Here is a 115,343-nt window from a genome sequence, read left to right as displayed (position 1 = left end):
GCATTGCTTGCATGCTGCGACATAGCGCACGAAGCTGTAGCATGATGCAAATGCGAGCGATTCCAATCTAGTTGTTTGTGCCACTGCTCGTGCAGTTTTGATGAGAATGAAATGACTTTTACCCGAAGGAAAGTGCTGTCCGGGTTAGCTGGGCTAGCGGCGTTGGGCGTTGCCGGTGGCGGAGCACGCTATTGGCTTGGGCGTCCCGCTGATCCCGTGACCCATGATTACGAGCTGATCGCAGCTCCAGCTGAGATCGAGTTGATCGCCGGCACCAAGACCCCAGCATGGTGCTACGGTGGGCAGGCGCCGGGCGTCGAACTGCGCGCCAGACAGGGGGAGTGGTTGCGGGTGCGCTTCACCAATCACCTGCCGGAGCCCACCACTATCCATTGGCATGGCATCCGCCTGCCGCTGAATATGGATGGGGTTCCTTATGTTTCCCAGCTGCCTGTCTTGCCTGGCGAGTCGTTCGATTATTTGTTTCAAGTGCCGGACGCGGGTAGTTTCTGGTATCACCCACACACGTCGAGCGCCGAGCAGCTGGGGCGCGGCCTGGTAGGGCCGTTGATTGTCGAGGAGCGCGAGCCGAGCGGTTTTCGCCATGAGCGAACGCTAAGCCTTAAGAACTGGCATGTCGACAAGCAGGGACACTTCACCGATTTCAGCGTACCGCGAGAAGCTGCCCGAGGAGGAACACCTGGCGTATTGTCGACCATCAATGGGGAGCACGCGCCAACCCTTGAACTGCCGGCGGGCCAAGTGGTGCGTTTGCGCATCATCAATCTCACCAACACCGTCACCTACCGGCTGAACCTGCCGGGTGGTAGTGCGCGTATCTATGCAATCGATGGCAACCCGATCGCGCCGCGGCCTCTGGGGAAAGCCTATTGGCTGGGGCCGGGAATGCGCATCGATCTGGCCTTGAAAGTGCCGCCTGCTGGCGAGCAGCTATCCTTGCGCAATGGCCCATTGAGGCTGGCTACGCTCTCATCGATCGCCACGACAGAAGACGAGGGTAACTGGCCGGCACCGCTGCCAGCCAACCCAATCGCTGAACCGGACCTGCAGCGGGCCGAAACGCTGCGCTTCAACTTCGAGTGGGCCGGCACGTTGTCCAGCGACGCGGCGCAGGGCGACGCGTTCACGTTCTGGCAGATCAATGGTCAGGCTTGGGACATCAATGACAAGACCTGTGCGGATCGGCCCATTGCCACGTTGAAGAAAAACGGTCATTACATATTCGAGCTGCGCAACCTCAGCCAATATCAGCACCCGATTCATCTACACGGTATGACCTTCAAGGTCATCTCGTCTAACCGCAAACGAATCGATCCCTGGTATACCGACACTTACTTGCTCGGCAAGAACGAGACGGCCCGAATTGCGCTGGTGGCGGATAATCCTGGTGTATGGATGTTCCACTGTCATGTGATCGATCACATGGAAACCGGGCTGATGGCGGCGATTGAAGTGGTTTGATGGAAGCGACAGTCGGGTGGAATAGATGAAAAAGCCGGTGATCATTGATCGTTCTCGCGATGATGAGTTCATGCGCGAGGCGTTGTCGCTTGCGGCCGAAGGCGCAAGGCTAGGGGAGGTGCCGGTCGGTGCGGTGGTCGTAAAGGATGGCAAGGTTATCGGCCGCGGTTTCAATTGTCCGATCTCCACTCACGACCCCAGTGCTCACGCTGAGATGGTCGCTATTCGCGATGCAGCGGCGAGCCTGGAAAACTATCGGTTGCCGGGCAGCACGCTGTACGTGACGCTGGAGCCTTGCAGCATGTGCGCAGGCTTGATCGTCCACTCGCGTATTCAGCGGGTGGTGTATGGCGCCACGGAGCCCAAGGCTGGCGTTGCGGTCAGTCGCGGAGAGTTCTTTTCGCAGCATTTCCTCAACCACCGCGTATTAATCGAGGGCGGGGTGAGCGCGGACGCGTGCAGCCAGGTGCTGAGCGAGTTCTTCAAGGGGCGCCGCCTCAAGACACAAGGTGGCGAGGCGGTGCAAGGATCGTTGGAGGGCTAAGGCGAGGCGCAGCGCTGTCAGCGATCAGACGTTGCTGCTGTAGCGACGCACGCCCGCGTCTGGCAGCTTTTCATGGGCGGCCACGCTGCCCTGCGCAGGAAACACCACTAAATGGTCGGCAGCAATGGCAATACCGACTTCCTGGCCAGTCGGGTAGTCCGCGTGGCTGGGAAATATCCCCTCCAGCTGATTGCCGGTAGGCAGCTGCAGGCGATACAGCGTCGAGGCGCCAAGGAATGTCTTGCCGACGATGAGCGCCTTGAGTCTGCTTTCCGGCGAATAGACGATGTCATCCGGACGCAGCAGGACATCCACCGAGCTGCCAGCCGGCATGGTGTAGGCGCGGTTGCCGCGAATGACGCCCAGTTCGGTCTGTACTGTCTCCGGGTCAATCAGCTGGCCGCGGATGAAATACCCCTGGCCTATGAAACTCGCCACGAAGGGTGTAAGCGGCTCATGGTACAGGTTGAACGGCGTGTCCCACTGTTCCAGCCGACCATCCTTGAACACGCCGACCTGATCGCTGACAGCGAAGGCTTCTTCCTGATCGTGGGTGACGAGAATGGCGCTGGTGCCACGCGCCTTGAGAATTTCGCGAACTTCGTGGCTCAGGCGCCGGCGCAGGTCGCCATCGAGGTTGGAGAAAGGCTCGTCTAGTAAAAGCAGTTCCGGCTCGGGCGCAAGGGCTCGGGCGAGCGCAACACGCTGTTGCTGGCCGCCGGAAAGCTCGTGCGGATAGCGTTTGCCGAGCGGCGCGAGATGCACCAGGTCAAGCATTTCTCGCACGATGCGTTGCGATTGCGGATGCTTGCGGATACCGAAGCCAATGTTTTCCGTCACGGTCAGATGCGGGAACAGGGCATAGTCCTGAAACACCATGCCGACCCTGCGCTTCTCGGGCGCCAGGGTAAAACCACGGCGCGAAAGCACGGCGTCGCCGAGCTGGATCTCGCCTTCGTTGACGTGCTCGAATCCGGCGATAGCCCGCAATGTAGTGGTTTTACCGCAACCGGATGGCCCCAGGAGACAGCCGATATCGCCGCGATTCAGGTGCAGATTGAGACTCTGCACGATGCTCTGACCGCCATAGCCGCAGTCGAGGTTGCGCAGATGCAGCAGCGGTTCATGGCTCATGCGTGGTGGTAAGCCGGCTCGACCAGAAACTCAAGCAGGGCTTTTTGTACATGCAGACGGTTTTCGGCCTGTTGCCAAGCGACTGCTCGCTTGTCGTCGAGCAGGTCGTGGCTGATCTCCTCGCCGCGATGCGCCGGCAGGCAATGCATGAACAGGACGTCTTCGGCTGCCGCGTCGAGCAAGGCGCGGTCGACTTGGTAGGGGCGGAAGGTGGCAATACGAGCGGCGACTTCGTCTTCCTGGCCCATGGAGGCCCAGACGTCTGTGCTGACCAGGTGTGCACCCGCTACCGCTTCGCGTGGGTCACGGAAAACCTGCACTCGGTCTCCAGCCTTCGCGAGCAGCTCGCTCTTGGGCTCGTAGCCCGCCGGGCAAGCGATACGCAGCAGGAAATCGAATTGAAGCGCGGCCTCCATATAGGAGTTGCACATGTTGTTGCCATCCCCGACCCAGGCGACGGTCTTGCCCGCGATACTGCCGCGCAGCTCATGAAAAGTCTGCATGTCGGCCATCAGTTGGCAGGGGTGCAGATCGTCTGAAAGACCGTTGATCACCGGCACCGAGGAGTTCGCTGCAAACTCGGTCAGCGTTGAATGAGCGAAAGTGCGGATCATGACGGCGTCGAGCATGCTCGACATGACGATGGCTGAGTCGCTGATCGGTTCGCCGCGGCCCAATTGCGTGTCGCGCGGCGAGAGAAATACGGCTTGGCCGCCGAGCTGAATCATCCCCGCTTCGAAAGATAGTCTCGTGCGGGTCGAGGCTTTTTCGAAAATCATGCCCAGGACGCGGTTTTTCAGCGGCTCGAACAGAATGCCGCGCTCGCGCAGATCCTTCAGCTCGATGCCGCGACGGACCAGGCCTAACAGCTCCTGGGGCGTGCAATCCATCAGTGAGAGAAAATGCCTTGCGCTCATATCAACTACCTTTCATTGCCGCAGTCGAGGCCGTAGATTTCGACGAAAAAAGAAGGGCCTACGACAGGGGTCGCATAGATGGCGACGAAACGGGAAAGGCGCGATCTTATCCAGAAAGTCTCAGCCGGCGCAAATCGGCCTCAGCGCGCCAGATTCCGGCGCTGCAGGCGAGCTGTGCTGGATGCGAGCTGATAAAAGCCGAGCCCGCGACTCGGCTTTTAGGCTGCTGTTCTGTACAATGCGCGGCAACCGAGACTAGCCGAGGTGCCCCATGGATATCATCGAAACCATCAAAGAGCAGATCGAAAAGAACCCGGTGCTGCTTTATATGAAAGGCTCGCCCAACGCCCCGCAGTGTGGATTTTCTGCCCGTGCGACCCAGGCTGTGATGGGCTGTGGCGAGAAGTTCGCCTACGTCGACATCCTGCAAAATCCTGAAATCCGCACCAATCTGCCGAAGTATGCCAACTGGCCGACCTTCCCCCAGCTGTGGGTGGATGGCGAGTTGGTCGGTGGCAGCGACATCATCCTGGAAATGTTCGAAAAGGGTGAGCTGCAACCGCTGATCAAGCAGGCCGTCGAGAAAGCTGGCGCCTGATCGCGACTCCAAAAAGAGAACCCGCCTGGCCGCGGGTTTTTTTTCGTCTGCATTTCGGCTCGCTCAGGTCAAAAAGTGGCTCGTGTTTACAACGAGGTGCTAGGCAATAACGAAGAAACGGGAGCCGAGGCTCCCGTTTCATTACAGCTCGGACGCTTTTACTCGTCCATCTGCGACTGCAGATAGTTCTCCATGCCGACCTTGCCGATCAGGCTCAGCTGGGTTTCCAGCCAGTCGATATGTTCTTCTTCGGATTCCAAGATGTCTTCGAGCAATTCGCGAGTGCCGTAGTCACCGACGCTCTCACAGTAGGCGATCGCGACCTTGAGATCCTGGATGCCGCCCTGCTCGAGCTTGAGGTCACATTCGAGCATTTCGCGAGTGTTTTCACCAATCAGCAATTTGCCGAGGTCCTGCAGGTTAGGCAGGCCTTCGAGGAACAGGATGCGCTTGATCAGCTTGTCAGCATGCTTCATCTCGTCGATGGATTCTTTGTACTCATGCTTGCCGAGCTTGCCGAGTCCCCAGTCTTCATACATGCGCGCATGCAGGAAATACTGGTTGATTGCGACCAGTTCGTTGCCAAGGATCTTGTTCAGATGCTGAATGACCAGCTTGTCGCCTTTCATGTTGGTGTCCTGCGTCGAATCGGGTTCGTTGATAAGCGCAGTCTGGCCACGAACCTAGGTACTGTCAAACCTAAGTCCTTGAATGATAAAGGGTAAAGCGGAATAAGAATAAGTCTGTTCCGCGACTTGGCGCCAAGGCTTTGATTCGCGGGCAGAAAAAAGCCGGGCATGTGCCCGGCTCCGGAATATCGACAGGGTTTCAGGCAGGCGCAAAACCTGCAGGGTAAGCGAGAGAAGTGCTGGCACTCTGGATATCGCTCAGGGTTTCGCGAACAACCTGCTTGGCAACGCATGCGCATTTACCGCATTGCGTGGCCACGCCAGTAGCATCTCGCACTTCACGATAGCTGCAGCAACCTTCGTAGATGGCTTCACGGATCTGGCCGTCGGTAACGCCCTGGCAAAGACACACGTACATATGAACTACCCGTTGGGTCTGCGAATAAGCGGATGCTAAATATAATGAGAACGATTGTCAAAGAACGCTCGTCGGATTTTACCTTCTCCGGGCGGCGCGGGAACCCACGCTACGGTCGCCTCTGAGGCTGTGCCAATAGGCTAAACTGCGCCTCCTTTTGCCGCCTGGAGCTGTCATGGCCTTGCAAGCCACACCTTATAAGGTAGAGATCAATCTCACCGATCTTGACCGCCACGTGTATCAGGATCTGCGCTTCACTGTTGCTCGGCATCCCTCGGAAACCGAGGAGCGGCTGGTGGCACGGCTGATCGCCTACGTGCTTTGGTATGACGAAAAGCTCGCGTTCGGTCGGGGGCTGTCGGATGTCGATGAGCCGGCGCTCTGGGAAAAGAGCCTCGATGACCGCGTGCTGCACTGGATTGAGGTCGGCCAGCCGGATGCCGAGCGGATCACCTGGTGCTCGCGGCGCGCCGAACGTTTCAGCCTGGTGGCCTACGGCAATCTGCGGGTATGGCAGACGAAGGTGCTCGACAGCGTGCGCAGCCTGAAAAAGATCAACGTGGTAGCGGTGGGGCAAGAAGCGCTGGAAGCCGTCGCGCGCGATCTGCCAAGGTCGGTCAGCTGGAGCGTGATGGTCAGCGAGGGCGCACTGTTTATCACCGACGAGCGTGGCCAGCACGAAGTGCCGTTGGAGTGGTTGGTTGGTGAGCGCGGCTGAGCCTTCAGCGGCTGACAAGTCTGGCTTCTAGGCCTGAGCCAGGATTGTCAGTACTGCGCCTGCTCGGACACTTACAGGCTGGTCAGCCGTGCATGGTTTCGCGCCGCTGACGCCGTTAGTGCCACTGGGCGAGCAACAGCCGTTGCTCGCGTTGCGCGGCTTGCAGTGCCACCGGTTTCAATTGCACCTCGGTGCCTGGCAGGCACTGCGCCAGGCGTGCGACCGCAAGTGGTGTCAGCGCTCCCAGTCTCGGGTAGCCGCCAATCGTCTGCCGGTCATTGAGCAATACGATGGGCTGGCCATCTGGCGGGACCTGGATGGCGCCCAGCGGCACGCCTTCCGAAATCATTGTTTGCCGTGAACAGCGCAGCATTGGCCCTAGCAGACGAATGCCCATGCGGTCGGCACGCTGATCCACTGTCCATGAACAGTTGAACGCCTCGAACAGGCTCTGGCCGCTGAAGTCTCCGATCTGCGCCCCTAACACGACATGCAGCGGAGCGTCGGTAAACAATGCTGGGGTCTGTTCAGACTTCAATTCACGCCTGCTAGCTGGTGAGCCATTCCAGGCCAGAAGGTCGCCTGTAACCAGTGGCTGGCCATTGCCGTGCAAGCCGCCGAGTCCCTCTCTGCGTACCGTGGCGCAGCTGCCCAGAAGTTGCGGCGCCGTGAATCCGCCGGGGGCGGCGAGATAGGCGCGCACGCCCAGTTGCGGCGTGCCAAAACGCAGGCGCTGGCCCTTGCGGATGTTGAAGCTGCGTCCTGGCGTGATGGGTTGGTCTTCCAGCGTTGCGGCCAGGTCGGCGCCGCTCAAGGCCAGGCAGCCGTCCGCTTCGGCAAGCAGAACAAGATTGCCCAGGGTGATTTCCACGGTAGCGGCCTGAAGCGGATTACCCAGCAGCCAGTTGGCCGATGCTTGCGACACCCAATCGGCAGCGCCACCCTGAGTCACGCCCAGATGGCGGACGCCGAATCGACCGCCGTCCTGCAGACTGGCCAGGGCGCCGCTGCGCTCGATCAACAGGCTCATGGCGCTTCCTCGTAGGGCGTGTCGTCCCCGCCAAGCCGCAGGAATTCGGCGCGATCAATGGGCTGGAAACAGACCCGGTCACCGGGTTGCCAGATGCTGTAGCCGTCCAGCTGCCGGTCAAACAGGCGAGTCGGGCTGCGTCCGATGAGGTTCCAGCCGCCTGGCGATACCAGCGGGTAAATGGCCGTCTGGCGATCGGCGATCCCCAGGCTGCCAGCTGGCACTCGTTTACGCGGCGTTTGCAGGCGCGGGCTGGCGAGGCGTTCGTCGACCAAGCCCATGAAGGCGAAGCCCGGTGCAAAGCCCAGCGCAAAGACCTGATAGGTGCGCGCGCTATGCCTTTCGATCACGCCTGCCGTGCCGAGCCCGCTGCGTCGGCCCAATACCTCCAGTTCAGGTCCGACGCTCGGGTCGTACCACACCGGAATGTTCAGTTCGCGTACCTGTCCGCCTGTGTCCGGCTGCAGATCATGCAGCGCTTCAGCCACTCGCTGACGCGCCTGATCATCATCCAGTTGGCTCAGGTCGTAATGCACCAGCAAGGTTGTGTAGGAGGGCACGATATCTAGCAGCGCCCCACCGAACGCCTCGCGTAGCCGCCGGGCCGCTGCGAGTAGCCACGGCATGTGGGTTTCGTCGATCTCGTCGAACAGGCGCAGCATCAGACAATCGATGCCGACCACTTCGATTCGTGGCTTCATCCTGCCAGGCTCTGGAGTGTCTGGCGTATCCGCTGGACTGCGGCGACGGAGCCGACGTTGTCCCCATGTACGCAGAGGCTGTCGGCGCGCAGCACCAGCGCGCTGCCGTCGCTGGCGGTAAGTGCTTCGCCTTTAGCCAGGCGCAAGGCCTGGACCGCGACCGTGTCGGCGTCGTGATGAACGGCGCCGGGCTGACTGCGAGAGACCAGCATGCCGTCCGGGTCGTAGGCGCGGTCGGCGAACACTTCGAACCACAGGGTCACACCAAGCTCGTCGGCTAGCATCTGGGCAGTGCTGTTGTCACGGGTGGACATCAGCATCAAGGGCAGCGCCGGCGAGTAGGCGATGACCGCGTTCATCACCGCGCGGAGCAGCTCGGGCTTGCGCATCATGTCGTTGTAGAGCGCGCCGTGCGGTTTGACGTAGCGAACCTGAGTGCCTTCGGCGCGGCAGATGCCGTCCAGTGCGCCGATCTGATAGAGCAGCATGTTCTCCACTTCATCCGGGCTGCAGGCCATGGAGCGCCGACCGAAGCCGACCAGATCGGGGTAGGCGGGGTGCGCGCCGATCTTCACCTCATGTTGCGTTGCCAGGGCGACGGTGCGGCGCATGATCTGCGGGTCCGACGCGTGAAAGCCGCAGGCGATGTTGGCGCAATCGATGAAGGGCATGACCTCGGCGTCCAAGCCCATCGTCCAGGCCCCGAAACTCTCGCCGATATCGCAATTAAGTAGCAGGCGCTTCATGGCGGTCTCCGGGGTAATGGCGGGTTTCGTATTGGCCTAGTGCGGTCGCCACGATGATAAAGCATTGATCTGCGATTGCTGATCATTGGGCACACGTCGGCGGGCGGCCCGGCAACATTTCATTCCTGTATGCTTGCGGCCGGTCCAAGCGGCGCAGGTCGCGTCGGCGTTCCCGCTGCGACTGTCTGGCCATTTGCGCCAATAGCGACCCTGCCAGTCGCGTCTGCCACGTCCTGCGTTTGGCTGCCCGGCCCCGCTCGCTACATCAATGTCACTCACTTCAGTTGCACCGGATAATCAACAGATGCGCATCGAACCCCGTCCTCTTCCCGAACAGCTCCCCGACCTGGGCGACCTGCCGCCGCTGCTGACGCGTCTCTACGCAGCCCGTGGCGTGCAGTCGATCAGCGAGCTGGACAAAGGGCTGGCACGGCTGATTCCGTACGGCCAGCTCAGCGGGATCGACGCTGCCGTGGCGTTGCTGGTCGAGGCGCTGGAGAAGCGGCAGCGCATTCTCATCGTCGGCGACTTCGATGCCGACGGCGCCACCGCCAGCACTGTGGGTGTGCTGGGGCTGCGCCAGCTGGGCGCAGCGCATGTAGATTATCTGGTGCCCAATCGCTTCGAGTACGGCTACGGCCTGACGCCGGAGATCGTCGCCGTGGCGCTCGAGCGTCAGCCCGATCTGCTGGTGACGGTGGACAACGGCATCTCCAGCGTGGATGGCGTCGCGGCGGCCAAAGCCGCAGGGCTCAAGGTCCTGGTGACCGACCATCACCTGCCGGGTCCAGAACTGCCGGCGGCCGATGCCATCGTCAACCCCAATCAGCCGGAATGCGCCTTCCCGAGCAAGTGCATCGCCGGGGTCGGGGTGATTTTTTATGTGCTGCTGGCCTTGCGCGCCGCGCTACGTGAAAAAGGCTGGTTTACCCGCAATGGCTGGGCCGAGCCGAACCTGGCCGAGCTGCTGGACTTGGTTGCGCTCGGCAGCGTTGCCGATGTGGTGCCGCTGGACGCGAACAATCGAATCCTCGTTCATCAAGGTTTGGCTCGGATCCGTGCTGGTCGTGCACGGCCTGGGTTAAGGGCAATTCTGGAGGTTGCCGGGCGCGATCACAGCCGCATCACCTCGACCGATCTCGGCTTCATCCTTGGCCCGCGATTGAACGCGGCGGGGCGGCTGGACGACATGGCGCTGGGCATCGAATGCCTGCTCTGCGAAGACGAAGCGCTGGCGCGCGACATGGCCGTTCAGCTCGATCAGCTCAATCAGGATCGCAAGGGCATCGAGCAGGGCATGCAGCGCGAGGCGCTGGCGCAGTTGAAGGATTTGCCACTCGAAGACATGCCATTCGGCCTCTGCCTGTTCGAACCGGACTGGCACCAGGGCGTAATCGGCATCCTCGCTTCACGGCTCAAGGAACGCTATCACCGTCCGACCATCGCCTTTGCCGACGCTGGCGAGGGCGTGCTGAAAGGCTCCGCGCGTTCGGTGCCGGGCTTTCATATCCGTGATGCACTGGATGCTGTCGCGGCGCGCCATCCCGGCCTGATCAGCAAGTTCGGCGGCCACGCGATGGCGGCTGGTCTGTCGCTGCCGGAGGCGAATTTCGGCGCGTTCGCGGCGGCCTTTGACGCCGAAGTGCGGCGTCAGTTGTGCGAAGACGACCTCACCGGGCGATTGTTAACCGATGGGCAGCTGAGCATTCAGGAGTTCCATCTGGAACTGGCCAAGGCGTTGCGCAATGCTGGTCCGTGGGGGCAGCATTTTCCCGAGCCGGTGTTCCATGGTGTGTTCCAGCTGGTGCAGCAGCGACTGGTCGGCGAGAAGCACCTGAAGATGGTGCTCAAGAGCGAATGCGGCTCGCTGACCCTCGATGGCATTGCCTTCAACATCGATCGCGAGCTGTGGCCCAACCCCACCGTGCGCTGGGCCGATCTGGCCTACAAATTGGACGTGAACGAGTTTCGCGGTCGGGAAAGCGTGCAGCTACTGGTGGCGCATATCGCGGCGCGCTGACGATCGAATCTGCCCGCTGGGGATGTAAAGGTTAAGGAGCCTTAGGTGAGTTTCTGCTGCGTGGAGGCCTTGATCGCGAGCAAGCTCGCTCCTACAAGGTTAGCGGCTCGCTCCACATCGATGCTGCCAGCTTGTCGGTGACTCGGTGTTGGGATTGTCTCCGGCAGAAAGGCTGCACTCGCTACAAGGGTAAAGGGCTGAGCTGACGAAGATCGGTTATCTGAATCGCCCCATATATGCCACGACGTGCATGATTGGCGCCGGCCTGGCTCCGGCCTAGAGTGATTGGATTACAAGAACAATCCTCCGGAGCCTGCGATGAGCGAAACGACCCAGCACCACCGTGCCTGCCACCTGTGCGAGGCCATCTGTGGCCTGACCATCGAAACCCGCGATGAGCAGATCGTCTCCATCAAGGGCGACGCTCAGGACAGCTTCAGTCGCGGTCACATCTGCCCCAAGGCCGTCGCGTTGCAGGACATCCAGAACGATCCGGACCGCCTGCGCCATCCGATGCGTCGTGTCGGCAACGAGTGGCAGGCGATCGAGTGGGACGAGGCGTTTGCGCTGGTCGCCGAGCGCCTGGCTGAGATTCGCGAGCGGCATGGCAACAACGCCGTGGCGGTCTATCAGGGCAACCCCAGCGTGCACAACTACGGGCTGATGACCCACAGCAACTATTTTCTCGGTCAGCTGAAAACCCGCAATCGCTTCTCCGCTACCTCGGTCGACCAGCTGCCGCATCATTTGACCAGCCTGATGATGTACGGCCACGGCCTGCTAATCCCGATTCCAGACATTGACCATACCGATTTCATGCTGATCCTTGGCGGCAATCCGCTGGCCTCCAACGGCAGCATCATGACCGTCCCAGACGTGGAAAAGCGCCTCAAGGCCGTGCAGGCGCGCGGCGGCAAGCTGGTGGTAGTCGATCCGCGCCGTAGTGAAACCGCCGCTATTGCCGATCAGCATGTGTTCGTCCGCCCGGGTGAAGATGCGGCGTTGCTGTTCGGCTTGCTCAATACCTTGTTCGATGAAGGCCTGACACGTGCCAGCCATCTTCCGGTAGAGGGGCTGGATGAACTCCGACCCGCGGTTGCGCCGTTCACTGCGGAAGCGATGGGGCCGCGCTGCGGCGTGCCGGCGGAGCAGATTCGACAACTGGCGCGGGACTTCGCTGCCGCAGACAAAGCGGTCTGCTACGGGCGGATGGGCGTCTCTACTCAGGCGTTCGGGACGCTGTGTCAGTGGCTCGTGCAGTCGATCAACCTGGTGACAGGTAACCTGGATCGTGTGGGCGGCGCGCTTTGCACAGAGCCGGCGGTTGACCTGGTCGCGAGTACCTCAGGTGGGCACTTCAACCGCTGGCAGAGCCGCGTATCGGGCCTGCCGGAATACGGTGGTGAGTTGCCGGTGTCAGCGTTGGCCGAAGAAATGCTCACCGAAGGGGAAGGACAGATTCGGGCGCTGGTCACCGTTGCCGGAAATCCGGTGCTTTCCACGCCGAACGGGCGAAAAATGGAACAGGCGCTGGACGGATTGGAGTTCATGCTCAGCGTCGATTTTTACATCAACGAAACCACCCGCTACGCCGACCTGATCCTGCCGCCGACCGCGCCGCTGGAGCATGATCACTACGACACTACCTTCAACGTCTTCGCCGTGCGCAACGTTACCCGCTTCAACGAGCCGGTCCTCCACAAGCCGGCGGGTGCGCTGCATGACTGGGAAATATTCGTCGGTCTGGCCCGGGCCTTCGCAGCGCGTGTTGGCGCTGAGCTCAAGCCCACCATGGCGCCAGAACAGATGATTGACCGCAGCTTGCGGGCCGGCCCGTATGGAGAAAAAAGCGAGCTCGACTTGAGCCTCTCCAAGCTGCGCGACTATCCGCACGGGCTCGATCTCGGTGCGTTGAAGTCGAATCTGGCCAGCCGCTTGAAAACCGAGGGGCAGCGGGTCCAGGCGGCGCCATCGCTGTTCCTCGGTGATCTCCAGCGTTTCGCTGCGGCGACCAGTGTGCCTGCCGGTCAGCTGGTGCTGATTGGACGCCGCCACGTGCGCAGCAATAACTCCTGGATGCACAACTATCACCGTCTGGTGAAGGGTAAGCCGCGCCATCAGCTGCTGATGAATCCCGCAGATTTGAGCCGGCTGGGACTGCTTGATGGTCAGCGCGTGCGGGTGCGCTCGCGGGTTGGCATGATCGAAGTTGAAGTCGCCACCAGCGACGAGATGATGCCCGGTGTGGTCAGCCTGCCGCATGGCTGGGGCCATGGTCGTCCCGGCGTCCAGCTGGAGATCGCTAATCGTCAGCCGGGCGCCAGTGCCAACGACCTTACCGATGAGCGCCAGCTCGATGCCTTGTCTGGAAACGCAGCGCTCAATGGCGTGCCGGTCGAGGTTGAGGCGGCGTAACTGAAGGCGTTGGTTGATCGGGGCGGGCAACCCGATCTTCTGATGCTCTAACTCTTTCTAGACAAGCTGGAGCCCGTAGCCCGCGGCATTAGCCAACGTTGCGCGCGGCGCCGCCCCGGATGCATCTTCACGTTGTGCGAGCGTTGCGCCGCACCGGTGAAGGGATTTTGCTCGCGCACAGCTTGCAACACCCCGTCACCGATTCTTCAGCAAACACAGTCCAAGCCGAGCAAAGTCACCGAAACAGTCTGTACTGAAGGATGTCCAAAACGCATCCCATGCAGTCGAGGTTTCCATGACACAGCTCTTCCAGCCGCTCACCCTGCGCCAGCTGACCCTGCCCAATCGTATTGCCGTATCGCCCATGTGCCAGTACTCGGCAAAGGCTGGCATGGCCAACGATTGGCATCTGGTGCACCTGGGCAGTCGTGCGGTGGGTGGCGCGGGGCTGGTGATTATCGAGGCAACTGCAGTTACAGCCAGCGGGCGGATTTCACCCGAGGATCTCGGCATATGGTCGGATGAGCACGTGGAGCCGCTGCGGCGTATTACGCGCTTCATTGAGGCTCAGGGTTCGGTCGCGGGCATTCAGCTGGCACATGCTGGCCGCAAGGCCAGCACCTGGCAGCCGTGGCTCGGACGCCACGGTAGCGTTCCCATCGCCGCTGGAGGCTGGACACCGGTGGGGCCGTCGACCATTGCCTTCGACCCGGAGCATGCGGTGCCCACTGCGCTCGATGACGCAGGGATCGCAGACGTCATCCAGGCATTCGTTCGTGCCGCCGAGCGTTCTCTGGCGGCGGGCTTCAAGATCGCAGAGATACACGCCGCCCACGGCTACTTGCTGCATCAGTTCCTCTCACCGCTTTCCAACCAGCGTCAGGATGGCTATGGCGGTTCGTTTGAAAACCGCATTCGGCTGCTGCTGGAGGTTACCCAGGCGGTGCGCACCGTATGGCCGGAGGAGCTGCCGCTATTCGTTCGCCTGTCGGCAACCGACTGGGTTCAGGACGGATGGAATTCGGAAGAAACCGTCGAACTGGCGCGTCGGCTGAAGACGCTGGGCGTCGACTTGATCGACGTATCGTCCGGCGGTACAGCGGTCAACGCCGAGATTCCCGTTGGGCCGGGTTATCAAACCCAGTTTGCCGAGCAGGTCCGCCGCGAAGCGGGTATCGCCACTGGCACGGTCGGCATGATCACCGAGGCGGTCCAGGCCGAACACATTCTGCGCACCGGTCAGGCGGACCTGATCCTGCTCGCCCGCGAGCTGCTGCGCGACCCTTACTGGCCGCTGCACGCGGCCGAAGATCTGCGTGATAACTCGGTGCCCTGGCCTGCCCAATATGTACGTGCCGCCCATCGTAATACGCCGATCCGGCAAGTCCCCGATTCGCTCGACTAACCCCTCCATTCGTAAGCAGGAAATACCATGAAAGCCTCCGGTTTGCTCGATCAGCTGCTCAAGTCTGGGCAGGACCTTCTCCAAAAACATCAGAACTCCGTTACGCCTCCAGGCGCTCCGAAGGGCAGCAGCAGCGGCTCGCTCGGTGACATGCTTTCCGGCGCAGGCGGACCGCTTGGCAGCTTGCTCGGAGGTGCGGGCGGCGGTGGGAAAGGCGCGCTGGCAACCGGCGCGCTTGGCATGTTGCTCGGTAGCCGACGAGGGCGCCGCATGGGTGGCAAGGCCGTCACCTATGGCGGGCTGGCCGCGCTCGGCATGCTGGCCTACAAAGCCTACGGCAACTGGCAGGCACAACAGGCGCAGCAGGGCGGGGCCGGGGTGACTCAGCCGAACCCCGTTCAGACCGAGCCAAAGACAGTGGACCGGCTGCCACCCGAGCAAGTGGAAGAGCACAGCCGGGGCATCCTCAAGGCGCTGGTCGCCGCGGCCAAAGCCGACGGACACGTCGACGAGCAGGAACGCAAGATGATCGAGGCTGAACTGGCCCAGCTCACTGATGACCCAGCTTTGCAGCATTGGCTTGAAGCCGAGCTGAACAAGCCACTCGATCCGGTAGACGTTGCCGCGGCTGCTACCACGCCCGAAATGGCGTCGGAGATGTATATCGCCAGCGTGCTGATGGTGGACGAAGAACAGTTCATGGAGCGTGCCTACCTGGACGAACTGGGGCGCCAGTTGAAACTTGATGCTGGGCTGAAAGCCGAACTGGAAAGCCAGGTTCGCGGCGTCTCCGCCTGACCGCATGCGGGGCGGTCACTGGGCCGCCTCCGCTCGTTCCTAAACTAAGTCCGCTTGACTTTTGCCGCTCCGGCGGTCCCGTGTGGGCTGTCAGCGGCGGCCTGCTGCGCTATAATCGCCGGCTTTTCGCACCGTCCGATTGAGAGCTGCCGACCTATGGAAATCAACCCGATCCTCAACAGCATCAAGGACCTGTCCGAGCGCACCCAGTCAATTCGGGGGTATCTTTGACTACGATCAGAAGCATGATCGTCTCGTCGAAGTAAACCGCGAACTCGAAGACCCGAACGTCTGGAACAAACCTGAGTACGCCCAGAACCTGGGCCGCGAGCGCGCCACCCTGGCGCAGATCGTCGAGACCATCGACGACCTCGAGGGCGGCCTGGCCGATTCCCGCGACCTGCTCGACATGGCTGTCGAAGAAGACGACCAGAGCGCCGTGGACGATGTCGCCGCCGAACTCGACCGCCTGCGCGGCATCCTCGAAGGGCTGGAATTCCGTCGAATGTTCAGCGGCGAAATGGACCCCAACAACGCCTACCTCGACATCCAAGCCGGTTCCGGCGGCACCGAAGCCCAGGACTGGGCCAACATCTTGCTGCGCATGTACCTGCGCTGGGCCGACAAGCGCGGTTTCAGCGCCGAGATCGTCGAGCTGTCCGAGGGCGAAGTCGCCGGTATCAAGGGCGCCACCGTACACATCAAAGGCGAGTACGCCTTTGGTTGGTTGCGCACCGAGATCGGCGTGCACCGCCTGGTGCGCAAGAGCCCGTTCGACTCTGGCGCCCGCCGCCACACCTCATTCTCGGCAGTGTTCGTCTCGCCCGAGATCGACGACAGGGTCGAGATCGACATCAATCCGGCCGACCTGCGCATCGACACCTACCGCTCTTCCGGTGCCGGTGGTCAGCACGTCAACACCACCGACTCGGCGGTACGTATTACCCACGTACCAACCAACACGGTGGTGGCCTGCCAGAACGAGCGTTCCCAGCACGCCAACAAGGACACCGCCATGAAAATGCTGCGGGCCCGGTTGTACGAGCAGGAAATGCAGAAGCGCAACGCGGCCTCCCAGGCGCTGGAAGACACCAAATCCGATATCGGCTGGGGTCATCAGATTCGCTCCTATGTGCTCGACGATTCGCGCATCAAGGATTTGCGTACCGGCGTGGAACGTAGCGACTGCCAGAAGGTGCTGGACGGCGACATCGACCAGTACCTCGAAGCCAGTTTGAAGCAAGGGCTTTAACGCTACTGAGCTTGGCCAGCGTGGGTGGGCTGAAGCGGAACGCCGCCCGGCCCACCCAACTCGAGTTCCAGTGTCCAGATGTAGGGTGGGCTTCAGCCCACCAAAATAGGGGCAGGCCATGGTGGGCTGAAGTGAAACGCCTTCCAACACACCCTCCCCGGGATTCATTCATTCGATCTAGGCATTTTTAAACCATGAGCGAACAACCGCTGAACCAGCACGCCATCCACGAGGAAGAAAACAGCCTGATCCTTCAGCGCAAGGAAAAACTGGCTGCCGAACGCGCCAAGGGCGACGTTTTCCCCAACGACTTCCGTCGCGACAGCTATTGCAACGACCTGCAGCAGAAGTACGTCGACAAGACCAAGGAAGAGCTGGCTGAAGCGGCGATCCCGGTAAAGGTTGCCGGACGCATCATGCTCAATCGCGGCGCCTTCATGGTCCTGCAAGACATGACAGGGCGCATCCAGGTCTACGTCAATCGTAAGACGCTGCCGGCCGATACTCTGGAAGCGATCAAGCATTGGGACCTGGGCGACATCATCGCCGCTGAAGGCACCCTGGCGCGTTCAGGCAAGGGCGATCTTTATGTCGAGATGACCGACGTACGCCTGCTGACCAAATCGCTACGCCCGCTGCCGGACAAGCACCACGGCCTGACCGACACCGAGCAGCGCTACCGCCAGCGTTACGTCGACCTGATCGTCAACGAGGAGACTCGCCACACCTTCCGTGTTCGTTCGCAGGTGATCGGCCATATCCGCAAGTTCCTCAACGAGCGCGACTTCCTCGAAGTCGAAACGCCGATGCTGCAAACCATCCCCGGTGGCGCCGCGGCAAAGCCGTTCGAAACTCACCACAATGCGCTGGACCTGCCGATGTTCCTGCGTATCGCGCCGGAGCTGTACCTCAAGCGCCTGGTGGTCGGTGGCTTCGAGCGTGTCTTCGAGATCAACCGCAACTTCCGTAACGAAGGCGTCTCGACCCGGCATAACCCCGAGTTCACCATGCTCGAGTTCTACCAGGCCTACGCCGACTACGAAGACAACATGGACCTCACCGAAGAGCTGTTCCGCGAGCTGGCGCAGCTGGTCCTGGGCAGTACCGATGTGCCGTACGGCGACAAGCTGTTCCACTTCGGCGAGCCCTTCGCCCGGCTCTCGGTGTTCGATGCGATTCTGAAGTACAACCCCGAAATCAGCGCCGCCGACTTGCAGGACATCGACACCGCACGTGCCATCGCCAAAAAGGCCGGCGCCAAGGTGCTCGGCTTCGAAGGGCTGGGCAAGCTGCAGGTGATGATTTTTGAGGAGTTGGTCGAGCACAAGCTGGAGCAGCCGACCTTCATCACCCGTTACCCGTTCGAAGTCTCGCCGCTGGCGCGTCGTAGCAACGACGACCCAAGCGTCACCGACCGCTTCGAGCTGTTCATCGGCGGCCGTGAAATTGCCAACGCTTATTCCGAGTTGAACGATGCCGAAGACCAGGCCGAGCGCTTCCATGCACAGGTCCGCGATAAGGACGCTGGCGACGACGAGGCCATGCATTTCGATGCCGACTTCGTCCGTGCGCTGGAATACGGCATGCCGCCGACTGCGGGCGAAGGCATCGGCATCGACCGTCTGGTGATGCTGCTGACCAATTCGCCCTCGATCCGCGACGTGATCCTGTTTCCGCACATGCGTCCCGAAGTCTGACCATGGCGCGCAGCCGCTCGGATGTTCGGTCGAGCGGCCGTCTTACCCACGCTGTGATTTGAGATCGCGGCGCGGGGTACAGGGTGACTCCGCCAAGGTCATGCTCAGGCCTAGGCGGCATCGCTGGGGCTATCCAGCTGGCCTCTTCGGCCGGGTTCAGATCGGTCGATGTCCGCCGACACACTTCCATACGCTTAGCGGGCCGTTCGCGAACCGGGCACGGATTGCCATGGCCCGCTGGTGTATAACTTGAAGGCGACGGCTCATCACTGACGAGGTACGGATGAATACCCGCAACAACCTGGATGAATACCAACTCACGGTGCGCGGCCTGTCCGATCGCATCGTCGAGGCGCAAACCCCGGTGCGGGTGCTCGATGCGGTGAAGTGGGACGACAACGTCCGCCAGGGCTTTTTCGCCGCCGGCGGCCGTGAGCTGCCCAAGGTCGACCGCGCCTACTACGAGGGCCGTCCGCTGGGCTTCGATTCCAGCGCCAAGAAGGAAGAGTTCCAGAACATCGAGCGCGACATCACCCGTCAGCTGGGGCAATTCAACCCGGTCGGGCAGATCATGCGACGCATGTGCAAGGAATACCGCATGGTGATCCGCATGCTCGAGGCCCGCGGCACCGCCGATTTCGGCCTGATTTCCCAAGAGCTTTATGGTGCCGCTTCGGACGCCTTCCATGCCGGTGATCCGACGCTCGCCGACCTCGGGCTGATGCTTTCTGATTACCTGAACAATATCGCCGACCGCGGCGATCTGAAAGACGAAGCCAAGATCCTGACCGCACCGCAGGCGGTGGATATGCTCCAGCGCCGGCTGGACTTGGTGTTCGGTGAAGGCGAGGGCGTGATCCGGGTGTTCGAGTCCGACGGCATCCTCGCCGACGCCGCGGCCGGTGCCGACTACATCAAGATCCGCAGCGATGCCATGTTCAACGAGCGCGATGTGCGCGCGCTGGAAGTTCACGAAGGGTTGGTGCATGTCGGCACCACGCTCAACGGGCAGAACCAGCCGATCTGCACCTTCCTCGCCAAAGGTCCGCCATCGTCGACGGTGACCCAGGAAGGCCTCGCAATCCTGATGGAAGTCATCGCCTTTGCGTCTTACCCGACCCGCCTGCGCAAGCTCACCAACCGCACCCGCGCCATCCACATGGCCGAAGAGGGCGCGGATTTTCTGGATGTGTTCGGCTTCTTCCGTGAGCAGGGTTATTCGGAGGAAGACAGCTACGGCAATGCCAGCCGCGTCTTCCGCGGTTCGACACCCGATGGCTTGCCCTTCACCAAAGACCTGTCCTATCTCAAGGGCTTCATCATGATCTACAACTACATTCAGCTGGCGGTGCGCAAGGGCAAGCTGGAGCAGATTCCGCTGCTGTTCTGTGGCAAGACCACGCTGGAAGACATGCGCACCCTGCGCCAGTTGGTCGAGGAGGGCATGGTGGTGCCGCCCAAGTACCTGCCACAACAATTCCAGGACCTGAACGCACTGTCGGCCTGGATGTGTTTTTCCAACTTCCTCAATCACCTGAGCCTGGATCGGATCGAAGCGGATTACGCCAATATCATCTGACCGGAGCGCACAAAAAAGCCGGAGCTTTCGCTCCGGCTTTTTCGTTTCAGCGACCCGTCGTCAGAACAGCGTATTCGGCAGGTAGGTTGCGATCTCCGGGAATAGCATGATGATGCCCATGCCAATGATGTTGACGATCACGAAGGGTATGACCGACCAGTAGATGTCTTTCATGGTGATGCCGGGCGGCACGATGCCTTTCAGGTAGAACAGGTTGAACCCGAACGGTGGCGTCATGTAGCCGATTTCCATGTTGATCACGAACAGCACGCCGAACCAGATCGGATCGAAGCCGAGTGAAGCGACGATTGGCAGGAATACCGGCAGCGTGATCAGCATGATGCCGACGGGGTCGAGCAGCATGCCCATGACAAAGACGATCGCCATCATGACGATGATGATGGCCCAGCGGCCCCCAGGCAGATCCATCATCAGCCCTTCGATCAGCGACTGCGCGCCCATACCCTGATACGCCGAGCTGAACGCGTGGGCGGCGAACAGGATCCAGGCGATCATGCCGGTCAGTTTGAACGTGCGGATGGCGGCTTCCTGCAGCACAGGCCAGTTCAGCTTGCGGTAGACGGCAGCGGAGATCAGCGCGCCGAATACACCCATTGCGGCTGCCTCGGTCGGGGTCGTCAAGCCGCCAATGATCGAGCCGAGCACCATGACAACGATGCCGATGGGCAGCAGCACTGCACGTATCGCGCGCAGCTTGTCGCCCCAACTGCCTCGCTCTTCCTTAGGCAGTGCGGGTGCCAGATGGGGCTGCAGGAACGAGCGCACCAGCACGTAGGTAACGGTCAGCGCGACCAGTAGCAGACCCGGCAAGACGCCTGCCGCGAACATCTTGCCGACCGACTGGCCGCTGATCATCGCGTAAAGGATCATCATGATGCTTGGTGGAATCAGGATGCCCCAGCCGCCGCCGGTGTTGATGCAGCCGAGCACCATTCGTTTGTCGTAGCCGCGTTCGAGCATCGCAGGCAAGGCAATGGTGCCCATCGCCACGACCGCCGCGCCGCTGATACCGACCATGGCGCCGAACACCGCACAGATCCCCAGCGTGCCGATTGCCAGCCCGCCACGCATGCCGCCGCACCAAAGGTGCATCATGCGATAGAGGTCGCGTGCTACGCCGGTTCGTTCGAGCAGCATGGCCATGAATACGAAGAGCGGAATGGCCACCAGCGTGAAGCTTTCCATGGTGCCCCACATCTGCGAGGCGACCATATAGAAGGCGTCAACGCCCCAGGTGAAGTAAAGGAACAGCACCGAGACACCGCCCAACACAAAGGCCAGCGGCAAGCCGAGTACCAGAAAGAAGACCAGCGTCAGGAAGAACAGCAGCGTGGTGATTTCAATGCTCATTGCGCATCCCCCGCGTGACTGGTGTCGCTGGGTGATTCATGTCCTAGCGCAATAAGGATGTCCTGCAGCAGCTTGGCGATCCCCTGCAGCAACAACAGCAAGGTGCCCAGTGGGATCATCGCCTTGATCGGCCAGACCGGCGGATTCCAGGCGGAGTAGGAGGTTTCCATGCCTTGAACCGACTCCCAGGCCATGGAGCTGCCGAAATACAGCAGTGCAGCCATGAACAGGAAAAACATGCTTGAGGTGAAGATATCGACCCAAGCGCGTGTGCGCGGACCGAAGGAGGCGTAGAGCAAATCCACATTGACGTGGTCCCGGTGCGCCATGACATAGCCACCAGAAAGCACGACATAGGCCCCGAACAGCATCTGTCCGAGTTCGTTGGTCCAGGAGGTCGGGCTCGAGAACAGATAGCGCATGAAGACTTCGAGCAGCAGCAGCATGAAAATCAGGAAGATCAGATAGGCCACCCAGCGGCCAATGAATTCGTTGAGCCGGGTGATGCTGTTGATGTAGGCATGAATCAGGCGCATGACAGGCCCCACGAGCAAGGATTGAGCGAATCGCACCCCCGGCGCGCGATCGCGCCGAGGATGGGTCAGGCGAGGGGTTTACTGGTAGCCGAGGTCACTGAGGAAAGTCTTGAGCTTTTGCAGGGCTTCGGCCGACTTGTCACTGCGTTTGCCTTCTTCTTCCCAGGTCTTCTTCGCCACTTCGCGGAGCCGAGCCTGAACGTCTTCCGGCAATACGTTGACCGTTACGCCCTGTTCCTTAATGGCTTTCTGCAAGGCGATCTGTTCCTGATACAGGTACTCGTTGGTGCGATACCAGAACTGCTCATCGAGGATCTGTTTGACGATCTCCTGGTCGCGCTCGGAGAGCTTGTCCAGGGCTTTCTGGCTGATGATGATCACATCGGTGCCGGCGATGTTCAGTGCTGGCCGCACGTGATTCTTCGCCACTTCGTAGAAGCTCATGCTGGCGGCACCTTGCACGGCACCCCAATGGGCACCGTCAACCACGCCGGTATCGAGCGCCGGGTACAGTTCGCCGCCAGGCAGATAGGTGGTCGAAGCGCCAGCCTCGTCGAGAAACTTCTGCAGCGCACCGGATGAACGAATCTTTAGCTTGGTGAAATCCTCCCAGCTGTTGATCGGCTTCTTCACCACCATTTCAGTTGGGTAGACCTTGTCGGTCGACCAGTACACGCCGTGTTGCGCGGCTTCTTCACGAAGCATGTCCTCGAAGCCCATCTGCTTATGGAAGTACGCAGCCTCCCAGACATTCTGGAAAGCGAAGGGCAGGCCGGAGGCGATACCGGCGAGCGTCATCTTGTCCTGTGCGTAACCGGGGGAGATGGTGCCCATCTGGACGATACCGCGGCTGACGGCATTGAAGGTTTCCTGCGGCTTGAACAGCGCGCCGGACTCGAACAGTTGCAACTCCAGACGACCATCGGTGCGCCGCTCGATTTCGTTTTTGAGTCTGACGAGGCTGTCTTGATAGGAACTGCTGGCACTCGGCCAATGCGATTGCACGCGCCATTTGGTGACGTCTTGTGCGGCCGCCATCTGCGGAGCCATGGCGGAAACCGCCAGTGCTACCAGACCGGCGGGAACGAGTAGCTTTTTGAGCATGGATTTCATAACGCGTCCTCTTGTTGTAATTGTCTGGCTGAGGCCATCTTTGTATCACGTGCGTCGCATGCTTGTTTCGCACAGCAGAACTGACTTTTGCAGGGCTGATCGAAAGCTAACATAGCGCGGGGCTTTTTCAAGCGCTAGCAGAAGGCTATCGCGGCCTTTCTCGATAATGAGTTCGGCGTCCTGCGACTGGCTAATCGTTGCCTGTCCAGCAAAGGTTGAGCTTAGACGGTTCTGTTTGTGGGGCATCATAATTCTGCCTGATGGAACTGGATTCCGAATTGACGCAGTGTTTCAAGCATGCCAGCTTCAAAAAGAAGAGGACTCCCCACAAAAACAATCGAGAGGACTCGCCATGCGCCTCGACGCAAGAAACATCCAGACGCAATGTGCAGGCTCCGGTTCTGTCGCTGTTAGCGCCTACGCGGCAGTGGCGCGATGAAAGGGCAGGAGACGGAGCTGCCGGTTGACGACAGCCGGACGAATCATTTGCCGATCAGCGGAGGCAGCGACCTGCCTGGCTTTCACCAGGTGCTTGGCTATCGTCAGGTGTCCTGGACTGAAGACGAAGCCGTGATCGAGCTCGATGTGCAGGCCTGCCACCTGAATATGGCCGGCGTGCTTCATGGCGGCGTGATAACTGCGCTGCTGGATGTGGTGCTCGCGGAAGCTGGCACCTATTGCCCTTATCCGGGGCGCGTTCGCAAGGCCATCACCCTGGTGCTCAACACGACTTTTACCGGTCAATGCTCGGGCGGCGTGATACGCGCCATTGGTCGGCGACGTGCCGGTGGGACTCGCGTTTTCAACAGCTCTGGTGAGGTGCGCGACGCAGATGATCGCCTGCTGGCGATTGGTGAGGCGACCTTCCGACTGCGCTCCGGCAGCGAGCAGGCGCAAGGCGTGCCGATGGATTTCCTCGCACCTAACAACAAGAAGGAAGATGGCAATGTATGAACTGACCGGCAAGGCGCTGGAACTCCAGCAGCAACTCACGGCGTTCATGGATGAACATATCTACCCGAACGAACATGTCTTTCACGAGCAGGTTGCCACCGCCAACAATCGCTGGGCACCGCCGCCTATCCTCGAAACACTCAAGGCTAAAGCCCGAGCGCAGGGACTGTGGAATCTGTTCCTTCCGGAAAGCGAACACGGCGCCGGGCTGACCAATTTCGAGTATGCCCACCTCTGCGAGATCATGGGCCGCTCGCATGTCGCCGCCGAAGTCTTCAACTGCTCCGCACCGGATACCGGGAACATGGAAGTGCTGGCGCGCTACGGCACGCCAGAGCAGCAGGAACAGTGGCTCAAGCCGCTGCTCAACGGCGAGATTCGCTCCTGCTTCTCCATGACCGAACCCGAGGTTGCGTCATCCGACGCGACCAACATCGCCTGTGAGATCCGCCGTGAAGGCGACGAATATGTGATCAACGGGCAGAAGTGGTGGTCGTCAGGCGCAATGACCACCACCTGCAAGATCGCCATCGTCATGGGCAAGACCGATCCCTCGGGCGAGCGGCATCGGCAACAGTCGATGATCCTCGTGCCGCTGGATACGCCTGGCGTCGAGATCGTCCGTGCGCTCCACGTGTTTGGTTACGACCACGCGCCTCATGGCCATGCCGAAATCCACTACAACAATGTCCGGGTGCCTGCCAGCAACATGCTGCTCGGCGAAGGCCGCGGCTTCGAAATTGCCCAAGGGCGACTCGGCCCAGGGCGCATCCACCATTGCATGCGCACCATCGGCGTAGCCGAGCGGGCGTTGCAAGCCATGTGCGAGCGGGTGCATTCGCGCGTCGCGTTTGGTAAGCCGCTGGCTGACTTCGACTCGATCCGCAAGGACATCGCACGTTCGCGCATCGAAATCGAACAGACCCGCCTGCTGACGCTGAAAGCGGCACGCATGATGGACACCGTCGGCAACAAGGTAGCACGTCAGGAGATCGCGATGATCAAGGCCGCCGCACCGAGCATGGCGCTGCGGGTGCTGGACCGCGCGATTCAAGTCCATGGCGCCAAGGGTGTCAGCCAGGACAGTTTTCTGGCAGCGGCCTGGGCACACCAGCGGACCCTGCGTCTGGCCGACGGCCCGGACGAGGTACACCTGGACACCATCGCCAAGCTGGAACTGAAGAACTACGCCAGCAAGCGCTGAGCCTCCGACAAAACCAACAAAAGGATGCCGTCCGATGACCAACCCATTATTCGACCTGTCCGGAAAGGTGGCGCTGATCACTGGTTCGACTCGCGGTATCGGTCGCTCCATCGCCGAAGAAATGGCCCGTTGCGGCGCGCGCGTGGTGATTTCCAGTCGTAAGGCTGACGCCTGCGAAGCGGTGGCTGCCGAGCTGAACGCGGCTGGCTACGAGGCCATCGCCGTGCCGTGCCATGTGGGTCGCAAGGAAGACCTGCAGCGGCTGGTCGACACCACACTGCAGGCTTGGGGACGCATCGACGTGCTGGTCTGCAATGCCGCCACCAATCCGGTTTATGGCCCGACCAGCGAGCTGACCGACGACGCCTGGGACAAGATCATGGACACCAACGTCAAGGGCACCTTCTGGCTCTCGAACATGGTGTTGTCACAGATGGCCGAGCGAGGGGAGGGGGCGGTGATCATGCTCTCGAGCATCGCCGGGCTGCGCGGCAATACGGTGATCGGCACCTACGGCGTATCCAAGGCCGCCGAGGCGGCGCTGGCGCGCAATCTGGCGGCGGAGTGGGGGCCCAAAGGCATCCGCGTCAACGCCATCGCCCCGGGACTTGTACGTACCGATTTCGCCAAGGCGTTGCTCGATGATCCGGAGCGAGTCCGCCGTGCTGCCGAGAAAACGCCGCTGCGTCGTATCGGCGAACCGGTGGACATCGCCGGGCTGGCAGTCTTTCTCGCGGCGCCCGCCAGTGCCTACATTACCGGGCAGGTGATCGTCGCGGATGGCGGCGAAACCGCATGCTGAGGGCGAAGCGATGAACGAACCCGAACTGATCGACGTGCTTCCCGCGCATCGTTTTGATGAGGCGGCGCTGGCTCAATACCTTCGGCAGCAGCTGCCCGAATTGGGCCCCGAGCTAAAGGTTCGGCAGTTCCAGGGCGGCCAGTCCAACCCCACCTACCTTCTGGAAAGTGCCGGTCGCCGCTACGTATTGCGCAAGAAACCGCCGGGCAAGGTGCTGCCGTCTGCGCATATGGTCGAGCGTGAATACAAGGTGATCGGTGCCCTGTCCGAGCACACCACTGTTCCGGTGCCACGCGTACATCTGCTGTGCGAGGACGAAACCATCATCGGCACCGCCTTTTACGTCATGGATCACATAGAGGGACGGATCTTCGGCCATCCAGCGTTGAACGAACTGACTACCGCCGAACGCCGGCCGATCCATCTGGCCGCCATCGATACGATGGCCGAGCTTCATCAAGTTGACGTCGAAAAGGTGGGCCTGGGTGATTTTGGCAAGGCTCAGGGCTACTTCGCGCGCCAGGTGAAGCGCTGGTCCGGCCAGTATCAGGCGTCCCGGACCGGTGACATGCCGGCGATGGAACAGCTGATGCGCTGGTTGCCTGAGCAGGCGCCGCAGCGCGACGAGTGCGCCATTGCCCACGGTGACTACCGGCTCGGCAATCTGATTTTCGATCCGAGTGAGGCGAAGGTGGCGGCAATTCTCGACTGGGAACTGTCGACCCTCGGCCATCCGCTCGCAGACCTCGCCTACTTCTGCTTGCCGTATCACCTGCCGGCGGGTGTCGACGGACTGCGTGGATTGATCGGCATCGATCTGCAGGAGCAGGGCATTCCGTCCGAGCAATCGGTACTGCAACGGTATTGCCTGAGAAGCGGGCGCGACGCCATCGACGACTGGCATGTGTTCGTGGCGTTTTCACTGTTCCGGCTCGCGGCGATCCTGCAGGGCGTCTATGCGCGGGCGTTGCAGGGCAATGCCAGCAATGCCGATGCGTTGCAGGTTGGTCAGCGCGCCGGCCTGCTGGCTGAAGCAGGTTGGCGGATCGCCCAGAATGGCAGCGGGGTAACCGTATGAGCGCTCCGTTGCTACGTCGCGTTTTATTGACCAACGATGACGGTATTGCTGCGCCGGGGCTGGCGCTGCTCGAGCGGATCGCCGCGCAACTGGCCGAAGAGGTCTGGGTGGTGGCGCCCGAGCACGACCAGAGCGGTACCGGTCAGGGCATTTCCGTGCACGCGCCGCTGCGGGTGTATCACCATGGTGAGCGGCGTTTCGCCGTCTCGGGAACGCCATCAGATTGCGTGATGTTCGCCATGGCCGAATGGCTGCAGGACTCGCCGCCTGATCTGGTGCTGTCCGGCGTCAACAGCGGGGCGAACATCGGCGATTCGGTGCCTTATTCGGGCACCCTCGGCGCGGTACTCAGCGCCGACCTGCTGGGCATTCCGGCCATCGGCCTGAGCCAGGCCTTTCTTGATCGCACAGGGATCGATTGGTCCTGTGTCGAGACCTACGCGGAAACCACAATCCGTGCGCTCTGGGCGCGTCTTGAAGAAAACGGCTGTTGCTGGAACGTGAATTTCCCGGCTTGTTCGGCTGACCTCGTCAGCCATCTGCGAATGACCCAGCAATCGCGCGGCTCGATCACCCGGCCTCGTTTGCAGGCAGGGCGTGACGGGCGCGGCTTGCCGTACTGGTGGCTTGGCTTCGAGCATTCGTCTGCACATATCGTCGCCCCTGAGGCCGACGTCGCTGCGCTGCGTGAAAAGCGCATCGCGATCACACCCTTGCGCGACACCCGGGGCTGGCTCGAGTGGGGCGAAGAAAGGGCCATGGCCGACTTGGCCCTTTAACCGCGATTCAGGAGTTCAGAAATGTTCACTCGCCATCATGCGGTCTGGCCCGAGGATCTGCCTAAGCACCTGAGCGTGCCGGAAACCAGCCTGTTCACCAATCTCGAGATTTCCACGCGCCGTTTCCCGGACAAGACGGCGATGGTTTTCTACGACACCTTGATCACCTACGCTGAACTGCTGCGCGAAGTCGAAGCGATGGCCGGTTACCTTCAGCAGTTGGGCGTCGCCAAGGGCGATCGGGTGCTGCTGTATATGCAGAACTCGCCGCAGTTCACCATCGCCTACTACGCGATCCTGCGCGCGGATGCGGTGGTGGTACCGGTTAACCCGATGAACCACAGCGCCGAGCTGGAGCACTACCTGCACGACACGGGCGCGGCCGTATGTATTTGCGGTCAGGAGCTGACCGGCTTCATCGCACCGCTAGTCGGCACGGCGCAGCTGCGTCAGGTAATCGTTGCGGCCTACTCAGAGTATGTCCGCCAGCCCACCGACCTGGCACTGCCGGTCGAAGTGCAGGCGCCCGTCGCGGCGCCGACGTTCTCAGGCGGCACCGCGTGGCGCGAGGCTATCGCGGCCGGCCACGCACCCGGTCCGCACACGGCCGGTCCGGACGATCTCTGTGTGTTCCCTTACAGCTCCGGCACCACCGGCGCGCCCAAGGGCTGCATGCATACCCATCGTTCGGCGATGGCGACCATCATCCATCGCATCATCTGGACCAACAGCACCAGCGAATCGGTAATCCTCGCGACACTGCCTTACTTTCATGTCACGGGCATGCAGGGCGCCATGAGCGGGCCGATCTACAACGGTGGCACCGCCGTGATCATGACCCGCTGGGACCGCAAGGTTGCGGCGCAACTGATTGAGCGCCACGCCGTGACCGGCTGGGTGAATATCGCCACGATGGCCATCGACTTCCTCTCCGATCCGGACCTGGAGCGCTACAACCTGTCCAGCCTGGTCAGCGTCGGCGGCGGTGGCGCAGCAATGCCCAAGGCGGTTGAGGAGAAGCTGCATCGGCTTACCGGCCTGCGTTACATCGAAGGCTATGGACTTTCCGAAACCATCGCGGCCACCCATATCAACCCGGTGCCGCGACCCAAGGCGCAGTGCCTCGGGATTCCGGTATTCGACGTCGACAGCCGCGTCATCGATCTGAATACCGGGCAAGAGCTTGGCCCCAATGAGGTAGGCGAAATCATCAGCCGTGGGCCGCAGTTGTTCCAGGGTTACTGGAACCGTCCGGAAGAGACCGAGCGCGCATTCATCGAACTGGACGGCCACAGGTTTTTCCGCACCGGCGACATGGGCTACTACGATGAAGAGGGCTATTTCTTCCTGGTAGACCGGGTCAAGCGGATGATCAACGCGTCCGGCTTCAAAGTCTGGCCGTCGGAAGTGGAAAGCCTGATGTACCGCCACCCAGCGATCCAGGAGTGCTGCGTGATCTCGCGGCCCGACCCCAAGCGCGGTGAGACGGTCAAGGCCTGTGTCGTGCTGCGCGATGGGCAGGCCGGGCAGGTCAGCGAGCAGGACATCATCGACTGGTGCAAGGCCGAGATGGCCGCTTACAAGGCGCCGGTCTACGTGGAGTTCGTCGCGTCGTTGCCGCGGTCCTCCACGGGCAAGCTGATGTGGCGTGCGCTGCAGGAAGAAGAAAACCGCAAACACGCCGCCAGCACCGAGCAGGCCTGACGGCAGCGAAGCCATTGCAAGGCCACGCGCCGGCTGGCGCCTTCGAAATCAACGGAGCAGATGCTATGCAAGATTCAACCGCTACGAACCGGGAAGCCGAATGGCAGGTGCGCAAGGATCTGGCGGCGGCCTATCGACTGGTCGCGCATTTTGGCTGGGATGACCTGGTGTTCACCCATCTCTCCGCCCGCGTACCGGGGCCGGAACACCATTTTCTGATCAACCCCTACGGCCTGCTGTTTCAGGAGATCACCGCCTCGTCGCTGGTCAAGGTCGATCAGGAGGGGCAGATCGTTCAGAGCGGCAGCCTGCATCGGGTCAACCCGGCCGGTTTCACCATCCATAGCGCGGTACACATGGGCCGCGAAGATGCGGGTGCAGTCATGCACCTTCATGCCGCTGACGGCGTCGCGGTTTCGGCGCATCGCGATGGGCTCCTGCCGCTGAGCCAGACGGCGATGCTCTGCCTCGATCACCTCTGCTATCACGAGTACGAAGGCGTCGCGCTGGACCTGAGTGAGCGCGAGCGGCTGATCCGCGACCTCGGTGACAAGCGAATGATGATGCTGCGCAACCACGGCGTGCTGACAGCAGGCGGCACGGTCGCCGAAGCCTTCACCTACCTCTATTTCCTGATGAAGGCATGCGAGATTCAGGTGCGCGCTCAGGCCTGCGGCCCGACCCATATGCCTTCAGCGGCTGCCATCGAGACGACTCGCCAGCAATCGGCCGAGCTGGGCAGCGCCGCCAAACTGACCTGGCCCGCATTGTTGCGTCTGCTGGAAGCCAATGGTCATGTCTATGCGATATAGCGCTACGCTAGCGCGCTCCGGACGTCTTCCAAGGAATAAAGCTGAGTGACCATGAAAATCCTTTTCGTCGCCGCCGACCCCAAGCCAGAGCGTTGGACCAGTCTGATCCAGCAACACCTGCCAGACGCCGAAATCCAGGTGTGGCAGCCGGACAATCCGAGTTGCGCCGCTGACTACGCCATCGTCTGGCATCCGCCCGCGACGCTGTTCGACAAGGAGCCGCAACTGAAGGCGGTGTTCAACCTTGGCGCAGGCGTGGATGCGCTGGTGCGGATACCTAACCTGCCGCGCGATATCCCGATAGTGCGCCTGGAAGATGCGGGTATGGCGGTGCAGATGGCGGAGTACGTTGCCTATCACGTGATAGGCATCAGTCGCGACATGGACGCCTATCGTGAGCAGCAGGCGGCCGGACAGTGGAAGTTACGGCGGCCCATCGAGCGCAGCGAGTGGCCGATCGGTGTGCTCGGGCTCGGGCATATCGGCCAGCGGGTCGCCAAGACGCTTGCGACGCTGGATTACCCGGTTATGGGATGGTCGCGTTCCGCACATGGCATAGACGGGGTGCGCAGTTTTGCTGGCGAGGTGGAGCTCGATGACTTCCTCGCTGAAACGCGTGTGTTGGTCAACACGCTGCCGCTGACCGACAGTACGCGCGATCTGATCGACCACTCGCTGCTGTCGCGGCTAAGGCCTGACGCGGTAATCATCAACGTTGGGCGCGGCGAGCACCTGGTCGACGAAGATCTTTGCCGTGCCATCGAAGAGGGCAAGGTGACCCGTGCAGTGCTCGACGTGTTCCGGGAAGAACCGCTGCCGTCGTCGCATCCGTTCTGGCAGATGCCACAGGTCACTATCACTCCGCATGTCTCGGCGCGAACCCTGCGCGAAGCGACCATCGCCCAGATCGCGGACAAGATCGTGGCGCTGGAAGACGGGCAATCTATCAGCGGCGTGATCGATATCCAGCGCGGATACTGATCAGCTTCGGCTGGAATTTATTCGCGGGGCTCGCCGGGACGCGGCCCTCACCCCGATACGATCCGCGAGTAATTGCACTCCGAATCCCATCGCGTGCAAGCCGCAGCGATGGGATGTACAGCAATTAGCGGTGATGGGTCAGCCGGCGGCGATCAATCAGCTGCTCCATGCTCGGCCAGGTATCGATCGCGAAGTTCCCGCTTGAGTATTTTGCCGATGGCGCTCCGCGGTAGCTCGTCGATCAGCTCCAGCCAAGCCAGTCGTTGCGTCTTGCCCACGCGGCTGTTGAACCAATCCAGCAGCGCCTCGGGCGCCTCCGTCTGACGCTCTGAAAGCACCACGAAGGCCACCGGCGTTTCGCCCCAACGCGTTGACGGCACGCCGACCACGGCGACGTCAGCTATGGCCGGATGATCACGCAGTATCGCCTCGAGATCGCTTGGATAGAGATTGAAGCCGCCGGAAATGATCATGTCTTTCTTGCGATCGACCAGCATCAGGAAGCCTTCAGTATCGAAGCGGCCAATGTCGCCGGTACGAATGAACCGCTTGCCGTCGTGGGCGAACCATTCGGCTTCAGCCGTTTTGTCCGGCTTGTTCAGGTAGCCGGTCATCATCGCTGGCGAATGCCCGACGATCTCGCCAATGGCACCTTCGGGTAATTCGTTACCCGCATCATCTATCACGCGGATGTCATGCCCCTCGGCTGGCTTGCCGACGGTGTGCAGTTTGTCCGGATGCTCGTGGGCGGCGAGGATGCAGGTTCCGCCGCCTTCGGTCATCCCATAGGTGTCGATCAGCCCGCCCGGCCAGCGAGCCAGAACATCCGCTTTCAACGCCGCGCCGAACGGCGCGCTGGTACACATCTTGTAGCGGAAGTGGCTGAGGTCGTATTGCGAGAAGTCCTCGCGTGCCATGAGCCGCTGGTACTGCACCGGCACCAACATCGTATGGGTCACGGCGTGCTGCTGGGCCAGGCGCAGGTATTCGCCAGCCTCGAACTTGCTCATCAGCACCACGCAGCCGCCCAGGGCCAGCGTTGGGAGAAAGGCCACCAGCGTGGTGTTGGAGTACAGCGGCGTGGAGATAAGCGTGGTGGCGTCATCGCCGTATCCGTACGCGGCACTGCGGCGTACATGGGCCCAACGCATGGCATGCGATTGCACGATGCCCTTGGGCTCGCCGGTGGTGCCGGAAGAATAAATGATGTTGAACGCCCATTCCGGCTGGGTCGCTACGGGCTCTGGCGCTGCATCACTCAGCCAGGCGGACAAGCCGTCCTCTGGCGTCTGCTCCAGGCGCAGGGCTGGGCAAGGAAGGCGCGCTGCCACCGGCTCCAGATGCTGGGCCGCATGGGTGTCGACGAACAGCAGGCGGGGCGCGGCGTCAGCCAGCATCGTCAGCAGACTTTCGGCGCTGGCCGAGGGCGCCAGAGGGGCTACTGCCACGCCTGCGCGCAACGCACCGAGAAACACGACGGCATATTCGATAGAGTTGTATGCACAGATCGCCAACACATCGCCGGCGTGCATCCCATCGCGCTGCAGGGCCGCAGCAACGCTGCTCATCTGCGCGTCGAGTTCGGCATAACTCACGCGGCGCTCATCCTGTATCAACGCGGCACGGTCGGGCCGATGCCGGGCCCAATAGGCGAGAAGGTCTGGGACCGCAGCGAATGGATGGTTCAGATCGAGAGCGTCGGGGCTGGCGGAAAGATCCATTGCGGACTCGTTCTATCGAAGGCAAGAGGACGCTTGCATGCAACGGCAAGCATGGCAGCACAGCAGATCGAACAACCTTCGGCAATTAGCGCCTGCGCGGGAAGCGCTATTCGCCTCGGCAATGACGGGTGATTACTGATATTCACGATTGCTGGCATTTGCATGGCGAACCCGCGATGCCAGACGCGCGCTTAGCTTGGTCGATTGGTGTCGGGCGGTCAGCGGATTTCGCGCTGAGGTCGTTATTTTTGCGACAATGCCGGCTCTTTGATCAGGCGAACCCGTCATGTCCGAACGCAACCCCATTCCGCTGATTCTCACCGCTATCGGCAGCGTCATCGGCACCGTTGCGGTGCTGTCCTACTACGGTTATGTGCACATCGCCAAGCCGGAAGACGCGCTGTTGCTGGCCGACTACACCATGCTCAAAACCGTTCCCGGTGAAGACTATCGGGTCTCGCTCAAACCCGCGCCACAGGTCGCAGAGTGCATTGACGGTGTGCTGGTGCTTTTCGATACCGAGCAGAAGGGCCTGTCCGGCGTGCTGGTTGACAATCGCAGGCGTGCGATCCGCTGTATGGGCCAGCAGGTACCAACCGAGAGGGCACCGGCAAACAAGCCATAGCGTCGCTGTTCAAAGCTGCAAAACAAGAAGCCCGCCATAACGGCGGGCTTCGGTGTCACGGTGCGGCTCGAACCGCTATTACTCCATTGATGAACGCGGTGCCACGCGCTGATTATCGTTGGAGATCGTCACTTCGACGCGGCGGTTCCTCGCCCGGCTGGCAGGCGAGTCGTTGCTCGCAACCGGATACGCTTCACCGTAACCGACGGTCTGGATTCGATCGATTTCTACACCGGAATGGACGAGCGCGCGGCGCACCGCTTCAGCTCGACGCTCGGACAGCTGCTGGTTGTACGAATCCGAGCCCGTGCTATCGGTATAGCCTTCGACCATGACCTTGCGCTCCGGATTCTCGTTGAGAAACTCGGCGAGCTTCTGGACGTCGCGCATACCGGCAGCCTTGAGCTCAGCCTTGTTCAGGTCGAACAGCACGTCGCCGAAGGTCACCAGGGTGCCGCGTTCAGTTTGCTTGGCCTGCAAATCCTGCTGTAGCTGGCGGATCTCGTTCTGCTGACGCTTGAGCATCGCTTCACGGGATTCCAGCCGCGCTTGTGCGCGCTGCGTGGAAGCCTGCTCGATCGCTTGCTCGGCCTTGCGCAGTTCGATGGTCTGTTCGGCCAGGTCAATCCGACGGTTGGCCAGGTAGGCGAGCTGGTTGACGCGCTCTTCATCCGCGTCGTTCAGATAGGCCTTGTTGGCTTCGTCGAGTTGCTTGGAGGCGTCCTGAGTTTCCAGAGCGGCGTATTTCTGTGACAGCGGATTGCTCTGCAGTGACGAGAACTCGCTGCGTGCCGTTTCCAGATTCTGGTTTGGCTGCGACGAGCAGGCAGCAAGGCCGATGCTCATGGCGATCGCTGTGGGGATGGCTACTAGCTTATGCATGTCGATTCATCCTCTGCTAAATGAGAGTGCGGAAGGGAAGGGGTTATTGCTGAAGGCCGCGCATGCTTTCTTCGCGCAGCTCCTGAATCCCCTTCTGAGCGTCCTCAACGGCCTTCTGGGCCTTGGCGGCTTGTGCCTTGCGCTCTGCAACCCGGGCGTCCCACTCGGCCTGCTGGGCGAGTCGACGGGCTTCCTCATAGTTTTCTTTCTGCATCGCGAGTTCGGCCTGCTTCCACTTTTCCTGAGCGGCGCGCATGTCCACAGGGGCGTATTGGGTGGCCCCAGCGCTCACCGCGCCACGCACGGCCGATTCGGTCACGGCGAACTGCTCGTTTGGTGGATTGCCGGCACAACCAACCAGCAACAGGCCCCCAAGTGCAACGGCTGCCAGCTTGGGCAGCTGAAATCGCGATAGAGGGCTTTCGATGGTGTTCATTTTCATGGCCAGTCTCCAGTGGGATATCGGATGGGATATCGAGAACAGTGCCCGTTAGGCTGTGCTTTGAACTCGTCAGGAGCGGTCAGCAAATAAAACGGGCATGTTTTTGTGAGGCCGGCTGGGCGTAATCGTTCCAGTAAAAACAAGCCCAACGAGTAGAAAAGGGCTGCCTAGAGCCATTTAGCAGGCGCGAGGGGACGATGACACGTCACCTCAGTACGCCCATTTGACGTTGGTGCCCACGTTCGAAATCGATCAGGCTTGCTCTGCGCGCTCGGCAAGCAGGCGCTCAAGATGCTTGCGTGACAAGGCCAGGAAGCGCGGCGTTGGCCCGATGTCTTCATAGATCGGGTCGCCTTGCTCGTCCGTCGAGATCACCTTGGAGCCCTGCTCGTAGGGGAGGCTGGTCTCAATCCCTTCGAGAGCCGCACCCACCAGTTCGCCTAACAGCTCTTCAGTGCTGCGCTTGGGATACATCTCGGCAAGCGCTGCCAGCCTTGCCGCGCTTTCGACATCCAGCGGAATGGTGTACTGCGCGGCGCTCATGCGGCCGGTGGCGCTGCTTTCCCATTCCCGGACCAGTTCTGAAATTTTCATCTAGCTCAATCCTTAGCTCGCTTGGCGAGCAATATTGGCGGGTATTGCGAGCCAGCATCGACAGGCTTGTTCTGCTATGCCTTGTCTTCGTCGTAGACGCTGTGCACTCTGTTTGGACGGTTCATACAGCGTAGCCGTTCAGCATGGGCAGCATTGTTTACGTGCGTCCGATGCGGCGGCCTGTAAAGAGAGGCGAACATGGCGAAGATCGACGCGCGTTTGCGCGAAAACGTTCATCTGCTCGGTGAGCTGCTGGGCAATGCAATTCGCGAGCAACACGGCGATGCCTTCTTCGACAAGATCGAGCGCATTCGCAAGGGCGCCAAAGGCGCGCGCCGTGGCTCGGCTGATGGGGCCCAGCTGTTGCAGGACACGCTCGACGGGCTGGGTGATGACGAGCTGCTGCCGATGACCCGCGCCTTTAGCCAGTTTCTCAACTTGGCCAATATCGCCGAGCAATATCACCAGGTGCGCAGGCGTGGACCTGACGAAGCGGCCCCGACCGAAGCTGGTGCATTAGGTGACCTGCTCGAGCGCCTGAAGGGTGAAGGCTTCGGTCAGGAGTTTCTGGCACGCCAGGTCGGCCGCCTGGACATCGAGCTGGTGTTGACCGCGCACCCGACTGAAGTCTCACGACGGACCCTGATCCAGAAATACGACGCCATCGCCGCGCAATTGGCGGCGCGGGACCACACCGATCTTGGCCAAGGAGAACTGGCCAAGATCGAGCTGCGTCTGCAGCGGCTTGTGGCCGAGGCCTGGCACACCGAGGAGATTCGTCGCAGCCGACCGACACCGGTAGAAGAGGCGAAGTGGGGCTTCGCCGTTATCGAGAATTCATTGTGGCAAGCGCTGCCGAACGTGCTGCGCCAGACCGATCAAGCACTCAAACGCAGCACCGGTCTGCACCTGCCGCTGGACGTCGCGCCGATCCGTTTCGCGTCCTGGATGGGCGGCGATCGTGACGGCAACCCCAATGTGACGGCGAAGGTGACCCGTGAGGTCTTGCTGTTGGCACGCTGGGTCGCGGCAGACCTGTTCCTGCGCGATATCGACGGCCTGATCACGGCATTGTCGATGCAGACCGCCAGCGATGAACTGCTCAACCGCAGCGGGCAGTCGGCCGAGCCTTACCGGACCTTGCTCAAGACCCTGCGCGAGCGCCTGCAAGCCACGCGTGACTGGGCGAACGGTGCAATCGAGCATGACCAGCCGGCACCAGCGCAAGTGTTGTTCGATAATCAGGACCTGTGCGAGCCGTTGGAGCTCTGTTACCACTCGCTGCACGCCTGCGGCATGGGCATGATCGCCGATGGCGACTTACTCGATACGTTGCGCCGGGCTGCTGCCTTCGGTCTGTTTCTGGTGCGCCTGGATGTCCGCCAGGACTCGTCCCGGCATGTTGCCGCGTTGGCCGAAATTACCGACTACCTGGGTATCGGCCATTACGATCAGTGGGACGAGCAGCAGCGTCTCGACTTCCTGCAATCGGAGTTGAACAACCGTCGGCCCTTGCTACCTCCGAACTTCCAGCCCTCGGCCGAAACGGCGGAAGTGCTGGATACCTGCCGCGTGGTGGCGCAGGCGCCCGGTGCATCGCTCGGCTCTTATGTCATCTCCATGGCCAGGGGCGCCTCGGATGTACTCGCCGTACAGCTGCTGCTCAAGGAAGCTGGGCTGCGACGGCCGATGCGGGTCGTGCCGCTGTTCGAGACGCTCGCCGATCTCGACAATGCCGGGCCGACCATCGACAAACTCCTCGGGTTGCCGGGGTATCGTCAGCGGCTCCACGGCCCGCAAGAGGTAATGATCGGCTACTCGGATTCGGCCAAGGACGCCGGCACCACTGCGGCTGCCTGGGCGCAATACCGTGCGCAGGAAAGCCTGGTCGAGATCTGCCGCGCTCATCAGGTTGAATTGCTGCTGTTCCATGGCCGTGGCGGCACGGTTGGGCGTGGCGGCGGACCGGCGCATGCGGCGATTCTTTCGCAGCCACCCGGATCGGTAGCGGGGCGATTCCGCACCACCGAGCAGGGCGAGATGATCCGCTTCAAGTTCGGCCTGCCGGATATCGCTGAGCAAAACCTCAGCCTGTATCTGGCTGCCGTGCTTGAAGCGACCCTGCTACCGCCGCCTATGCCCGAGCCGGACTGGCGCGAAACCATGGAGCAGCTTGCAGCGGACGGCGTGTCGACCTACCGCAGCGTGGTGCGCGATCACCCGCAGTTTGTCGAGTATTTCCGCCAGGCGACGCCCGAACAGGAGCTTGGGCGTCTGCCGCTGGGTAGCCGCCCATCGAAGCGCCGGGAAGGGGGTGTTGAAAGCCTGCGAGCGATCCCCTGGATCTTCGCCTGGACCCAGACAAGACTGATGCTGCCCGCCTGGCTGGGCTGGGAGCAGGCGCTGCGTGGGGCGCTGGAGCGAGGCGAAAGTGAACGCCTCAAGACAATGCGCCAGCACTGGCCGTTTTTTAGCACCCGCATCGACATGCTCGAAATGGTCCTGGCCAAGGCTGACGCGGAAATAGCCGAACGCTACGACGCGCGACTGGTCAGCGCAGAGCTACAACTGTTGGGGCGCGATTTACGTGACAGATTGTCGCAGGCTGTAGCGGCGGTGCTTGAATTGACCGAGCAGTCAGAGCTGCTGGCGCACAGCCCTACAACGTTGGAGGCGTTCAGTCTGCGCAACACCTATCTCGATCCGCTGCATCTGATGCAGACCGAACTGCTGGCGCGTTCACGGCAACAGCAAAGTCCGGCGGAAAGCCCTCTGGAGCAGGCCTTGCTGGTCAGCGTCGCGGGTATTGCCGCAGGGCTGCGCAACACTGGTTGATCCTTCGCAGTCTCGCTCAGGTGGCGTCTGGCAACCGCCACCATGGGCAGTGAGCGGCATTTTCTCGGCCCCTCACGCTGCGCGGGATCGGCATGCCAAGGCGCAATGGGCGCCGCTTGTCTGCATTCTGTGCGCTGTGTATCGTGTTCAACCTTTTGTCGCATGGCGGCAAACCAGAATTTTTGATTCGCCAGAGGTGAGGGTGCGTTGCATCGATCCTGGCGGCATCCCTTTGCAAACTTGAGGACTCACTCCATGCGCGTCATTCTGCTGGGAGCGCCGGGTGCCGGGAAAGGCACACAGGCACGCTTCATCACCGAGAAGTTCGCCGTCCCGCAAATCTCCACCGGCGACATGTTGCGTGCAGCGGTCAAGGCCGGCACGCCCCTGGGCCTGCAGGTCAAGGACGTGATGGATAGCGGTGGTCTGGTTTCCGACGAGATCATCATCGCGCTGATCCAGGAGCGTCTGCAGCAGCCCGATTGCGCCAACGGTTTCCTCTTCGATGGCTTTCCGCGCACCATTCCACAGGCCGAAGCGCTGCGTGATGCCGGCGTCAAGTTGGACCACGTACTGGAAATCGCAGTAGACGATGAAGAGATCGTGGGTCGCCTGTCCGGTCGCCGTGTGCATCCGGCTTCAGGTCGCGTCTATCACACCGAGCACAACCCGCCAAAGGTGCCTGGCGTCGATGACCTGACAGGCGAAGAGCTGATTCAGCGCAAGGACGATCTGGAAGAAACCATCCGCCACCGCCTGAGCCTTTATCATTCCCAGACCAAGCCGCTGGTTGCGTTCTATCAGAACCTCGAAGCGGCCCAAGGCACGCCGAAGTGCAGCCGCGTCGAAGGCGTCGGTTCCGTGGAACAGATCACCTCGAAGGTGATGGCTGCGCTCAGCTGATATCGCCTGATTCCCAAAACGGCCCGCTTGCGGGCCGTTTTCGTTTCTCCCAGATTTGCAGGACGGCGGGGCCGTCATTGTTCAATCGGCCCAAGCGCAACTGCTACAATCGCCGCTCTTTTTCCTGCTGACCGGAACATCTGATGACCACGCTGCTGGCCCTGGATACCGCCACCGAAGCCTGCTCCGTCGCGCTGCTGCATGACGGTCAGGTGCTGAGCCATTATGAGGTGATTCCGCGGCTGCATGCCCAGCGTCTTCTACCCATGATCCAGACGCTCCTGAGCGAGGCGGGCATCGCGCTGTCGGCAGTAGACGCCCTGGCATTCGGACGTGGTCCCGGCGCTTTTACCGGGGTGCGTATTGCCGTTGGTGTGGTGCAGGGCCTGGCGTTCGCCCTGGAGCGGCCGGTGCTGCCAGTCTCGACGCTGGCAACCATCGCCCAGCGCGCTTACCGCGAACAGGGTGCGGAGCAGGTGGCGGTGGCGATCGACGCGCGCATGGACGAGGTCTACTGGGGTTGCTATCGGGCGCAGCAGGGTGAAATGCAGCTGGCCGGCAGCGAGGCGGTGTTGCCACCGGAACAGGTCAGCCTTCCCCGTGGAAGCGAAGGGCAATGGTTCGGTACGGGTACGGGCTGGGGTTATGGCGCGCGTCTCGCCGTTCAGCCCTCTGCGAGCGACGCGACCCTGCTACCGCATGCTTTGGATCTGCTTACGTTGGCCGGCTTTGCCTGGCAGCGTGGGGAAGCGGTGGAAGCCGATCAGGCCCAGCCGATCTACCTGCGTGACAATGTCGCCACTCCCAAGGCCCCTCGGTGACAAGCGGCATTGCCAATTACGGAGCGGCTCGCTAGAGTCGGCGAACTTGAACAGGTGAATGATGCGCCTTAACGGTCTCGCCCCCTCTGCCTATCCCATTGAACGTCCTGCCCACCCTGGCAGTGCGCCGGTCCCTTATCGCGAAAGCGAAAGGGCTGCGGAGCAGGCACGCGAGTCCATCGTTACACCGGCTAGCCAAGCCGATGCCACCTACGAACACCTCGCACGACGCAATAAAAGCGAGTCGACTGACTACGGTTCGGTTATCTCCGGTGATTTTATGCCGGCGCGCTTCGAAGCCATGATGGAGCGACCGCTTACCAGCCGCGCCACCCAGGCGTTGCAGAGCTATGGCACCACCGCCAGCTTCACGGCTGACCTGGACGCTCACGAAGTGCTCGGCCTCGACCTCTATGCCTGAGGCGTAGTGAACCGCGTTTGAATCTTCCCTATTTTCTCGGCTGTCCCTCCTGGAACGATGCCGCCTGGCGTGGCTCGCTCTATCCGCCGGGCTTGCCCGCCAGTGAATACCTTGCGCGCTATTGCTCCGTATTCAACACGGTCGAGGGCAATACCACACTTTATGCCTGGCCTTCGGTGCAGAAGATCGAGCGGTGGGCAGCGCTGATGCCAGAGGGTTTCCGCTTCTGCGCCAAGCTGCCTCGCGAGATCAGTCAGGCGCCGAACCTGTACGAAGTCGAAGATCTGATCCGGTCGTTCCGCACCTTGTTGGCACCGCTTGGCGCGCGGGTGACGCCATTCTGGCTGCAGCTGCCTGCTTCGTTCGGCCCTGCTCGGCTGGCAGAGCTGGCGCAGTTGATCGAGACGCTAGACAGACCGCTTGCCGTGGAGGTGCGCCATAGTGCCTTTTTTGCCAAGGGTGAGGAGGAGCGGGCGCTGAACCGGTTGCTGCATGAGCGGGGTGTCGAACGAATCTGCATGGACACGCGCGCGCTGTTCAGCTGCCAGTCCAGCGATCCGGCTCTGCTGCATGCCCAGAGCAAGAAGCCACGGCTGCCGGTGCGGCCGGCGGCGTTCAGCGAGTCTCCGCAGCTTCGCTTCGTCGGGCATCCGGCATTGGAGGCCAATGACCGCTTCATGGCGCCTTGGCTAGGCAAGGTCGCGGAATGGATCGAAGCAGGGAAGCGCCCACACGTCTACTTGCATACCCCAGACAATCGCCTGGCGCCCGAGCTGGCCATGCGCTTCCATGAGCAGCTCAGCGAGCGGCTACCCGGCTTGCCACCGCTGACCGCGCCGCCCATGCAAACCGAGTCGCAGCTCTCCCTGCTCGGCGTGGCTGAGGAACGCTAACAGCACAGACCGCAATCGCCAGCGCTGCAACCTTCACGTCCCGACGTTGCCGAAACGGCTATGACATTTGGCCGTTTCTTTCTGCTGCTACTCGTCGCAGTGGCTGGGTTTGCCTACGCGGTGTGGCGCGGGCACGTCGATGTCCCGGCGAAGTGGAATCCTTGGGCACCTTTGGACATCCGCGAGGCGCCGAACCTGCTGACCTCCTACAAACTGCAACGGCTGCAGCAGAATCGTGCATTGTGTGAACAGGCTTTGAAAACGTCCGACCTAGACTACGTGGCCGTGCCCGACAGCACGCCGCAACCTGGCTGCCCGGTCGAGAACGCTGTTCGCGTCAGCGGTTCGGCAGTTCGCTTCAACGGCGCGTTTCTGGCCACCTGTCCTCTGGCCGCGGCGTATGCGATGTTTGAACGACATGGTTTGCAGCCTGCAGCACAGCGGATCTTCGGTCAGCCGGTTGCGCGAGTCGATCATTTCGGCAGCTTCGCCTGCCGCAACATTGCGCGAAGCAACAGGCGCAGTCAGCACGCCTCGGCCAATGCGCTGGATCTGGCCGGGTTTCGCCTGGAAGATGGCACGCGCATTACCGTTGCGCGGGACTGGAACGGCGACGACGATAAGGCGCGCTTTCTCCGCGAGGTCAAGGCAGCCGCCTGTGATGCGTTCAAGATCACCCTGAGCCCTGAGTACAACGCTGCCCATCACGATCATTTTCATGTGGATATGGGCGGTTTCGGCATGTGCCGCTGAGGCAGCCCGGCGTCGCCTCTGGCAAAATGCGCCGTTTTTCCGACCCCGAGTTTCCCTATGACCTCTTCTCCGTTGGTTCGCGTCGAAGCCCTCGCTCCTCGATTCGCCGAAGAGGCTGACGTCTGGGCGGTGCGGCTGGGCTTGCCGATACGAGCGGACGACGCGGAGTTCGCGCTCCAGCTTGGGGAAGACGGTCTGCAGCTGCAGTTGCTCGGGCCGAACGCGCCAGGGCCGGTGCGGGTGGATTTCGTCGAAGGCGGTGCTGCGCATCGTCGGCAGTTCGGCGGGGGCAGCGGGCAGATGATCGCCAAGGCGGTTGGCATCCAGTCCGGCATCCGTCCCAGCGTCTTGGACGCGACGGCTGGCCTGGGGCGCGATGCGTTCGTGCTGGCGACATTGGGCTGCGAAATGGTGCTATTCGAGCGGCAGCCGCTGATTGCCGCACTGTTGGAAGACGGTCTGAGGCGTGGTCGTGATGATGCCGAGGTGCGGCCCATCGTCGAATGCATGCGTTTGCAGCAGGGCAACGCCATCGAATTGATGGGGCACTGGCAGGGCGAACCGCCGCAGGTCGTCTATCTCGATCCGATGTTTCCGCACCGGGAAAAAAGCGCACTGGTGAAAAAGGAGATGCGCCTGTTCCGGCCTTTTGTTGGTGATGATCTGGATGCGGGCGTCTTGCTCGAACAGGCGCTGGCGCTGGCCAGTCACCGGGTGGTGGTGAAGCGGCCACGCAAGGCGCCGGCCATCGACGGGCGAAATCCGGGCTACAGCCTGGAGGGCAAATCGAGCCGTTACGATATCTACCCGAAGAAGAAACTGGCGTCCGGCAGCTGATTTACGTCTCGTAACGATCCGGCTGCATCAGGCCGATGATCACAAGCGAAACGCGACTTTCTTGGCCTTGCTTATTCTGCGCAATAGTGGCATTCCTAGATCAGGCCGTTTGTGGCTGAACGGTGGTTACCAGATCGCGTAGAAGGAAGAGCATATGCAGATCCAAGTTCATAGCGATAACCACATCGAAGGCAGCGCCCGTCTCGTAGATTGGGTCAGTGGCAGTGTTGCCGACAAGCTGGATCGATTCGACGATGAAGTCACCCGCGTCGTGGTGCACCTGAACGACGAGAACGGCGTGAAGGCCGGCGCGCAGGACAAGCGCTGCCAGATCGAGGCACGGCCGAAGGGCCAACAACCCGTTTCCGTTACGCACAAAGCAGCCTCGCTTGAGCTGGCGGTCGATGGTGCCATCGACAAGCTTAACAACGCGCTGAGTCACCAGTTCGGTAAGCTGCGCAGCAAGCGCGCCTCGGCGCCGACTCCCCTGGAAGGCGAGACCCTGGAAGTGGAAGGTCGCGACGCCTTGCTGGAAGAAGACTTCCTTGCCGACGAGCAGCTGCGCAGCTCTGATACCTAACGTCCTCTCGCAACAGGCAGGCATCGCCCCGCGAAGCCTGCCCCCTCGCTACACCTCGCCATCTGTTCTCACATGACCCCGTCGATCCGATGGCCGGGCCTCTGAGCGCTCGTTCCTGTGCTATACCCCATGGAGCTGCATTGGATGCCGGGCCGCCGTAGCGCGCTCGGGAATGTGCGGCAATTGGATGACGAAAAGGGGGATCATCAGGCACGTAGGCGAGCTCCAGTGGCTAACCCGTGCCACCAGCAGGCGAGGTGACACCATGACCATGATGCAGTGTGAGTACCGTGATCACGTCATTACCGCGGAGGTAATGGAACATCCCGGCACACCGACCCCTTGGGCCGGCGGGTGCCGTATCAGCAATTCCCAGGGGCAGACAACCCGGCGCATGGCGCTTCCGGTTGGGCACGCCTTTATGGCGGAACTCGAACAGGCACAGCGGGCATCCATCGCCCATGGCAAGTGGCTGGTCGATCAGTGCCTCGATCAGGGACGGCAGCTGTTCGATAGGGCTGCCTGACCCTTTGTAACCTGTCGCAGCCCATTGGCTGCGGCGGGTTTTTTGACTCCCTCGTGATACCCACAAAGCGCTGGCTTTGGCTCCTTGCCGGCTTCGGGTTGAACTGTGCGGTACTCCATCGTCTCTATCTAGAACAGGGATCGCCAGCGAGGCGGTCGAATTTTTCTGCATAGCCTGATGGAGCCCGCTCATGGAATTACCTAACAAAGATCTCGGTACACTTTTCGAACAGCTCGGCCTGCCGTCGGACCCGGCCAGCATCGATGCATTCATCGCCAGCCACCGCCCGATTCCCAATCATATGAAAGTCTCCGAGGCGCCATTCTGGAGCGAAGCGCAGGGCTCCTTTCTCAAGGAGCTGTTGATGGACGACGCCGAATGGGCGCCAGTGGTCGATGAACTCAACGTGCGCCTGCACGAGCAGGGCGAAGAATTGCCCTGAGTCGGAGCGGGCGGCTCCGCCTGGCCGGTCAGGTCAGGTGGACAACGCCTTGGCGTGCCAGTGAGCCAAGGCGCTCTGTATGCCCATCGCGATCGATTGACTAGAATCCGCCTTTCCGCGCGACTACCGCGCATCCGCTTCACAGGACGGACATGACTTCCCAGCAATTGCTCGATATCGACGCGCGCTATGCCGGCGCCAAAGCCCTTGCCCTCGAGGCCGCGCAGCTTGGCATGGACTTCTACCGCAAGCGCGAGGCACTGACCATCGAACACAAAGGCGACGACCTGCAGGATGTGGTCAGCATTGCCGACAAGCAGATCGAAGCCTTTATCCGCGAGCGACTGACCCAGCTTTTTCCCGAGGACGGATTCCTGGGGGAAGAAAGCGGTTCGGCCGATCTGGGCGCCCGCTGCGTCTGGGTCATCGACCCGATCGATGGCACTGCCTGCTTCGTCAACGGCCTGCATAACTGGTGCGTGTCGATCGGCCTGCTGATTGACGGTGAGCCGCACCTCGGTGCGATTGCCGACCCCAACCACAATGAACTGTTTCATGGTTGCTTGAGTAAGGGCGCCTTCGTCAACGACACCCCATTGAAAGTCAGCGCGGCGACCCACGTCGGCCAAGGCGTGACCGCAACTGGCACCTTTCATCCTCGCGGGAAAGAGCACTTCATTCCGTTCATGGAAAAGCTGTTGGCCGAAGGTGGCATGTTCTTCCGCAATGGCTCCGGCGCGCTGATGACCGCCTACGTGGCAGCGGGGCGGCTGCTCGGTTACTACGAGACCGAGCTGAAAAGCTGGGACTGCATGGCGGGGCTGGTGCTGGTGAAGGAGGCGGGCGGTCGGGTCAATGACTTCTTCCGTAACGACGGGCTACTGCTTGGCAATCCGTATCTCGTCGCCTGTCCGGGCGTTTATCCACAGTTGGCGGAGATGATCGGGCCATCGCTGGACGATTGAACGTGCCGTTAGCTGATCTCGCATTGGCAGCTAGGTTATTGGCGAAACTGGGGCGCGCGGGCTCTCGGTGCTACGGGGTGTCTGAAGGTTGATCGCGAGCAAGCTCGCTCCTACGGGTGTGTGCCGTGTTTTTGTAGGAGCCAGCTTGCTGGCGATCCGGGTCTGCGGGCTAAAGGTGCTACGAGGTGTCTGAAGGTTGATCGCGAGCAAGCTCGCTCCTACGGGTGTGCTCGGTGTTTTTGTAGGAGCCAGCTTTGCGGCGACCCGGGTTTGCGGGCTAAACGGTGCTACGAAGTGTCTGAAGGTTGATCGCGAGCAAGCTCGCTCCTACGGGTGTGCTCGGTGTTTTTGTAGGAGCCAGCTTTGCGGCGACCCGGGTTTGCAGGCTAACGGTGCTACGAGGCGCCTGAAGGTTGATCGCGAGCAAGCTCGCTCCTACGGGTGTTCGCGGTGTTCTTGTAGGAGCCAGCTTGCTGGCGATCCGGGTTTGCGGGCTAACGGTGCTACGAGGTGCCTGGAGCTGTTCGCGAGCAAGCTCGCGCGCCTACGGTGTGCGTGTGTTCTGGTAGGAGCCAGCTTGCTGGCGATCAGTGCCTGCCGAGTGACCAGCACCCGGCGAGGCCCACACCTTTATCAGGTACGTAGTTCAGGTGGAACGGTGCCGCCATGTTCGGCGAGCTTGTGCATCACGGTGCGATGCAGCCAGCTGTTCATCTGGGCCGAATCGCCCATCTTGTCTGACGGGCAGCCCAGTTCGGTGGCGAGCTCCTTGCGCGATTCCAAGCTGCTGTCCAGCCCCAACAGCTTGAGCAGATCGACGATCGAGGTGCGCCAGTTCAACGGCTCTGGATGGTTGGCAGCCATTGCGTCGAGCTTTGCTGGAACATCCACAGCACTGGTTGATTGGCCCGTCGAGTGAGCCACCCCTTCGGGGCTGGGCGCAGTTCCGGGTGGTGTCGTGGTGGCGTTGTGTGCAGCGGTCGGCCGCTCCGAATCAACCACGGTATCCGGCGCATGCTGGTTCGGCGTGTTGTTCGGATCGACCGGCTTGTGCGCTTCGTTGCTCACGCCGCCCATGCCGAGTTTTTCTTTGATCGTGTCGAACAGGCCCATTTCAATTCCTCTAGTCATTACGTGGTGATTTTTGGACCACCATGACATGTCGAGGATTCGGCGCCGCAGGTCGGGAAGCGCGCTGCTCCGGGCCTTAGCGACCAGAGGTCGCGGCCCGCTGCGTCGTATCGGTTGGTACTGTCGGCGACGGACCCTCGGTACCGCCGCCCAGCGCGATGTACAGGCTCACCAGGTTCTGAATCTGAGCACGCTTGACCTGAATAAACGCCTGTTCGGCATCGAACAGGTTGCGCTCTGCATCGAGCACCTGAAGGTAGTTCACCACGCCTTCGGCGTAGCGTTCGCGGGCGAGGTCGGCGATACGGCGTAGCGTGGCGACGTTCTCCGCTTGCGCGGCAACCTGCTCTGCGAGCCAGCGGCGGCCTGCCAGTGCATCGGCTACCTCGCGGAAGGCGGCCTCAATGGCGCTTTCGTACTGCGCCACCGCCGCGTTCTCGCGGGCCTCGGCGACGGTCAGGTTGCCGCGGTTGCGGCCGAAGTCGAACAACGGGAGGTAGAGGCTCGGGCCAATGCTCCAGGTGCGGTTGTCACGGCTGACCAGGTTGTCCAGCTCGTTGGAGATGTAGCCGAAGCTGCCAGTCAGCGAGATCTGCGGGAAGAACGCAGCTCTTGCCACGCCGATGTTGGCGCGGGCCGCACGCAGGTCCAGCTCGGCGCCCAGAATGTCCGGGCGTACCAGCAACAGCTCCGACGGTAGCCCCGCATCCAGGCGCAGCGGTTCGATCTGTTCGTTCAGCGGTAGCGGCTCCGGCAACGGCTGTTGCAGCGGCCCCCCTATCAGCTGGGTGAGGTAGTTGACCTGCTCGGCTCGGACCAGGTGCAGGTTGGCCAGCTCGGTCTTGGCCTGGGTCAGCAGCGCCTGTGCCTGGTTCAGATCCAAGGCCGAGGTGATCCCGGCCTCGAAGCGCACGCGGGCAATGCGCAGGCCGTCGCGGCGGCTTTGCAGGGTCGCTTCGGCCAAGTCAATGCGCGCCTCGGCGCCACGCACAGCGAGGTAGGTCAAGGCCACATCGGCTATCAACGACAGTCTGAAGGCCCGCTGTGCCTCGATGGTCGACAGGTATTGCGCGCGTGCAGCCTCGGTAAGGTTGCGCACTCGTCCCCAGAAATCGAGTTCGAACGCTGAGATACCGAGCCCTACGGAGAATTGCTCAGTGATCTGGCCACTCGATGTTCCCGAGGTCGCACCGCCTGCGGAGCCGCGACCGGCACTACCGGTTGGAAAGCGGCCACGGCTGGCATCGGCCGTTGCGGCCAGCGTCGGGTAGCGGTCGGCGCCTTGTACGCCGAACTGGCCGCGGGCCTCTGCAATTCGGGCTACGGCGATCTGCAGGTCCCGATTTCGCTGCAGGGCCGTTTCGATGTACAGCTCGAGGCGTGGGTCTTCAAGAAACTCGCGCCAGCCGATCTCGTTGGCCAACACCTCGCCGTCCATGGGCTGATAATCCGCCGGGTACTGCGCAGCGGTGGGCGAGGGCGGTGGCTCATGGGACGGCGCAAGCTGGCAGCCCGTCAGGGCGCCGATCAGCAGCAAGGGCGCAAACCTAGGCATTGTCTGGCGCCTCCTCTTCCTCGGCTGGGTGCGCCTTGTCTTCGGCAGTCGGCGGGCGACGCTTGGTCAGCCAGCGACGGACGGAGAGATAGAACAGCGGGATGTAGAACAGGCCCAGCAGCGTGGCGACGATCATGCCGCCCATGACGCCAGTACCGACCGCGACGCGGCCAGCCGCGCCGGCACCGGTGGACAACACCAGCGGCAGCATGCCGAGGATGAAGGTCAGCGACGTCATGAGGATCGGGCGGAAACGTAGACGTACCGCGTTCATCACGGCATCGGTCAGGCTCTTGCCGTGGCCTTCCTCTTCGATGGCGAACTCGACGATGAGAATTGCGTTTTTGGCCGACAGGCCGATGATGGTCACCAGGCCGACATTGAAATAGACGTCCGCCGGCAGGTCACGAAACATCGCGAACAGCACGGCGCCCAGTGCGCCGAAGGGCACCACCAGCAATACCGCGATGGGCACTGTCCAGCTTTCATACAGCGCTGCCAATACCATCAGCACCACCAGCAATGACAGCCCCAGCAGCATACCGACCTGCCCGGACGCCTGCTGTTCCTCCAGCGAGGCACCGGTCCATTCGTAGCTGAATCCGCCGGGCAGCTCGCTTGCCAGTCGTTCCATTTCGGTCATGGCTTCGCCGGTGGTCGAACCGGGCGCGGCGCTGCCGGACAAGGTAAGGGCAGGGTAGCCGTTGTAGCGCTGCAATTGAGTCGGCCCTTCGGTCCACTCCACAGTGGTAAAGGCGCCGAATGGCACGCTTTCGCCCTCGTCGTTGATCACCTTCAGGTCGAGCACATCCTGAGGCGTCATGCGATAGGGCGCATCCGCCTGCAGCAGCACCTGCAGGACGCGACCGTCACGGTTGAAGTCGTTGGCATAAGCGCTGCCGAAAGCGATAGCCAGTGTCGCGTTGACCTCGCTGATCGAAAGACCCAGTGCTCGGGCCTTGATACGGTCGATATTGACCCGCAGGCGCGGAGCGTCGTCAGCACCTTCTGGCCGGACGCTCTGCAACACCGGGCTTTCGCTCGCCTTACCCAACAACTGGTTTCGTGCATCGAGCAGTGCCTGGTAGCCCAGACCACCGCGGTCCTCGAGCTTGAAGGTGAATCCGCCGGCTACGCCCAGTCCGGGAATAGAGGGCGGGTTCAGGGCGAACACGCGGGCTTCGTTGATCTTCGAAAAACGGCCCATGGCCTCGCGTACCAATGCCTGGGCGGAGCTGCCCTCTTCGGTGCGTTGCTCCCACGGGATCAGTCGCACGAACGACATCGCATGGGCCTGGCCCTGGCCGAAGAAGCTGAAGCCGTAGACCGTAATGGCGTCGTCGACCAACGGATGATCGGCGTAGAACGCCTTGACCTGTTCGATGGCTTCTTCGGTCCGCTCGACCGTCGCGCCGGCGGGGGCCTGGATGACGGTCATCAACGAGCCTTGGTCTTCGTCCGGTAGGAAGGCACTGGGCATTCGCAGGTAGAGAAAGGCTGTCAGCGCCAGCAAGCCGACAAAGGCCAATAGAAACCAGATCGGCCGTGCGAGCATGCCGCCGACCGCATGGTGATAGTGGTCAGTGGTGCGCTCCATCCAACGGTTGAATGGACCGAAGATACGCTGGCCCAGTGCAGGCTTGCCATCGTCCGGCTGGCTTGGTTTCAGCAACGCTGCGCAGAGCGCGGGTGTCAGCACCAGCGCCAGAACCGTCGAGGTGGCCACGGCAATCGACAGTGTCACGGCAAACTGCCGATAGATGCCGCCGGTCGAGCCCGGGAAAAACGCCAGCGGCACGAACACCGCGATCAACGCCAGGGTCGTGCCGATGATGGGCGCGGTCACCTGCTCCATGGCTTTGACGGTCGCCTGATAGGGCGGCAGCTGCTCTTCGTCCATGATCCGTTTGACGTTTTCCACCACCACGATGGCATCGTCCACGAGGGTGCCGATCGCCAGGACCATGCCGAACAGGCTCAACAGATTGATCGAGAACCCGGCGATCCACAGGCCGAGGCAAGTACCGGCCAGGGTGATTGGGATGACGATGGTGGGGATGACCGTGGTGCGCCAGTTCTGCAGGAACAGCAGCATGACCAGCACCACCAATGCCATCGCCTGGAGCAGCGTGACGACCACTTGCTGGATCGACGAGGCGATAAAAGGGGTCGAGTCGAACGGTACCGTCCAGGAGACGTCCTCCGGAAAGCCCTCAGCCAGTTCTCGCATTCGCTGTTTGACGGCCGCCGCCGTATCCAGGGCATTGGCACCCGGCGACAGCTGCACGGCCAGGCCCGCTGCCGGCTGGCCGTTGAGCTCGCTGCGTGATGTGTAATTCTGCGCGCCAAGCTCCACCCGCGCGACGTCGCGCAGGCGTATTGCCGAACCGTCCGGGCCGGCACGCAGGATGATCGAGGCGAACTCTTCCGGGGTACTGAAGCGACCGCGGGTTTCCAGCGGCGCGTTGATCTCGATGCCCTCTGCCAGCGGCAGGGCGCCCAGTGCCCCGCCTGCGGACTGGCTGTTCTGCTCTTGCACCGCGGCCAGCACGTCGGCAGCGGAAAGGCCGAAGCTGGCGAGCCGATCCGGGTTGAGCCATATCCGCATGGCATAGGCGGTATAGAACTCGCGGATGTCACCCACGCCTTGCACACGGCGCAGCTCGTCGAGGACGTGGGTGGTCGCGAAATGGCCAAGCTCCAGCGTGCTCATGGTGCCGTTTTCGGAGAACAGCGAGATGATCAGCAGGAAATCCTGCGAGGCCTGGAAGACCTGGATACCCTGTCGCCGGACTTCCTCCGGCAGGCGTTGCTCGACCCGGCTCAGTCGGTTCTGCACCTCCATCTGGGCAATGTCGATGTCGGTGCCGGCCTCGAACGTCAGCTCGATCGACGCACTGCCATTGGAGCGGCTCGACGAGTCCATATAGAGGAAGCCTTCGACGCCATTGAGCTCCTGCTCGATCACCTGAGTGACGTTGGTTTCGAGCACCGATGCGTCTGCGCCTGGGTAGGTCACGCTGATGCGTAGCGTCGGCGGGGCAATGCTCGGGTATTGCTCGACGGGCAATGATCGCAGGGCCAACACGCCCCCCAGCAGGATGCCCAGCGCAATGACCCAGGCAAAGACCGGGCGCCGGATGAAGAACGCCGGCGTCATTGGCTGGACTCGGTCGCCATGGAGGACTCTGGCACTTCCGGTGGGCCCTCAGGTTGGTAAGGCGTGGTCCGTACCGCAGCACCGCTGCGGACACTGCCGCCGCCTTCGACGATCACTACTTCGCCTGCCTTCAGCCCCTCTCGAATGACCCATTTGCTGCCCTGGAGCTCGCCGAGCTCGATTTCACGCGAGACGACCTTGTCGTCCTCGCCCACGAGCAGCACGCGCGCGGCCTGGTCGTTGACCATGACGGCACGCTGCGGAATCAGCACGCCATCCGGCCGGATGCCGGCATTGATGCGCCCGCGAACGAACTGGCCGGGTAGGAGCAGTCTGTCCGGGTTGGGGAATTCGGCGCGCAAGGCCACGGTGCCGGTGTTCTCGTCGATGCTCATGGCGTAGAAGTTGACGTAGCCGGGATGCGGGTATTCGTGGCCATTCTCCAGGATCAGCTTGACCTCCACACGGCCTCCCTCCGGCAGCTCAAGGGCGCCGGAGGCGAGCCGTGCGCGGATCTGCAGGAGATCGGAGCTGGATTGGGCGAAGTTCACATAGACCGGGTCGAACTTCTCCACAGTGGTCAGCAGGGTGCCCTCGCTGGCGCTGACCAGCGCGCCTTCGGTGACCTGCGCGCGCCCAGCCCGACCTTCGATGGGGGACTCGACTGTGGTGTATTCCAATTCGAGCTCGGCCGATTGCACGTTGGCCTCGGCTTGCGATACATCCGCTTTGGCGGTGCGTAAGGTGGCCAGAGCGGTGTCGTATTCCTGCTGGCTGATGGCCTGTTTGGCGACCAGGCCTTTGTAGCGTTTGACGTCCTGCGCGGCATTCAACGCGGTGGCTTCGGCACGCTCTAGCGCTGCCTTGGCTGCCTTGAGGTTGGCGCGCATCTCTCGTGGGTCGATCTGGAACAGTGGCGTGCCGACCTCGACATCGGTGCCTTCTTCGTAAAGCCGTTCCTGGATGATGCCGTTGACCCGCGCGCGGATCTCGGCGATGCGAATGGCCTGGACGCGCCCTGGTAGCTCGATGATGTTGGGGATCGGCTTGGGATCGACCGTCACGACCTCCACCTTGGGCGGTGGCGGTGGCGGTGGCGGTGCGGCTTGCTTGGTTTTTTTGTCGTCGGAGCAGGCCGCCATGAGCAGCGCCGTGGCGCTGATCAGCACAGCGTTTTGCAGTAACTGCCTCATTCAGTCGGACCTTTTGTCTCGTACTGTCTTCGCCGCGGTATAGCGCGCTGACCTACACTCGACCGCGGGTGGCGGGCACGGTTCCGGTTAAATCCCCCGTCTCGGCTCGATAGCGGCCACGCTGCCGCAAATGCTCGACGCGATGGGCGGTCAGCTTTTCGGCGTATGCACCACGATGTGTTGTCGCGCCTGGTCCGGCAGCGCTATGCCGGCCGAGCGCAGCGCGGCGACCAGCGCCTTGCGCACCTCCGACGCGGTGGTGACGAAATCCGAGCGGCGCGAGTCGCACCAGAACAGGACGTCGAATACCAGCTGACTCTCGCCCAGATCGTTGAGCAGCACCTCGGCGTGCGGAGTGGCCAACACACCGGGCGTCTGCTGGGCGGCGTCGCGCATGACCACGCTGATAGCGTCGATATCGATGCCGTAATACAGCATGCAGACTACCTTGCCGCGGCGGATCGGCGCCGCTGTGTTGTTGGTGACGCGCGAGGTGAAGGTCTCAGCGTTGGGCACCAGTACCCGGCGCCCGTCATAGGTGCGGATCTGGGTGGCGCGCAGTTCGATGCGCTCCACGCTCCCTTCGGTTTCACCAATGATGATCTGGTCGCCCAGCTGAAACGGCCGCAGCGTCAGGATCAGCAGGCCGCTGACGAAGTTGGAGAGGATGTCCTTGAGGGCAAAACCCAGCGCCAGGCTGGTCAGGCCAAGCCCGGTGGCGAGGGTGCTCGGTTCCAAGCCAAAGGCGCTTGCGGCAACGATGATGCCGAGCACCCATATCGCGTAATAGCTCACCTGCCGGACCAGATTTTCGACGGTCAGGTCGTTGGCCAGACGGCTAACAATCTTCTTCATGAGCGCACGTACAGCGGTAGCCAGCCCCCAGAACAGCAGCAGCACCAGCAGCGCGGCCAGTACTCGCGGAATGATATTGATCGCTGACTCAAGCAGGCGCGCAAAAGCATTTTCGACGCTCGACTGGACCGAGGTTATAAACCGTCCACGGTCCGAATCGCGGCGTTTGGCCGCCGTCGCCAGGGCCCGGTCGAGTATCGCTGCCCAGTCTCGGGCGAGCCGGTCGAGCGGTTGTCCATTGGCTTCGGCATCAGCTGGTGCGACCACCATCAATGGGCGGCCGGCCACGCTGATCTGCAGGCCGTCGTCGTCCTCGGCTTCGGTGGGCTCGATGCGCGCTTTCGTGATGCCCTTCGGCGTTTCCAGCACAGCCGCCAATTGTCGTTCGATCTGCCGTGCTCGCGGGCGCGCTTCAAGCTCTTCGTGGGGGCCGATGCGAAACAAGGCGCGGCCGTCCAGGCGTACGGTCGCGACGCCTTCCTGAGCCCAGACGAGGGTCGTCGGCAGCATGGCCGCGCAGAGCAGAGGCAGCAGGGCAAGCATTCTTAACAGGACGGGAAGCGCCGTCACGAGGCGAGGAGACAGGGTCATGGTTGATACGCCGTGGCCGGAAACAAACAGGCCGCCGGGTTGGCGGCGGCCTGTCGATGAAATCTACAACGTGCGGCTGTGCGTACCGAGCTGCCGTGGTTGCAAAGCGATCGTCTTCAGTTGGCGTTAGAAAATCAGCGCGAACAAGCCGATCACAACCAACAGACCGATCAGAAAGATGATGCCTACTGTGCTGCCCAGAAACTTCAGCATGAGGATGACTCCTTTGCATTGGGTTCACTGAATCCGACTGGGCATGCGCGCGAAACGTTCAGAAAACCGGGCGGCCGGTCGTAGCCGCTGCAGATTCAGAGGCTTTTCCAGATCAGCTGCAGCCCGGCCAGAAGCATGCCCACGCGGGCGATTCGGTAAAACAGTTTGTGGTCGATGCGCTTGTGCAACCAGAGCCCCGCCCAGACGCCGAACGGCACCACTGGTGCCAGCGTCAGGCTGATCAACAGGTTTTCGCGACTGAACTGGCCGAGCGCGGCATAGGGAATCAGCTTGATCGCGTTGGTCATCAGGAAGAACAGGTTGATAGTCGCCACATAGCGCAGCTTGTCCAGCTGCTGCGGCAGCAGGTGCATCATGATTGGCGGCCCGCCGGCGTGGGCGACGAAACTGGTGAAACCGGCAATCGAGGAAAGCAACGTACCGCGACCCCGCTGCAGCGGTCGCGGTTTGTCGTTGTTGGTGAGCAGGCCCAACAGCACGAAGCCGACCGCAATCGCGCCCATCATCAGCCCGATCATGCGCTCGTCGAGCATGCCGAAGGTCAGCGAACCCAGCGCGATACCGATCAACGCACCGGGCATCATCACTTTCAGGTTCGCCTTGTCCCAGTGACCGACATAGGCCTTGAGACCCACCACATCGGCCAGACAGAGAATCGGCAGCATTACCGCGGCGGCCTGTTTCGGCGAGATTGCCAAGGCCAGCAACGGTACGGCGATCCCGCCCAGAGCGCCACCGAAGCCGCCTTTGGACAGGCCGGTCAGAAAGATCGCCGGCAGGGCGAACAGCAGAAAGTCAGAAAGCGTCATGAGTGTGATCGGCCGGGCAGGGTCACGGGTTGGCTTCGTTGTGCATCATCGCATCTTCGCCACGTGCCTGGCCGCGGCAATGTGCGAGAGAGAGGATCGCTTGCAGTGGATCGTGGTCAGCATCTTTAACGCAGACTGACAGGTGATCCATGAGCCCATTTAACGCGATTCCATTTCACGCCTCCGCATGCATGGAGCCGTCCCGCGCGGCAGCTGGCGTTCTGCTGGTACTGGCGACAAGCCTGGCGTGCCAGGCGCAAGCTCAGGAGCCTCACCCATTGATTGGCTTGATAAACGAATTCCGTGAGGCGGAAGAAAGTTGCGGGGACGGCAAGGGCCAAACTGTCGGGCCTCTGGCGCCGAACGAGGCACTGAATGTGCAGCCGGCCGCCAGCGGCGCTCAGCTGCAGAAAGCGCTGCAAGCTGCGGACTATCGACCGGCCAAGCTGCAGGCCATGTCCGTTGCAGGCCCGGCGGACGCGAAAACAGCCATGCAAGCGTTGAAGCAGCGTTATTGCGCGCCGCTACGTAGTCACGAGTTCGCTGAGATCGGCGTGTCGCGCAAGGGCAACACCTGGCAGGTGCTACTGGCCCAGCCGCTGCTGTCGCCTGATCTAGGGGACTGGCAGCAGGTGGGCAAGAACATTCTGCAACGGGTCAACGAAGCGCGGTCCAAGCCGCGAACCTGCGGCAGCCGTTCCTTCAAGGCGGCTCCCGCACTGACCTGGAATGCCAAGCTGGGCGATGCCGCGCTCGCTCACAGCCGTGACATGGCAGCGCAGAATTACTTCAGCCATCGGGCTCCGGATGGCAGTCAGGTCAGCGACCGCGCCAGCCGTGCCGGCTATAGCTGGCAGCGGATCGGCGAAAACATTGCGGCTGGGCAAGGCTCGGAGAAGCAGGTGATGGCAGGTTGGCTGGCCAGCCCTGGGCACTGCAGCAACATCATGAACCCGGATTTCACCGAGATGGGCGCGGCCTATGCGATCGATAAGTCCAGCGCCGCCGGCAGCTACTGGACCCAGGTATTTGGCACGCCTCGCTAGGCTACTGGTGAGGGCGCGCGTTCAGTTCTGGCTCTCCAGCCAGTTGTGCGCTTCGGTGTTCTGGTTTTCGTCGAAGGCCTTGATCGTCAAACCGGGAAACAGTGCCCCCTCGATCTCGCTGGCCTTGCGTAGCCACTCCTTGCTGGACACCACTGCGCAGCGATCGAAACGGCGGATGAAGCGAAACAGTTGGGGAATTCGTGCCAGTTCGACACCCATCGCGCCCAGCGTCGGAACATCGAAGTCGCCGATGCGATAGAGCATCTGGCCGTGACTGATGCCTTCTGACTTTCGCAGCAGTTCGTCCAAGGCAAAGCGCATCTCGCTGCTGTCGAGCTTGCCGGAGAAATCCACGTCGATGCGTTTATCACCAATGCGGGTTACATGAAACATGACGAGTCCTCAATGAAATGGGTGGCAGCCAAGTAGCCCTGCCATTACCTGACCATAGTCGTTATGTGGCGTTCGGTTGAGCAAAAAAACTACTTCAACCAGCCTCTTTAGTGATCTGGATCAAGGCGCTGACCCGCCGGTCATGAGCGATTAAAATCGGCTCAAACCCTTGTGTGGCGGGCTTTTGCGAAAGTTTGTCTGTGGCTATCAAGTTGCCTCGGCTGCAGCCGAGAAGTGTGTAATCGCGATCCTTTCTGTCGACTGTGTCGCATCCTCTCCAGCAGTTGGATATCCCCATGACCAGCACCTTGGCGAACGTCATTCAATCTCTCTTGCGCGGGCTGGGTCTGCGTACCATCAATCAGCAATTCTTCTTTTCCTACAGCCTGATCTTTCTGTGCGCGGCGCTAACGGCCGGTGTGCTGTTCATGTCCAGTAAGGACGCCAGCCAGATCGACATGGCCGGTGCCCAGCGCATGCTCAGCCAGAAGATGATGAAAGAGGCGTTGCTGGCCGCACAGGGTATCGGTGGCCCGGCTGAAGTGGATAAAACCATCCAGCGCTTCGAGCAGTCTCATCGTCTCCTGCTCAATGGTGATGGTAGCCAGGGCATCGCCCCGGTGGAGTTGGCCAGCGCCAAGCCTCATCTGCAGCGCGTCGACCAGATATGGCAGCGCTATCGTCCAGCCGTACAGTTGTTGGCCGCTGGCCAGCAGGCTGACCTCAAAACGGTCGCGGCGGATGCCAATGAGATTCTCGCCGCCTCCAACGAGGTGGTGTCTCTGATTTCGGCTGAAGTGAACCGCAATACGACCCAGCAGCTCTGGGTTGCGATGGGTTCGACTCTGACCATTTTGTTATTGGTTGTCCTCGGTCGGGTGGCTGGCATGAACTGGTTGATGCGGCATGTCGATCAGCTCCGTGAGCGGCTGGAGAAGGTTAGCCAGGGCGACTTCTCTTCGCCTATGCAGGTGCGCTATGCCGACGACGAAATCGGCATGATCACCCTCGCTTACAACCGTCTGCTGGGAGAGGTTGGCGAGATGATCCGTGGCGTGCGCCAGGCCGCCGATGACGCTGATGGTCAGTGCGTGCGCATGGCAAGCCTGGCGGGCGACAGTGCGCGCAACGTTGAAAGTCAGCAGGCCGAGATCGATCAGGTCGCCACTGCCATGAACGAGATGCTCGCGACCTCGCAGGAAGTCGCGCGGAGCACTGTCGAAGCGGCCAGCGCCGCCGACGTCGCCGAGCAGGAAACCAGCGCTGGTAACGCAGTGATGAACCAATCGGTTACGGCTATTCGCGCCCTGACCGGGCATGTCGATGGCTTGGCCGGCGTGATGCAGCAGCTGGTGCAGGACAGCCACGAGATCGGCAAGGTGCTCAATGTGATCAGCGGCATCGCCGAGCAGACCAACCTGCTGGCGCTTAACGCTGCCATCGAGGCTGCGCGCGCGGGTGAGCAGGGTCGCGGCTTTGCCGTTGTGGCAGATGAGGTCCGCAGCCTGGCCAGCCGCACGCAGGATTCAGCCAAGGAAGTCAGTGTGTTGGTCGAGCGGCTTCAGAGCCAGGCTACACGTGCCGGCGAAGCCATGGACGCTTCACGGCAGAGCAGCACGACAACGCTTACACAGATCGAAGCGGCGCAACATGCCCTGGGACAGATTGTCGGCGCGGTGCAGACCATTCGCGGCATGACCAACCAGATTGCGACGGCGGCGGAGGAGCAGTCGCATGTTGCCGAGGACATGAATCAGTCGCTGACCCGTATCGCCCAGGTGGCCGATCAGGCGGCCAGCGCCACGCACGACACGGCGGCGTCAGGCAACACCATCATGCAGAGCATGAACGGGCTCAAGGCGTTGACGGGGCGTTTCCGTCTGCAGGCGTGATCATCAAGGTGGAGCGGGGAGGTGCTGCTTGGAGGAGGGCGCTTCTCTGCATCGGTAGCAAAGAGCGGCGCCCCCGCATTTGAGGTGCAGGGGCCGAGGGATCAGTCCTGGCGGCTGGTCACTTCCAGCAGGTGATAACCGAACTGGGTTTTCACTGGGCCTTGGACTTCATTGATTGGGGCGCTGAAAACTACGGTGTCGAATTCCTTGACCATCTGACCGGGGCCGAACGAGCCCAGGTCGCCGCCCTGACGGCTGGACGGGCAGGTGGAATTGTCCTTGGCAACCTGAGCGAAATCGGCACCGCCTTCGATGGCAGCCTTCAGCTCGTTGCACTTTGCTTCGGTGGGAACAAGGATGTGGCGGGCGGTGGCTCGTGCCATGTGGGTCTACTCCAGTGGGAAAGGTGCGAGCCTACCGGATTTGCTCAGCGATTCAAGCATCGGTTCAGTTCGGCTCGGGCGAGGGCTGCTTCGGTGAGTTCTGCAGGGTCGCCAGGCTGCGTTCGTATTGCTCGGCACTGAGTGGCATGTAGCCGGTGAAGTGAATCCAGCCGGGCAACCCCTGCAGATAGTGTTCAACGAATGCGCGGGTGATCGGTTTGCGCTGCAGGCTCTCTTCGTTCAGGTATACAAACAGCGGGCGCGTCAGTGGCTGATAGCGTCCTTCGCTGACCGTGGCGAGCGTCGGGTAAACCGGTCCGTTGCCGTTGTCCACGGCGAGCAACTTCAGTTCGTCCCAATGCCGATGGTACGCACCGATGCCAAAGAAACCGAGCGCATCGGGCTCGGCCGCAATCCCGGCGGCCAGTTGTTCCTCGTTTTCGCTGGCGGTGTAGTCCTGACGGCTGCGGTGCGTCGCGCCGACGATCTCGCGGGTAAAGACATCGTAGGTGCCCGAGTCCTGACCCCGTCCGAACAGTTTCACGGGGCGGTCAGGCCATTCGGGGCGGATCTGGTTCCAGCGCGTGACCCGACCTTCTGCATCCGGTGCCCATAGGGCCTTGAGTTCATCTACCGTGATGTCTTTCGCCCAGTGGTTGCTGGGATGTGCCACTACCGCAATGGAGTCCATGGCCAGGGGGATCTTGCGGTAGCGGACGCCATTCTTGGCGCACTCTGCCTGTTCTTCGGTGTTCATTTCGCGCGACGCATCATTGATATCCGTCTCGCCGGCGCAGAATCGACGAAAACCCGCGGTGGTCCCGGAAAACTCAACGTTGATCGGATGTCCGGGGCGGGCACGCTGAAACCGTTTTATCGCTTCACGGGTTAGCGGGTAAACCGTGCTCGATCCGTCGATGAGCAGCCCTTCGGATGCCGCTGCCTCCGTTGCTCCCTCGGCTGATGCGAGCGTGGTGTGCAGGGCAAGCAATAGGCTGATCAGCATTAAAGCGCTGGATTTGGCGATGTGCATGGAGAGTTCCTTCTACCGGCTCAGGATTTCGGTTTTAGCCAGTCAGCCTTGAGCGTGGTCCAGAACAGCTGAAGGCTGTTGAAGCGCGTGTCCACGGCATTGATGTAGTCATCCAGATGGTCGATTTCACGGTGTTGCGCTTGCTGTTCCTGTCCGTCGATGCGTTCGAGCTGGGCCTCGAGTTCGTTCAGCGATTCACGGAGTTCGCGGATGCGGTTCTCGGTCTGGATGCGGCGTTCGCTTTGCATGATTGGCTCCAGGCAGGATCAGAGTTGGCTGCCGCCAATAAGCAGCAACGGAAGGCCGAAGAACACGCCGCCGATATAGGCCCCGACATACAGCTTGTTGCGCTGAGCCAGGTCCGCGAGGAAGTTGGCAATCGCCGGAGGCACGCCGCGCAGGAACGGCAGCACGTAGATGATGGAGATCCCCAGGAGGTTGAACATCAGATGCACCAGCGCGATCTGCATCGCCAGTTCTGCCGTGGGGCCGGCGATTGCCGTGGCGGCCAGCAGGGCGGTGACGCAGGTGCCAATGTTCGTACCCAGGGTGAATGGATAGACCTGCCGGAGCGTGAACACGCCCGTGCCAGCCAACGGCACTATCAGTGCTGTTGTGGTGGATGACGATTGCACCAGTATGGTGATGACCGTTCCAGAGGCAATGCCGGACACCGGTCCGCGTCCGACGCTTGCATGCATGATGTCTTTCGCGCGACCCACCATCACCTTGCGCAGCACCTTGCCAATCGCCTGAACCACGAAGAGGATCAGCCCGATCCCGATGATGATCAGCCCGACGCCGGCCCACACCTTGCTGGGCAGCCAGGACACGCTGGCTTCGAGCAGCTCGCTGGCAGGGGTCAGTAGGGTCTTCATGAAGTTCATGCTCTTCATGTCGACGCCGGCACTGTCATGCACCAGCAGGCCCGCAAGCGCCTGTGACATGCGCTCCAGTGGATGAAAGAGCAACTCCACCGGCAGCAGGATGGTCACCGCTGTGATGTTGAAGGCGTCATGCACCGTGGCCGCAGCGAAGGCTCGGTGAAACTCTTCACCACTGCGGATATGGCCGAGGCTGACAATGGTGCTGGTCAGCGATGTGCCGATGTTTGCGCCCATGATCAACGGAATCGCGATAGGGATCGGCAGGCCACCGGCGACCATGCCCACGATGATGGAGGTCACCGTGCTGGAACTCTGAATCAGCGCCGTGGCAGCCAGGCCGATCATCAGCCCGACAAAGGGGTTGGTGGCGAAAGCGAACAATTCTTTTGCGTTGTCGCCCACCGCGGCTTTGAAGCCGTCGCCGATCGCGCCGACCGCAGCCAGCAGCAGATAGATCAGCGTGACCACCAGCAGCCAGGACAGCCATTGACGCGTAATCGGAGTGGAGGATTTTGCCGCCAGGGCACCGGCGTTCATCGTCATCAGGCAACTCCCGTGAGCGTGTCAGTTGCTCGACGGTGTGCCTCGGCTGTGAACACTTGATGACCGCAACGGCAGAGGGAGACTAACGGTCAGTGGGCGCAACGATAGGAATGCTATCTGAGCCCGCGCAGCGTCATTTCGCGCGGATTGCAGGCCGTAGGTGGTGCGTTGCTGACGGGAAAGGGAGGCAGGAGCCTGCCGCTAACAGGCTCCGTTCGCTACCGCTCGTGAGCCACGCTCAGGCAGCGTTGCTGCTGCGTGTGGCTTCGGCTGTGGGGCGCTCGACCAGATACCGTTCCAGGCGCGACTTGTCAGCGTCATCGAACGCCAGACCGAGCTTGGTCCGGCGCCAGAGGATATCGTCGAGCTGCGTCGCCCATTCTTCACGACGAAGGTAGTCGACTTCCAGGGCATACAGGCGCTGGCCGAGGTCTTCACCGAGTGCATCGATCGAGCGGGCATCGCCGAGCATGCGCCAAACGCGATTGCCGTAGAGGGTCGCCCAACGTTTGGCCAGGGGTTGATCGATGCCCTTCACCCCGGCCATCAACTCAGCAGCAAGCGCCTCGGCGGTGGTCATGCCTTCCCCGCCAGGCAACGTATCCTTGGCGGTCCAACTTGGGCCCATTTTCGGGAAAAATGGCTTGAGCTGAGCCATCGCCGATTCGGCGAGTTTGCGGTAGGTGGTCAGCTTGCCGCCGAACACAGAGAGCAAGGGCGCCTGCTTCTCTTCGGCAGCCAGAGACAAGGTGTAATCGCGCGTCACCGCCGATGGGTTATCCGACTCGTCGTCACACAATGGCCGAACACCGGCAAACGTATGAACGATGTCATCCGCTTTCAGCTGCTTGCGGAAATGGCTATTGGCGACGCCCAGGACATAGGCGATCTCTTCTTCACTGATGCTGACCGTGGCAGGGTCGCCGCGGTATTCGCGGTCGGTAGTTCCGATCATGGTGTAGCGGTCCAGGTACGGGATGGCGAAGACGATGCGCCGATCCTCGTTCTGCATGATGTAGGCCTGCTCACCTTCGTACAGTTTCGGCACGATGATGTGGCTGCCCTGAATCAGGCGGATGCCGTAAGGCGAGCGTTGCTGTAGGTTCTCACCGATGAACTGCGCCACCCAGGGCCCAGCCGCGTTGACCAGCGCCTTGGCGCGTAGGGAGAAACGGCTGCCATCCTGACGCTGCAGTTCGACATGCCAGATGCCGCCGGCGCGCTTGGCGCTCAGGCATTGGGTGCGGGTGTGGATGTGCGCGCCTTTTTCCCGCGCAGCCATGGCGTTAAGCACGACCAGTCGCGCATCGTCGACCCAGCAGTCGGAATATTCGAAGCCGCGCTTGATGGCGGGCTTGAGGGGGCTTTCACTACCAAAGCGCAGGCCGCGCGAAGCAGGCAGCTTCTCGCGCTTGCCAAGGTTGTCGTAGAGAAACAGCCCGGCGCGAATCATCCAGGCGGGGCGCAGGTGCGGACGATGCGGCAGGACGAAACGCATGGGTTTGACGATATGCGGCGCTTTCGCCAGGAGCACTTCACGCTCGGCCAGGGCTTCGCGCACGAGGCGGAATTCGTAGTGCTCCAGATAGCGAAGGCCACCATGAATCAGTTTGCTGCTGGCCGACGACGTGTGGCTGGCCAAATCATCACGCTCGCACAGAAACACCGACAAGCCGCGTCCGGCTGCATCAGCAGCGATGCCCACACCATTGATGCCACCGCCAATCACAGCGATGTCGTACAGCTCGGAGACGGTCTCAGTCACGGGATTCTCCTCAAGAACGAACATTAATTTTCGAATGTGAACATCCTAGCGCACATATGAATGGCTCTCTATAGCTGATGTTCATTTTTTATATCAAAAGAAAATAATCGAACCTATACGAGCAGATAATTGGTGCTTAGCCGGGCATTGAGATAATGCCGGTCAGCGAATGCGCGCCGTCAGTGTAGGCGTGAGAGGTTATGGCAATGCTATTGGTGGGCTGAAGCCCACCCTACTGCTGCGGCGGCTGACGATCATCGGCACGAAGGTATCGTCAGTTAGAGGGTAGGCTGCGGCCGAGTAGGGTGGGCTTCAGCCCACCGGTGCCGCCACTGCAAGGTCAGGTATTAGCCACCGTCAAATCAAGAGTCAGCGCGAGGTGCGCCATTAGACGCATGGTGCAGCGGAGGGCGGGACGGTGTTGGCCTTGCCGCGGGCTGACGAACACCGACACGAACGTATCGGCAGTTAGAGGGTAGGCTGCGGCCGAGTAGGGTGGGCTTCAGCCCACCGGTTCCGCCACTGCAAGGTTAGGTATTAGCCACCGTCAAATCAGGAGTCGTCGCGAGGTGCGCCATCAGGCGCATGGTGCAGCTAAGGGCGAGTCGGTGTTGGTCTCGCCGCGGGCTGACGAACACCGACACGAACGCTTCAGCCAGTCACTTCCAGTTTGACCTTGTGCCGGCTGAGCAACTCGAGAAACGCCTCGGGTGGCTGGGCCTCGGTAAACAACATGTCGATCTGTTCAAGCGAGCCGAGGCGGGTCATGGCGTTGCGGCCGAATTTGCTCGAGTCGGCGGCGAGGAAGACCTGGCGGGCGTTGTTGATGATGGCCTGCGAGACGCGCACTTCCTGGTAATCGAAGTCCAGCAGGGTGCCGTCCTCGTCGATCCCGCTGATGCCGATCAGTGCGAAGTCGACCTTGAACTGACCGATAAAATCCGCTGTGGCTTGGCCGACCACACCGCCATCGCTGCGCACGTTGCCGCCTGCAATCAACACGTCGAAATCTTCCTTGGGGCTGAGGATGCTCGCCACGTGCAGGTTGTTGGTGATGACTTTGAGATCGCGATGGTTGAGCAGGGCGTGGGCGATGGCTTCGGTGGTGGTGCCGATGTTGATGAACAGCGACGCCTGATCGGGAATGTGTGCAGCCATAGCGTCGGCGATGCGGCGCTTCTCGTCGCGCATCTGCCGGGCGCGTTGGGTATAGGCGGTGTTCTGTACGCTGGAATCGTGGGCGGCGCCGCCATGGTAGCGGCGAAGCAGGCCGGCTTCGCCTAGCTGGTTGATATCACGGCGGATGGTCTGGGGCGTGACTGCAAACTGCTGCGCCAGCTCTTCGATGCTGACGTAGCCGCGTTCGCGGACCAGTTCGAGAATGCTTTGCTGTCGTGGGGCCAGACTCATGGAGGCTTCCTTCTTATCGATATGCCGTGAAGGATGCCGCAGTCTGGGGTTTGATTAAAGAATTGTTCGTTTGCGAATAAGCGCGCCCGGCACGGTTAAGACCCGGGCCGGGCGCGAGGTGTGGTGCGTTTGGACGTCGAGGCTTATTCCTCTTCCCAGTCGCGGGTGCGGCCAACCGCCTTCTTCCAGCCTTTATAGAGTGCTTCGCGCTTCTCATCGTCGCAGGCCGGTTCGAACACGCGCTCGATGGTGGCCTTGCCGCGTAACTCGTCCAGGCTGCTCCAGAAGCCGGTCGCCAGGCCTGCCAGGTAGGCAGCACCGAGAGCGGTGGTTTCCTTCATTTCTGGGCGTTCGACTTGGGTGCCGAGCAGGTCGGCCTGGAACTGCATGAGGAAGTTGTTCGCCACCGCACCGCCATCCACGCGCAGTGAACGCAGGCGCTCGCCGGCGTCCTGCTGCATGGCGTCGAGCACGTCGCGGGTCTGGTAGGCGATGGATTCCAGCGCGGCGCGAATGATGTGGTCGACCTTTACACCCCGCGTCAGGCCGAACAGTGCGCCACGGGCGCGCGGATCCCAGTACGGCGCACCGAGCCCGGTGAACGCCGGCACCAGATAAACACCGTTGCTGTCTTGCACCTTGGTGGCGAAGTACTCGGAATCCAGCGAATCGTTGATCACCTTGAGCTCGTCGCGCAGCCACTGCACGGTGGAACCACCATTGAAGATGGCGCCTTCAAGGGCGTAGTTGACCTCGCCCTTAGGACCGCAGGCTATGGTGGTGAGTAGTCCGTGTTCGGACTGCACGGCCTTGGTGCCGGTGTTCATCAGCAGGAAGCAGCCGGTGCCGTAGGTGTTCTTCGCCTGGCCGGGCTCGACGCACATCTGGCCGAACAGCGCGGCCTGCTGATCGCCCGCGATGCCGGCGATGGGAATGCCGGTGCTCTGGCCGGAGCCGAGATAGGCGTGGCCGTAGACTTCTGAGGAGGAACGCACTTCCGGCAGCATTTCGCGCGGAATATCCAGCGTCTCCAGCATCACGGGGTCCCAGTCCAGCTTGTGGATGTCGAACAGCATGGTGCGCGAAGCGTTGGTGTAGTCGGTGACGTGGGCCTTGCCCTGGGTCATTTTCCAGATCAGCCAGCAATCAACGGTGCCGAACAGCAGCTCGCCTCGGCGCGCGCGCTCACGGCTGCCCTCGACGTGATCGAGGATCCACTTGATCTTGGTGCCGGAGAAGTAGGGGTCGATGACCAGGCCGGTGGTCTTGCGGATATGGTCTTGCATACCGTCGCGTTTGAGCTGATCGCAGATCGGCGTGCTCTGGCGGCTCTGCCAGACAATGGCGTTGTAGATCGGCCGGCCGGTGTTCTTGTCCCAGACAATGGTGGTTTCGCGCTGGTTGGTAATACCGATCGCGGCAACCTGCTCATTGGTGATGCCGGCCTGTGCCAGCGCCTCGACGAACACGCCGCTCTGAGTGGCCCAGATTTCCATAGGGTCATGCTCGACCCAGCTTGGTTGTGGGTAGATCTGTGCGAACTCGCGCTGAGCGATGGTGATCACGTTGGCGTTGCGGTCGAGCACGATGGCCCGCGAGCTGGTGGTCCCCTGGTCGAGGGCGACGATGAATTGCTTGTTGTTCTGGTTGCTCATGGTGTCGATTCCTTAACGAGCTTCTTGGGCAGTGACATCGTGTTTGGAGTAGCGGTCGGCCTCTGGTTTTGGTTCCGGTTCCGGAACAGCGCAAGCACCGCCAACGCCCGGTAGATGCTTGCAGATCAGTGCCTTGTAACCAGCGGCCCCGAGGCAGGCGCCAATGACCGGGGCGATCAGCGGGACCAGGAAGTAGGGGATATCCCGGCCGCCGGTGAATGCGACCTGTCCCCACCCTGCGAAGAAGGTCATCAGCTTGGGTCCGAAGTCGCGTGCCGGATTCATCGCGAACCCGGTCAGCGGCCCCATCGCGCCGCCGATCACCGCAATCAGGAGACCGATCAACAAGGGCGCCAGCGGGCCGCGGGGCAGACCGTTACCATCATCGGTCAGGGCCATGATCATCCCCAGCAGGATAGCGGTAATCACCACTTCCACCAGAAACGCCTGGCCGATCGAAAGCGAAGGGTGCGGGTAGGTGGAGAACACCGATGCGAGCTCGAGGCTGGCAACACTGCCGCGAGTCATCTGCTGGGCCTGTTCGAAATCGAAAAACAGGCTGCTGTAAAGTCCATAAACCAACGCAGCGGCACAGAAGGCGCCGGCGGTCTGGGCGAGGATATAAGCCGGCACCTTGTTACGCTCGAAAGTGCCGAACAGCCAGAGCGCAATGGATACCGCAGGGTTCAGGTGAGCACCGGATACACCGGCCGCGAGGTAGACGCCCATGCTCACGCCAATACCCCATATAACGCTTATTTCCCAAAGACCTAGATCTGCGCCGCCGAGCTTGAGTGCCGCCACGCAGCCGGTACCGAAGAAGATCAACAGGGCGGTGCCGAGAAACTCGGCGATGCATTGCCCCCGAAGCGTCGGGGTGGACGGGTTACTCATGCGCAGAACCTCTTTATGGGACTGTTGTTTTTATGATCCGAATACTGCGAGGGTTCGGAAATGTTCGGAAGTGAAAACTTAAAGTCAAAAGTACGGGCTGTCAAAGTAAAAAGCTGAACATTTCAACGGAAAGCTGACGAAACAGCGTAGTGTCTGTCGAGAGTGGCAAATTTCCGGCGCGCAAATGATGGCCTGAGCGGCTGGCGGCCAGGTTTTGATGTGGCAGCCGCTGGAACTTGCAGGCCGACAAAAGCACGGCCATTGACGCAGTCGGATCGCAACGACCTCGGAGGCCGGCTGCGATCCGCTGGTTGGAGGGGTTAACTGATCAGTGGTTCCTCGACCTGCGCGGCCCCACGCTCAGTTTTCTGCGGCATGGCTTCGAAGCTGTCTGCCTGGGCCATGCTCCAGATCCTGGCGAAGAACTCGCTGTCGATCTTTGGCTTCAACAGCGCACCGGGCTGGACGAAATAGTAGAGCTGCGAGAACAGCTTGATTTCCGTTGAGCTGACGCGCCGGATCAGGTGATGCGGGCCCAGTTCGGCAGGATGTGACAAGCCGGCAGCTGCAAGCAGTTCGGCCAGCGCGTGCACGGTGTTGCGGTGAAAGCTGAACACTCGATTGGCCTTATCCGGAACCAACAGAGCGCGTTGGCGCAGCGGGTCCTGGGTGGCAACGCCGGTGGGGCAGCGATTGGTGTGGCAATGCTGCGACTGAATGCAGCCGATCGCGAACATGAACCCACGAGCCGAGTTCACCCAGTCCGCGCCCATGGCCAGGACGCTGGCGATGTCGAAGGCGCTGACGATCTTGCCGCTGGCACCGATGCGAATGTGCTCGCGCAGATTGCAGCCGACCAGCACGTTATGCACGAACAGCAGGCATTCGCGCAGTGGCATGCCGATGTGGTTGGTGAACTCGACGGGCGCCGCGCCCGTGCCGCCTTCCTTACCGTCGACCACGATGAAATCCGGATAGATACCGCTCCCCAGCATCGCCTTGACGATGCCAACGAATTCCCACGGATGGCCGATGCACAGCTTGAAACCGACCGGCTTGCCGCCGGACAGTTCGCGCAGACGGGCGATAAAATTCATCAACTCCAAGGGTGTGCTGAAGGCGCTATGGCTCGCGGGGGAAATGCAGTCCACGCCCTCCGGCACGCCGCGGGTGGACGCGATTTCCGCGTTGACCTTGCGCCCCGGCAAGATGCCGCCGTGCCCTGGTTTGGCGCCTTGGCTCAGCTTTATCTCGATCATCTGGACCTGCGGATCCCGTGCCTGAACGGCGAAGCGATCCGGATCGAATGCACCGCTTTCGGTTCGACAGCCGAAATAACCGCTGCCCAGTTCCCAGACCAGATCCCCGCCGTGCTGGCGATGGTAGCTGCTGATGCTGCCTTCGCCTGTGTCGTGGTAGAAACCACCGAGTTTGGCGCCTCGGTTCAACGCCTGAATCGCATTGCCACTGAGCGAGCCGAAGCTCATCGCTGAAATGTTGAACACCGAAGCGGAGTAGGGCTGCTCACACTGCGGCCCGCCGATCGATACGCGGAAGGTTTCGGGATCGCTGACCGCTGCGGTGCGGATCGAATGGCCGATGCATTCGTATCCCGGTTCGTATACGTCGATAAGGGTGCCGAAGGGTTTGTCATCCACCTCGTTTTTCGCCCGTGCATAAACGAGCGAGCGTTGTGCGCGGGAAAACGGTACGCGCTCCTGATCGCTTTCAAGCAGGTACTGACGAATCTCCGGGCGGATGCCTTCGACCAGGTATCGGATGTTGCCGAGGATCGGGTAATTGCGCCGAACCGCATGTTCGCACTGGCGAAGATCACGAATGCCGATAAGGGTCAGCAGCGCCGTGACGACGAACAACGGCCACACCCAAGGGTGGCTCAGGAAAGGGAGGCAAAGCACGGCAGTGGCAGCGCACAGGACGAAAAAAGCGTAACGGCTGAACAGCGAGAGATTCATCTGTGCACCTCTGAGGGGCGGCGGACCTGCCATAAAGCGAGAAGCCTATCGTACCGGCCTCGGTCCGCCTATCGGAGGTCTGCGCCCGAGCCGCTTAACGATCCAAGCGTGATAGCGTCGCCGAGTCGGGATCGGCCGCGAAGAACGCATCCAGCACCGCTTGAAACGTCGACCGTTCAGGCGCAACGGCAGCGAACAGCGTCATGCTCGAGCGAAGCTTCATGTCATCGGGTGAACCCAGAATCTGCCGTGCCGGACGCTCGGCATGGGCGAGCAGTGCTTGCGCGCATTGCTCCAGGCGAGGCCCGAGCAGAGGGTGCTCTAGATACGCGGTCGCTTCGTCCGCATCCTTGATGGCGTAGCGACGCGCCATGTCGCTGTGGCCGAGGCCTGCTATCTGCGGAAAGATGAACCACATCCAGTGGCTTTGCTTGTGGCCGGCGTTGAGTTCCGCCAGCGCGCGGTCGTAGATCGATTGCTGGGCGTCGACGAATCGCTGCAGATCGTGTGGGTCGCTCATGGTGCCTCCCGATTGCTCAGACTGTCTTAATCAGAGCCGGGATGGCGGGGTTGATTCCCGAGATGGAGGGAGCGAGAGCCGGGTGTCGTCGATGGCAGGCCAGGTGAGTCAACGCCCGCGGGGCTTCATTGGGTTCATTGGCGTTCGTAGGGCCGAACACGTTCGGCCCTACGAACGCATGTCCGCTCGGCGCAGCGTCATGCTCAGCTGGCGTCACCCAGGCCGGCGAGGCGTGTGTTGGCAATATAGAACAGCTCGCCGCCGCGCACCGGGATTTCGTTGCCCGGGTTGATGATCGGTTGGGTCTGGTCCTTGGCTCGGTAGCCGATCAGCGTCGCGTTGTGCCGGTCTTTCAATTGCTTGTACAGCGCGCCGACCGTGCTTTCGTAGCTCTCGGGCAGTAGCAGGCGGTACTGGGTCGCGCCTTGGCCGACGCTCAGCAGCTCATTGATGATCACCGAGGAGCCTGGGTCCTGAGACGAACGCACCAGCATCTCGATGGCCATGCTGGAGGTGCATTCCAGTTTGGGCGCATAGCTGCGCGCCAGTCGGGCGGTCTCGCTGCTGCTGAAATGGGCAACCACATGACCGACCGGATTGAGCTGGTTGATGGTCAGCACGACCGCGAGCGTCAGGTCGTCCGAGCCGGTGCGCACCAGTGTGCGTTCGGCCCCTTTCACCCCGGCGCGCTGCAGCAGTGCCAGGGACGACAGGCTCTCGCCATGGATGAACTCAGTTTTGCCTGGCATCGGGTTTTCTTCAAGCGCCGTGTCGCAGATGACGATCAGGTGGTCGTTGGAGGTTTCGTCTTCATGCAGCAGCTCGACGACACGCTCGCTGATTTCGCCTTCCCAACCGATGACAACGGTATGGCCCGTGCAGGTGGCGAACGTTCCTTTGCCTTTCATGCCTTTCCTCCAGACTGCAATGATGGAATTGGTGGTTTTGCCGATGACGGCGGTCAGCAGCGCGATGCCGCCGACCATCAGCCAGGTGGAAACAAAGATGCGACCGCCAGCAGTCTGCGGTGAGAAGTCACCGTAGCCGACGGTCAGTGCGGTGGTCAGATAGAAGTAGATGAAGGTTTTCAGCTCGGTGAGCGGCGCTTCGGCGAACAGACGCAAACCGAGGTAGGACACGCCGGCATGCACTAAAAGCGCGAATAACAGTGCGGCCCAGCCAAATCGGCTGGTAACAGCCGCCAGTTGCCTGCGCAACTGAATAATGATCGACATCGGCCCTGACTCCATGGCTTTCGGTAATGGCCATCGTAACGAGGCTCTGAATGGTCCCGGTCACGCTATAGACCTGCCGCATCCTAAGGGCCGAAGCCGCAGCTTGCCAGCCTCGCTGCCCGCCATGGGCTAGCAGCGGTACCTGAGTGGCGTAGTGGTGTGCGTATGAGCGGCGGTTCCGCCAAGCGCCCGAACTGTCCTAGCGTTGCTCACGAAAACAGCTCTGGCACAGCCGAAACTTGCGTGCTGCCATCGGCATGGCCTTGCCACAGCCCTTGCAATTGCGGTTGTCGCCGGATCCGCGGCGGCGGTCCGAGCTGCGTGGCTTGCGCTGGCGTGAAAGCTCACGGGTGATGGCGCCATTAAGGAGACTGCGATGCTCTTCGGCCTGCTCCAGCGCCGGAAAATGCGCCGGCAGCGTGCGCGCCAGGTGCAGGTAGGTTTCGATGACGTGCAGCGAGCTTTCCAACGTGGCCAGGTCGGCATCGATGATCAGCCGCGGCAATGGGATCTCCTTGTCCTGCGCGACCTTCCTCAGCCATTGCTGGGCGAAAACGGCGGCCGGGCTGTCGAGACCTCCGCGTATTGGTGTGCAGGCAAATATCCAGCGCAACGGCAGGTCGATGGTCGGGTCGTCGATCAGCTTGATCCATTCCGCCAGCTCGTCGGGCAGGATCGATATGAATTCGTCGCCGTAGTTGATGTTGCGGTTGAACGTCAGCCAGGCCCGCAACAGGCTCGGCTCGTTCATCAGTTCGGAGATGGCTTGCAGGTGCTCGATGGAGGGCCTTACCTGGAACTGCGTCAGGTCCACCGGCAAGTCGTCGCTGTGGAACAGGCGCTTGATCGACTGCAGCGTCTGCCCGTCCAGCGCGGTGATGAGGCCGCTGTCGTGATGACCGAAGCGCCCGGCGCGGCCGCCGATCTGCTTGACCTCCTGCACCTTCAGCTGGCGGTTCTGGATGCCGTCGTACTTTTCGTCGGTGTAGAAGCACAGCGTGTGCGCCGGCAGGTTGAGGCCCATACCCACAGCATCCGTGGCGACCATGAGGTCTGCTTCGCCTTCGCGGAAGCGACGTGCCTGCTCGCGGCGAACTTCTGGTGACAGCGCACCGTAGACCACCGAGACGCTCTTGCCGGTCATCTCCAGTATCGCCTTGAGCTCCAGCACTGTCCTGCGGCTGAAGGCGACCAGCATCGAGCCGGCATCGAGCTGCTTGAGGTTGGTCGAGCGGCGCGCCACGTCCACGGGTGAAAGTCGTTTGGTGCGTTTGACTACCAGTTGGTCTTCGCAGAGATCACAGAGGGTTTTCAGCGACGGCTGGATCAGCTCGGGGCCGGTCATGATCAGGTCCTGGGTGTAGGCGCTGACCAGCGCATCGACCCAGGCCCAGCCGCGTTGCGAGTCGGCCATCATCTGCACTTCGTCGATCACCACCACGTCCCAGGACTCGTGACGGAAGCGGGCGAATTCCTCGACGGTGCAGCAATAGTGGGTCGCACCTTCGCGGATGATTTCCTCTTCGCCGGTGACCAACGAGCAAGGCACGCCCATGGATTCGATGCGTTCCTGGTTTTCCAGGGCCATCAGGCGCAGCGGCGACAGGTAGATGGCGTGGGTCACGCCGGTCATGGCCTGGATCGCCTGATAAGTCTTGCCGCTGTTGGTCGGGCCGAGCAGGGCGGTCCAGGTGCGAGTGATGCGCCGTGCGGCGTAGAGCTTGTGGTAATGGACGAAGCGCGGGTTGTTCTCCAGCAACACAGCGAAGGCCATCTTTTCGCGATTGTCCTCGCGGGCGAAACGGATGGTCCGGCGCAGCTTTTTCGGCTCCATCATGAAGACTTCGGTCAGACGCTTCTCGCCGAGCAGCTGCAGATCGAAGTCCTGCGCTTCCTCGATCATCATCTCGAACTTGGCATTCATCGCCTGACGGTCTTCGTCTTTGAGCTGCGCGACTTCTTGCTCGCTTAGCACATGGCCTTGGCCGCCCGGAATGCGCCTTTGCATGTCCAGGGCGACCTCGCCGTGGCGCAGCTCGACCACATAGCGCAGCTCGTGTTTGACCTCGTTGACGATGTCGACGGCGCGCGCCGCAAAATCGTCGAGGCGTGAAAGCCGCACGGGCAGGCGCTCCAGGCATTGGGCTTTCTGTTCTTCGCTGAGGCTGGTGAACGGCTTCTCCAAGACATGCAGGCGATCCCGGACCAGGGCCTGCACCGCAGCGCAGACGTTGCGTTCAAAGTCCTCGGTCGACTCGCTATCGTCGATGCGCAGCGCAAATTCGGGTTCCAGCAGGTTCTGCACCGGGCCGCAATCCAGCGATTTCTCAATACCGAAGATGTCGACGGTACAACTGAAATCGTTCACGTCCCGGTTCAGCAGTCGGCCGATCAGGTGAGTCGGGTCGGCGTGCTCAAGATTCGCCTCGACCGTAGGCTCGTCCAGCCCAAGCCAGAACAACCGCGCTGCACGGCCAATTTCGGGTGGCTGATGGCCGAGGTAGGTGCTGAACCATTTTTCCTGGTGATTTTTCTTCGGTACGAAATCGGGATGGCGCTCGGCGGCCCAGTCCAAAAAGCGCTGAAGTCTTTCGAGTTTGTGGGTGTGGCGTTGTTTGGCTTCGGCCTTGCGCATGATCGACGCCTCTCTGATCAGGGGTCCTGCAAGTTTGGACAATCGGGCCGCGCAATACGAGCGGCACGGCAGGCGGCCATGCGTCGGCTCGCAGACGAACGTATGGGGATGCTCGGAGTCGCAAATTCTATACGTCCGAAACCGACTCGCGGGAGACAACGGCTATGGTGCTTCGCAACGGAGAAAGCAGCTGCTCACTACAGGCCGTATCAGTGGGCGATGGTCCTTCATGGCGCGCCAACGATCTGTTCGGGCGGGTCATCTGTGCGGTCATGCTCGGGATGTTGATGCTGGCCGGTGCTGGCGTCGGGAGCGTTCAGGCTGAGGATCTGAAGCACCCCAGCGATCTCCTGCGGGTCACCAATTATCCGGGCGGTCTGGCGATAGCCGAACTCTCGCGCTGGCGTGAAGCAACGCCGGAAATAAAAGACATCATGATCCCATCCAGTGCCGACGATAGTGAGCAGGCGGCGCTGTTCTACGACTCAGGTTCAGACAAGGAAAAGCCCCTGCTCATGGTGCTGCACAGCTGGAGCACCGATTACCTGCAGAACATCGACATTCCGCTGGGCCAGTTCGCGATTGCGAACGACTGGGTGTTCATTCACCCGAACTTCCGAGGTCAGAACGATGGTCGTCCCGAGTCGACCGCCTCCGATCTGGCGATTTCTGACATGCAGGACGCGCTCGAATATGCGCGAGAACATGCTGAAATTGACGAGTCGCGAATCTATCTGCTCGGCTATTCGGGCGGCGCGATGAATGCACTGCACCTGGCGAGTCGTAATCCCGATGTGTTTGCCGGCGTTGCGGCTTGGGTGCCGGTTTATGACCTGGTGACCTGGCACCAGTGGAACAAAGCGCGCGGCGAAAAGTACGCCGGGGAAATCGAGCAGGCCTGTGGCGGCGAGCCGACCCAAGGCTCCAGCGCCTTTGATGAATGCCGCAAGCGCAGCCCGAGTCGCTATGTGCCGGAGGTGGCGGGCGATATTCGCATACTCATCGCTCACGGCATCAATGACACCACTGTCCCGCCTGAGCAGGCGCTTCATGCCTTCAACGACCTGGCGAAGGAAGAGGATCGAATCCCTCAGGAGCAGATCGACCAGTTGATGGAGACTCGCCAGGTCCCGGATGCCTTGCGTCAACGATCGGCCAACGGCAGCGATGAATTCCCGCAGTTCGCCGAGGCGGATGCTGATGTGTTGCTGTACCTGAAATCGGGCCCTACCGAGCTGGTGCTGTTCGAAGGCGAGCACGACATGCTTTACCGGCCTGGGCTGGATTGGCTTTCTCGTCAGCAGCGGTGATGCAAGGTTTAGATCGATACAAGGACTCCGAAGTCGCTATGAGCAGTCAACACATCAGCATGTCGAGTCACCTTTGCAGGCGGGTACTGGCGGCCTGCGGTCTGGCCGGATGGATGGTTTCTGCGGTCAACGCGGCGGACCGGGACTGGTCCAGCGTCACCGAGCCGCTACCCGGCGAGCCGCGAATAATCGGTAAGCATGGCGCAGCGTGTCTGGCTGGCGCGGTACAGCTGCCGCCCGAAGGTGAGGGTTACCAGGCCGTCGATATGCAGCGTAACCGTCACTACGGACATCCCGCGCTGCTTGATTACATCCAGGACCTTGGTCGCCGGCTGGATGGGGCTGGCATCGGGCCCATGCTCGTCGGCGATATGGCGCAGCCGCGCGGTGGCCCGATGTCCTATGGGCACGTTAGCCACCAGAGCGGTCTGGACGTCGACATCTGGTTCCGTCTGGACCTGCCGCCGCTGGCCCGCAGCGAGCGCGAGGGCCTCGAACAACCCATCCTCGTCGACGAAACGACCGGGGAACTGGACAGCGCTCGATGGACCGAACAGCACGCCGAGCTGATCCGCCTTGCCGCGCAAGATCCGCGGGTGACGCGCATCTTCGTCGATGCCGCGGTCAAGCGAGACCTCTGCGAGCGTGAGTGGGACGACCGCTCCTGGCTGCAACGCATCCGCCCATGGCCTTTTCATGACGAACATCTGCATGTTCGTCTGCGCTGTCCGGAGGGCTCGACAGAGTGTGTCGACCAGCCACCGCCGCCACCGGGCGAGGGCTGCAAAGCGATTCTCCCGACCCCGCGCCCCGTGGCAATGGCCAGCCCAAGTCGCCGCCTGCCCGCTGCCTGCGCCGCTGTGTTCAGTCAGTAGACGGTTGGGATGCAAAACGTAACGGGAGCGGTCCGGTGAGTATCGCCAGCGAAAAATCCTCCGTTCTGCTCGGCACCGCCGGTTGGAGCTTGCCGCGCGAGCAATGGCCGGCGTTTCCAGTGGAGGGCACGCACCTGCAGCGGTACGCGGCTCGTTTACCCGCTGTCGAGATCAACAGCTCGTTTTACCGTGCCCATCGGCCCACGACCTACGCCAAGTGGGCGGAAAGCGTGCCGGTCGGGTTTCGTTTCAGCGTCAAGGTACCCAAGCAGATCACCCATGAACGGCGCCTGGATGGCTGCGATCAACTGGTCGAACAGTTTCTGCACGAGTGCGGCCATTTGGCTGACAAGCTAGGCTGCCTGCTGGTGCAGCTGCCACCTTCGCTGGTTTACGAACCGAGCGTCGCCCGTGCATTCATCGACTCGTTGAGAGCACGTTATGACGGGTTGGTGGCGATCGAGCCGCGCCATCCGAGCTGGCTCGATGCCGAGCCAGTGCTTCAGGACGCTCGAATCGCACGGGTCGCGGCTGACCCGGCGCCTTTTCCAGCGGCGGCCGAGCCGGGCGGTTGGGATGGCTTCACTTATTACCGTCTGCATGGCTCGCCGCGCATCTATTACTCCTCGTATGGTGACGATTGGCTCGACGGTTTGACCGAGCGGCTGGCCGAGCGAAGCGCTACGCAACCAGCGGACACAGCCAGCTGGTGCATTTTCGACAACACCGCCAGCGGGGCGGCGACCGCTAATGCGCTAGCACTGCAGCATCGCCTCAAGCAAATCTGACCTGCTCGCAAGGTGGCGACACAAACCGAAATGGTCTGAAGGGAAGGCCAGCCGGTACGGTCTGGGTTTTCCGCTACCGTTGAACAGTCGTCTCACTGAGCAGGAACGCCTCCATGAACAAGACGTGTATTGCCCTGGCGCTGGCCGGGATGGTCGGTGCCGCTGAAGCGGCGGTGGTGGTCAAGCCACATGCCTATGAGATCGCCGGTGAAACCTATGAGGGGCTGCTCGTCTATGACGATTCGGTCACCACGCCGCGGCCCGGCTTGCTGATGGTGCCGAACTGGCTGGGCGTCACCGAGCGCTCCGCTGAAAAGGCGGCGCGCGCGGCCGGGGATAAGTACGTCGTGTTCATGGCTGACCTGTATGGCAAGTCGGTGCGGCCATCCAATCCGGATGAAGCCAAGGCCGCTGCCACATCGGTACGTGGCGATCGGCCACTGATGCGCAAACGGGCCCAGGCTGCGGTCGAGGCGTTCAGGTCGCAGCAGGTGGTGGCGCTGGATACCGGCAAGATGGCGGCGATCGGTTTCTGCTTTGGCGGCGGTGCAGTTCTTGAGTTGGCCCGGTCGGGCTCCGATCTGGACGCCTTTGTCTCGTTCCATGGCAACCTGGATACGCCGAACCCGGACGACGCCAAACAGATCAAGGCGCCGGTGCTGGTGTTGCATGGTGCGGATGACCCGGCGGTACCGAAAGAACAGGTCGATGCGTTCATCGCCGAGATGAAAGCCACCGATGCGGATTGGCAGATGAACATCTATGGCAACGCCGTGCATTCCTTCACCGACCCTTACGCCAACGTGCCTGGGCGCAACGAGTTCAATCCGGAAGTGGCCGAGCGGGCATTTCAGGCCATGAACAGTCTGCTCGACGAGGTGTTTGTCTCGCAGTGATGCGACCGGAGGTTGCGGTCGGTTGCGTCAGGTCAGCCGCTATTCAGAAAGATGGAGGCTGACCTGCGCGGGTCGGCAAATGATCTCAGCGCGGAACGATCCGCACACGCCCAGCCGTGTTGTCACGTCGCCCGGCCTTGTCGTTTTCGGCACGCCCGGGAATTGATCCGTCTGCTGCGCCGCGGTCACCGCTGGCCGTTCCGTCCAGTTTGCGTTCGTCGACACTGAGTGAGGTGGCATCGGGATAGCCGGTGGTCAGCGTTTCGGTGCTGGCGGTGACAGGGGTTGCTTCCTCTTCACCCCAGCTGGCGCTGCGCTCGTCGATATCGATCGCGCCGTTGCGCTCCATCAACTCTTCGACCATGGCGACTTCATCATCGGTATCCAGCGTGACGGTCACGATGGTCGAGCCGCGCCGGGCGGCTTCCGGGTAACGACCGGCGTGCTTGCTTGAGTCGTCACCGAAAACCTTGCCGAAGAAACTGCCGATTTTCTCCGCTACCGAGGCGTCATCGCCCGGCTCTTCGCCCACCACCTCGACGCGGCTGCTGTCGACGGTGTCCGGGTTGAAGGACGCGGAAATCTGTATGGCGTCGCTGGTTATTCCTTTGCTCAGAATTTCGGTTTTGACTTGCTCGGCTTCGGCGTAACGATCAAACGCCGCTATGAGGATCTGGGGCATGATTTCACCTTTCTCTGCAGGCTTGGCTGCGGTTGATATGCGCGGCGAGCGTTTCGACCTGTGAGTGCTCGCTGTCCTGTCTATTGGGCGAGACCAGCGAGGCGAAGGTTCCGTGCGTTCTCATTACGTGATGCTTCGGCTGCTCGCGTTGCCCGGTTACCGCAGTCGAATCGCCGCCATCGCTGGCTGCAGCTAGCCATTCACCACCTTGCCGCCGTTGATATGGATCGTCTGGCCGCTGACGTAGGACGAGTCCTCGCATGCCAAATAGACGTAGGCCGGGCCTAGCTCGGATGGCTGGCCGCAGCGCCCCATTGGCATCTGGCTGCCGAAGTCTTCGAGCAGTTCCGGGTCGTGCTTGCCCAGCGATGGCGGTTGCAGCGGGGTCCAGATCGGGCCGGGAGCGATCTGGTTGACGCGGATATCGCGTTCGATCAGTTGTTGCGACAGGGCGCGGGTAAACCCGTCGATGGCGCCCTTGGTCGAGGTGTAATCGACCAGCATCGGGTTGCCGATAAAGGAATTGATCGACGTAGTGTTGATGATCGAGGCGCCAGCCTTGAGGTGGGGCAGTGCAGCACGGGTGAGGTAGAAGTAGCCATGAATGTTGGTGGCGAACGTCTTCTCCCACTGCTCATCGGTGATGTCTTCGAGCCGCGTCTGGACTTCCTGGCGTCCGGCATTGTTCACCAGCACGTCCAGTTGGCCGAACGTCTTCACCGTTTGCTCCACCGCGTCGTTGCAGTGGCTGCTGTCGCGGATGTCGCCTGGCAGCAGCAGGCAGCGCTGCCCCTCGGCTTCGATCATGCGCTTGGCGTCTTCGGCATCCTGATGCTCATCGAGGTACATGATCGCTACGTCGGCGCCTTCTCGGGCGAAGTGCACCGCTGCCGCGCGGCCGATGCCGCTGTCTCCACCGCTGACCAATGCGACCTTGCCAGCGAGCTTTCCGCTGCCCTTGTAACTGTCGCGAATGAACTCGGCCGGTGGCTGCAGCTCGCGTTCCTGACCGGGCAAACGGTCCTGTTTCTGCGCGTGGATCTTCGGATAAGCCATAGGTACTCCAGACATGAAAGTGGGTTCTGTAAGTACGGCTGGTGCCTGGCGGGAAAGTTTCGGCAGAGTGCCGAGTGGACGTCCGGTGGTGACCGATGATCGGTAAAGGCGCTGTATCGCTAGATGGCGCTTGGCCATGTATTTGCGCTGGCCTATAGTGCCGCCCGCCACGGACGGCCGCAGCACCCCAGCGTAGGGATGTCATGGCCGTTCACGCCTACCATCTGCAAGGGAATGACCATGAAAACCAAGCAACTCCTGGCACTGCCGCTGCTCGCTGCGCTGTTGTCCGCCTGTACTGCCACCACTTCGCTGCGCTCCAGCGACCCGAGCCTCGCTGTCAAGATCAACGACGATGCTCCGCTGGTACTGAAAATCCCCGTAAACAAGACCTACAAGGCGACCAGCTTCGGTCAGTACCGCTTCCGCGCTACGCAGGACGGCATGGAACCGATGTACGGGATCGTCCCGCTCAAGTTCAACAGTGGCTATCTTGTCGCTGACATCCTGTTCTTCGCGCCGGCCGCGTTCTACAACCTGCGTGAGGTCTATCCGTTCTACGAGTTCGACGTGGCGCAAGGCGTGATTCGCTACAAGAAGAAAGAGCAGGATCAGTGGACCAGCTACAAGCCGACGGCTGCCGAGGTCGAGCGCGCCCGCGCTTACTTCAAGCAATAACCGGCACGCCTGAACCGCACCTCGCAGCGCCGCGAATGCCTTCGCTGGCATTGCCCCCTGTAGGAGCCAGCTTGCTGGCGATCTTTTCGGCACCGCGCAGGTGCGGATCGCCAGCAAGCTGGCTCCTACAAAAGCGTGATGTCGTAAGGGTTCGCGCAGTTCGCTACAGGTACGGGGCAGGTCTGCCACCAGTCGCGAGATGCCTGCTCGGCCTAACAGCGACCGACTGCAGAATCCGCACGCAGCGCAACGACTACCTTCGCTGGCGTTGTCCCCAGTAGGAGCCAGCTTGCTGGCGATCTTTTCGGCACCACAGAGGCGTGGATCGCCAGCAAGCTGGCTCCTACAACAGCGTGATCCGCGACTTGTCCATATCGTACGGGTTCGCGCAATTCGCTACAGGTGCGCTGCAGGGGCTTCCACCGGTCGCCAGATACTTTTCCGGCCTGACATCGACCGACTGCAGAATCCGCACGCAGCGCCACGACTACCTTCGCTGGCGTTGTTCCCTGTAGGAGCCAGCTTGCTGGCGATCTTTTCGGCACCACAGAGGCGTGGATCGCCAGCAAGCTGGCTCCTACAACAGCGAGATCCGCGACTTGTCCATGTCGTACCGGTGCGGACAGTTCGCTGCAGGTGCGCTGCAGGTCTGCCACCGGTCGCCAGATACTTTTCCGGCCTGACATCGACCGACTGCAGAAATCCGCACGCAGCGCCACGACTACCTTCGCTGGCGTTGTCCCCTGTAGGAGCCAGCTTGCTGGCGATCTTTTCGGCACCGCGCAGGCGCGGATCGCCAGCAACCTGGCTCCTACAACAGCCTGATCCGCGGCTTGTCCATGTCGTACCGGTGCGGACAGTTCGCTGCAGGTGCGCTGCAGGTCTGCCACCGGTCGCCAGATACTTTTCCGGCCTGACATCGACCGACTGCAGGCGTAGAATCCGCGCCGCTCCAGCTGTCCCTCTTCGCACCTCCAACGCTTACGCTGCCATCCTGCGTGCATTACCTGCGCCGCGGGCGATCTGCGTTGTGGCAAGTGATGGAACGGCCATCCCTTACACCTTCTTCGTCACACTGCACTGTGCCGTCCTGGCGCGTTGCGGTTGCCGAGTGAACAGCAGTTTTCAGACGTCGCACATGAACGAATCGCAAAGCTCCCACGGCGGGAGTTGGCTCAGCGTTATCGCGCTGGCCCTGGCCGCTTTTATTTTCAACACGACGGAATTCGTCCCGGTCGCCTTGCTTAGCGACATCGGTCGGTCGTTCGATATGCCGCCGTCTCAGGTCGGGCTGATGTTGACCATCTACGCTTGGGTGGTCGCGCTGATGTCGCTGCCGATGATGCTGCTGACCCGCAATGTCGAGCGGCGAACCCTGCTCATCTTCGTGTTCGTGGTGTTCATCGGCAGCCATCTGGTTTCCAGCGTAGCGTCGAGCTTCAGCATGCTGATGATCAGCCGCATCGGCATCGCGCTTTCACACGCCGTGTTCTGGTCGATCACCGCCTCGCTGGCGGTGCGCGTCGCCCCTGCCGGCAAGCAGGCGCAGGCGCTCGGCTTACTCGCGACCGGTAGCGCGCTGGCCATGGTGCTGGGCATTCCGCTGGGGCGGGTTGTCGGCGAGCTGCTGGACTGGCGTACCACCTTCCTGTCGATCGCAATAGTCGCTGCATTGGTCGTGCTCTGCCTGGCGCGCACCTTGCCGCTGCTTCCAAGCCAGAATTCCGGTTCTCTGCGCAGTTTGCCGATGCTGTTCAAACGGCCAGCGCTGGTGGCAGCCTATGTGCTGACCGCGCTGGTGATTACCGCGCAGTTCACCGCCTACACCTATATCGAACCCTTCGCGCAAACCATCGCGCATCTGAGTGGCAACATGACTACGGCGCTGCTGCTGCTGTTCGGTGGGGCCGGCATTCTCGGGACGGTGCTCTTCAGCCGTTACAGCAACCGTTATCCGAAAGGCTTCCTGATCGCGGCGATTTCGATCATGGCTATGTGCCTGTTGCTGCTGTTGCCCGCATCACGCGACAGCTCGCTGCTGGCTGCTCTGGTAGTGGTGTGGGGGATCGCCGGCATGTGCTTTGGCTTGGCGTTGCAGGCGAAGGTGCTGAATCTCGCCTCCGATGCGACGGATGTCGCCATGGCCTTGTTCTCAGGCATCTATAACGTGGGCATTGGCGGCGGCGCACTGCTGGGCAGCTTGGTCACCGCTCATCTTGGCCTCAGCGATGTTGGCATCGTTGGCGGTCTTTTGGCCCTGAGCGGCGTCGTGCTGTGCTGCTTTGCGACCTATCGCTTCGCCAGGCCGGTGGGCAGCGCAGCGCTCTGACGCGCAGGGGCAGAGGTCAGCGGGTCAGTAATCCTTCGTTGGTGCGGTTAGGCTTGGCCGAGGAGCTGGATGCTTCGTTGACGCCAACCGCTGGGCGACGTCGATTCCAGTATCAACCGTCAATGATGGGGGCTGGCGTATCGTAGCCAGCCATCCGGTCAATGCAGTTCGTTGGCGAAGCGACCCACTGCGCTGACGACCTGTTTGGCACCGTCCTGAATCTCGACGATGACCTCGCCGGCCTGATTCGCCAGCGACAGCCCTTGCGCTGCCTGCTCGCGGCTGTTGGCCATTTCCCGTACGGCTTCGTCGACCAGCGTCTGGTTCTTCTGCACCACGCTGACGATCTCTTCAGTAGCAGCGCTGGTGCGGCCGGCCAGTTGGCGAACTTCGTCGGCGACTACGGCAAACCCGCGACCCTGTTCACCGGCGCGTGCGGCTTCGATGGCGGCGTTGAGTGCAAGCAGGTTGGTTTGTGCAGCGATGCCGCCAATGGTCTGGACGATGGAGCTGATCAGGTGCGATTGCTGGCCCAGCGCCTCGATACCCTGGGTGGCCGATTCGACCTCCTCGGCGATGCGTTTCATGGTCGCAACCGTATCCTTGACCACCACGGCGCCGCGCTCGGCACTGGTGTCGGTCTTGCGCGACACGTCATAGGCGATGCTCGCTGCCTCCCGGACCTCTTCCTCACGTGCGACCTGATCGCTGACCACACTGGCGAACTTGACCACTTTGCACAGCTTGCCTTCGGTGTCATAGACGGGGTTGTAAGTCGCTTCGAGCCAGACGTCCCGGCCCATGCTGTCGATGCGCTTGAAGCGGTTCGCAACGAATTCGCCGCGATTTAGCGTTTGCCAGAAGGTCTTGTACTGCTGGGATGACGCTTCTTCCGGGGTGCAGAACATGCTGTGGTGCTTGCCCACGATCTGCTTGAGCGAATAGCCCATGCCTTGCAGGAACTGTTCGTTGGCCGAGACTATGGTGCCGTCCAGATTGAACTGAATGACCGCGGTAGAACGCAGCAGCGCGTTGATGAACGCTTCGTTCTCCTTTGCCAGTTGCAGCTCTTTCGTCACTTCACGGGCGTATCCGCTCATGTGCAGCAACTTGCCTTGGGCGTTCAGGATCGGATACCAATCGATGTGCAGCCAGGCAAGGCTGCCGTCGGTGCGTAGAAAACGATAGTCGTCGCTGACGGGTTCGAGCTTGGACACAGCCGCTCGGAAATTATGAAAGCAGGGCAGGCTTTTTACATAGGCCGGGACGATATCCGCCATGGCGCGGCCTTGCAGTTGCTCGACCTTGTAGCCGAGCGTCTGCGCGAATTTCTGGTTGACGGCCGCCATTCGAAACTCGGTGTCGAGGGTGATCGACAGCATCGTTGCGTTCATTTGATCGCGAAGCTGCCGGAGCAGCGACAGTTCTAAAGCCTGGTCTTCGACTTGTTTTTTGAGGTGGCTGTTGAACATGAAAGCACCGGAAGCTGAGTGGACGTACCTCTCTATCGGCACGCCACTTCCATACTTGATGACCAACGTCGTTCGGTGCGCGTGCGTCAGTCGACCCGCTCCAAGCGCACCCGGATCACACCGGCGCGAGTGCTGGCGATGCGCTCAAACGCCGCTTTCGACAGATCGATAATCCGCCCTCGGACGAACGGCCCGCGGTCGTTAATATGCACCACGACGCTTTGGCCGTTACGGGTGTTGGTGACCCGTACCCGAGTGCCGAACGGCAGCGTGCGATGAGCCGCTGTCAGCGCGTTTTGGTCGAAGCGCTCGCCGCTGGCGGTCAGTTTGTTGTGGTGCTGGTTGCCGTAATACGAGGCCTTGCCTGAACCGATCAGTGCGCCCGTCTCGGTGGGCGCCTCCTGCGATGAGGGGGGCTTCGGTCGCGGAGTGGTACAGCCTGCAAGTGCTACGACCGTAAGCAGGGTGAACAACCAAACGGCTGGCCTTATGAGCATCGTCGATCCTTGTCTTCGTCATGAGGGATTCGGGCAGCGCCGTACGGAACGGCAAGGCGCGGCGCCATTTAAGAGTGTATCGGTGCCAGTAAGTTTTCGAGGTCAATCGTGCTTCAGCGATCAGCGATCAGCGATCAGCGCTCGCGCACCGGGGATCGTGCAAGCCGAGCGGTGTACCGCATAGCGGACCCGATCGCTCGGGTCCGCCCCGGCGCGCTTACTCGCTCGGTTTGGCCAACCAGGCGTCAGCGATGCGTTGGTATTCTCCAGTGGCCTTGGTCAGGTGCAGCCACTGATCGACGTAGGCCTTGAATGCCACATCACCGCGCGGCAGCAGGAAGGCCTTTTCGCTGTACTGCAGGGGTTTGTCGGGGTTAACCGCACACAGAGTCGGGTAGTTGCGCTGTTGATACTGCGCCTCCGACGAGTCTGTGATCATCACGTCGGCCTTGTTGTCGGCGACGGATTTGAAGATCACGGTGTTGTCGTGGAATAGCTCCAGCTGCGCCTTGGGCAGTTCGCGACGCACGAAGGCTTCGTTGGTGCCGCCTGGTGGCTCGATCAGGCGCACCGAGGGCTGGTTGAGCTGCTCGATGGTCTGGTACTTCTTGACCTCATCACAGCGGACGAAGGGGATCTTGCCGTCCACGGTGATCGGATTGCTGAAGAAGGCCTTCTTTTGCCGCTCGAGTGAAATGGAGACGCCGCCCACGGCCATGTCGCATTGAGCGAGGAAGTCTGGCATCAACGTCTTCCATGTGGTCGGTACCCACTCGATCTTGACGCCCAAGGACTTCGCCAGTGACTCGGCGAGGGCGATGTCGATGCCCTCGTAGCGCTTGTCGTCGCGCAGAAAGGTGTAGGGCTTGTAGTCGCCAGTCGTGCAGACCTTCAGCGTACCGCGCTGTTGGGCTTCATCGAGCACTGAAGAGGAGGGCGCGGCGAAGGCCGCGCCGCTGGCCAGCAAGATGCCAGCCGCAATTAGAGATCTCATGGGTGTTTCCTTGCAAGGGCATGCCTAGGTGGCCGCGGTTATTGTTCTGGCCCGTCAGTTGGAGTGGGCATGTCGAACGTACCGGACTGGAGACCGGCCTCACAAGGTTTAACTGAGTGGAGAGTTGCCACGGCTCGACGTCGGCTACCGCGGATGATCTACCTCAGGCGTGCGGCTTGCTACGGATCGTTTTCATCAGATCAGCCGGGGTGATGTGGCCGACCACGCTGCTGGCGCTGCCCGGCTGTGGCAGGTTGAGGATGTTGCCCTTGATCTTGCCGATCACGTGCATCTCGCAGGGCTTGCAGTCGAACTTCAGCGTCAGGACTTCATCGCCGTGAATCAGCTGCATCGGCGCAACCTTGGTGCGCACGCCCGTCACGCCCTTGGCCTGTTTCGGGCAGAGGTTGAAGGAGAAACGCAGGCAGTGCTTGGTGATCATCACCGGCACTTCGCCGGTTTCTTCATGGGCCTCGTAGGCCGCATCGATCAGTTGCACGCCGTAACGGTGATAGAAGGCGCGGGCTTTCTCGTTGTAGACGTTATAGAGGAACGACAGGTGCGCTTCCGGGTAGACCGGCGGCGGTACGCTGACCGCCTTGCGGCTGCCTAACGGCCGAATCGCTTCGCGGGCTTCGGTCAGTGCCTCGATGGCTTCGCGGCGCAGGGCCTTGAGTTGCGAGTTGGGGATGAAGAAGGCCTGCGGCGCATCCACGTCCACTTCTTCGGCGTGGTAGATCGTGGTGCCCAGCTGGCTCAGCAGGTCGGCGATCTGGCCAGGCACTTGTTCCGGCTTCTTCGCTTCGCCGAATGGGCCGGCCAGCGAGACGCTGGCATAGGCGCCTTCTTCGCTGGTGACATGCAACTCCAGCTCGTCGGCACGCAGCTTGGCCAACCAGCGCACACCGATGCGACGCTCGGCAGAAGTTTTCAGCAGCGCGTTCTGCCAGTTGTGGTCCAGGTTGCGGTTGAGCGGATGGTTCGGACGTAGCTGGCGGATCGCGTCGGGCATCTCGTTAGGCTCCACGCGGTATTGCCAGAGCGACTGACCGTCTTCCTCGAATTGCTTCAACGGCTCGACCACGCTGGCGCGGAAGCCCACCACCTCACGCTTGATCAGCACATTGAGGCCGTCGCCGTTGGACAGCGGCTCACGGGTCTGCACGGTCAGGTCATGCTTGCTGACCTTGAGCACTTCACCCACGGCGAGACCGGTGAAGGTCGGCGAGTCGAAGGCGCCAATGTCGATCTTGCGGTCGGTCACGAAGTAATCGGTGCTGCCACGATGGAAGGTCTTGTCCGGGTCCGGCACGAAGAAATGATCGGTGCGGCCGCTGGAGGCGCGGGCTAGATCAGGGCGGTCTTCGAGAATCTCGTCGAGTCGCTGGCGGTAGTAAGCGGTGATGTTCTTCACGTAGCTCACATCCTTGTAGCGCCCCTCGATCTTGAACGAACGCACGCCGGCATCGACCAGCGCGCGCAGGTTGGCGCTCTGGTTGTTGTCCTTCATCGACAGCAGATGCTTGTCGAAGGCAACGACGCGGCCCTGGTCATCCTTGAGCGTGTAGGGCAGGCGGCAGGCCTGGGAGCAATCGCCACGGTTGGCGCTGCGGCCGTTTTGCGCATGAGAAATGTTGCACTGCCCGGAAAACGCCACGCACAGGGCGCCGTGAATGAAGAACTCGATCGTCGCATCGGTGGCATCGCTGATCGCTCGGATTTCCTGCAGATTCAGCTCGCGGGCCAGCACCAGCTGTGAGAACCCGGCCTTGTCGAGAAAAGTGGCGCGTTCCAGGGTGCGGATGTCGGTCTGGGTGCTGGCGTGCAGTTCGATCGGCGGGATGTCCATTTCCATCACGCCCATGTCCTGCACGATTAGCGCATCGACACCGATCTCGTACAGCTGCCAGATCAGCGCCCGCGCCGCTTCCAACTCGTCGTCATGGAGGATGGTGTTGATCGTGACGAATACCCGTGCGTGGAACAGGTGCGCAAATCTCACCAGCTCGGCAATGTCCGCCACGCTGTTCTCGGCGTTGTGCCGCGCCCCGAAACTCGGCCCGCCGATGTACACCGCATCGGCGCCATGCAGGATGGCTTCGCGAGCAATGGTCGTGTCCCGGGCAGGGGAGAGCAGTTCGAGATGATGTTGGGGCAAGGACATGAGCGCGGACCGGGTGCAGATGGAAGCCGCGCATTGTAAAGACTTACGGGCCATTTGGGACTGGCCGCCGGGCGAGTGATCGAGTCCCGGCTATCGATTGCGATGATGAACGCCTCTGACTCGGCGATTCGCGCTACGGCGAGAGACGGCTACCTAACCAAGTGAACCCACCAGTTTTAGTGATCTGGACGAGAAAGTTTTTCGTTTAGTTAAATAAATGATTACTTATCTCATTCGCGATTGATTATTATCCGTTGCCCGCGACTCAATGTGACCTGATGTAACAAAAATCAGAAGACGCGGCTGCCACCCACTAAATACAGAGGACCTCAAGCATGACTGGTAGTAAGGCCGGGCTTTACAAGGCGCAGACACCTTGGCGACGTACCACCACCGCGTTTCTGTGCTGTGCGGTAGCCGCTCCCTTGAGCGTTAGCGCGCAAGAGTCGGCCCGTACGGATACTGAAGAGCCGTTTCGCCTGGCGCCCATCATCGTTAATGCCAATGCATCTGCGGGTGACGACTCCAGTACGGTCGTTGCTCAGGAGCTGTGGGTTGGCGGTAAGGTTCCTACCAGCATTCTCAACACGCCTGCTTCGGTTTCGGTAGTCACCCAAAAGGAAATCGAGCAGCGCAGTGCCAGCACCACAGAAGAAGTGCTGCAATACACCCCGGGCGTCATCACCGACTTTTACGGTACGGATGACCGCAACGATTACTTCAAGATCCGCGGCTTTCAGGCCACGACTTACCGTGATGGGCTGACCCTCGGCTCCATGCGCGGCGTCCGCGAAGAGCCCTTCGCCTATGAGCGCATCGAGATTCTTCGTGGCGCCAACTCCACGCTGTTCGGGCCTGCTGATCCGGGTGGCTCGGTGAACTTCGTCACTAAGCAGCCGCGGTTCGACAAGTTCGGCCAGGGCTACGTGACCTACGGTTCCTATGATCATGTTGAAACCGGCATCGATGTCGGGGACTCGTTGAACGAAGATCAGACGCTGGCCTACCGCTTCACGGGCAAGATCCAGAACAGTGATCGTGAGTACGATCACTCAGAGGACGACAACAAGTTCTTGATGGGCGGCCTGACTTGGGCACCGACGGCGTTCACCTCGGCAACTGTGATTCTCGACTACCTCAAGACAACCAGCACGCCCAACAGCGGCGGTTATCCGAAAGATAAGGAGTACGACCGCAGCAAATTCTATGGCGAGCCTGATTACAACTTTCATGATGTCGAACGCACCAGCCTAAGCGGCAACTTCACTCATGATTTCGACAATGGTTTCGTCCTGCGCAGCAATCTGCGTTACAGCGAGCTGACTGATGATTTTGGCTACGTGTACCTGAACGGCACGGGGACTGGAACCTTACTCAATCGTGATGCTTTTGGTACGGACACTGAAGCCGACCAGCTAAACGGGAACTTGATGCTTCAGTACGATGCCCGATTTGAAAACATTGATAGCAGCACCATGGTAGGGGTGGAGTATCGCGATGCCTCGTCCGAGGATAGTTCTGTCTATCAAGGCGTTTCTCCCATCGACATCGCTAATCCCGTTTACGGCGGTGCCCCGGTCGGTCTGGTCCCCTACAGCCGTAACAAACAGGACTACACCACCAAGTCGCTTTTCGTGCAGCAGAACCTGTCATTCTTCGAGCGCTTTATCGTTACGGGTGGTATCCGCAACGACTCACTGGATCTTTCCAGCACCGACATCACCAACGTTAGAGCCTCGGATACCTTCTCGGAGAACTCTGTTCGTGGGGCATTGACCTACATCGTGAACGACGAAGTTTCCACCTACGTCAGCATGGTGGAATCCGTCGCACCGCCAACCATCGGCGTCACCCCAGAGCGCGGCAAGCAGTACGAGATCGGTGTGAAGTACTCGCCCAGGAGCATGAATGCGCTGTTCTCTGCAGCCATTTACGATCTGACTCAGGAAGACATCACCGTCGCGGTCGTACAGCCTAATGGCACTATCGAACGGGAAACCATTGGTGAGTCGCGTGTGCGCGGTCTGGATCTGGAAGCCAAGGCTGAACTGACTGAAAACTTGAGCCTGATTGGTGGCTACTCCTACATGGAATCGGAGGTGCTCCGCGGAACGTTGCGTAGTGGCGCTTCGCTCGAGGGTAATGAGTTCGAAGCGGCGCCCAAGCACTCGGCATCACTTTGGAGCTACTACAACTTGCCAGGTACGAGAATGAGCGTCGGCTTGGGTGCCCGCTACACGGGCGCGTATTACTTCAACCCCGCCAACAGCGCTAAAAGCGATGCCACCACCCTATTTGATGCCGCTTTCAACTACCAGATCCTCAAAGACACCGATCTGGCCATCAACGTCAGCAACCTGCTCGATGAGCAGCACGTGGTCGGCTCGGGCACTGCGGACTACTACAACCCTGGCCGCGAGATCACGGCCAAGGTCAGCTATAACTGGTAAACGACAAGTCCTGTCTGGCGGCTCCAACGTCGGCCAGGCAGGACTGACGTAGACCTTGCTGCTTGCCGCCCCGGTGAGCAGCAGAGTTGGGAAGTATCAGATAGCTTGTCGCATCGTTTGATTGCGAGCCGATCCCTTCCAGGGCTTAGCGCCCACTTCTCGGTAAAGCCAGCTTGCAGACGAGCGAGCTGCACGTTACCGATGAAGCGAAACTATCCGGCCGTTACGCTCCTCTGACACGTCCCTCCAAGCGTTACTCCGTGCTCGGCGCCAATACCTTGCGGCTCGGCCGGCCCCCGTCCGATGATCCCTACATTTATCGGGTGAGGATCAGGGGAAGCATCGAGTCCGGTACATTCTTGCGTTCTACAGCGTTAACACCACCTGATGCCGCCCCCCATCCAGCGCGAGCCGTACATACCCGTCTGCACACTCGAGTGCCTCTTCATCCAACTGCGCATGCTTGATGCCGTGATTGCCCTGAGCAGGGTTTTCCACGCGAATGGCATAGCGGGTTTCACCCAGGGTGATGGTGGCTTCGAATCCGGGCCACTGACTGCTGATGCAGGGGTCGACGATCAACCATTCGCCTTCACGACGAATGCCGAGGATGCCCTCGATGCCGGCGCGGTGCATCCAGCCGGCCGCGCCGGTGTACCAGGTCCAGCCGCCGCGGCCGTTGTGCGGGGCGACGCCATAGACGTCTGCCGCTACCACGTAGGGTTCGACCTTGTAGCGTCGGCTTTCTTCAGGTGTCAGCGCGTGGTTGATTGGGTTGAGTAGCTTGAACATGCGGCACGCGGCATCGCCGCCACCGAGTTTGGCGAAGGCGAGCATGGCCCACATCGCGGCATGGCTATATTGCCCGCCGTTTTCGCGCAGGCCCGCTGGATAGCCCTTGATGTAACCCGGCTCCTTGTCGGTCTTGTCGAACGGTGGCGTGAACAGCAGCGCCAGCCCGTCGTCCTCACGGATCAGGTGCTTGCGCACCGAAGCCATGGCCTGCTTCGCACGGGCGGGGTCTGCCGCGCCGGACAGCACGGCCCAGGACTGGGCGATGGAGTCGATGCGGCACTCGTCACTGTCTTTGGAACCGAGCCAGGTGCCGTCATCAAAGGTCGCACGGCGATACCACTCGCCATCCCACGCCTTTTCTTCCAGCGAGTCGGTGAGCGCCACGGCGTGTTCACGCCAGCGCGTTGCGCGTTGCGCGTCCGCCACCGTGCCGCGCCCGTCCGCTAGCGGCGCGAACAGTTCGATAGTGCGCAGCAGCAACCAGCCAAGCCAGACGCTCTCGCCCTTGCCGTGTTCGCCGACGCGGTTCATGCCGTCGTTCCAGTCGCCGCCGCCAATCAGCGGCAGGCCGAGTTCGCCGTGCAGTTCCAGGCATTGATCCAGACCACGCGCGCAATGCTCGAACAGCGGTGCGGCATCGCCAGCCATCATCGGTTGGAAGAAGGCATCGTGCTCGCCAGGCTTGAGCAGCGGCCCTTCGAGGAAGGTGACTGGCTCGTCGAGAATCGCCAGATCGCCCGCGACCTGGATATAGGTCGCCGTGGCGAACGATAGCCAGACACGGTCATCGGAAATGCGCGTACGCACGCCCTGACCGGAGTGCGGCAGCCACCAGTGTTGTACGTCGCCCTCGGCGAACTGGCGGCTGGCCGCGCGCAGAATGTGGCTGCGGGTGGCCTCGGGCCGGGAGAAGGTCAGCGCCATGCCGTCCTGCAACTGGTCGCGGAAGCCGTAGGCGCCGCTGGCCTGATAGAACGCCGAGCGCGCCCAGATGCGGCAGGCGAGGGTCTGATACAGCAGCCAGCCGTTGAGCATGATGTCCATCGTGCGGTCAGGCGTTTTCACCTGGATGGCACCCAGTGCGGTGCGCCAGTGCTCGGTGACTTCCAGCAACACGGCATCCAGATCCGCTTGGCGATAACGCTCGACCAGTGCCCGCGCAGCCTCTGCCGATGGGCATTGACCGATAAAGGCGACGATTTCAATGCTTTCGCCGGCAGCCAGTTCGACGCTTGTCTGCAAGGCCGAGCAAGGGTCCATGCCGGCGCCTGTGATACCTGACAGCGGCGCACCCGCAAGAAGCGCCGCTGGCGTAGCGGGCCCGCTGTTGCGACCGAGAAATTCGCGGCGATTGGCCGTCCAGCCGGTTTGCCTACCGCCAAGGTCGGCAAAGGCTACGCGCCCAGGGAACGCACTGCTCCAGGGGTTGCGGGCGAGAAGCATGCCGTTGCTGTCATCGTGCCCGGTGATGATGAAGGGCGCGTTGGCGCCGCGCGCCGTACCGAGCACCCACTCGCTGTAGCGGGTGACCGACAACCGGCGCGGCACGGCCGACAGGTTGCGCAGGGTCAGGCGGGAGATCTTGATGGGATCGGCCAGCGGCACGTACTCCAGCAGGTCCATGGCGATGCCGTCGGCCTGGTGCTCGAAGCGGCTGTAGCCATGTCCATGCCGTGCGACATACAGTCCGCCATCACGAATCGGCTGTGCGGTCGGGCTGAATAGCGCGCCGCTGTCCTCGTCGTGAATGTAAAAGGCTTCGCCACAGGGGTCGGTAACCGGGTCGTTGGACCAGGGCGTCAGTTGGTTTTCCCGGCTGTTTTCAGCCCAGGTGTAGCCGCTGCCCTGCGCCGAAACCTGAAAGCCGAACTGCGGATTGGCGATCACGTTGATCCAGGGCGCGGGTGTGTTGGCGTCCGCTTCCAGCAGCGTCACGTACTCGCGGCCATCCTTGTCGAAACCGCCCAGCCCGTTAAAGCATTCAAGGTGGGAAATCTCGGCGGCCGAAGAACGTGCGGCAGCGGACGTCGCCATTCCAGTCGATCGGCGGTCGGCAAGGCGCGGCGGCATGACCGGCGCCTGAGACGCAACCAGTTGGTTGGTCAGCTGATTGGCGATCGGCCCGCGGCGGGCGATCAGCGAGACGCGAGCCACGCTGCGCAGCAACGCACGCGCCTCGGTGTTCAGCAGGTCGGAGCGCAGCATGTACACCGAACCCTGGGCGAGCTCGGCGCCGAAGCGCGGGCGCGACTGACTGCTGCGAACGGCGGTTTCGATCGCGATCTGCAGGTCCTGCAGGTAGGAGCTGGCGTGCTCGTTGAGAATCACCAGATCCACCGCCAGGCGCTTCATGCGCCAGTACTCATGGGCACGCAGCAGCTGGCGAACCTGGGCGATGTCCTGAATGTCGTCGATGCGCAGCAGGACGATGGGCAGGTCACCGGAGATCGCGTGCGGCCAGAGACCGGACTGGGCACCGGCGCCTTCGATGATTGCCGCCGAGGGCGCACGAAACTGCGGATCGGCATAGAGGATGGGCGCGGCCAGGCGCTGGAAGTCGGCTGCTTCAGCCGGCTTGATGTCCAGGTGACGCAGCTGAACCTGTGCTTGTGTCCAGGCCAGGGTTTTGGCGCGGTCGTAGGCGCTGCGGTCATGGTGTTTCTCGATCAGGTTGAGCAGCTCGTCGCGCGAGTTGGCCACCAACGTCCAGAACGCCACACGGGCGACCTTGCCCGGTGCGACCTTGACCCGGTATTTGAGCGCGAAGATCGGGTCGAGCACGGTGCCCACCGTATTCGACAGTGGCAGCCCTTCGGCAACCACCGCGGCAGCCGCAACGCTTGGCCGCTGGCCGATGAAGCGGGCCCGGTCGGTTTCATACTGCGGATCGGCCACGACTTCACCTTCGGCCACGGCAAAATGTGCGGCCCAGATCGGGCGCTCGCCCTCGCTGCGCAGGCGTCGGGTGGCCAGCAGCGCGCCGAACTCTGGCAGGTATTCGGTGACTACGAAGAGTTTGGCAAAGGCCGGGTGCGCGTTGTCGGTGGATGGCGTCGTAAGCACCACTTCGCTGTAGGAGGTCAGCTCGATCTCACGAGCGTCAGGGCCGCTGTTGGCGAGCGAGACGCGGCGTACTTCGCCGTCATCCTCACCGGACACCAGCACATCGAGGATGGTGGACAGGTCCTTGTCGTGACGAATGAACTCGGCACGATCCTCGCCGAATATCACCTCATGGCTCAGCGCATCGCTGCCAATGGGCTGCCCGCCTGCCGGCCAGACGCGGCCGTCTGCCGTATCACGGAGGAAGATGAACGAGCCGTAGTCATCACGGCTGGCATCTTCACGCCAGCGGGTGACCGCGATATCGCGCCAGCGGCTGTAACCTGCGCCGGCGGCGGTGAGCATAACGGCGTAACGGCCGTTGCTGAGCAGGTGGGTGACAGGGGCGGCTCCGGCGGCGGCCGTGTTGAGCCGGCGCAGGGCTTGCGGATCGCCGCTGCCCTCGACAGCACGGATCTTCACTTCTTCGGCGCGCGGATGGGCGATGGCCACGTCACGCGGCATGCGCTCCTGCAGGAGCAGTTCACAGGCCTGGATCATCGGCTCGCGATGGAAGCGGGCGCGCATCTGTCCGTCCAGCAGGGTGTTGGCGATGGCGACGATGGTCATGCCCTGATGGTGAGCCATGTAGTTGCGCACGATGACGAAGGACTGGCCGTCCGGCAGTCGCGCCGGGGTGAAGTCCAGTGCCTCGTAGAAACCGTAGCGGCCGACCGCGCCCATCGCTGCCATGCGGCGGAAGTTCGCTTGTGCGCCCGGAGCGTCGACCATGGTGGCAAGGCCGGTGGCGTAGGGCGCGATGACGAGGTTCTCCGCCAGCCCGCGCTTGAGGCCCAAGCCCGGCACGCCGAAGTTGGAATACTGATAGGTGAATTCCATGTCGCGGGCGTGATACGCCGACTCCGATACGCCCCACGGGACATTCCGGTCGTTGCCGTAATCCTGCTGGCGCTGCACCACGAGGCTGTTGGTCTGCTCCAGCAGACTGCCTGCCGGCGCGCGCATGACCAGCGAGGGCATCAGGTATTCGAACATCGAGCCCGACCAGGAAATCAGCGCTGAGCCGTTGCCCAGCGGTGTCGCGGTGCGGCCCAGGCGGAACCAGTGACGGGTGGTCACGTCGCCTTTGGCGATGGCGAACAGGCTGGCCAGACGCGCTTCCGATGCCAGCAAGTCGTAGCAACTGGGGTCGAGGCTGTTTTCGGCCAGTCCATAGCCGATCGACAACAGCTTGCGTTCGGGGTCGAGCAGAAAGGCGAAGTCCATCTCCAGCGCCATCTGCCGGGTGCTGCGCGAAAGTTCGCGCAGGCGGTTCTGCGCATCGCTCAGCGTTTCGCCTTGCAGCTGGCGGTCGCGAGCGTGCTCGGCCAGGGTCTGGCCCAATGCATCGATCCAGAATCGCAGGTCGGACGACTCGTCGCCTTCACCCGGCGGGCAGAGTTCCAGGCCCAGGCGAGCGGCCTTTTCGGCCCGTTGCTGGAGCGTCGCGGACAGCGTATCGAGCGCCTGCTCCTCGTCGAGCTGCGCGCTGATCTCGTCGAGCAGCTCGGAAAGTGGACGGCCACGCTCGCCACTGGCGGCCGGCAGCGCGGTCATAGCCTGGCGAATCAGTACCAGGGTGTCCTGCAGGCCCGCGCGTGCATTCGGTGCGGTGGGTGCCTCGAGCCACTCCTCGCAGGCATTGGCGAGGGCGATCAGGTGGCCGGCAAGGTTGCCGCTATCCACGGCCGACACATAAGGCGGCTCTAGCGCCCGCATGTCTTCGGTGGCGTACCAGTTGAAGAAGTGGCCGCGGTGGCGCTGCAGACGGCTCATGCTGTCCAGCGTTGCTTCCAGACGGTCGAGGGTTTGCAGGGTGCCGGCCCAGCCGAAATCACGCGCGGTGATGGCCGAGAGCAGGTAAAGGCCCATGTTGGTGGGCGAGGTCCGGCGGGCGACGACCGGCTTGGGGTCTTCCTGGAAATTGTCCGGCGGCAGCATGTTGTCGGCCGGCGTGACGAAGGTTTCAAAGAAGCGCCAGGTGCGTCGGGCGATCAGGCGCAGCTCTTCGGCGTCCGGTTCGGCAAGCGTCTGCCGGGGCGCGATGCGCGGTGAGCGGCTGGCCCACAGGGCGATCGCAGGTGCGCCCAGCCAGAGCAGGGCGAAGGGCAGCACCACGGGCCAGGAGCCGGGAGCGATCAGCAGCGCGAAGAGCGCAGCGCCAACGCCCAAGGCCGTGCCGCCGGCCATGCCGCGATAGAAACCGCTGAGCTTCAGGCGCGGGCTGATGGCCGATTGTGCGGCAGTGGTCCATTCCAGCAGATTGCGTCGGGACGATAGGCGAGACAGCGTCCGCACGATGGCATCGACCATGCGCCAGGCCTGGTCCGGCAAAAAGACCAGGTTCAACCCTGTTTGCGAGGCAGCCAGGCGCAGGTCGTCGCGCAGCCTTCGCAGGTGGCTTTGCATGCAAATGCCGCTGCGGGCGGGCAGCAGTGCAAAGCAGATCGGCAGTACGGCGGGAATGGCCATCGTCGCGAGTATGAGCAAGGTGCCAACCAGCGCGGCCGGGAGAGGCAGCAGCCAGCACAGCGTCAATGCGAGCAGGGTGAGCGGTGCGACCAATGAACGGCGCAGGTTGTCGAGCATCTTGAAGCGGCCAATATCCGGCAGCGCCTGAGTGCCGCTGCGGGCGCCGAATATCCATGGCAATAGCTGCCAGTCGCCACGGGTCCAGCGGTGCTGGCGCTTACCGGAGACGTCATAGCGTGACGGAAACTCCTCGACCACCTCCACATCCGTTGCCAGCCCTGCACGAGCAAAGACGCCCTCGAACAGGTCGTGGCTGAGCATGGTGTTTTCCGGTACCCGACCGGCGAGTGCCGCCTCGAACGCATCAATGTCATAGATGCCCTTGCCGGTGTACGAGCCTTCACCGAACAGGTCCTGATAGACATCGGAGACAGCCGCGGCGTAGGGGTCCATACCACCAGGGCTGGAGAAAACGCGCTGATAGAACGAACCTTCGCGCCCCACCGGCAGCGATGGCGTGACCCGTGGTTGAAGGATCGCGTACCCATTGACCACCCGTTGTTCGGACACGCTGAAGCGCGGGCGATTGAGCGGGTGCGCCATCTTGCCGATCAGGCGCATGGCGGCATCGCGCGGCAGCCGGGTGTCGGCGTCCAACGTGATCACATAACGCACATCGGTGGGCACCTGCTGCGTGCAACCGGCCAACGGCATATAGCTGGTGTCGGTGGCGCCGCGCAGCAGCTGGTTCAACTCATGCAGCTTGCCGCGCTTGCGCTCCCAGCCCATCCAGCGTCCCTCGCTGGGATTGAACTGGCGTCGGCGGTGCAAGATCAGAAAGCGGCTGCCGCCAGGTGCCGGGCCATAGCGTTCGTTCAGGGCGGCAATGGCGCCAACGGCGACGGCGAGCAGATGCGCATCGCCAGGCATGGTTTCCGACTCGGCATCCAGCCCATCGGTCAGCAGCGCAAAGGTGAGGTCACCACCAGCGCCCGCCAGGTGATGCACTTCGATGCGTTCGATCTGCTCCAGCAGGTCCGCTTCGTTGGTCAGCAACGTGGGTACGGCGACCAGGGTGCGTAGAGACTGTGGCACGCCGGTGGTCAGGTCCAGCCCGGGCAGGGTCATGGCACCGAAACGCCAGGTCACCACGCGGTTGACCAGCGTGGTGGCCACATCGGTGATCGGCAGGAATGCGACCACGGCCAGCAGTGCGAGCCATCCGGCACCAACGCCGACGCTGGTCAGCGCTTGCAGGCCGACCGACAGCAGCAGCGCGGCCACCAGCAGAATCGAGCCGACATAGCCGACGATCCCGAGCTGTATATGGAATCGGCTCAGGCGCAATCCCAGCGGCGGGCTGAAGCCGATGCTGCGTTCTAGGGCCAGGCGGCCCTCGCCGATCAGGTGATAGCCCGGATCGCCCACGCGCTCGTCCTGCGCGAGATCGTGCGTGGGGGCAGCCGCTGCGGCGCTGAGTGCGGCGCTGGCGACGTCCAGCTCGGTCGCGCTGGAGCCGCGCGCCAGTTGTTCGATAGCGCTGCGGTACAGGTTGCGTGTGGGGAAATCCATGATGGCGAAAGCGCTGCCGGCGCGCAGTCGCTCGTCGACCAGGCTGACGCTCTCGAACAGTTCGGTCCAGTCGATATCCGAGATCAGCCGCATGCTGGTCATCACGTTGCGCACACTGACGTTGGACGCGCCCTGGCGTTGCTGCGAATGCTGCACCACCTGATCGATGGAGCTGTCTTGCTGACCCAGTAGCTCTTCCAGCCAGCCCAGAGCAGGTGTGGTGTTCGGGTCCTGGTCGCGTAGCCGTTTGGCCAGTTCCGCGGCGAACACTTCGGACATCGGCGCGCTACCACGCGAGGCAATTTCGTCCTCCAGCGCTTTTTTCGCAGAGACGGCCGACAGCAACCGGTTGGCCATGTCATCGGCCGCAGCACGAGTGGCGCGGCCATCGGTGATCTGGTCGCTCAGGCGCCGCAGGTTTTCGATCAGCACGATGCGCAGGGTGATCGCCACCGCCCACAACTCACCGATGCTCAGCGGCTGGACTTGCTGGTAGGCGCTGATGAAGCGGCGCAGCGTCTCGGGATCGAAATGGCTGTCGGTATGGGCGACGAACGCCCAGGCGATGCCGAATACACGGGGATAACCGGTGAAGGGGCCTTCGGCCAGCTTCGGTAACTGGCGGTAGAAGCCCGGTGGTAAGTCGTCACGAATCTCGCGGATCTGCGCTTCGACCAGGTGATAGTTGTCCAGCAGCCATTCTGCGGCGGGTACCACGCTGCGCCCACTTTCCAGCTCCGCGGCGCTGGCGCGGTAAGCTGCCAGCAATACCGCCGCGTTGTCGTTCAGCCGCGCGTGCAGTGGCATGACGGCGGGTGGGCTGTCGGTGACGGGCTGGGCCGCGGCCAGGCTACGGGCGTGGTGTTCCAGCCGTTCGATACCGAACAGCTCGTCGCGCACGGGCGCACGGTCGTTCCAGAGGGGCGAGCGCTTGTGGCGTCCGAGAATGTGACGGAAAACTGAGGTCATGTGCGCCTGTCCGACTAGCGGATATAGGGGAGCAGGCGTAGAGGCGCCGGATCCTGTCGAGAGGAACCACGGCGGCAAGCTTTCGGAACAACGGGAAACCGATTGCCGGTTTCTGCCAAATCGCCGTACGGCCTCGTGAATACGCCACACCGCATGGCGGGATGGCAGAGGCGTCAAGATTCGGCGAGCCATGTAAGCGGAAGGGCGTAAAGGCCGCCCCGCTTGCAGGAAGAATGCTGTCGCAGCAATGGACTCACGATACAGCAACGTCGGTTTTATTGTCGGTGCTTGGTTGAGAGGCGATTTTGCCTGGTGGTCAGGTGAGGGCAGCGGCTGCCCAAACCAGTCCTCCCAACAGCGGCAGGCTCACGGCCAGGCGCGGCGCGTAGGGAAGTAATAACAGCAAGGCAAAGCCTGCCAGTGAGATAAGGCCGAACCAGCCAACCACCCCCATGCCGCCGGGCCAAACCTGGCAGGACGCATATATCGCGAGCCCGAGCAGGAGCCCGCCCAATGGCGCGCATAGCCGACGAAGCCCGGTTGGCACTCGCGGATTGACCAACTGCTTCCAGTGACGCTCTTTACCCAGGCAGAAACCCAGCATGCCGGCGTAGGCGAGCAGGAGGCTTGCGAACAGCGCGGAACCGTTCATGAGGAGGCTCCGGCAACGGAACGCTCAAGGCGAGCCGAGCGCGCCTTCCGCGCGGCAACCACTGTGGGGATTTTCCACACCGTCCAGCCCAGCAGCAGGCCCATCGAAGCCACGCTTGCTAAAAGGGACAGCCGCATGGTGTCCAGCGCCCCCTGGGTGGTCCAAAGGTCCAGCACTGGCAGCGTGACAGCCAGGAGTGCAGCGGCCATGAGCTGTTCGCGCCAAGCTGACAACGGCTTGCGGAGCCAGCCGTGCAGCCAACTGAGCGCCCAGACGCCGAAGAACAGCCGCAGCTCCCAGTTCTGACGTGCGGCCAGTTCTGCCGGTAGCAGCCGGTTGGCCCACAACAGCGTGATACAGGCCAGCAAAAGCCCGGCGACTACCGCTACGTTGAGGCTCTCTACCACGCGCAGGAATTGCGGGTTGGCCTTGGCCTGCTTGCGCTGTTTGACCGCGTACAGGATGACGCCTGTGCCGATCATGGCGCAGCTGACCAGGCCGCAGATGAAATACAGCCAGCGCATCGGATAGCCGCCGAACTGCGCGAAGTGCAGGCCCGCCATCACCCGTTGGGTCAGTTGGCTGGTGCGTGACGGCTCCGGCGCCTGGATCAGTTTGCCGCTGAGGCCGTCGAAGACCATGCCTTCGCCCTTGCTCAGTTCGATGCGGTTGCCCAGCACGGGGCGCGCCGTGACCTGGGCATTGGCTCGGCCGGGATTGCTCACCGTCAGGCTGCCGATCATGCCTTGACCATAGTGGGCCTCAGCCCTGCTGATTATCTCGCTAAGCGGTAGCAGCGGCGCCGCCGGTGCCGAGACGGCCTTGCTGCCACGGCCTTCGCCTCGCGGCGCCTGCTCGGCTGCTCGGCCCGATTGCCCCTCGCGGAAATAGGCTTGGCGATCACCGTCGTACAGGGCGTTCACCGCCGCTGGCATATAGAGCAGAAAGAAGATCGCCAGCCCCGTGTAGGTGATCATCAGGTGAAACGGCAACAGCAGCACGGCGCTGGCGTTATGCGCGTCGAGCCAGGATCGCTGGCCTTTGGCGGGACGGAAGGTGAAGAACTCCTTGAAGATCTTCTTGTGGATGATGATGCCGCTGATCAGCGCCACCAGCATTGCCATGGCCGCGAACCCCACCACCCATACGCCCAGCGTGCGCGGCAGGTGCAAGGTGTAATGGAAATGGAAGAAGAAGTTGCCGCCGATGGTTTCCCGCGGCTCGACAGTCTTCCCGCTCAACGGGTCGAGGTGGGTCACACCGCCGCCACCCCGGCGACGTTCACCGACCGAGACGGCCAGATCGGGCGCACGCGCGGTGGGCAGGCTGATATTCCAGTTCGTTTCGTCGGGGTGACGCTCTGCCAGCCAGCGCTGCGCCACATTGGCCGCAGCGGCAGGTGACAGCGCCTGATCGCTCAGCTCAGGTTGCATCCACCAGTTGATCTCCTTGTCGAACACCGCCAGGGTGCCGGTGAGAAAGATGGCGAAGAGCATCCAGCCGAGTAGAAGCCCGCACCAGGTATGCAGCCAGGACATCGATTGCGTCAGGCTACCTTTCATCCCAGCACCTCCAGCAGCTGCGGCCAGAAGCCTACGATGGCCAAGGGGATCGCGACCCCTACGGCCACCAGCACCCGCCGCAGCGAGGCTGCCGCGAACGCCCAGAGGATGAACACCAGATACACCACGAACGACAGCAGCGAAGCAGCGGTGACGGCGTCCACCGGGTCGAGCGGCAATAGTCGCGCTAGCGCGGCAGTAAAGGCGTAGGTGAAGGCGTAACCGCCGAGAAGGGCCAGTGCGATGCGGGCCGCGATGGCAGGCCAGGCGCTTCGCGATTGAATGGCAGAACGGGTCACGACGGAATTCCGAGCAAGGTCGTACGAAAAAATGCCCAACCGTCACAAGAGTCGGCCTGGCACAGATGCTGTGATGAACCGAGACGGGTATCACCCATACGCTCGGCCCAAATTGGCGATGGTTAGTGCAAGACTGGAGCGAAGCGAGCCGCCTTGCGCGGGCAGGGCGGCTCTTTCATCCATCACGCCTCAGAACGAAACGTTCATCCCGACCGTGTATCGACGCCCGTCGAGCACGGTTTCGTAGCTGTCGTATTCAATCTGCTCGTTGAAAACGTTGTAGACGCCAGCAAGCAGCTTGACGTTGCGGTTCACGTCATAGGTACCGCCCAGGTCAACCAGCGTGTAAGAAGGGGTGCTCTCCGCCATGCTGGTACGCGACAGGTACTCGGAGGTTTCGCTGCGGTAATTGAGTCGCGCCCAGGTGCCGAGGCGGTCGCTGGCCTGCCAGTCCAGCAGGGTGTTGAACATGTGCTTGGGCATCTGGTTGAGCGGTTCGCCCCGGAAGTCGCCGCTGCGCTGTTCCGATTCGGTGTAGGTGTAGTTGGCGCCCAGTGAGAGGGACTCGGTGATGTCCCAGTCAAAGGTAGCTTCGACACCGCGCATGCGAGCCTCGTCGACATTCACCCGGTCACTGATGAAGCGGTACGCCTCGCCATTGACCACACATTGGCCCGACGCATTGCCGGTGGTGTCCGAGCAACGGCGAAGCTCGGTGATCTTGTCTTCGAAGTCGGTGTTGAACAGTGTCACGCCGGCCGACAAACCGTTCAGGCTGTCCCACAGCACGCCGATTTCCTGGCTCAGGCTTTCCTCTGGCTTGAGCGCCGAGTTGCCCACAATCACGGCCGGGTCGCCCCGACCACCCCCGGTGATCTGCCCCCAGTTATCCACCGCGGCGCGGATGTCCGGCGAGCGATAGCCACTGGATACGCCGCCTTTTACTGTCCATTGCTCGGCCGCTTGCCATACGCCATAGACGCGCGGCGACCAATGAGTCCCGTAGTTTTCATCGCGATCCATACGCAGGCCGGTGGTGAGTGCGAAGCTGTCGGTCAGGCTCCATTCGTCCTCGGCAAAGAGCGCCCAAGACCAGCGTGTCAGTTGGGTCACGTCTTCGGCGCCGGCTAGCTGGTTGCCCTTGTCCGAGAGATCCTCGTATTTGTACTGGCCGCCGAGCGTGGCGATGTGGTCACCCAGGAAGAGCGAGGTCTGCGTGTTGAAGACGCTGTTCTCCAGGTCCATCTCGCGACCCGGGTTCTCGATGCGCTCCTGCTGCACGTAGCTTTCCGACTGGCCCGAATCCCAGCGCCCGGTATGGCTGATCGAGTAATGAGTACGGTCGTAATCCGACAGCGAATCGCTGTTACCCGTACCGGACCGGCCTACGCTGGCGTTGCGTTCCTGCTCGGTCTTGCCCACTTCCAGAACGATGTCGTTGGCCTCGTTCGGCGTGAACGACAATTTGGCCGTTGCGCTGTCGGTTTTCTGCTCGTTGAACCCGCGAGGGATGTCATCTTCGTCTCGGCGAGACGTCTGTCCATAGACCTGGAGTCCTAGCAGGCCGTCGACCAGGGGCCCGGAGAGATAGCCGTTGAGGGTGTGGTAATCACCGGAATCGGAGCGGTCCTGGAAGGTCTTTTCGGTCCGCACGCCGCCGCGCCAGGTGTCGGCTACCTTGCGCGTTATGATGTTGATCACGCCGCCCATGGCGTCGGAGCCATACAGGGAGGACATCGGCCCACGCACCACCTCGATGCGCTCGATGGCTTCCAGGGGCGGCGTCCAGCCTTGCTCGATGCCAGGGCCATCGCTGTTGGGGCGCGTCGCGCGTGACTCCATGCGTTTGCCGTCGATAAGAATCAGGGTGTACTTGGACGCCATGCCGCGAATGCTGATATCGCTGGAGCTGGCGCCGCCGGTGACAACGACACCCGGGATGTCCCGCAGGGCATCGGTGACGTCGCGATAGGATTTGTTTTCCAGTTCTTCCCGCGTGACGACGGAGATGGAGGCGGGGGCCTGCTTGATCTGTTGCTCGAAACCTGAAGCGGTCACGACGACGTTCGATAATTCGACTGGTTCTGCAGCGTTGGCTGGCAAGCTCGTCCAGGTTGCTAATGCGATCGCGCAAGCCAGCCGATGCCGATTGAAAGTCACCATGTAACTGCCATCTCCCTGAGAAAACTTACGTCATCTGCGGCCATGAACGACATGGCGCATGCATGTGAGCCGCGGTGCGAGCCGCAAGCCGACCGCAATGCTAAGTATTCTCATTTGAGAGTAAAGCGCATTTACAATCTATACAGTTTTCAACCGAATGGTCAGGCGCAGGCCGGGTTGGCTGTTCTCGGCCCAGATCGCACCGCCTTGCATCACCACCATACTGCGGGCGATGGCAAGGCCCAGCCCGAAGCCGTCACCTCCCGGGCGGGCTGCGCTGAGTCGCGCGAAGGGCCTGAAGATGACGGCCAGTTTCGCCTCTGGCACGCCTGGGCCCTGGTCTTGAATGCGCAGACGCCAGCTGTCCCCGTCTCGAGCGGCCGTAAGGCAAACCACGCCATGCGCGGGGGAATAGCGAATGGCATTGCGCAGGATATTTTCCATGGCTTGCGCCAATGCGTTGAGGTTGCCGAGCACCTGGCAGCCTTCCGGTATCTGCGCCTGGATGCGTTCACGCGGCCAGCCGGCCTCGAAACAAGCGTTCTCGCATAGCAGGTCCCAAAGCGCCGCCACATCCACAGGCTCGCACTCGAAGCGGGGCTGCTCGCTGTCCAGCCAGGCGAACTCCAGGGTGTTATCGACCAGTTGCTGCATGCTGTTGATTTCACGCTCGGTGCGGTTGCGCATGTCTCCGGCGCTCAGCTCGCTCTCGCAGGCGACACGCAGCCGGCTTAGTGGTGTGCGCAGCTCGTGGGACAGATCGCGTAACAGCTGTTGCTGCTGGGCGACCGAATCGCGCAGGCGCTGCGTGAGGTACTCCAGTGAACGGCCCAGTTCCCCCAGCTCATCGTTGCGCCGCGCAATGGAGGGCGGAAGCAACGAGTCGAGGCGGTTGCCGCGTAATGCGTTGGCCTGTCGGCGCAGGCGGTCCAGCGGTGAAACCAGCATCCGATAAAGCAGCCAGCAGAACAGCAGTGACAGCAGCACCAGCGGCAGATACACACCGCCCGCAGTCAGCAACGCATGGTTACGCCAGGGGCGGAAGCGTTCCGGCAGCTGGATGATCAACTGGGCACCGGTGCTCTCTAGCGGTACGGACACCAGGGGCAGGCCGTCATAGCGCCTGCTCATAGGCCAGTCGTAATGCCGCACAAACGTGAGCCTCTGCCGTTCCTCGTCGCTCAAGGACTGGCCGCCGAGAGGTTGCAGCTGTTCGTCCACCACCACCAGCCAAGTCGGCTCACGCTCCTTCATCGCCGCCAGCCATTGCGCCATCGCTTCTGGACCCGCTTGCAGAGCGGCTTGAGCTTCACTCGCATAGCCGCTGAGGGTGTCGCGCGCCTGTTCAGACAGAAAGGAGCTAGTCCTGTCGATATAACGGCTCACGTAGCCGCTGGCCCAGATCATCGACAGACAGAACCCGGCAACCAGCACCACGAGGCGCCAGAACAACGAATGACGATTGGGCATCAGCTCGCCTGCAGTTCCAGCACGTAGCCTTTGCCCCACACGGACTCCAGGCGCAGGGTTGCCACCTGTTCGCGCGCCAGCTTGCGGCGGATATTGCTGATATGCATGTCCAGGCTGCGATCATGCTGTGAATAGCCGCGGCGCAGCGCCTGCTGGTAGAGAAACGGCTTGCTCAACACTTCGCCAGCGGCGTCGTGCAGGACCTTCATCAGTCGATATTCGGTGGCCGTCAGGCCGATCCATCGGCCTTCGTACAGCAGGTCGCTGCGTTGGTCATCGAAGCGCACCGCATCCTGATTCGGCGTTGCAGGTACGCTGCGCTCATAGGCCACCCGCCGCAGGATGGCAGCGATGCGCACCTGCAACTCCTCGATACTGAATGGCTTGGGCAGGTAGTCGTCGGCGCCGCTGTCGAAGCCCTGTATGCGGTGCGCCTCGTTGCCCAACGCTGACATCATCAGCACAGGTGTGCGGCGTTGCTCGCGCAACCGGGTCAGCAACTCCATGCCGCTGAGTTCAGGCAGCATCACATCCAGCAGGATCAGGTCATACGTCGCTTCGCTGGCCAATGCGAGGCCGGTCGGGCCGTCATCGGCGAGGGTGACGTGAAAGCCACGATGTTCCAGAGAGGTTTTCAGGTGAGGGCCGAGGATCGGGTCGTCTTCGATCGCCAGTATCTGGCGAGCTGCGCAGGAGGTCATGCAGAGTTCCGGTGCAAATAAGAACGATTATAGATTGCGGCAGGGGCGGAACGGCAAGCATGTCCCTGGTTCAAGGGGTTGGTTCGCCACATGGGCTCGACTTCCGGGGCGTGCCCGGTGCATCTTCAGCGTCCGCATTCGTGCTATCTGGAGATCTTCATGCGCCTGCTTTCCCTCTCACTGCTTTTGGTAACGCTCACCGGCAGCGCTATGGCGATTGCGGCCAGCGCAGCGGAGGAGGCGCAATTGATCGAGACGATCAACGCCTACCGCAGTGAAGTACAGCGTTGCGAAGACCGGGCGAGTGAGGAGCTGACGGCCCTTTCGTCCGACCCGCGCCTGGTGTTGCCTGCCACTGGCGCCGGTGATCTGCAGGGCTCATTGGCCCGCAACGGTTATCCGATGGCCAACGTTCAGGCCGTCAGCCTGTCGGGGCCGCGTGATGCACAAGCCGCGATGCAGGCGCTGCGCGAAAGCTTCTGTCGCGTGGTGCTCGATCCGCAATACGCCGACATCGGCGTCAGTCGCGAGGGGCGCGACTGGCGCATCGTGCTGGCGCGGCCGATGCTCGGCGGGCATTTGAAAGACGCGCAGGCAGAAGGGCAGGCGCTACTCGACGAAATCAATCGCGTGCGTGCCAGCGCGCGCCAGTGTGCTGGCAAACCCTTCGCTGCAGCCGCTCCGCTTAACTGGAACACAACGCTTGCCGGCCTCTCCGAGGCCCACAGCCGAGCCATGGCCAACGGCAACTTCTTCAGCCACCTGGATCGGGATGGACGTACGCCGGGCGACAGGGCGGAGCTGGCCGGTTATCCCGGTGCGCCGGTCGCCCAGAACATCGCTGCCGCGCTGGATCGACCCCGCGAGATCGTTGAAGGCTGGCTGGCGAACCCAGGACACTGCGCCAATCTGATGAACCCGCAATTCAGTGAGCTGGGTGCGGCCTATGCGGTAGATCCGCAGAGCGATGCGGGCATCTACTGGGTCGCACTCTTCGGTGCGCCCTAACCGGTGCCGCGCGAACGCAACGCCTGACCTAAACGATGGCGAGTATTTTCGGATCCTGATCGGTCGCCTGCGAACATTTCGTAGAGAGGAGCGTTCGAACAACTGAGCTGTTCATCTTTCACGCAACAGATCAGGACCACTGACATGACCGACCCTAACGATCCACTCAAGGATGGCCTGACCCCACCAGACTATGACGAATATGGCGACGCGCCTGATTCGGGCGAAAACGACCCGGAGGAAACGGTAGAGCCCAAAGACGAGCCGAATGCTGGAGAGAGCCCGCTCGGATAGCCGGCGGCACCTGTTCCATTGGTCGCAGGGGGCCCTTCGCCAAGCAGCGTACTGGACAATTCGATCGGCCCAGCCTAAAAAGACGCGCCTCAAGCTCGGTAGCAACGTGCTAGTCAGCAGTCGTGTTTTTTTCAAAAGCAGGTAGATCGTGAGAAAGAAAAAGCCAGTAGACCCTGTTCGGCAAGCAGAAAAGAACCGTGCGCATCGGATCGGCTGGGCAATCGCCGTGGCCGGTATCGTCGCCGGTTTCATTCTAGTGATGATGAAGCCGGCGTGATCCCGCTGTACTGCTGTTCGGGCTCTATTTGCAGGCATCGACGACGGACGTCGGCTGGGTATCGCGCAATACGGTAATCGGTGCGTCGGCCGTGAGTGTTCCGGGCTATGCCGACGCCGCTACCGCGCGAGGTGCCCTGTGCTACACGCGAAAACGACTAACCATCGCCTGTAGCTCGTTGCCGAGGCGCGCCAGCTCGATACTCGATGCCGCAGTTTCATCACTGGCCGTTGCGGTCTGTTCGGAAATGTCGCGCACGTTCACTACGCTGCGGCTGATTTCCTCGGCTACCGCGCTCTGCTGTTCGGCCGCAGCGGCAATTTGTTGGTTCATCGCCTGGATGTTCGAGACCTTGGCGGTTATCCCGTTCAGCGCCAGCCCCGCCTGGCGGGTCAGCCCAACGCCGCTTTCGGTGAGGCTGTGGCTGTTGCGCATCGCGACCGCCGCCTGCTGCGTGCCCTGTTGCAGGCCGGCTACCAGTTGCTCGATCTCTTCGGTCGATTTCTGCGTGCGCTGCGCCAGGCTACGAACTTCATCAGCGACCACGGCGAAGCCACGACCCGCCTCACCGGCACGTGCGGCTTCGATGGCTGCATTGAGGGCCAGCAGGTTGGTCTGGTCTGCCACGGCCTTGATTACGTCCATGACGCTGCCGATCCGGTTGCTTTCCGACTCCAGCTCGGCCATCGCCCCGCTCGAGCGGAGCATCTCCTCGGACAGCCGCTCGATCTGAGCGATCGCCTCGGATACCACGGCGTCACCGGCACGCGCCTCACGATCAGCGTCCGTCGCGGCCATCGAAGCGTCCTGGGCATTACGCGCGACTTCCTGCACGGTGGCGGCCATCTCATGCATCGCAGTGGCGACCTGATCGGTTTCGATCTTCTGGCTGTTCATTCCCACGCTGGTCTGCTCGGTGATGGCCGACAGCTGCTCCGCAGCGCTGGCCATTTGTGTAACGCTGTCGCGGATCCCGCCGATAAGCTCACGCAGGGTCGCCGCCATGCCCATCACGCCCTGTTGCAGCGCGCCTATCTCGTCCTGTCGGTCGATGTGGTGGTGGTCGGTCAGGTCGCCCGCGGCGATGTTCCTGACAACCGCAAGAGTCTCGGCCAGGGGGCGGGTGATCTGCCGGGTGATCACCCAGGCGGCCAACAAGCCGATGAGCAACGCCAGCATGGTGACGGTGAGTTGGGTGACCTGAGCCTGCACGGTTTCCGCGTCGCGTTGAGCATCCTGGGTTTGGGTCAAACTCATGCCGAGATGGTTGATCTCATCTGTCTGGCTTGTCATTTGCTGGCGTGCCGCTGCGATGGCTTCGGTCTGGGCAACGACGGCATTGAGGGCGGCGAGATAGCCATCGAGCGCCTGTTCGGTAACGGCTACCTGGGCGGCGAAGCCGTTTCCAAGCACCGCCTGCAGGCGTGCCGCGGAGCGCCGGGCGTGGGCGATCTGCTGCTCGACCAGCGAAGCCACCTCGGCTGTGGGCGTCGTGTTGTAGCCTCGCATCTGGTAGCGCACCAGTTGCCAGTTCATGCGCAGGTCTGAGATGGCCTTGAAGGCTGTGTAGCGGTTGGGCGCGTCGTCCGGCATTTGCTCTACAGCCTTGCCCATGGCGTCGATTGGCTCGCTGGCGAGCTTGGCCTGCCTGCCCATCTCCGTGCGTGCAGCCTTGCCGGCGGCGTAGGCGTCACGCATCGTGTTCAGGGATTCGCCATAGCGCTGAATCAGTTCGCCTTGCTTGTGCAGGAGCGCCAGGTTCTCGGGCTGGGAGAAGCTTTTCGAGACCGCCTCGAGGCGAGACGAGAACCCGTCTATAGCCTCGTCGACCGCCTCGCCCGCTTGTGGATCACCATTTTCAAGCATGTAGTGCAGGCGCGCCACTTTCAGGTTGCTCAGCGATTCGTTCAGCGAAGCGATTTGCTCCATCAAGGCGCTGCGGTGCGTGACCCCCTTTAAGCCGAGCCAGCCGGAGGCGGCCAAGCCTGCGGTCAGTAGCAGCACCGAGCCGAAGCCGATCGCCAGCTTTCTGGTCATGCTGATATTGGCGAACCAATCCTTCATTTGATTTTCTCCTTACCTCAAAAGGGCGGCCGGGCCGAAGTGCCCGGCCGCCGCTGACGACTCGTGTGGCGTCTCCGCCCATGACCCGCTGTTCGGGCCATGGCAACGCCGTCAGTAGCCGAAAGTCAGCAACGCGTTGAAAACCAGGGCGGCAACGAAGCCCAGGGGCGCCGCTCGAAACAAGAGTTGCGGGAACAGTGAAGTGCGGCTCTGCTCCGTGGGACATGAGCCGAGAATCAGGCTGCCGCCAGAGGAGAACGGCGAGATCGAGGTGGCCTGCGCGCCGACCACGATGGCAACGAAAAGCACCATCGGGTCGATCCCGAGCGCCGCGGCAATCGGTGGCACCATCGGGAACAGCGCCGGTGTCACCACGCCCAGCGTGCTGGAGAACAGCGACATGAAGGCTGCGACGATACCGAAGACGATCGGCACCATGATCGGCGGAATGCTATTGCCCATCCATGAGGCAAGCAGGTCGATGGTCCCAGCCTTGATCGCGACCGAGATGAGCATGCCCACGCCGCAGATCATGATCAGTGTTGCCCAGGGCACCGAGGCCATGGCCTTGCGCTCGTCGCCCAGCTTGAGCAGCAGGGCGATCACGGAGAACAGGCTGGCGATTAGACCGATGTCCATCTTCGAGTTGATGAAGCTGACCGTTGCGTTATCCGGAAAGGCGATCTGGGTGATGGGCGCAGCCAGAACGATGGCCATCATCGTCAGCGTCAGCCACAGGGTAATCTTCTGTTCGCGGTTCAGCGGCGTTGGCTCGGCTGCCACGTACGCCGTAGCCTTCATCGCCTTGCCGTGTCCCGTGAAGAACACCAGCATGGAGATCACCACCAACGGAACCACCAGGGTGCTGACGAAGATCGCCGCAGCGTTGATGAAGGCCTCGTTTTCCGGGATGCCGGCGTTGACCATCAGGCCGCGAAAGATGATGCCGCTCTGGCTGGAGACGAAGTTCGCCCCGCTCAAGGCCCCGTAGTTCACCGCCATGCCTCCGGTGATTAGGCTCATCCCGGTGCGCTCGCACAGCAGCAGGGTGATTGGCGCCATGAATGCCAGCACCGTGTAATAACCCGCGCCCATTGCTGAAATCACCGTGGCGGTGAAAAAGACTGCGAAGGGCAGCAGCTGGGGCATGGTTCGGCAGCGGTAGATCAGGTGCTCGGCCAGCTTTTCCAGCGTGCCGTTGACGGTGGCGAAGCTGTAGAACAGGCACACCGCGAAGATGATAAAGAAGATCTTCAGCGGCCACATGCTGATGACCTCGGAGGGGCTGAGCCCCATTCCGAAACAGCCGATCAGATAGGCAAAGGCGATGGCGAACAGACCAATGTTGATCTTGGTCTTGTAGCCAAGGGCGACGGCAACCACGATTGCCGCGACGACGAGCAGGCTCATCATGAGAGAAGTCCTATTGTTGTTATGGATCGTTTAGCGGGAAACGCCGAAGCCGAACAGCTTTGCCGGGTTATCCAGCAGTACCTGGGCGCGTTCGTTCAGGTCCGGTAACAGCGCCGCGATGAAGGCGACCTGTCGGTCGTAGTCGGTCTGATCCTCGAACTGGGTGTTGGGCCAGTCGCTGCCCCAGAGGAAACGCGAGAGGCCACCGCCGGCCTCGCGCACTTGCGCCAGAACCCGCAGTGCCTGAGCCAGGTCCGACTGGCTGCGGTAGGGCGCAGACAGCTTGAGCCATAAGCGCTCGTTGCCGAGCAACGAGAGAAAGGCCACATGGTTGGGCTTGGTGCTGTCGATGCCGCCAGTGGGCAGGCCGAAGTGATCGATCACCACGTCGACGCCGCAGGCCAGGATGGCCGGAACGATCAATGCCACGTCATCGATGCCGCGCTGAATCTCGACCTGCCAGCCACGCTGGGCCAATCGCTGGAACAAGGCGCTCCAGGCGTGGCCACGGTAATCGGCCAATTTCTTGCCGATGAGGTTCAGACGAACACCCACGACGCCGGCCTCACCCAGTTCGTCCAGCTGCGCCTCGCTGACGTCCGGCTCGACTACCGCCACGGCACGCAGCCGCTGCGGATAACGGCGTAGCGCCTCGAGCAGGTGGCGGTTGTCGGTGCCGAGAAAACTGGGCTGGATTAGCACGCCGTGGGCCAGGCCGTGACGGTCGAGGTGTGCGAGGTAGTGCTCGATCAGCGCATCGTAGTGCGGGCTGTAGCGGCGCCCTGGCACCATTGGCAGATCCTGGCGGAAGATGTGCGCGTGTGCATCTATGCCGTGCAGTCCGGGCGGAAGGAGGCGATCCATAAGCAAAGACCCTGGTCGATTGTTGTTGTGACTGACGTAGACGGCAGGCCAAGAAGCGAGCCTAATCAGCGCTGACACTCAAGCTGGATAACTAGTCATATATATGAATGTATGACCATATCTGCAGTGCTAGATATCTGTCAATCGACGCCGCAGTGATAAAGTGGCTGCGCCTCGGATATGGACTGATCAATAGATGAACACCTCGACACTCGGATATGACGAGCGCCTGCCGCTCTATCAGCGCCTGAGAGAAGAAATGCTGGCCAAGATCGCAGCCGGGGAATGGACGCCCGGCGCACCAATTCCCACCGAAGCTGAGCTGACCCGGCATTACGGCGTAGCCATCGGCACGGTGCGCAAGGCGGTGGATACGCTGGTCAACGAGGGGCTGCTGTTGCGCAGTCAAGGCCGTGGCACCTTCGTGCGCCGCCCGAACTTCGATGCCTCGCTGGCGCGCTTCTTTCGTCAGGTAGATGCCAGTGGCGGACGGGAAATCCCCACCAGCCGCATCCTCTCCAAGACGCTGCAAAAGCCGTCGCAGGGGGTCACCAACGCTTTGGAATTAGGCAAGGGCGAGCAGGTCGTGCACATGGAGCGCCTGCGCATGATCGAAGGCCGCACGCTGTTTCACGAAGATATCTGGCTTCCGGCCAACCGTTTCGGTGCGCTGATGGATGTCGACCCCGAGGACTTTGGAGAGCTGCTCTATCCGTTCTACGAGCAGCAATGTGGCCAGTGCATCGCCTCGGCTAAGGAAACCCTCACCGTTGGCGCGGCCGACGGCGACATGGCTGCAACCCTTTCGATCGAAAAGGGCGCCCCGGTCGTCACCATCGAGCGCATCGCCTTGGGCTACGACCGATCACCGTTGGAATACCGCCTCACCCGTGCCGCGGCCGAGGGGTTTCGGTATCAGATCGATATCTCCTGAAACGCCAAGCGAGTGCGGGCTTCTCTATCTGGGAGTGAATCTTCAGCAGCGGATCAACAGGGTTTACGCGCCGCTCCAAATCCAGGGCCTGAGCGGGTGTTGTTGCCCTTGGCCAGGCGGTCGTAGAGCACCACGTTGACCGTCGCCGCCAAATTCATGCAGCCGTTGGTGGGGATGTAGACCACGTCTTCACACCAGTCGCGGATCTCTTTGCTCAGCGAGCCATCTTCGGCACCGAAGATGTACAGCGCGCGATCCGGATGGGTGTACTCGGGAAGAGGGCGCGCGCCCTCGACCAGCTCCACAGCCACCGGCACGCAGCCGAGTGGCAGGATCTTGCGCAGGTCATCGATGTTTATCAGTGGGATGTCCTGATGGACTTTCTTGGTGTCGGTGACGAAATCCCTGGCGCGGTCATAACGAGTACCGGTGTAGAACACCGAAGCCGCACCATAGCAACCGGCCGCTCGCATGATCGCGCCAACGTTGGATGGCGATTTCGGGTTGCTCAGGCCGATGCAGGCGTAACGTTTGTTGCTCACTGGAAAAGACTCGCGCGGAAAACGCGCGAGTATACGGGACAGCCCAATCGTCGGTGGGCCCGGAATACCCGGCTCCGATCAGGGGATGAGTTTGCTGGCGCGCAGCTTGGTGAACACGTCGAAGAACGCGTCGTCACTCGCCTGATAGTCCAGAAACCCGAGCTTTCGGCTCTTCGACATGTCTGTCACCACCTCGATAGGCCGACCCAGGTCTGCATCGGTGTGCCATGGCGAGGTGAGCTTGCCGATATCCGCTTCAGCCAAACCGAACTGCTTGGCCATCTTTGCCCAGACCTCGGCATCGTTTGCCATCTGCTGCTCCAGCGGAGCGGGTTGACCGTCGAAAGGCGCCGCCTCGATGCCGAACCACTCGGCAATGCGCGACCACATCCACTTCCAGCGGAACACGTCACCGTTGACGATGTTGAAGGCCTGGTTGGCGGCGGCCGGTGTGGTCGAAGCCCAGCGCAGGTGCCGTGCCAGCTGGCCCGCATCGGTCATGTCGGTCAGGCTGTTCCATTGGACTTCCGAGCCCGGAAAGCGGAAAGGCCGACCGGTCTGACGGCAGATCGAGGCGTACACGGCCAGCGTCGTTGCCATGTTCATCGCGTTGCCGACTGCGATTCCGGTGACGGTGTGGGGGCGGTGAACGCTCCAAGTGAAGCCATCGCGTTCGGCCGCCGCAAATACCTCGTCTTCCTGGGCGTAGTAGAAATTCTCGACGTCGAGCCGCCCTTGTTCCTCACGAAACGGCGTCTGTGGCAGCGTGCCCTTGCCGTAGGCTTCGAATGGGCCGAGGTAATGTTTAAGCCCGGTAACCAGCGCCACATGGCGAACCGAGCCTGAAGCTCGAACGGCTTCGAGCACATTGCGAATCATCAGTGCATTGACGCGGATATTCTCCGCTTCACTGGCTTGGCGCGCCCAGGTGGTCAGAAAGAGATGAGTGGGCGAAACGTCGGCCAGCGCCGAAGACAGCGCCGTCGGGTCCAGCAGGTCTGCGCTGATCGGAGTAACCCCGGATTCCTCGCTCGGCCGCCGTGCCAGGCCGGCGACTGCCCAGCCTTCCTCGGCCAACAGGCGAGACACCGCGCTGCCAACGATCCCACTCGAGCCGACCACCAGTGCTTGATTTGTCATGTTCAAAACCCCACAAAGCGAAACAGGCCTGCACCTTACTCACTCGAAAATGCCGATCCAAGTCGGCACCAAATGGTAACCAGCCCCCATGCAACCCGGCTCTGACGAAGAACAATGGCGTGAAGATTGCGCCCCAAGACGCGTGCTCGAGATCTTCTCCACCAAGTGGACCAGCATGATTCTGCACACTCTGCATGCCCGCCACGACGGCGTGGCGCGTAGCGGTGCGCTGCATCGCAGCTTGCCGGGAATCTCCAAAAAGATGCTGGTGCAAACGCTGCGAGAGCTGGAGGCCAGCGGCTTGATCGAACGCCACACGCTCGACTCCGTCCCGCCAGCGGTGAGCTACGCGCTCTCACCGCTCGGCAAGCTGATGGTCCAACCTATCGAAATGATCTACGACTGGGCGAGGCAAAACTCCAGCGCGCTGGATCAGCTGCAGCCGAGAAGCACGTCGCGCAGGCGGGGCTGAAGCCTTACAGCCGATGCGTTGCTGCCAGCGTTCGTCTTTCTACGGGCGCCCCGACACCGCTGTTTTATGGTGCATCGCTTCACACTTCCAGCACGCAGCGCTGTAGCTTCCGGCCTCTGCAAGGTTCGAGAAAGGTTGGGCGAATCCAATGCCGGGCTGAGCGGCGCATCAACGCGATTGTTTGCGGCGGGCTCAGACGCTGGTCGCAGACGCGGCCTGCGCTCATCTTCAAAACCAGAAAGGATTTACCGTGTTGATCAAGAAATCTCTGCGCGCGCTGCTATTGGGTTGCAGCCTGCTGAGTGCGACCTGCTGGGCGGATATGGCACCTTTGGAAATCATGAACATGGCCGGTCTGCAGCGTAGCCTGGGGCAGATTGTCGCCAAGGACTACCTCATGATCGGCGCCGGCGTGAAAGTGGACGAAGCCACCAAACAACGTGCCGCAAGCCTGGCCTTGTTCGAAGATCACCATGCCCAGCTCAAGGCGGCTGCGCCGAGTGACGCCATTCGCGTTGCGTTGAACGACGTGGAGCGCACCTGGGGCGATTACCGCGCTCTGGCGGCCAGTACGCCGGACAAGGCCCAGGCTCCGCTCGTACTGGCGAAGGCCGAAGAGCTGGTTCGCCAGACCCAGCAAGTCACCGATCTGTTCGAGCAACACAATGGCGATGCCGCGTCGCATTCGATCAACCGCAGTGGCTGGAACCGTGTGCTGACCCAGCGCACCGCCATGTTCTACATGGCCCGTGCCTGGGGCGTGCAGGATCCGGAGCTCGAAAAGGAGTTTGCAGCTTCGGTTGAAGAGTTCGGCGTCATCATGGCTGAGCTGCAGACAGCCGATGCGCCCAACGCAGAAATCGCCGAAGCCCTGCGCAAGACCGACGCCCGCTGGAAGTTCGCGAGCAAGGCGTTCACCTCCAAGCAGTTCGTGC

Annotated in this window: 97 protein-coding genes (1 of these 97 running past the window's edge); 44 read left to right on the top strand and 53 right to left on the bottom strand. The window is 61.8% G+C overall.

The annotated features are described in order from the left end of the window. The first annotated feature begins 111 nt into the window (after positions 1 to 111). Together C1896_15810 and C1896_15805 are read left to right on the top strand one after the other, a co-directional pair. Positions 112 to 1,482, top strand: a complete 1,371-nt coding sequence (locus tag C1896_15810) for a copper oxidase (GenBank protein ID AZZ46240.1) — start codon at positions 112 to 114, stop codon at positions 1,480 to 1,482. Between the two features lie 25 nt (positions 1,483 to 1,507). Next, complete coding sequence (locus tag C1896_15805) at positions 1,508 to 2,026, top strand: tRNA adenosine(34) deaminase TadA (GenBank protein AZZ46239.1); 519 nt, start codon at positions 1,508 to 1,510, stop codon at positions 2,024 to 2,026. Positions 2,027 to 2,050: 24 nt separating this feature from the next. On the opposite strand, the gene C1896_15800 is transcribed toward C1896_15805, so the two are convergent. Both C1896_15800 and argF read right to left on the bottom strand, forming a co-directional pair. Next, positions 2,051 to 3,160 (bottom strand): iron ABC transporter ATP-binding protein, encoded by a 1,110-nt coding sequence (locus C1896_15800; GenBank protein AZZ46238.1) that lies wholly within the window; start codon positions 3,158 to 3,160, stop codon positions 2,051 to 2,053. Next, entirely contained in the window at positions 3,157 to 4,077 is a 921-nt protein-coding gene (gene argF, locus C1896_15795; protein AZZ46237.1) for an ornithine carbamoyltransferase, read from the bottom strand. The genes C1896_15800 and argF overlap by 4 nt, the downstream gene beginning before the upstream one ends. A 271-nt stretch (positions 4,078 to 4,348) precedes the next feature. On the opposite strand from argF, the gene grxD reads away from it, so the two are divergent. Beyond that, on the top strand, positions 4,349 to 4,675 hold the full coding sequence (grxD, locus tag C1896_15790; protein AZZ46236.1) for a monothiol glutaredoxin, Grx4 family: 327 nt from the start codon (positions 4,349 to 4,351) through the stop codon (positions 4,673 to 4,675). 158 nt (positions 4,676 to 4,833) lie between these two features. Here the strand turns inward: grxD and bfr are convergent, their stop codons facing one another. Both bfr and C1896_15780 read right to left on the bottom strand, forming a co-directional pair. Beyond that, positions 4,834 to 5,304 (bottom strand): bacterioferritin, encoded by a 471-nt coding sequence (gene bfr / locus C1896_15785; protein ID AZZ46235.1) that lies wholly within the window; start codon positions 5,302 to 5,304, stop codon positions 4,834 to 4,836. Positions 5,305 to 5,503: 199 nt separating this feature from the next. Further along, positions 5,504 to 5,722, bottom strand: coding sequence for a (2Fe-2S)-binding protein (locus C1896_15780; protein ID AZZ46234.1), 219 nt, complete (start codon positions 5,720 to 5,722; stop codon positions 5,504 to 5,506). 175 nt (positions 5,723 to 5,897) lie between these two features. On the opposite strand from C1896_15780, the gene C1896_15775 reads away from it, so the two are divergent. Beyond that, positions 5,898 to 6,440 carry a hypothetical protein gene (locus tag C1896_15775; protein AZZ46233.1) on the top strand — a complete coding sequence of 181 codons (543 nt, stop codon included), beginning with the start codon at positions 5,898 to 5,900 and terminating at the stop codon, positions 6,438 to 6,440. 115 nt (positions 6,441 to 6,555) lie between these two features. Here C1896_15775 and C1896_15770 read toward each other — a convergent pair whose 3' ends face one another. The 3 genes from C1896_15770 to C1896_15760 are packed head-to-tail and all read right to left on the bottom strand — an operon-like array spanning position 6,556 to position 8,917. Next, a complete protein-coding gene (locus C1896_15770; protein ID AZZ46232.1) occupies positions 6,556 to 7,470 on the bottom strand; it encodes an allophanate hydrolase in 915 nt (304 codons plus the stop codon). Beyond that, complete coding sequence (locus C1896_15765) at positions 7,467 to 8,171, bottom strand: allophanate hydrolase (GenBank protein AZZ46231.1); 705 nt, start codon at positions 8,169 to 8,171, stop codon at positions 7,467 to 7,469. Before C1896_15765 ends, C1896_15770 begins: the two co-directional genes overlap by 4 nt. Beyond that, a complete protein-coding gene (locus C1896_15760) occupies positions 8,168 to 8,917 on the bottom strand; it encodes a hypothetical protein (protein ID AZZ46230.1) in 750 nt (249 codons plus the stop codon). The genes C1896_15765 and C1896_15760 overlap by 4 nt, the downstream gene beginning before the upstream one ends. A gap of 304 nt (positions 8,918 to 9,221) precedes the next feature. Between C1896_15760 and recJ the strand changes: the two genes are divergently transcribed. From recJ to C1896_15725, 7 genes are all read left to right on the top strand, one after another. Beyond that, the gene (gene recJ, locus C1896_15755; GenBank protein ID AZZ46229.1) at positions 9,222 to 10,937 is read left to right on the top strand and encodes a single-stranded-DNA-specific exonuclease RecJ; all 1,716 of its coding nucleotides are present in this window, start codon (positions 9,222 to 9,224) and stop codon (positions 10,935 to 10,937) included. 318 nt (positions 10,938 to 11,255) lie between these two features. Continuing rightward, positions 11,256 to 13,352, top strand: coding sequence for a dehydrogenase (locus C1896_15750; GenBank protein ID AZZ46228.1), 2,097 nt, complete (start codon positions 11,256 to 11,258; stop codon positions 13,350 to 13,352). A gap of 295 nt (positions 13,353 to 13,647) precedes the next feature. Then, the gene (locus C1896_15745; GenBank protein AZZ46227.1) at positions 13,648 to 14,757 is read left to right on the top strand and encodes an oxidoreductase; all 1,110 of its coding nucleotides are present in this window, start codon (positions 13,648 to 13,650) and stop codon (positions 14,755 to 14,757) included. A 27-nt stretch (positions 14,758 to 14,784) separates the two neighbouring features. After that, the gene (locus C1896_15740) at positions 14,785 to 15,555 is read left to right on the top strand and encodes a DUF533 domain-containing protein (GenBank protein AZZ46226.1); all 771 of its coding nucleotides are present in this window, start codon (positions 14,785 to 14,787) and stop codon (positions 15,553 to 15,555) included. Between the two features lie 156 nt (positions 15,556 to 15,711). Next, positions 15,712 to 16,807, top strand: a protein-coding gene (locus tag C1896_15735; protein ID AZZ46225.1) for a peptide chain release factor 2 whose coding sequence is annotated in 2 segments (ribosomal slippage) — positions 15,712 to 15,783 and positions 15,785 to 16,807 — 1,095 coding nt in all. Because the reading frame shifts where the segments join, the coding sequence is not laid out codon by codon here. A 194-nt stretch (positions 16,808 to 17,001) separates the two neighbouring features. After that, on the top strand, positions 17,002 to 18,504 hold the full coding sequence (gene lysS, locus C1896_15730) for a lysine--tRNA ligase (GenBank protein ID AZZ46224.1): 1,503 nt from the start codon (positions 17,002 to 17,004) through the stop codon (positions 18,502 to 18,504). A 283-nt stretch (positions 18,505 to 18,787) separates the two neighbouring features. Then, positions 18,788 to 20,083 (top strand): flavohemoglobin expression-modulating QEGLA motif protein, encoded by a 1,296-nt coding sequence (locus C1896_15725; protein ID AZZ46223.1) that lies wholly within the window; start codon positions 18,788 to 18,790, stop codon positions 20,081 to 20,083. Positions 20,084 to 20,143: 60 nt separating this feature from the next. On the opposite strand, the gene C1896_15720 is transcribed toward C1896_15725, so the two are convergent. The 3 genes from C1896_15720 to C1896_15710 all read right to left on the bottom strand — a co-directional run bounded on the left by C1896_15720 (position 20,144) and on the right by C1896_15710 (position 23,103). Next, on the bottom strand, positions 20,144 to 21,454 hold the full coding sequence (locus C1896_15720) for a TRAP transporter permease DctM (protein ID AZZ46222.1): 1,311 nt from the start codon (positions 21,452 to 21,454) through the stop codon (positions 20,144 to 20,146). Further along, a complete protein-coding gene (locus C1896_15715) occupies positions 21,451 to 21,990 on the bottom strand; it encodes an ABC transporter substrate-binding protein (protein ID AZZ46221.1) in 540 nt (179 codons plus the stop codon). The genes C1896_15720 and C1896_15715 overlap by 4 nt, the downstream gene beginning before the upstream one ends. Positions 21,991 to 22,068: 78 nt before the next feature. Then, positions 22,069 to 23,103, bottom strand: a complete 1,035-nt coding sequence (locus C1896_15710) for a twin-arginine translocation pathway signal protein (protein ID AZZ46220.1) — start codon at positions 23,101 to 23,103, stop codon at positions 22,069 to 22,071. Positions 23,104 to 23,538: 435 nt separating this feature from the next. Between C1896_15710 and C1896_15705 the strand changes: the two genes are divergently transcribed. From C1896_15705 to C1896_15670, 8 genes are all read left to right on the top strand, one after another. Further along, positions 23,539 to 24,057 (top strand): PaaI family thioesterase, encoded by a 519-nt coding sequence (locus C1896_15705; protein AZZ46219.1) that lies wholly within the window; start codon positions 23,539 to 23,541, stop codon positions 24,055 to 24,057. Next, entirely contained in the window at positions 24,050 to 25,261 is a 1,212-nt protein-coding gene (locus tag C1896_15700; GenBank protein ID AZZ46218.1) for an acyl-CoA dehydrogenase, read from the top strand. The genes C1896_15705 and C1896_15700 overlap by 8 nt, the downstream gene beginning before the upstream one ends. Positions 25,262 to 25,295: 34 nt before the next feature. Further along, the gene (locus C1896_15695) at positions 25,296 to 26,063 is read left to right on the top strand and encodes a short-chain dehydrogenase (GenBank protein ID AZZ46217.1); all 768 of its coding nucleotides are present in this window, start codon (positions 25,296 to 25,298) and stop codon (positions 26,061 to 26,063) included. A 10-nt stretch (positions 26,064 to 26,073) separates the two neighbouring features. Further along, positions 26,074 to 27,141 carry a phosphotransferase family protein gene (locus C1896_15690; GenBank protein ID AZZ47699.1) on the top strand — a complete coding sequence of 356 codons (1,068 nt, stop codon included), beginning with the start codon at positions 26,074 to 26,076 and terminating at the stop codon, positions 27,139 to 27,141. Further along, positions 27,138 to 27,920 (top strand): 5'/3'-nucleotidase SurE, encoded by a 783-nt coding sequence (locus C1896_15685; GenBank protein ID AZZ46216.1) that lies wholly within the window; start codon positions 27,138 to 27,140, stop codon positions 27,918 to 27,920. The genes C1896_15690 and C1896_15685 overlap by 4 nt, the downstream gene beginning before the upstream one ends. Positions 27,921 to 27,941: 21 nt before the next feature. Then, positions 27,942 to 29,624: a long-chain fatty acid--CoA ligase gene (locus tag C1896_15680; GenBank protein AZZ46215.1), complete on the top strand. Its 1,683-nt coding sequence runs from the start codon at positions 27,942 to 27,944 to the stop codon at positions 29,622 to 29,624. Between the two features lie 65 nt (positions 29,625 to 29,689). Then, the gene (locus tag C1896_15675; GenBank protein AZZ46214.1) at positions 29,690 to 30,436 is read left to right on the top strand and encodes a class II aldolase; all 747 of its coding nucleotides are present in this window, start codon (positions 29,690 to 29,692) and stop codon (positions 30,434 to 30,436) included. 51 nt (positions 30,437 to 30,487) lie between these two features. Then, positions 30,488 to 31,417 carry a glyoxylate/hydroxypyruvate reductase A gene (locus tag C1896_15670; protein ID AZZ46213.1) on the top strand — a complete coding sequence of 310 codons (930 nt, stop codon included), beginning with the start codon at positions 30,488 to 30,490 and terminating at the stop codon, positions 31,415 to 31,417. 152 nt (positions 31,418 to 31,569) lie between these two features. Here the strand turns inward: C1896_15670 and C1896_15665 are convergent, their stop codons facing one another. Then, a complete protein-coding gene (locus C1896_15665; GenBank protein AZZ46212.1) occupies positions 31,570 to 33,138 on the bottom strand; it encodes a 4-coumarate--CoA ligase in 1,569 nt (522 codons plus the stop codon). 286 nt (positions 33,139 to 33,424) lie between these two features. Between C1896_15665 and C1896_15660 the strand changes: the two genes are divergently transcribed. After that, positions 33,425 to 33,763: a hypothetical protein gene (locus C1896_15660; GenBank protein ID AZZ46211.1), complete on the top strand. Its 339-nt coding sequence runs from the start codon at positions 33,425 to 33,427 to the stop codon at positions 33,761 to 33,763. 78 nt (positions 33,764 to 33,841) lie between these two features. Here the strand turns inward: C1896_15660 and C1896_15655 are convergent, their stop codons facing one another. From C1896_15655 to C1896_15645, 3 genes are all read right to left on the bottom strand, one after another. Then, positions 33,842 to 34,645, bottom strand: coding sequence for a hypothetical protein (locus C1896_15655; GenBank protein AZZ46210.1), 804 nt, complete (start codon positions 34,643 to 34,645; stop codon positions 33,842 to 33,844). Positions 34,646 to 34,688: 43 nt separating this feature from the next. Continuing rightward, positions 34,689 to 35,087 carry a DUF4398 domain-containing protein gene (locus C1896_15650; protein AZZ46209.1) on the bottom strand — a complete coding sequence of 133 codons (399 nt, stop codon included), beginning with the start codon at positions 35,085 to 35,087 and terminating at the stop codon, positions 34,689 to 34,691. Between the two features lie 252 nt (positions 35,088 to 35,339). Continuing rightward, positions 35,340 to 35,681: a pilin assembly protein gene (locus tag C1896_15645; protein AZZ46208.1), complete on the bottom strand. Its 342-nt coding sequence runs from the start codon at positions 35,679 to 35,681 to the stop codon at positions 35,340 to 35,342. Between the two features lie 198 nt (positions 35,682 to 35,879). On the opposite strand from C1896_15645, the gene C1896_15640 reads away from it, so the two are divergent. The 11 genes from C1896_15640 to C1896_15590 all read left to right on the top strand — a co-directional run bounded on the left by C1896_15640 (position 35,880) and on the right by C1896_15590 (position 45,657). After that, positions 35,880 to 38,516, top strand: a complete 2,637-nt coding sequence (locus C1896_15640) for a phosphoenolpyruvate carboxylase (GenBank protein AZZ46207.1) — start codon at positions 35,880 to 35,882, stop codon at positions 38,514 to 38,516. Between the two features lie 255 nt (positions 38,517 to 38,771). Next, positions 38,772 to 39,419: an adenylate kinase gene (locus C1896_15635; protein ID AZZ46206.1), complete on the top strand. Its 648-nt coding sequence runs from the start codon at positions 38,772 to 38,774 to the stop codon at positions 39,417 to 39,419. Between the two features lie 143 nt (positions 39,420 to 39,562). Beyond that, the gene (gene tsaB, locus C1896_15630; GenBank protein ID AZZ46205.1) at positions 39,563 to 40,240 is read left to right on the top strand and encodes a tRNA (adenosine(37)-N6)-threonylcarbamoyltransferase complex dimerization subunit type 1 TsaB; all 678 of its coding nucleotides are present in this window, start codon (positions 39,563 to 39,565) and stop codon (positions 40,238 to 40,240) included. A 61-nt stretch (positions 40,241 to 40,301) separates the two neighbouring features. Then, positions 40,302 to 40,661 carry a hypothetical protein gene (locus C1896_15625; protein AZZ47698.1) on the top strand — a complete coding sequence of 120 codons (360 nt, stop codon included), beginning with the start codon at positions 40,302 to 40,304 and terminating at the stop codon, positions 40,659 to 40,661. A gap of 17 nt (positions 40,662 to 40,678) precedes the next feature. Then, a complete protein-coding gene (locus C1896_15620; GenBank protein ID AZZ46204.1) occupies positions 40,679 to 41,554 on the top strand; it encodes a DUF72 domain-containing protein in 876 nt (291 codons plus the stop codon). 60 nt (positions 41,555 to 41,614) lie between these two features. After that, a complete protein-coding gene (locus C1896_15615) occupies positions 41,615 to 42,307 on the top strand; it encodes an extensin (GenBank protein ID AZZ46203.1) in 693 nt (230 codons plus the stop codon). 57 nt (positions 42,308 to 42,364) lie between these two features. Further along, a complete protein-coding gene (locus C1896_15610) occupies positions 42,365 to 43,144 on the top strand; it encodes an SAM-dependent methyltransferase (protein ID AZZ46202.1) in 780 nt (259 codons plus the stop codon). Between the two features lie 154 nt (positions 43,145 to 43,298). Further along, on the top strand, positions 43,299 to 43,724 hold the full coding sequence (locus C1896_15605) for a ribosomal subunit interface protein (protein AZZ46201.1): 426 nt from the start codon (positions 43,299 to 43,301) through the stop codon (positions 43,722 to 43,724). Positions 43,725 to 43,989: 265 nt separating this feature from the next. Continuing rightward, positions 43,990 to 44,250 carry a hypothetical protein gene (locus C1896_15600; protein ID AZZ47697.1) on the top strand — a complete coding sequence of 87 codons (261 nt, stop codon included), beginning with the start codon at positions 43,990 to 43,992 and terminating at the stop codon, positions 44,248 to 44,250. 190 nt (positions 44,251 to 44,440) lie between these two features. After that, a complete protein-coding gene (locus C1896_15595) occupies positions 44,441 to 44,692 on the top strand; it encodes a DUF2789 domain-containing protein (protein ID AZZ46200.1) in 252 nt (83 codons plus the stop codon). A gap of 152 nt (positions 44,693 to 44,844) precedes the next feature. Beyond that, a complete protein-coding gene (locus C1896_15590) occupies positions 44,845 to 45,657 on the top strand; it encodes an inositol monophosphatase (protein ID AZZ46199.1) in 813 nt (270 codons plus the stop codon). A 633-nt stretch (positions 45,658 to 46,290) separates the two neighbouring features. On the opposite strand, the gene C1896_15585 is transcribed toward C1896_15590, so the two are convergent. From C1896_15585 to C1896_15555, 7 genes are all read right to left on the bottom strand, one after another. Then, positions 46,291 to 46,770 (bottom strand): DUF3597 domain-containing protein, encoded by a 480-nt coding sequence (locus C1896_15585; protein ID AZZ46198.1) that lies wholly within the window; start codon positions 46,768 to 46,770, stop codon positions 46,291 to 46,293. A gap of 94 nt (positions 46,771 to 46,864) precedes the next feature. Then, positions 46,865 to 48,343 carry an RND transporter gene (locus C1896_15580; GenBank protein ID AZZ46197.1) on the bottom strand — a complete coding sequence of 493 codons (1,479 nt, stop codon included), beginning with the start codon at positions 48,341 to 48,343 and terminating at the stop codon, positions 46,865 to 46,867. Then, positions 48,336 to 51,503 carry a hydrophobe/amphiphile efflux-1 family RND transporter gene (locus tag C1896_15575; GenBank protein ID AZZ46196.1) on the bottom strand — a complete coding sequence of 1,056 codons (3,168 nt, stop codon included), beginning with the start codon at positions 51,501 to 51,503 and terminating at the stop codon, positions 48,336 to 48,338. The genes C1896_15580 and C1896_15575 overlap by 8 nt, the downstream gene beginning before the upstream one ends. Next, positions 51,500 to 52,696 carry an efflux transporter periplasmic adaptor subunit gene (locus C1896_15570; GenBank protein AZZ46195.1) on the bottom strand — a complete coding sequence of 399 codons (1,197 nt, stop codon included), beginning with the start codon at positions 52,694 to 52,696 and terminating at the stop codon, positions 51,500 to 51,502. Before C1896_15570 ends, C1896_15575 begins: the two co-directional genes overlap by 4 nt. Positions 52,697 to 52,846: 150 nt before the next feature. Next, on the bottom strand, positions 52,847 to 54,142 hold the full coding sequence (locus tag C1896_15565; GenBank protein AZZ46194.1) for a mechanosensitive ion channel protein MscS: 1,296 nt from the start codon (positions 54,140 to 54,142) through the stop codon (positions 52,847 to 52,849). Positions 54,143 to 54,268: 126 nt separating this feature from the next. Next, complete coding sequence (locus C1896_15560) at positions 54,269 to 54,355, bottom strand: hypothetical protein (protein AZZ46193.1); 87 nt, start codon at positions 54,353 to 54,355, stop codon at positions 54,269 to 54,271. Positions 54,356 to 54,450: 95 nt separating this feature from the next. Beyond that, a complete protein-coding gene (locus C1896_15555; GenBank protein ID AZZ46192.1) occupies positions 54,451 to 55,185 on the bottom strand; it encodes a sulfite exporter TauE/SafE family protein in 735 nt (244 codons plus the stop codon). A 191-nt stretch (positions 55,186 to 55,376) separates the two neighbouring features. On the opposite strand from C1896_15555, the gene C1896_15550 reads away from it, so the two are divergent. Continuing rightward, entirely contained in the window at positions 55,377 to 56,231 is an 855-nt protein-coding gene (locus tag C1896_15550) for a hypothetical protein (protein ID AZZ46191.1), read from the top strand. Between the two features lie 21 nt (positions 56,232 to 56,252). Here C1896_15550 and C1896_15545 read toward each other — a convergent pair whose 3' ends face one another. Then, positions 56,253 to 56,624 carry an STAS/SEC14 domain-containing protein gene (locus C1896_15545; protein AZZ46190.1) on the bottom strand — a complete coding sequence of 124 codons (372 nt, stop codon included), beginning with the start codon at positions 56,622 to 56,624 and terminating at the stop codon, positions 56,253 to 56,255. 94 nt (positions 56,625 to 56,718) lie between these two features. Beyond that, the gene (locus C1896_15540; GenBank protein ID AZZ46189.1) at positions 56,719 to 56,946 is read right to left on the bottom strand and encodes a hypothetical protein; all 228 of its coding nucleotides are present in this window, start codon (positions 56,944 to 56,946) and stop codon (positions 56,719 to 56,721) included. Here C1896_15540 and C1896_15535 point away from each other — a divergent pair. Next, positions 56,921 to 58,516, top strand: coding sequence for a chemotaxis protein (locus C1896_15535; protein AZZ46188.1), 1,596 nt, complete (start codon positions 56,921 to 56,923; stop codon positions 58,514 to 58,516). The genes C1896_15540 and C1896_15535 overlap by 26 nt on opposite strands. Before the next feature lie 101 nt (positions 58,517 to 58,617). Here C1896_15535 and C1896_15530 read toward each other — a convergent pair whose 3' ends face one another. The 12 genes from C1896_15530 to C1896_15475 form a co-directional block, all read right to left on the bottom strand. Continuing rightward, on the bottom strand, positions 58,618 to 58,899 hold the full coding sequence (locus C1896_15530; protein ID AZZ46187.1) for a peptidylprolyl isomerase: 282 nt from the start codon (positions 58,897 to 58,899) through the stop codon (positions 58,618 to 58,620). A gap of 64 nt (positions 58,900 to 58,963) precedes the next feature. Next, entirely contained in the window at positions 58,964 to 59,932 is a 969-nt protein-coding gene (locus C1896_15525; protein ID AZZ46186.1) for an ABC transporter substrate-binding protein, read from the bottom strand. 20 nt (positions 59,933 to 59,952) lie between these two features. Then, complete coding sequence (locus tag C1896_15520) at positions 59,953 to 60,180, bottom strand: hypothetical protein (protein AZZ46185.1); 228 nt, start codon at positions 60,178 to 60,180, stop codon at positions 59,953 to 59,955. Positions 60,181 to 60,198: 18 nt separating this feature from the next. Beyond that, positions 60,199 to 61,362, bottom strand: coding sequence for a sodium:phosphate symporter (locus C1896_15515; protein ID AZZ46184.1), 1,164 nt, complete (start codon positions 61,360 to 61,362; stop codon positions 60,199 to 60,201). 238 nt (positions 61,363 to 61,600) lie between these two features. Beyond that, entirely contained in the window at positions 61,601 to 63,151 is a 1,551-nt protein-coding gene (locus C1896_15510; protein ID AZZ46183.1) for a glycerol-3-phosphate dehydrogenase, read from the bottom strand. 627 nt (positions 63,152 to 63,778) lie between these two features. After that, a complete protein-coding gene (locus C1896_15505; GenBank protein ID AZZ46182.1) occupies positions 63,779 to 64,537 on the bottom strand; it encodes a DeoR/GlpR family transcriptional regulator in 759 nt (252 codons plus the stop codon). Between the two features lie 143 nt (positions 64,538 to 64,680). Beyond that, a complete protein-coding gene (gene glpK, locus C1896_15500) occupies positions 64,681 to 66,192 on the bottom strand; it encodes a glycerol kinase (GenBank protein ID AZZ46181.1) in 1,512 nt (503 codons plus the stop codon). A 12-nt stretch (positions 66,193 to 66,204) separates the two neighbouring features. Next, positions 66,205 to 67,086 carry an aquaporin gene (locus C1896_15495; GenBank protein ID AZZ46180.1) on the bottom strand — a complete coding sequence of 294 codons (882 nt, stop codon included), beginning with the start codon at positions 67,084 to 67,086 and terminating at the stop codon, positions 66,205 to 66,207. 320 nt (positions 67,087 to 67,406) lie between these two features. After that, positions 67,407 to 69,062, bottom strand: coding sequence for an FMN-binding glutamate synthase family protein (locus C1896_15490; protein AZZ46179.1), 1,656 nt, complete (start codon positions 69,060 to 69,062; stop codon positions 67,407 to 67,409). Between the two features lie 94 nt (positions 69,063 to 69,156). Then, complete coding sequence (locus tag C1896_15485; protein AZZ46178.1) at positions 69,157 to 69,582, bottom strand: DUF1810 domain-containing protein; 426 nt, start codon at positions 69,580 to 69,582, stop codon at positions 69,157 to 69,159. Between the two features lie 203 nt (positions 69,583 to 69,785). Then, a complete protein-coding gene (locus C1896_15480) occupies positions 69,786 to 70,817 on the bottom strand; it encodes a potassium channel protein (protein ID AZZ46177.1) in 1,032 nt (343 codons plus the stop codon). A 199-nt stretch (positions 70,818 to 71,016) separates the two neighbouring features. Next, on the bottom strand, positions 71,017 to 73,452 hold the full coding sequence (locus C1896_15475) for an RNA helicase (GenBank protein ID AZZ46176.1): 2,436 nt from the start codon (positions 73,450 to 73,452) through the stop codon (positions 71,017 to 71,019). Between the two features lie 164 nt (positions 73,453 to 73,616). On the opposite strand from C1896_15475, the gene C1896_15470 reads away from it, so the two are divergent. The 4 genes from C1896_15470 to C1896_15455 all read left to right on the top strand — a co-directional run bounded on the left by C1896_15470 (position 73,617) and on the right by C1896_15455 (position 77,321). Next, the gene (locus C1896_15470; GenBank protein AZZ46175.1) at positions 73,617 to 74,762 is read left to right on the top strand and encodes a dipeptidyl aminopeptidase; all 1,146 of its coding nucleotides are present in this window, start codon (positions 73,617 to 73,619) and stop codon (positions 74,760 to 74,762) included. 38 nt (positions 74,763 to 74,800) lie between these two features. After that, the gene (locus C1896_15465) at positions 74,801 to 75,637 is read left to right on the top strand and encodes a penicillin-insensitive murein endopeptidase (GenBank protein AZZ47696.1); all 837 of its coding nucleotides are present in this window, start codon (positions 74,801 to 74,803) and stop codon (positions 75,635 to 75,637) included. A gap of 35 nt (positions 75,638 to 75,672) precedes the next feature. After that, complete coding sequence (locus C1896_15460; GenBank protein AZZ46174.1) at positions 75,673 to 76,425, top strand: DUF72 domain-containing protein; 753 nt, start codon at positions 75,673 to 75,675, stop codon at positions 76,423 to 76,425. Positions 76,426 to 76,538: 113 nt separating this feature from the next. Next, the gene (locus tag C1896_15455; GenBank protein ID AZZ46173.1) at positions 76,539 to 77,321 is read left to right on the top strand and encodes a dienelactone hydrolase; all 783 of its coding nucleotides are present in this window, start codon (positions 76,539 to 76,541) and stop codon (positions 77,319 to 77,321) included. Positions 77,322 to 77,406: 85 nt separating this feature from the next. Here the strand turns inward: C1896_15455 and C1896_15450 are convergent, their stop codons facing one another. Continuing rightward, on the bottom strand, positions 77,407 to 78,003 hold the full coding sequence (locus tag C1896_15450; GenBank protein ID AZZ46172.1) for a hypothetical protein: 597 nt from the start codon (positions 78,001 to 78,003) through the stop codon (positions 77,407 to 77,409). A gap of 192 nt (positions 78,004 to 78,195) precedes the next feature. Further along, positions 78,196 to 79,059 (bottom strand): NAD(P)-dependent oxidoreductase, encoded by an 864-nt coding sequence (locus C1896_15445; protein ID AZZ46171.1) that lies wholly within the window; start codon positions 79,057 to 79,059, stop codon positions 78,196 to 78,198. Positions 79,060 to 79,299: 240 nt separating this feature from the next. Between C1896_15445 and C1896_15440 the strand changes: the two genes are divergently transcribed. Beyond that, positions 79,300 to 79,737 (top strand): hypothetical protein, encoded by a 438-nt coding sequence (locus C1896_15440; GenBank protein AZZ47695.1) that lies wholly within the window; start codon positions 79,300 to 79,302, stop codon positions 79,735 to 79,737. A gap of 1,138 nt (positions 79,738 to 80,875) precedes the next feature. After that, on the top strand, positions 80,876 to 82,066 hold the full coding sequence (locus C1896_15435) for a sugar transporter (GenBank protein AZZ46170.1): 1,191 nt from the start codon (positions 80,876 to 80,878) through the stop codon (positions 82,064 to 82,066). 158 nt (positions 82,067 to 82,224) lie between these two features. Here C1896_15435 and C1896_15430 read toward each other — a convergent pair whose 3' ends face one another. The 4 genes from C1896_15430 to C1896_15415 all read right to left on the bottom strand — a co-directional run bounded on the left by C1896_15430 (position 82,225) and on the right by C1896_15415 (position 87,193). Continuing rightward, entirely contained in the window at positions 82,225 to 83,538 is a 1,314-nt protein-coding gene (locus tag C1896_15430; GenBank protein ID AZZ46169.1) for a chemotaxis protein, read from the bottom strand. 86 nt (positions 83,539 to 83,624) lie between these two features. After that, positions 83,625 to 84,035 carry a septal ring lytic transglycosylase RlpA family protein gene (locus C1896_15425; GenBank protein AZZ46168.1) on the bottom strand — a complete coding sequence of 137 codons (411 nt, stop codon included), beginning with the start codon at positions 84,033 to 84,035 and terminating at the stop codon, positions 83,625 to 83,627. A gap of 217 nt (positions 84,036 to 84,252) precedes the next feature. Further along, complete coding sequence (locus C1896_15420) at positions 84,253 to 85,029, bottom strand: ArtI protein (GenBank protein ID AZZ46167.1); 777 nt, start codon at positions 85,027 to 85,029, stop codon at positions 84,253 to 84,255. Positions 85,030 to 85,192: 163 nt separating this feature from the next. Then, a complete protein-coding gene (locus C1896_15415; GenBank protein ID AZZ46166.1) occupies positions 85,193 to 87,193 on the bottom strand; it encodes a collagenase-like protease in 2,001 nt (666 codons plus the stop codon). Between the two features lie 335 nt (positions 87,194 to 87,528). Between C1896_15415 and C1896_15410 the strand changes: the two genes are divergently transcribed. After that, complete coding sequence (locus tag C1896_15410) at positions 87,529 to 89,643, top strand: TonB-dependent siderophore receptor (protein ID AZZ46165.1); 2,115 nt, start codon at positions 87,529 to 87,531, stop codon at positions 89,641 to 89,643. A 366-nt stretch (positions 89,644 to 90,009) separates the two neighbouring features. On the opposite strand, the gene C1896_15405 is transcribed toward C1896_15410, so the two are convergent. The 7 genes from C1896_15405 to C1896_15375 all read right to left on the bottom strand — a co-directional run bounded on the left by C1896_15405 (position 90,010) and on the right by C1896_15375 (position 105,400). Next, positions 90,010 to 98,553: a glycosyl transferase gene (locus C1896_15405; GenBank protein AZZ46164.1), complete on the bottom strand. Its 8,544-nt coding sequence runs from the start codon at positions 98,551 to 98,553 to the stop codon at positions 90,010 to 90,012. A 316-nt stretch (positions 98,554 to 98,869) separates the two neighbouring features. Then, entirely contained in the window at positions 98,870 to 99,205 is a 336-nt protein-coding gene (locus tag C1896_15400) for a DUF3325 domain-containing protein (protein ID AZZ46163.1), read from the bottom strand. Further along, on the bottom strand, positions 99,202 to 100,767 hold the full coding sequence (locus tag C1896_15395; protein AZZ46162.1) for a PepSY domain-containing protein: 1,566 nt from the start codon (positions 100,765 to 100,767) through the stop codon (positions 99,202 to 99,204). Before C1896_15395 ends, C1896_15400 begins: the two co-directional genes overlap by 4 nt. Next, a complete protein-coding gene (locus tag C1896_15390; protein AZZ46161.1) occupies positions 100,764 to 101,066 on the bottom strand; it encodes an iron transporter in 303 nt (100 codons plus the stop codon). Before C1896_15390 ends, C1896_15395 begins: the two co-directional genes overlap by 4 nt. A 189-nt stretch (positions 101,067 to 101,255) precedes the next feature. Continuing rightward, entirely contained in the window at positions 101,256 to 103,229 is a 1,974-nt protein-coding gene (locus C1896_15385) for a ligand-gated channel protein (GenBank protein ID AZZ46160.1), read from the bottom strand. A gap of 138 nt (positions 103,230 to 103,367) precedes the next feature. Beyond that, entirely contained in the window at positions 103,368 to 104,699 is a 1,332-nt protein-coding gene (locus tag C1896_15380; GenBank protein AZZ46159.1) for a two-component sensor histidine kinase, read from the bottom strand. Further along, positions 104,699 to 105,400 carry a DNA-binding response regulator gene (locus C1896_15375; GenBank protein ID AZZ46158.1) on the bottom strand — a complete coding sequence of 234 codons (702 nt, stop codon included), beginning with the start codon at positions 105,398 to 105,400 and terminating at the stop codon, positions 104,699 to 104,701. Before C1896_15375 ends, C1896_15380 begins: the two co-directional genes overlap by 1 nt. A 159-nt stretch (positions 105,401 to 105,559) precedes the next feature. Here C1896_15375 and C1896_15370 point away from each other — a divergent pair, with 159 nt between their 5' ends. After that, positions 105,560 to 106,408: a hypothetical protein gene (locus C1896_15370; GenBank protein AZZ46157.1), complete on the top strand. Its 849-nt coding sequence runs from the start codon at positions 105,560 to 105,562 to the stop codon at positions 106,406 to 106,408. 712 nt (positions 106,409 to 107,120) lie between these two features. On the opposite strand, the gene C1896_15365 is transcribed toward C1896_15370, so the two are convergent. The 3 genes from C1896_15365 to C1896_15355 all read right to left on the bottom strand — a co-directional run bounded on the left by C1896_15365 (position 107,121) and on the right by C1896_15355 (position 111,320). Then, positions 107,121 to 109,043: a methyl-accepting chemotaxis protein gene (locus C1896_15365; protein AZZ46156.1), complete on the bottom strand. Its 1,923-nt coding sequence runs from the start codon at positions 109,041 to 109,043 to the stop codon at positions 107,121 to 107,123. Between the two features lie 111 nt (positions 109,044 to 109,154). Beyond that, on the bottom strand, positions 109,155 to 110,456 hold the full coding sequence (locus C1896_15360) for a C4-dicarboxylate ABC transporter (protein ID AZZ46155.1): 1,302 nt from the start codon (positions 110,454 to 110,456) through the stop codon (positions 109,155 to 109,157). A 30-nt stretch (positions 110,457 to 110,486) separates the two neighbouring features. Then, positions 110,487 to 111,320 carry an amidohydrolase gene (locus C1896_15355; GenBank protein ID AZZ46154.1) on the bottom strand — a complete coding sequence of 278 codons (834 nt, stop codon included), beginning with the start codon at positions 111,318 to 111,320 and terminating at the stop codon, positions 110,487 to 110,489. A 196-nt stretch (positions 111,321 to 111,516) separates the two neighbouring features. Between C1896_15355 and C1896_15350 the strand changes: the two genes are divergently transcribed. After that, the gene (locus C1896_15350) at positions 111,517 to 112,254 is read left to right on the top strand and encodes a GntR family transcriptional regulator (protein ID AZZ46153.1); all 738 of its coding nucleotides are present in this window, start codon (positions 111,517 to 111,519) and stop codon (positions 112,252 to 112,254) included. 53 nt (positions 112,255 to 112,307) lie between these two features. Here C1896_15350 and C1896_15345 read toward each other — a convergent pair whose 3' ends face one another. Both C1896_15345 and C1896_15340 read right to left on the bottom strand, forming a co-directional pair. Beyond that, complete coding sequence (locus tag C1896_15345) at positions 112,308 to 112,796, bottom strand: 23S rRNA methyltransferase (GenBank protein ID AZZ46152.1); 489 nt, start codon at positions 112,794 to 112,796, stop codon at positions 112,308 to 112,310. Positions 112,797 to 112,874: 78 nt separating this feature from the next. Further along, the gene (locus C1896_15340; protein AZZ46151.1) at positions 112,875 to 113,936 is read right to left on the bottom strand and encodes an NAD-dependent dehydratase; all 1,062 of its coding nucleotides are present in this window, start codon (positions 113,934 to 113,936) and stop codon (positions 112,875 to 112,877) included. An 88-nt stretch (positions 113,937 to 114,024) separates the two neighbouring features. Between C1896_15340 and C1896_15335 the strand changes: the two genes are divergently transcribed. Both C1896_15335 and C1896_15330 read left to right on the top strand, forming a co-directional pair. Continuing rightward, positions 114,025 to 114,408, top strand: coding sequence for a transcriptional regulator (locus tag C1896_15335; GenBank protein AZZ46150.1), 384 nt, complete (start codon positions 114,025 to 114,027; stop codon positions 114,406 to 114,408). A 253-nt stretch (positions 114,409 to 114,661) separates the two neighbouring features. Continuing rightward, a protein-coding gene (locus tag C1896_15330) for a hypothetical protein (GenBank protein AZZ47694.1) crosses the window boundary here: on the top strand, positions 114,662 to 115,343 show its 5' portion. Its footprint extends 92 nt past the window's final position; 682 of the gene's 774 nt are visible here — the first part of the coding sequence; its start codon is at positions 114,662 to 114,664; its stop codon lies off the right edge, out of view.

The organism is Pseudomonadaceae bacterium SI-3 (genome assembly GCA_004010935.1).
Lineage (GTDB): Bacteria > Pseudomonadota > Gammaproteobacteria > Pseudomonadales > Pseudomonadaceae > Stutzerimonas.
Note: the sequence above shows the minus strand (reverse complement) of the source record. Positions and strands in the feature narration are given on the sequence as shown.

What these genes read in the sequence shown, in the direction of transcription:
- C1896_15335 (AZZ46150.1), top strand. Translation starts at nt 114,025, where the DNA reads ATGCAACCCGGCTCTGACGAAGAACAATGGCGTGAAGATTGCGCCCCA.
- C1896_15570 (AZZ46195.1), bottom strand. Translation starts at nt 52,696, where the DNA reads ATGAGGCAGTTACTGCAAAACGCTGTGCTGATCAGCGCCACGGCGCTG.
- lysS (AZZ46224.1), top strand. Translation starts at nt 17,002, where the DNA reads ATGAGCGAACAACCGCTGAACCAGCACGCCATCCACGAGGAAGAAAAC.
- C1896_15480 (AZZ46177.1), bottom strand. Translation starts at nt 70,817, where the DNA reads ATGTCGATCATTATTCAGTTGCGCAGGCAACTGGCGGCTGTTACCAGC.
- C1896_15580 (AZZ46197.1), bottom strand. Translation starts at nt 48,343, where the DNA reads ATGCCTAGGTTTGCGCCCTTGCTGCTGATCGGCGCCCTGACGGGCTGC.
- C1896_15395 (AZZ46162.1), bottom strand. Translation starts at nt 100,767, where the DNA reads ATGAAAGGTAGCCTGACGCAATCGATGTCCTGGCTGCATACCTGGTGC.
- C1896_15565 (AZZ46194.1), bottom strand. Translation starts at nt 54,142, where the DNA reads ATGACCCTGTCTCCTCGCCTCGTGACGGCGCTTCCCGTCCTGTTAAGA.
- tsaB (AZZ46205.1), top strand. Translation starts at nt 39,563, where the DNA reads ATGACCACGCTGCTGGCCCTGGATACCGCCACCGAAGCCTGCTCCGTC.
- C1896_15595 (AZZ46200.1), top strand. Translation starts at nt 44,441, where the DNA reads ATGGAATTACCTAACAAAGATCTCGGTACACTTTTCGAACAGCTCGGC.
- C1896_15525 (AZZ46186.1), bottom strand. Translation starts at nt 59,932, where the DNA reads ATGCACATCGCCAAATCCAGCGCTTTAATGCTGATCAGCCTATTGCTT.
- argF (AZZ46237.1), bottom strand. Translation starts at nt 4,077, where the DNA reads ATGAGCGCAAGGCATTTTCTCTCACTGATGGATTGCACGCCCCAGGAG.
- C1896_15350 (AZZ46153.1), top strand. Translation starts at nt 111,517, where the DNA reads ATGAACACCTCGACACTCGGATATGACGAGCGCCTGCCGCTCTATCAG.
- C1896_15610 (AZZ46202.1), top strand. Translation starts at nt 42,365, where the DNA reads ATGACCTCTTCTCCGTTGGTTCGCGTCGAAGCCCTCGCTCCTCGATTC.
- C1896_15675 (AZZ46214.1), top strand. Translation starts at nt 29,690, where the DNA reads ATGCAAGATTCAACCGCTACGAACCGGGAAGCCGAATGGCAGGTGCGC.
- C1896_15470 (AZZ46175.1), top strand. Translation starts at nt 73,617, where the DNA reads ATGGTGCTTCGCAACGGAGAAAGCAGCTGCTCACTACAGGCCGTATCA.
- C1896_15510 (AZZ46183.1), bottom strand. Translation starts at nt 63,151, where the DNA reads ATGTTCGTTCTTGAGGAGAATCCCGTGACTGAGACCGTCTCCGAGCTG.
- bfr (AZZ46235.1), bottom strand. Translation starts at nt 5,304, where the DNA reads ATGAAAGGCGACAAGCTGGTCATTCAGCATCTGAACAAGATCCTTGGC.
- C1896_15670 (AZZ46213.1), top strand. Translation starts at nt 30,488, where the DNA reads ATGAAAATCCTTTTCGTCGCCGCCGACCCCAAGCCAGAGCGTTGGACC.
- C1896_15600 (AZZ47697.1), top strand. Translation starts at nt 43,990, where the DNA reads ATGACCATGATGCAGTGTGAGTACCGTGATCACGTCATTACCGCGGAG.
- C1896_15365 (AZZ46156.1), bottom strand. Translation starts at nt 109,043, where the DNA reads ATGAAGGATTGGTTCGCCAATATCAGCATGACCAGAAAGCTGGCGATC.
- C1896_15385 (AZZ46160.1), bottom strand. Translation starts at nt 103,229, where the DNA reads ATGGTGACTTTCAATCGGCATCGGCTGGCTTGCGCGATCGCATTAGCA.
- C1896_15555 (AZZ46192.1), bottom strand. Translation starts at nt 55,185, where the DNA reads ATGACGCTTTCTGACTTTCTGCTGTTCGCCCTGCCGGCGATCTTTCTG.
- grxD (AZZ46236.1), top strand. Translation starts at nt 4,349, where the DNA reads ATGGATATCATCGAAACCATCAAAGAGCAGATCGAAAAGAACCCGGTG.
- C1896_15355 (AZZ46154.1), bottom strand. Translation starts at nt 111,320, where the DNA reads ATGGATCGCCTCCTTCCGCCCGGACTGCACGGCATAGATGCACACGCG.
- C1896_15430 (AZZ46169.1), bottom strand. Translation starts at nt 83,538, where the DNA reads ATGTTCAACAGCCACCTCAAAAAACAAGTCGAAGACCAGGCTTTAGAA.
- C1896_15665 (AZZ46212.1), bottom strand. Translation starts at nt 33,138, where the DNA reads ATGGATCTTTCCGCCAGCCCCGACGCTCTCGATCTGAACCATCCATTC.
- C1896_15745 (AZZ46227.1), top strand. Translation starts at nt 13,648, where the DNA reads ATGACACAGCTCTTCCAGCCGCTCACCCTGCGCCAGCTGACCCTGCCC.
- C1896_15400 (AZZ46163.1), bottom strand. Translation starts at nt 99,205, where the DNA reads ATGAACGGTTCCGCGCTGTTCGCAAGCCTCCTGCTCGCCTACGCCGGC.
- C1896_15515 (AZZ46184.1), bottom strand. Translation starts at nt 61,362, where the DNA reads ATGACGATGAACGCCGGTGCCCTGGCGGCAAAATCCTCCACTCCGATT.
- C1896_15740 (AZZ46226.1), top strand. Translation starts at nt 14,785, where the DNA reads ATGAAAGCCTCCGGTTTGCTCGATCAGCTGCTCAAGTCTGGGCAGGAC.
- C1896_15765 (AZZ46231.1), bottom strand. Translation starts at nt 8,171, where the DNA reads ATGAAGCCACGAATCGAAGTGGTCGGCATCGATTGTCTGATGCTGCGC.
- C1896_15485 (AZZ46178.1), bottom strand. Translation starts at nt 69,582, where the DNA reads ATGAGCGACCCACACGATCTGCAGCGATTCGTCGACGCCCAGCAATCG.
- C1896_15615 (AZZ46203.1), top strand. Translation starts at nt 41,615, where the DNA reads ATGACATTTGGCCGTTTCTTTCTGCTGCTACTCGTCGCAGTGGCTGGG.
- glpK (AZZ46181.1), bottom strand. Translation starts at nt 66,192, where the DNA reads ATGAGCAACCAGAACAACAAGCAATTCATCGTCGCCCTCGACCAGGGG.
- C1896_15465 (AZZ47696.1), top strand. Translation starts at nt 74,801, where the DNA reads ATGAGCAGTCAACACATCAGCATGTCGAGTCACCTTTGCAGGCGGGTA.
- C1896_15645 (AZZ46208.1), bottom strand. Translation starts at nt 35,681, where the DNA reads ATGAAAATTTCAGAACTGGTCCGGGAATGGGAAAGCAGCGCCACCGGC.
- C1896_15605 (AZZ46201.1), top strand. Translation starts at nt 43,299, where the DNA reads ATGCAGATCCAAGTTCATAGCGATAACCACATCGAAGGCAGCGCCCGT.
- C1896_15435 (AZZ46170.1), top strand. Translation starts at nt 80,876, where the DNA reads ATGAACGAATCGCAAAGCTCCCACGGCGGGAGTTGGCTCAGCGTTATC.
- C1896_15410 (AZZ46165.1), top strand. Translation starts at nt 87,529, where the DNA reads ATGACTGGTAGTAAGGCCGGGCTTTACAAGGCGCAGACACCTTGGCGA.
- C1896_15695 (AZZ46217.1), top strand. Translation starts at nt 25,296, where the DNA reads ATGACCAACCCATTATTCGACCTGTCCGGAAAGGTGGCGCTGATCACT.
- C1896_15725 (AZZ46223.1), top strand. Translation starts at nt 18,788, where the DNA reads ATGAATACCCGCAACAACCTGGATGAATACCAACTCACGGTGCGCGGC.
- C1896_15685 (AZZ46216.1), top strand. Translation starts at nt 27,138, where the DNA reads ATGAGCGCTCCGTTGCTACGTCGCGTTTTATTGACCAACGATGACGGT.
- C1896_15520 (AZZ46185.1), bottom strand. Translation starts at nt 60,180, where the DNA reads ATGCAAAGCGAACGCCGCATCCAGACCGAGAACCGCATCCGCGAACTC.
- C1896_15475 (AZZ46176.1), bottom strand. Translation starts at nt 73,452, where the DNA reads ATGCGCAAGGCCGAAGCCAAACAACGCCACACCCACAAACTCGAAAGA.
- C1896_15650 (AZZ46209.1), bottom strand. Translation starts at nt 35,087, where the DNA reads ATGAAAATGAACACCATCGAAAGCCCTCTATCGCGATTTCAGCTGCCC.
- C1896_15440 (AZZ47695.1), top strand. Translation starts at nt 79,300, where the DNA reads ATGAAAACCAAGCAACTCCTGGCACTGCCGCTGCTCGCTGCGCTGTTG.
- C1896_15680 (AZZ46215.1), top strand. Translation starts at nt 27,942, where the DNA reads ATGTTCACTCGCCATCATGCGGTCTGGCCCGAGGATCTGCCTAAGCAC.
- C1896_15800 (AZZ46238.1), bottom strand. Translation starts at nt 3,160, where the DNA reads ATGAGCCATGAACCGCTGCTGCATCTGCGCAACCTCGACTGCGGCTAT.
- C1896_15455 (AZZ46173.1), top strand. Translation starts at nt 76,539, where the DNA reads ATGAACAAGACGTGTATTGCCCTGGCGCTGGCCGGGATGGTCGGTGCC.
- C1896_15370 (AZZ46157.1), top strand. Translation starts at nt 105,560, where the DNA reads ATGCGCCTGCTTTCCCTCTCACTGCTTTTGGTAACGCTCACCGGCAGC.
- C1896_15405 (AZZ46164.1), bottom strand. Translation starts at nt 98,553, where the DNA reads ATGACCTCAGTTTTCCGTCACATTCTCGGACGCCACAAGCGCTCGCCC.
- C1896_15750 (AZZ46228.1), top strand. Translation starts at nt 11,256, where the DNA reads ATGAGCGAAACGACCCAGCACCACCGTGCCTGCCACCTGTGCGAGGCC.
- C1896_15575 (AZZ46196.1), bottom strand. Translation starts at nt 51,503, where the DNA reads ATGACGCCGGCGTTCTTCATCCGGCGCCCGGTCTTTGCCTGGGTCATT.
- C1896_15715 (AZZ46221.1), bottom strand. Translation starts at nt 21,990, where the DNA reads ATGCGCCTGATTCATGCCTACATCAACAGCATCACCCGGCTCAACGAA.
- C1896_15360 (AZZ46155.1), bottom strand. Translation starts at nt 110,456, where the DNA reads ATGATGAGCCTGCTCGTCGTCGCGGCAATCGTGGTTGCCGTCGCCCTT.
- C1896_15420 (AZZ46167.1), bottom strand. Translation starts at nt 85,029, where the DNA reads ATGAGATCTCTAATTGCGGCTGGCATCTTGCTGGCCAGCGGCGCGGCC.
- C1896_15635 (AZZ46206.1), top strand. Translation starts at nt 38,772, where the DNA reads ATGCGCGTCATTCTGCTGGGAGCGCCGGGTGCCGGGAAAGGCACACAG.
- C1896_15425 (AZZ46168.1), bottom strand. Translation starts at nt 84,035, where the DNA reads ATGCTCATAAGGCCAGCCGTTTGGTTGTTCACCCTGCTTACGGTCGTA.
- C1896_15585 (AZZ46198.1), bottom strand. Translation starts at nt 46,770, where the DNA reads ATGGGCCTGTTCGACACGATCAAAGAAAAACTCGGCATGGGCGGCGTG.
- C1896_15720 (AZZ46222.1), bottom strand. Translation starts at nt 21,454, where the DNA reads ATGAGCATTGAAATCACCACGCTGCTGTTCTTCCTGACGCTGGTCTTC.
- C1896_15380 (AZZ46159.1), bottom strand. Translation starts at nt 104,699, where the DNA reads ATGCCCAATCGTCATTCGTTGTTCTGGCGCCTCGTGGTGCTGGTTGCC.
- C1896_15780 (AZZ46234.1), bottom strand. Translation starts at nt 5,722, where the DNA reads ATGTACGTGTGTCTTTGCCAGGGCGTTACCGACGGCCAGATCCGTGAA.
- C1896_15540 (AZZ46189.1), bottom strand. Translation starts at nt 56,946, where the DNA reads ATGACGTTCGCCAAGGTGCTGGTCATGGGGATATCCAACTGCTGGAGA.
- C1896_15415 (AZZ46166.1), bottom strand. Translation starts at nt 87,193, where the DNA reads ATGTCCTTGCCCCAACATCATCTCGAACTGCTCTCCCCTGCCCGGGAC.
- C1896_15550 (AZZ46191.1), top strand. Translation starts at nt 55,377, where the DNA reads ATGGAGCCGTCCCGCGCGGCAGCTGGCGTTCTGCTGGTACTGGCGACA.
- C1896_15705 (AZZ46219.1), top strand. Translation starts at nt 23,539, where the DNA reads ATGAAAGGGCAGGAGACGGAGCTGCCGGTTGACGACAGCCGGACGAAT.
- C1896_15495 (AZZ46180.1), bottom strand. Translation starts at nt 67,086, where the DNA reads ATGAGTAACCCGTCCACCCCGACGCTTCGGGGGCAATGCATCGCCGAG.
- C1896_15545 (AZZ46190.1), bottom strand. Translation starts at nt 56,624, where the DNA reads ATGTTTCATGTAACCCGCATTGGTGATAAACGCATCGACGTGGATTTC.
- C1896_15655 (AZZ46210.1), bottom strand. Translation starts at nt 34,645, where the DNA reads ATGCATAAGCTAGTAGCCATCCCCACAGCGATCGCCATGAGCATCGGC.
- C1896_15810 (AZZ46240.1), top strand. Translation starts at nt 112, where the DNA reads ATGACTTTTACCCGAAGGAAAGTGCTGTCCGGGTTAGCTGGGCTAGCG.
- C1896_15625 (AZZ47698.1), top strand. Translation starts at nt 40,302, where the DNA reads ATGCGCCTTAACGGTCTCGCCCCCTCTGCCTATCCCATTGAACGTCCT.
- C1896_15490 (AZZ46179.1), bottom strand. Translation starts at nt 69,062, where the DNA reads ATGAATCTCTCGCTGTTCAGCCGTTACGCTTTTTTCGTCCTGTGCGCT.
- C1896_15340 (AZZ46151.1), bottom strand. Translation starts at nt 113,936, where the DNA reads ATGACAAATCAAGCACTGGTGGTCGGCTCGAGTGGGATCGTTGGCAGC.
- C1896_15445 (AZZ46171.1), bottom strand. Translation starts at nt 79,059, where the DNA reads ATGGCTTATCCGAAGATCCACGCGCAGAAACAGGACCGTTTGCCCGGT.
- C1896_15560 (AZZ46193.1), bottom strand. Translation starts at nt 54,355, where the DNA reads ATGCTGAAGTTTCTGGGCAGCACAGTAGGCATCATCTTTCTGATCGGT.
- C1896_15640 (AZZ46207.1), top strand. Translation starts at nt 35,880, where the DNA reads ATGGCGAAGATCGACGCGCGTTTGCGCGAAAACGTTCATCTGCTCGGT.
- C1896_15805 (AZZ46239.1), top strand. Translation starts at nt 1,508, where the DNA reads ATGAAAAAGCCGGTGATCATTGATCGTTCTCGCGATGATGAGTTCATG.
- C1896_15590 (AZZ46199.1), top strand. Translation starts at nt 44,845, where the DNA reads ATGACTTCCCAGCAATTGCTCGATATCGACGCGCGCTATGCCGGCGCC.
- C1896_15700 (AZZ46218.1), top strand. Translation starts at nt 24,050, where the DNA reads ATGTATGAACTGACCGGCAAGGCGCTGGAACTCCAGCAGCAACTCACG.
- C1896_15760 (AZZ46230.1), bottom strand. Translation starts at nt 8,917, where the DNA reads ATGAAGCGCCTGCTACTTAATTGCGATATCGGCGAGAGTTTCGGGGCC.
- C1896_15775 (AZZ46233.1), top strand. Translation starts at nt 5,898, where the DNA reads ATGGCCTTGCAAGCCACACCTTATAAGGTAGAGATCAATCTCACCGAT.
- recJ (AZZ46229.1), top strand. Translation starts at nt 9,222, where the DNA reads ATGCGCATCGAACCCCGTCCTCTTCCCGAACAGCTCCCCGACCTGGGC.
- C1896_15770 (AZZ46232.1), bottom strand. Translation starts at nt 7,470, where the DNA reads ATGAGCCTGTTGATCGAGCGCAGCGGCGCCCTGGCCAGTCTGCAGGAC.
- C1896_15535 (AZZ46188.1), top strand. Translation starts at nt 56,921, where the DNA reads ATGACCAGCACCTTGGCGAACGTCATTCAATCTCTCTTGCGCGGGCTG.
- C1896_15375 (AZZ46158.1), bottom strand. Translation starts at nt 105,400, where the DNA reads ATGACCTCCTGCGCAGCTCGCCAGATACTGGCGATCGAAGACGACCCG.
- C1896_15710 (AZZ46220.1), bottom strand. Translation starts at nt 23,103, where the DNA reads ATGAAATCCATGCTCAAAAAGCTACTCGTTCCCGCCGGTCTGGTAGCA.
- C1896_15505 (AZZ46182.1), bottom strand. Translation starts at nt 64,537, where the DNA reads ATGAGTCTGGCCCCACGACAGCAAAGCATTCTCGAACTGGTCCGCGAA.
- C1896_15690 (AZZ47699.1), top strand. Translation starts at nt 26,074, where the DNA reads ATGAACGAACCCGAACTGATCGACGTGCTTCCCGCGCATCGTTTTGAT.
- C1896_15450 (AZZ46172.1), bottom strand. Translation starts at nt 78,003, where the DNA reads ATGCCCCAGATCCTCATAGCGGCGTTTGATCGTTACGCCGAAGCCGAG.
- C1896_15660 (AZZ46211.1), top strand. Translation starts at nt 33,425, where the DNA reads ATGTCCGAACGCAACCCCATTCCGCTGATTCTCACCGCTATCGGCAGC.
- C1896_15530 (AZZ46187.1), bottom strand. Translation starts at nt 58,899, where the DNA reads ATGGCACGAGCCACCGCCCGCCACATCCTTGTTCCCACCGAAGCAAAG.